Below are 110458 nucleotides of genomic sequence, written 5' to 3'. Positions count from 1 at the left end.
AGGGGCCTATGGTGGCCCTGTGCGATCAGGTCGTCGAGGCGGATGATGCGATAGTCGGTCCGCGTCCGCCAGTCGGGGCCGGACGCCTCCGCCTGCCAGCGCGCCTGCCGCGGCAGAACCTCGGGCACACCGGTCCCGGTCCGGGCTGACCAAGTCTCGCCGAATGTCGTGAGATCGCGGGCGAAACGCCGGTGAAAGCGCTCCGGCGCGGTCAGCTGGTAGCCGTGGATGTGGACGACCAGCCGATTGCGAACGGTCGGTGCGGCGGTGACTGTCATACCACCGCCGGGATTACCGGGCGGCAGCGAGAGACAGCGCGGTGCGGCGGTCGTTACCTTCGTTCATCTTGCGCATGCCGTTGATGAAGTCGGCCGGCATCAGCAGCGAACCGGGAGCCTTGAGGCCCATGAAGTTGCCGACATCGGCGACCCAGCTGCTGCAATTGTTGAAGATCGCGTGCCAGGTGCCCGACGTCGCCTGCTTGTTCTTGATGTAGGCGACGATGCGCCGGAACTCGGGTTCGTCCACCACGACGCGGTAGCGGGCCGAGACGTACTCATCCTCGAGGTCGCCATCGCTCGGTCCGGTCTCGGACTTCACGGGGATGAGGTGGCCGAGCATCCAGGGCTGAGCGCTGTCGCCCGCCGGGTGCAGGCCGGCCACGACGCGGTCGACGAGCTGACCCTTGGCGTTCACCCGGCCGTACATGATGAAGGTGTGGCCGTAGCTCATCGCGTAGCGCGAGCGGAATTCGATCGCGTACTGTGTCTTGCCACGGGGGCTGTATTGCCGTCCTTCTGCGCCGTTGCCGCTACGGGCGGCGTCGGCGGGCTGCGAGGCGAGGCCGAGGGCGAGAACGGTGGCCGTCAGGGAGAGAAGGGAGAGCCGGCTTAGGATCCGCGTCGCCCGGACGCGTCCAGTCAATTCGCGAAGGGTGCCCATAGGCCAGCGCTCCAAAAGCGTTTGCATCTAACTCTTGCCGATTCCGGCGGCTGACAAAGTTGGGGGTTCGCTCATGGCGAACCCCCGAGGCCGTCTAGTTCGGATACCGGTCGATAAATACTGAGTCTTCTAAGAGATCAGTACTTGGAGATGACCGGAGCGGCGACGGGCGGCGGGGCCTTGCCCTTGCCCTTGCCGATGCAGGCCGAAGCGTTGAGGGCAACGACGGCGGCGAAAGCGATCAGAACGACACGCTTGGTGGTGGAGGAGGTGATCATCGTGGTCTCCGACTCAGTTCCGAATGAACAACCTCAGCTTACGTTATGGCCAAGCTGGCAATAGTGCAGAAAAACCACAGTGCCTTCGCATTGCCCCATTCCGGGCCAGGCCGGTCGATCCGGTAGGTCCGCAGGTAGTAACCACGCCGGTGTGGAACGCTCTCTGACAGAGAGAGATTCAACCCTCGGATGCGACATCCCGCCACGGATTTGCGTTGTCCGCGAACCGTACGACGCTGGCTAACTCTGGCGTGTGTGTTGCAGAAATGTCAGCCCCTTGGTGCGATGCACGAACGGCCGGCCCGACGTTTGCGGCGGCATTGTCTTGCCGTCCATCAAGGCCATGCCCAGCCTGCAGCGGCGCCGACAGCGTTCGGGCTATCCATTAATTCCGTGCTCGGCGAAACGATCATTGCGGTATCTTGATACCTTTATCGTGAACCCATTCCATTTGTTGAGGTTTTCGGACAGGTCGCGGTTCGATATTCCTTGACGGCCGGCCGTTCGGCCCGTATGCACCGCTCGAACGCCGCTGCGTCCCCGACGCGGCGGCGCCTTGTTTCAGAACACCGGCACGGAATCAGCCATGAAAACCACCTCGCTGAAGGCCGCCGACGTCGACAAGAAGTGGCTCGTGATCGATGCGGAGGGCCTCGTCGTCGGTCGTCTCGCCTCGATCGTGGCGATGCGTCTGCGCGGCAAGCACAAGCCCGCCTACACGCCCCACGTCGATTGCGGCGATAATGTCATCGTCATCAATGCCGACAAGGTGAAGTTCACCGGTCGGAAGTACGAGCAGAAGAACTACTACCACCACACCGGCTATCCGGGTGGCATCAAGGAGCGCTCGGCCAAGTACATCCTCGAGGGTCGCTTCCCCGAGCGCATCGTCGAGAAGGCCGTGGAGCGCATGCTGCCGCGCGGCCCGCTCTTCCGCCAGATCATGGGCAACCTGCGCGTCTACAAGGGCGCCAGCCATCCGCACGAAGCCCAGCAGCCGCAGACGTTCGACGTCGGCGCCCTCAACCGCAAGAACGTGAGCGCTTGATCATGGCGACGCTTCAGTCCCTCTCCGACCTCAACCGGTCGAACACCGACACGACCAATCCCGAGCAGCAGGCTCCGGTCCGCGTCCAGAAGATCGACAAGCAGGGCCGCGCCTACGCCACCGGTAAGCGCAAGGACGCGGTCGCCCGCGTCTGGATCAAGCCCGGCAACGGCACCGTCGTCGTCAACGGCCGCACCATCGAGGTCTACTTCGCCCGTCCGGTGCTCCGCATGATCCTGCGCCAGCCGCTTGAGATCGTCAGCCGCGTCGACCAGTACGACATCACGGTCACGGTGAAGGGCGGCGGCCTCTCGGGTCAGGCCGGCGCCGTGCGCCACGGCCTCTCGAAGGCGCTGACCTACTACGAGCCGGAACTGCGCGCTCCTCTCAAGCGTGAAGGCTTCCTGACCCGCGATCCGCGCGTCGTCGAGCGCAAGAAGTACGGCCGCAAGAAGGCTCGCCGCAGCTTCCAGTTCTCGAAGCGCTGATTTTTTCGAGGTTGTACTGCGAAGGGCGGATCCGAAAGGATCCGCCCTTTTCGTTTGTCGAAATGCTTCGAGCGCCGTTCACTCCGGAAGCGCGAACACCACCAGGGCGTCGCCGGTACCAAACCCCGAGCCTTTCGTGAACGAAGCCCCGCCTGCGGCCACCGCCACGTACTGCTTCCCGTCGATCGAATAGGTCACCGGCGGCCCACCGATGCCGGCGCCGCACTGGAAGCGCCAGAGCAGCTTGCCGGTGGCCGTGTCGTGCGCATCGAGATGCCCGTCTTCCTCGCCGGAGAAGACGATTCCGCCGGCGGTGGCGAGCGTGCCACCAGAGAGTCGGCTGCCGGCCTTGGCGCTCCAGGCCACCGCACCGCCCTTCGACAAGTCGACCGCCGTCAGCGTGCTGAAGGCCGGCTCGCCTTTGGCCTCACCGGTCTCGGTGTAGCGGATCTCCGGCCGACCGTTCGCCGCAGGTACGGTCTTCACCGTGTAGGTCGCAGCGCCGTGCCGAACCTGGACGAAGGCCAGCCCGGTCTTCGCGTCGTAGGAAACCGGGTGCCACGATACGGCGCCGAGCGGCCCCGGGCTGACCACCGTGCCCTCCTGGCTCGGCGGAACGAACAGGTTCCTCTGGGTGATCAGCGGCGCGGATTTGGCAAGCAGCCGCCCGTCCTTACGGTCGTGGACGTAGATCCAGCCGAGCTTGCTCGCCTCGGCCACGGCCTTCACCGGCCCCTTGTCGGTCGGGTAATCGAGCAGGAAGGGCGGGCTGGCGACGTCGTAGCCCCAGGTCTCGTGCGGCACCTGCTGGAAGTACCAGCGCAGCCCTCCCGTCTTCACGTCGAGGGCGACGAGACTCATCGTGTAAAGGTTGTCGCCCGACCGGGTCAGGCCGAAATTCTGCGGGGCCGGATTGCCGGTGCCGAAATAGATCAGGCCGAGATCGCGGTCATAGGCCGGGGTCATCCAGAGCGAGCCGCCGCCGACCTTCCAGGCCTCGCGGTTCTTGTCCGCCGCAGCCTTCTCGGCGGGGATATCGCGGTGGAGCGGCAGGCCGTCGGTGGTCTTATCGACGTAGCCGCCCTCCCAGCCGTCCTGCTTGGTCACGTACCAGCGCCAGCGCTCCTCGCCGGTCGTGGCGTCATAGGCCGCGAGCCAGCCGCGGCGGCCGTAGCCGCCCTCGATGCCCACCACCGAGCCGCCGTCGAGGCCACCCTTGTCGTCCTCGACATGCAGGCCGTAGCCCGCGCCGGTAACGCCGACGATGACGAGGCCCTCTGCGACCAGCGGTGGCATCTTGAAGCCGAGGCGGCTCGATCCCTGCACCGCCTTGTCGCCGAGCTGCGCCGCGAGCCCCGAGGCCGTCTCGGTCTCGCCCTCCTCGGGCCGCACGGCCTCGATGTCCCAGACGAGCTTGCCGGTCTTGGCGTCGAGCGCGATGACGCGCCCGTCCATCGTCGCCTCGTAGACGAGACCGCCGGACACTGCGACGCCGCGATTCGAGGGTGGCCCGAAGATCTTTTCAGTGCGGGCCTTGTGCGTATAGGTCCACAGCACCCGGCCGGACTTCGCCTCGAGCGCGGCGACGTGGTTGCCGGTTGCCGAGACGTACATCGTGCCGTCAACGATCACCGGTTCGGCCTGGAAGTAGCCCGTGGTGCCGGTCTGGAAGATCCAGGCGGGTCGAAGCCTGCCAACGGTATCGCGGTTGATCGCGTCCAATGCCGAGGCGTGGCGATTGGAGTGATCGCCTCCGAACACCGGCCAGTCTTCTGCCCGAGTAGGGAGGGAGACCAAGGCGAGGGCCAGCGCGAGTGCGAACGATCTTGCATGGTGAGACATGCGGCCGGATCCTCCGTGAAGTCTCTTTGCGCCGCTGTTAAGGGATGCTGCTGCCGCTGTCGAAGGGCCGGCCTTCCGCCTTTTTCGCGATATGCGTGCGAATCCAAGCATCCGTTCGGTCGCGTTGGACGTCGGCGAGCGCTTGAAGAGCACTCTGACGATCGCCGCCGTGATGAAGACCGCCAAGGATGCCGATGCGGTTTTCGGCGGAAGTCGCCTTCGCCAAGCCTTCTCACGTCAGGCTGCGGACGATCATAACCGTTCTGACGATGATGGCTCAGCGCTGCGCAGCCGACGATTGGATGACTTCGATTCAAGTCCGTGTCGCGAGCGTAGTGAGTCGACCACGGGGGCGACATTCGCCAATAAGCTGAAACGGCTTCGGGTTCCTTCGCTACCTTCGCGAGGATCGTCTTGCGGCCTGGGGTCGTATGATCCGACGCCCAATCCCATCATCGACGCCGCTGGTCAGAGCTTCCCGAGCAGTGGGAAATCCTGGCTCAGCGTCGATTCCATCGGCATCGGGGTCTCGCGGCGGCGCGGACGGCGATTGAGAACCTGCTTCAGCTTCGTCTTCAGCAGCGGGATATCGAACGGCTTCAACAGGAAGGCGTCGGCGCCGGCGAGATGCGCGAGGTTGACGTCTTCGAAGTCGAAGGTCGCCTCGGTCAGGATGAAGGGCGTGTTCATCAGCGCGTTGTCGGCGCGAATCTCGCGCAGCAGCGTCAACCCGTCCGTCGGCTCCAAGTCGAGATCGCAGATGACCAGAGCGTATTTCCGCGCGCGCATGCGCTCCAGCGCCTCGACGGTGTCCGAGACACCATCGACCTCGGGAAAACCCAGACGCGTCATCAACTCGACGACGAGCCGCAGCAGCTTCGGCTGATCGTCGACGATCAGGATCGCGGGGGTTTCGCTCATGGCGTTGTCTGTGGATTCCATCCTGGAGGTCAGACGAAAAGATGGTCGATGCCCTGCTTCGACATCGTGTCTTGCTGGAGCGTCGTTGCGAGATTGTGAATCGTGCTGGCCTTCGGCGTCCCGCGCTGGAGCATCGGCAGCAGGCCGGCCTTGGTGAAGTGGGTCTCGCTCGCGCCGCCGCGTACGCCGGTGGTGAACGAGGTCACGAAGGCGCGTTTGTTGATTTCACGCCATTCCACGATCTTCACGTCGCGATGGCGTGCATCCGCCGAGATGCGCTGAAAGGTTTCGTTCACCGACATGCGTTCGCCCTCGATGATCTGGACGGCGAAGTTGCCCTCGACGATCAGGAAGCTCGTGATCACCGCGAATTCGTTCTTTTTCTGCGCGTGCTTGGTGATCTCGCTGATCTGGCGGGCGCGGGTCGGCGCATCGGCGGCGAGATTGAGCCGCGAGAAGTAGATCAGGTTGACGAGGCTCGTCCGCTTGGGCCGCATGGGATCGTCAGGCTTCCGTCGTCTTGCCCATCGTTTCGGGCACGCTCCCGATATCCTAGGAGATCTGTCGATAACGCCGCGTAAACGCCGGGGCCGCTCGGCAAGACTTGCCGGGCAAGGCGTCGCACCGGGCCGGACTCTGCAGGGTCTTTCTAGGCTGGGCTCAACGATTTCAAAGACTTGACGCTGGCACGGGGGTTGCGCCGGTCCATCCCGAGGATTGGGCCGCATCGGCGGCGCACGGGGTATCGGTCATGGACGTTTTCACCGCGTTGCAGACGGCAGTCTCGGGACTCAAGGCGCAGTCCTATGCCCTCGACAACATCTCGGGCAACATCGCGAACTCCCAGACCACGGGCTACAAGCGCATCGACACGAGCTTCGTCGACCTGATCGCCGAGCAGACGCCGCGGCGCGAGGTCGCCGGCAGCGTCGGAGCCTATTCGCAGCTCACCAACACCATCCAGGGCAACGTCTCCTCCACCGGCGTCGCCACCAACATGGCGCTGAACGGCCAGGGCTTCTTCGTCGTCCAGAAGAAGAGCACCGATGCCGCTGGCACGACATCCTTCTCCGGCAACAATCTCTATACGCGGCGTGGCGACTTCGCCCCGGACAAGGACGGCTTCCTCGCCAACGGCGCCGGTTCCTACCTCACCGGTCAGACGCTCGATCCGATCACGGGCACGACGACGTCGACCGGCCCGATCAAGATCTCCAACTCGATCCTGCCGGCCAAGGCCACCACGTCGATCAGCTATTCGGCGAACCTTCCGAAGACCCCGACCACCACCAACACCACCACGACGGCGGGCTCGGAACTCCTCGGCGCCTTCGCCGACGGCTCGGATGCGCGCATCACCAGCGGCACCGGAACCGGAACGGTGTCCTCCACGAACTCGCAGAGCTTCATCGACAGCAGCATCGCCGGCCCCTCGCTCACCGCCTACACCGCGGCTGGATCGCCAGTCAGTCTGCAAACGCGCTGGGCCAAGGTGCAGAACGCCGATTCCACGACGACACCCGCGACGAGCGACACCTGGAACCTGTTCTACGCGGACAAGAGCAGCGTCACCGGCAGCAACACCAGTTGGACCAATGTCGGGCAGGCCTTCGCCTTCAATGCGAGCGGGCAGCTCACTTCGCCGACGACGACGGCGGTCACCATTTCCAACCTCACGGTGGATGGTGCTTCGGTCGGCAATGTCAGCCTGAACTACGGCACCGGCGGCCTGACGGAATACGCCTCGACCACGGGCCGCGTCACGACCAATACGCTCCAGCAGAACGGCTACGCCTCGGGCACGCTGAACACGGTCGAGGTGACCGAGGACGGCAAGATCATGGGCACCTACTCGAACGGGACGACGGTCGCGCTCGCCAGCGTCGACGTGGTGAATTTCACCAACGACGACGGGCTGCGGCCCGATTCCCTCGGCAACTACCAGCAGACGTCCTCTTCCGGCGAACCCATTGCCGGGCTCAAGGGGACGACGGTGGTCGGCGGCAACATCGAGCAGTCGAATACCGACATTGCCAGCGAATTCTCGAAGATGATCGTAACCCAGCAGGCCTACTCTGCGAACACGCGCGTCATGTCGACGGCGCAGACGATGATGTCCGATCTCATGAACATCATCCGCTGAGCAGGGCGAAGATCCAGACTTTACGCTGATGCGGCTCTCGACCGGGCAACCGGCGAGACGCGGCATCGGGCAATGTTTCGAAGGAGCCTCAGGTGTCGATCAATGCCCTGAACACCGCGACTGCGGGCCTGCGCCTGACACAGGCTCAGATCGGGATCGTCTCGCAGAACGTCGCGAATGCGGGCACGGTCGGTTACATCAAGCGCACGCTCGATTCCGTCACGACCGGGCCCGGCAACTCCGGCGTCGCCACCGGAACCGTCGGTCGAACTCTCGATGCGGCGGCGCTGAAGCAACTCCGGCTCGAAACTTCCGGTGCCGCCTATACGGCGCTGAACGCGGCCGTGCTCACCCAGGTCGATAAACTCTACGGAACGCCGGGCTCCTCGAACGCCCTCGACGGGCTGGTGAACGGGTTCGCCTCCTCGCTCCAGACGCTCGCCGCGAATCCGAGCGCCTCGGCGGCGCGCAGCGGTGCCGTCACCGCCGCGTCCAGCCTCGCCGCCAAGATCGGCAGCGTCGCGAACAGCGTGCAGGACCTGCGCACCGCGATGGAATCGCAACTCTCGCAGGATACCGCCCAGGCGGGCACCCTGCTGACCTCCATCGCCGATCTCAACACGCGGGTGCAGTCGGCCGGAGACGGTGCCAGCAAAGCGGACCTCCTCGACCGGCGCGACCAAGCCATCAACGCGTTGTCCGCGCTGATGGATGTGCAGACGGTGGGGCAAAGCGACGGTTCGGTCTCCGTCTTCACCACGACCGGGGTCACCCTCGTGGATCGCAGCAACGCCACGAAGCTGTCCTTCGATAGCCGGGGCACGCTCTCGCCGAATGCGACCTACTCAACGGATTCCTCCAAGCGCGGCGTCGGTACCATCACGGCTGTCATCCCGGGCGGCGCGTCCATCGACCTCGTCGCCTCCGGGGCGATCCGCTCGGGCTCCATCGCCGCAGCCTTGGAGCAGCGCGACACGGTACTGCCCCAGGCTCAGCGCCAGCTCGACGATCTCGCCGCCGGCCTGTCGCGTTCGATGTCGGACAACCTCGCCTCCGGAACCGCGGCGACCGATGGCACCCGATCCGGTTTCGACATCGACCTTAACGGTCTCAGCGCCGGCAACGGCATCACGCTGACCGTCAAGGATGCTTCGGGCATCCAGCGCAACCTGATCTTGATGCCGTCCTACCTGACGCCGCCGGCCACCGCCGCCGCGTCCGCCACGGACGATTCCGGCGCCACCGTCGTGCCGTTCACGATCCCGGCCTCGTCTGCGTCGCGGGATCCCGCCACGATCGTGGCCGCGATCTCTACCGCGCTCGGTTCGAGCTTCAGGGTCTCAGGCGCCGGAGGCAGCACATCAGGCACCGTCCGCATCCTCTCGAACGGCGGCGGCTCGCCGACCCTGCTCGCGGCAAGCGCCAGCGTGACCCAGGCCACGTCGCCGACCGACACGCAGAGTGGTAGCGCCCAATTGGCGCTCTTCGTGGATTCCGGCCGCAACAACGGGCTCTTTACCGGCTCCTTCGATGGCGGATCCCAGCTGACCGGGTTCGCGCAGCGCATCGCCGTCAACCCGAACGTTGCGACCACGACTGCCACCCTCGTCGCCACATCGGGAACGGCCGCATCGAGCGATTCGACGCGGCCGCAGGCGCTGTACACTGCGCTGACCGGCACCCAGCGGACCTTTTCGTCGTCGAGCGGCATAGGCGGCGTCAACGCGCCGACGACTTCCACAGTGAGCGGTTTCGCGCAGTCGATCATCGCCTCTCAAGGGGCTGCGGCCGCCTCGGCGCAAAATCTCGATGAGGGCCAGAGCGTAGCCTTGGCCACGGCGCAGGGTCGGTTCTCGACTCAGTCCGGCGTCAACATCGACGAAGAGATGTCGAAGCTCATCGAACTCCAGACTGCCTACACCGCCAATGCCCGGGTGCTCACCGCCGCCCGCGACATGATCGACACGCTTCTCAGGATTTGAGGCGCAGCTCCATGACCTCGATCAATACCTTCGCTGCCGGCAGCTACGCCGCCGACCGTACCGCCGCGAGCCTTGCCGGTCTCAAGAGCCGTCTCGACGGGCTGACGACGCAGCTCGCCAGCGGCCGCGCCGCCGAAACCTATGGTGGCCTCGGCTCGGCGCGCACGTCGAGCCTCAGCGCCCATGCCACGATCAGCGCCCTCGACGGCTATACCGCGGCCATCGCCAGCTCGACTACGCGGGTGACCTTAGCCGCCACGAGCCTGACGCAGGTCAAGACGCTCGGCGACAAGTTGCGGACCAGCCTGGCCTCGGCCTCCCTCTCGACCACTGGCACCGGCGTTACCACGAGCACCACGCTGGCACGCTCGAACCTCGATGCCGCTCTCGACGCCCTGAACCAGTCGGTGGCGGACAAGTATATCTTTGGTGGCCGCAGCACTGACACCGCGCCGGTGATCTCGTCCGACATCATGCTGAAAGGTGACCCCTCCACCGGCCTCGCCGGTCTCGAGACCTTGATCGCCGAGCAGAAGAACGCCGATCTCGGAGCGGACGGCAATGGCCGGCTTACGCAGACCCAGACCGGATCGACGGTCCTGCTCACGGAAGATGCCAGTGCCAAGGCGCGCGCAAATCTCGGCTTTTCGCTCGTCTCGGCCGTCAGTTCCAATTCTGCCGGCGTATCGGCGACCCTGACGGCCGGAACCGCTGCGAACGTCGATCTCGCCTTCGCGAGCCAGCCGAGCGACGGCGATCGTGTCCGTGTCGCAGTGCTGCAAGCCGACGGCAGCCAGAAGATCCTCGACCTCTCGGCCCGTACCACGGCGCTGCCGGGCTCGAGCGACAGTTTCGCTATCGGCGCGACGCCGGCCGACACGGCCGCCAACCTCAAGGCCCTGCTCGGCACCGCGTCCATCGCAAGCGTTCAGAGCGCCAGCCCGCCCGGGATTTCGGCCGCCTTCGGCGGAGGCAGTCCGGCCGCTCTGTCGCTCTCCGCCGGCACGCCCGTCGCCGGAGACACATTGACCCTCAAGGTCGGGATGCGCGATGGGACGACCCAGAGCATCACTCTGACTGCAGCAGCGACCGCGGATTCCACCTCCGCGACGAATTTCGCCATCGGCGCTACGCCGGCAGACACGGCTGCCAACCTCTCGGTGGCGGTATCGAATGCCCTGAAGCAAGCAGGCGGCACAGCACTCGCCGCGAGTTCGGCGATACGGGCCTCGGAGAACTTCTTCGACGGCTCGTCCTCGCCGGGTCTCGCGCCGCGACGGATGGCAGCGGATGGCAGTGGCTATGCCGAGACAGCGAGCAAGAGCACGGTCATCTGGTACACCGGCGACGATGCGGCAACTGATCCGCGCGCGACTGCCAGCGTCCAGGTCGGTGCAGACAGAAACGTCTCGATCGGTGCCCGGGCCAACGAGGCTCCGCTGCGCGAGACGCTCGCCGCTTTCGCAGCGCTTGCTGCCGGCGGTTTCACGGATTCGACCGGCACACAGAACGTAGCGCTCTTCCAGGCCACCGCAGATCGGGCGAAAACCCTGGTGACGCCCGCAGACGGCAAGACCGATGTCGCCGATCTCGTGGGTGAATTCGGTGTCGCGTCGAACAGCATGGCCGACGCCAAGGCCCAAGCGCAATCCACCAAGACGGCGCTTCAGGATTCCCTCGAGGGTGTCGAGACGGTCTCCACCGAGGAGGTCGCCGCGAAGCTGTTGACGCTGCAGACGCAGCTGCAGGCCAGCTATCAGGTCACCTCGATGCTCTCGAAGCTCTCGCTGGTGAACTACCTCTCGTAGACCTCAACAAAACCGGTCCGAAACGAAAAGAGCCGCCCTGAGGGGGCGGCTCTCGATCGTTCGGGCCCGACTTCGGCGACTACTCGCCGATATCGCTTGCCTCGGTCTTTTCGGGGGCGGCACCCTCTTCACCGGCCTTGTAGCGCGTGCGGCGCCGACGGGGCTTCGGCGCAGGTGCTGAATCGTCACCGGTCGCCTCGTGCTGCGGGGTTGCCGCCGGCTCGGGGGTGGATCGAGTCGGCTCGGCATTCGTCTCGGGTACCGGGGTCGGATTGCGCGTCGCCGTCATCAGGAAGGCGGGCAGGGCCGACGTTTCGTCGACGGCGTGGCGAGGAGCCTCCTCGCGGTTGCGGCGCTCGCGACGGGGCTGCGCGCTGCGGGGAGCGGGCGCCTCGTCGCGACTCGCCTCTTGCCGGGGAACGTCCTGGCGGGGGGCGTCTTCGCGAACCGGTTCCTGACGAACGGCGTCCTGACGTACAGGCTCCGAGCGGCTGAATTCCTGCCGGGTGCGGTCCGGGCGGCCACCGTCCTGGCGATTGAAGTTGCCGCGGCCGTTCTCGTAGCGCGGCTGGTCCTGTCGAGGCTGATCTTGCCGCGGCTGATCTTGGCGGGGCTGATCCTGATGTGACGGATCATGCCGGGCGGCGTCCTGGCGCGAATAGTCCTGACGACCGTAATCCTGGCGGCTCTGTTCGGAGCGACCCTGATCCTGCCGCCCGTAATCCTGGCGAGGCTGGTCTTGCCTGGATTGATCCTGCCTTGGCTGGTCCTGACGGAACTCGCCGCGGTTGTAGTCCTGGCGATTGTTGTCGAAACGCTGCGGACGATCGTTCCGGTTCTGAAAGCGGTTGGGCCGGTCGTTGCGATCCTGGCCCTGGCTCCGGTCCTGACGGTTTTGATCCGGACGATCGTTGCCGCGATTCTGCTGCCGCGATTCATAATCCTGGCGCTCGAAAGGCTGCGGCTGCTGGGCCGCGTCGCCGTAATCATCGCCACCGTAGCCCTGGCGGCCCTGATCGGCGCCGTCCTCATCGCCCTCTTCCTCGTCGTCGAAGCCATTGCGGGCATAGCCCTGCGAGGCCTGCGGACGGTTCGGCTCCTGGGCGCCGGTGATGATGCGGAAGTAGTGCTCGCCGTGCTGGAAGTAGTTCTCCGCAGCCACGGGATCCCCGCTCGCGAGGGCGTCGCGGGCCAATTGCGCATATTTGTCTGCGATGTGCTGGGCGGTGCCGCGGACCTTGATGTCAGGTCCGTTGGACTCGTAGGACCGGGTCAGCGGATTGGGACCCTTGGGCCGGTTTCGGCCGCGCATCCGTCTGTTCTGGTTTGGTCTCATCGGCCTCGATTGACCCTTCACTCGCAGCGAAAATTATCTCTGACAGAGGTGGACCGGCGGCGCGTGCGGGCCGTCCGCAACCGAGCACAATGCTCGCTGCGGGATGCCTCGCAGGTCGATCCGTGATCTTTCACGTCGTGCGTGCCGTCGTCTTGTCCGATCGGAGCCCGTGCTCGCACCAAGGCGCGCTTGCGGGTTGACCTTCGACTGTCAGGTTCGATGCCATCGTGCTTGGCGGCCAGCTTGGCTGTGATGCCGAGTGCGCGTCCGCTCGATGGTGGGGCGATCGTCCGAACCGAAGGCGATGCTGACCGAACCCGATCCTACCGCAGCCCGTCTTAACGGGCCGTTCACGATCTACACCCTGAACGTAATGGCTGATCGTCTCCGCAACAAGCATTTTTTCATGCCGATGCAATCATCGCACGACTTTGTTGTTGGCTGACGTGGCGTCGAACGGTGGCCGAAGCGTGACGACGCGCGCATGACCGGCGAGATCGCAATCGATCCCCCCTACGTGGAAGCCCGCGTCGCGACCGAGCCCGGCGACGGCCTCGGCCTGATCGTGGCCGATCTCTAGTAGGAGGGCACCGTCCATCACGAGCAGCCCCGGCCGCGCGGCGATACCATCGATGATCGCCCGAAAGGCGTCGAGTCCGTCGGCGCCGCCGTCCAGCGCCTCCGCGGGATCGTATCGGCGCACCTCCTCGGCGAGCGTCGGGATCACGCCACTAGCGATGTAAGGCGGGTTCGACACGATGAGGTCGAAGGGCCCGCAAACGGCCGCGCACCAGTCTCCGCGTAGGAAGGCGGCGCGGTAGCCGACGCCGTTGCGCTCGGCATTTTTTCGCGCGGTGGCGAGGGCGTCCGCCGATCGGTCGATGCCGATGCCGCGCGCGCTCGGCCATGCGCAGAGCAATGCGATCAGGATGCAGCCCGAGCCGGTGCCGAGATCGAGGATGGTCGGGGAGGGCACGGTGCCCAGCCGCAGGGCGGTATCGACGAGCGTTTCCGTATCCGGTCGCGGCACCAGCGTCCCGGGTGACAAGGCGAAGGTCAGCCCGCGAAACTCCCATTCGCCGAGGATCCGGGCCACCGGTTCCCCTGCGAGCCTTCGCGCGAGCGCTTCCGTGAGGGCATTCGCTTCCTCCTGTCCGACCGGCACGTGGCCGCGTAGGGCCAAGTCGGTCGAGGTCAGACGGAGAATGTGGAGGAACAGGAAGCGAGCGTCGCCGCGCGCTTCGGCAATTCCCGCCTGCTCGAGCGCCTGGGCCATCCGGCGGAGTGCCTCGACGCGGGAGCGGCTCGGCTCGATGGGAATGCTCATGGTCGATGCCGCGGCGGCGCGTGCGTCACGCCATGCCTTCGGCCGCGAGCAATTCGGCCTGATGCTCCGTGACGAGCGCGTCGATGACTTCGTCCAGCGCCGTGCCGGCCATGATCTCTTCGAGCTTGTACAGCGTGAGGTTGATGCGGTGGTCGGTCACCCGCGCCTGCGGAAAGTTGTACGTGCGGATGCGCTCCGAACGGTCGCCGGAGCCGACCTGGGCCTTGCGATCGGCAGCGCGGACCGAATCCTTGGCGGTCCGCTCCGCGTCGTAGAGTTTTGCACGCAGCAACGACATGGCGCGCGCGCGGTTCTTGTGCTGCGAGCGCTCTTCCTGGACGAACACCACTATCCCCGTGGGCAGGTGGGTGATGCGGATCGCCGATTCCGTCTTGTTGACGTGCTGGCCGCCAGCGCCCTGTGCCCGCATGGTGTCGATCTTCAGGTCGGAATCGTTGATGACGATATCGACCTCCTCGGCCTCCGGCAGTACCGCGACGGTGGCCGCCGAGGTGTGGATGCGGCCTTGCGTCTCGGTCTCCGGCACGCGCTGAACGCGGTGCGCGCCGCTCTCGAACTTGAGGCGGGAGAACACGCCGCGTCCGTTCACCTCGGCGAAGATTTCGCGATAGCCGCCCATGGTGCCCTCGCTCTGCGAGATCACCTCGACGCGCCAGCCCTTGGCCTCGGCATACTTTGCGTACATCTCGAACAGGTCGCCGGCGAAGAGGGCCGCCTCGTCGCCGCCGGTGCCGGCGCGGATTTCGAGGATCGCGCTCTTCTCGTCGGCCGCGTCCTTCGGCAGCAGAATGAGTTGGAGGCCGCGATGCGCCTTCTCCAGCGCCTCTTCGGCCTCGGGCTTCTCGTCGGCGGCGAGCGCGCGCAACTCGGCATCGCCTCCGGCGATCAGCGTCTCGATGCCGGAGAGGTTGTCGATCGCGGCCCGATAGGCCTGGATCGAAGCGACGACGCCGTCGAGGCCCGACAATTCACGGGAGAGCGCGACGAAGCTCTCCGCATCGGCCGAGCCGGTGCTCAGCATCGCGGTGACGATGTCGTGCCGCGCCAGGATGGCGTCGAGGCGATCGGAGGGAATGGGGGTCATCGTCCTGCGGGACTAGGCGTGAAAAGGAACGGAAGATGGCGTTTGGCGGCGTCTGGACTGGCAGAGCCTAGATAGGCACGCCCTTCGCCTTCGCGAAGGCGGTGAGCGCGGGCCGGAGCGAAGCGCCGTCCGTCGCCTTGGCGAGTTCGGCCTCGATCAAGGCGCGGACTTCTTCGGCCTCGATCGAGAGAACCATCGCCTTCACCGGCCCGATCGAAGCCGGCGACATCGAGAAGTTGCGGAAGCCGAGGCCGATCAGGGCCATGGCTTCGAGCGGGCGTCCACCGATCTCGCCGCAGACCGTCACCGGGCAACCCATGGCCTCGGCGCGGTCCGCGATCAGCCGGAAAGCCCGCATCGCCGCGCCGCAGAGGGGATCGAACCGGTCAGCGACGCGCCGGTTCTCGCGGTCGACCGCGAACAGGAACTGCATCAGGTCGTTGGAGCCGACCGAGAGAAAATCCGCCTCGCGGGCGATCTCGTCGATCTGGAACAGCAGCGAGGGCACCTCGACCATTGCACCGAGCTTGCAATCGGTCGGCAGAGGATAGCCGTGGCGGCGCAGATGCGCCTTCTCGCGCTCGACGATGCCGCGGGCGCGGGTGAACTCCTCCACCGTCGCCACCATCGGGAACATGATCTTGATGGCCCGCCCGCCGGCCGCCTTGAGCAGCGCGCGCAGCTGCACCCGCAACAGGGCAGGGCGGTCGAGGCCGATGCGGATCGCGCGCCAGCCGAGAGCCGGATTCTCCTCTTCCAGGCTCGGCATGTACGGCAGGATCTTGTCGCCGCCGATGTCGAGGGTCCGAATGGTGACGGGCAGATCGCCGGTGGCGGCGAAGACCGCCTCGTAGAGCGTCTGCTGCTCGGCGGCCGACGGCATCCGCTGGGCAACCATGAACTGCAGCTCGGTGCGGAACAGGCCGATGCCTTCCGCGCCGGTCTCGGCGAGATGGCTGAGGTCGATCAGCAGGCCGGCATTGAGGTGCAGCCCGATGCGGACCTTGTCGCGGGTCGTCGCCGGCACGTCGCGGAGCGCCCGGTATTGCTCCTGGCGCCGGGCGCGCAGGCGGGCCTGCTCGGCATAGGCCGACTCGATTTCCGGCGAGGGCCGCACCTGGATCTCGCCAGCACCGCCATCGACGATGATCGCATCGCCCGAATCGCAGAGCGCCGTGGCGTTGGCGATCTCGCCAACCGCGGGAATGCCCAGCGCCCGCGCGACGATGGCGATGTGGCTGGTCGGGCCGCCTTCCTCCAGCACTACGCCGCGCAGGTTCGCCCGGTCGTAGTCGAGAAGTGCCGCCGGCCCCATGGAGCGCGCCACGAGGATCGCGTTCTCCGGCAGGGCGCCGGTGCCGCCGCCGGCCTCGTGGCCGATCAGGCGGCGTAGGAGGCGGTTGGCGAGGTCGTCGAGATCGTGCAGGCGGTCACGCAGATACGGATCGGACTGGCGCATCATCCGCGCGCGGTTGTCCGACTGCACCCGCTCGACGGCGGCCTCCGCCGTGAGACCCGACTGCACCGCCTCGCGCATCCGGCGCAGCCAGCCCTTGTCGTGGGCGAACATGCGTACGGTTTCGAGGACTTCGCGCGATTCGTTCGAACCGATGCCGTCGCCACGTTCGACCAACTCGTCGATCGCCGAACGGACGTCCTCGATCGCCTCTTCCAGGCGCACGACCTCGGGCTCGACGCTCTCGGCGATCAGCCGCTTCACGACGATGCGCGGCTCGTGCAGCACGACGTGGCCGAGGCCGATTCCGTCGGCAAGCGGCACGCCGCGCTGGCTCACAGGCCGTCGCGCCGCGCTGCCGGCGCCGGGGGCGAGCGCCTGGAGCTCGCCCGAGGCGATCATCTCCGCCAGCACCATGGCGGTGGTCTGGAGGGCCTCGATCTCCTCGTCGGAATAGACCCGGTAGGTCTTGTTCTGGACGACGAGGACGCCGAGCGTGTTGCCGGCCCGCAGCAGCGGTACGCCGAGGAAGGCGTGGTAGATCTCTTCCCCGGTTTCGGGCCGATACGAGAAATTCGGGTGCGATTGGGCGTCGGAGAGCGAGAGCGGCTCGGCCTGGTTCGCGATCAGACCAACAAGGCCCTCGTCGGCCCGCAGCCGCGTGATGTGGACCGCCTCGCGGTTCAGGCCCTCTGTTGCGAACAGCTCGAGCGTGTTGTCGTCGCGCAACACATAGACCGAGCAGACCTCGGCGATGACGTTCGCGGCGATGAGGACGACGATGCGGTCGAGGCGTGCCTGTGCGCTGACAGGCTCCGCCATGGCTTCGCGGAGCCGGCGCAGAAGCAGGCGCGGGCCTCCGGGCGCAGCTGGCATCTCGTCGTCAATCCGTGTTCAGCCGATGCAACCACCAAACGTGCCAACCGCCGAGGCGGTAGCACGTCACGCGTGCGGCGAGTACGGTCAGGCCTGATCGAGGCCGTATAGCGAGTGGAGCGTGCGAACGGCAAGCTCCGTGTAGGCGGCATCGATCAGGACGGAGAACTTGATCTCCGACGTGGTGATCGCCCGGATGTTGATGCCCTTCTCGGCAAGCGCCCGAAACGCCTTGGCGGCGACACCCGCATGGCTGCGCATGCCGACGCCGATTGCCGACACCTTGACCACGTCGGTGGCGCCTTCGATCTGGCCGTACTCGATGATGCCGCGCTGCGCGTCGAGGATCGCGCGGGAGCGTTGATAGTCGGCCGCCGGCACCGTGAAGGTCATGTCCGTGGTCGACTGGTCTCCCGACACGGTCTGGATGATCATGTCGACGTTGATGTTGGCGTCCGCCAGCGGGCCGAAGATCGCCGCGGCGATGCCGGGGCTGTCCTTGACCGAGCGGAGGGTGATCTGGGCCTCGTCCTTCGAGAAGGCGATCCCGGTGATGATCTGCTGTTCCACGATGTCGTCCTCGTCGCAGATGAGGGTGCCCGGGCGCGCTGCGTCGGGGGGATCGAAGGAGGAGCGCACCGTCGTCGGCACGCGATGGACCATGGCAAGCTCGACGGAGCGGACCTGAAGCACTTTGGCCCCGAGGGAGGCCATCTCCAGCATCTCCTCGAAGGTTACCCGCTCCATGCGCGTCGCCTTCGGTACGATGCGCGGGTCGGTGGTGTAGACGCCATCCACGTCCGTGTAGATGTCGCAGCGCTCCGCGCCGATCGCGGCGGCGATGGCGACCGCGCTCGTATCCGAACCGCCACGCCCGAGGGTCGCGAGACGGCCGGTGCCGGTGTGGATGCCCTGGAAGCCGGCGATGACGGCGACTTCGCCGCGTGCGAACCCAGCATCGAGGTTTTTAGGGTCGATCGCCTCGATCCTTGCGGATCCGTGTGCTTCCGACGTCTCGATGGGGATCTGCCAGCCCTGCCAGGAGCGGGCCTTGATGCCGGCCTTCTGCAGGGCGATGGCGAGGAGACCCGAGGTGACCTGCTCGCCCGAGGCGACGACGGCGTCGTACTCGGCCTCGTCGTAAAGGGCGTTGCAGTCCTTGACCCAGGCGACGAGCTCGTTCGTCTTGCCCGACATCGCCGAGACCACAACGGCCACCTCGTAGCCGGCCGCGACCTCGCGGGCGACGTGGGCGGCCACGTTGCGGATGCGGTCGACGTTCGCGACGGAGGTCCCGCCGAATTTCATCACCAAACGAGGCATGTCGCGTCCGGTCGTCTCAATCGTGTCGAGCCATGGATCGGGGAGCCCGAAGCGGTTCGCGTCGCCGCGGATCGTCGCGGCGGCTGTACCGGGAAGGCGCCCGGCGGGTACAAGGGCCTCTCGAAGGTGTCAATGCGATGGCCGCCGCCCTGGATTGCAGGCAGGCGCCAGGGAGTGTCGAGCGAATGGCGGCGTCGGTCGATCGGGAGGAGGTCGCGCGTTTCGATGCGCAGGCGGCGACGTGGTGGGATGCGGACGGACCGATGCGGGTGCTGCATCGCTTCAACCCCGTCCGCTTGGCCTACATCCGCGACGAGGCCTGCCGGCATTTCGGCCGCGAGCCAAACCGGCCCTTCGCGCTGGAAGGTCTCAGCCTCGTCGATGTCGGCTGCGGTGGCGGCGTGCTGTCCGAACCGCTCGCCCGCCTCGGTGCGAGCGTGACTGGGCTCGATCCGGCAGAGAAGAACATCGCCGTCGCCAAGGCGCATGCCGAGGCCGAGACCGTCACGGTCGATTATCGTGCCGAGACCATCGAAGCCGTGGTGGAGCGCGGCGAACGCTTCGACATCGTGCTGGCCATGGAGGTGGTGGAGCACGTGGTCGACCGGCCGGCCTTCCTGCGCACGGCCTGCCGGGCGATGAAACCCGGCGGCCTGCTCTTCGCCGCGACCCTCAACCGAACCTTGCGCTCCTACGCGCTCGCCATCGTCGGCGCGGAATACGTGCTCGGCTGGCTGCCCAAGGGCACGCACGATTGGGAGAAATTTGTGAAGCCCGACGAGCTCAGCGACGATCTCGTGGCCGGCGGGTTATCCGTGTTCGACGTGGCGGGCGTGGTGTTCGATCCGCTCAGCGGCGGCTGGCGGCGCAGCCGGGATACGGCGATCAACTACATGGTGGCCGCGCGCGGGGCCTGACGACGGACCCGTCGGGTCGCCCGGCCGTTCTCCTCAAAAGGACCGATCGCGATGCGATTGCCAACGTGGAGGAAGCGCAATGCTCGAAAAGATCCCTCACGCCGTCGGCGAGGCCCTGTCCCGCGTGAAGGCCGGCCTCGGCAAGACGGTCTACCACTCCGTATTCTCGGACGTGCCGGAGAGCATCACCGTCACGAGCGAGGCCTTCGCGGACGGCGGCACGATCCCCGCTCGTTACACCGACGACGGCGGCAAGCTATCGCCGCCGCTGGCCTGGAGCGGCCTGCCGCCGGGGACCGGCAGCGTGGTCCTGCTGGTCGAGGATCCCGACGCGCCGATGCCGAGACCGCTCGTGCATCTCATCGCCTGGAAGGAGCGGGCCCACGACGCCGCGCTGCCCGAGGGCGACTTCGCCAGCCGGGGGACCGAGGGACAGCGGCACGAGCTTGGCCGCAACTCGTTCCAGCGCGACGCCTGGCTGCCGCCGGACCCACCGACAGGCCACGGGCCGCACCACTACCTGTTCCAGGTCTATGCCCTCGACGGCGTCCTGGACCTGCCGCACTCTCCCGGGCGCGGCGACATCCTCGACGCGATGCGGGGCCGGGTGCTGGCCAAGGGGCTTCTGACCGGCGTGTACGAACGGAAGTGACCGCGCGATTTGCTCTCGCGCCGACCGCCCCCTCCAGCTTATTCGGGCAGCGGAAGGGGAGTGCTGGATGAAGGCTCTGTTGTGCACCCGGCTCGGTGGGCCGGAGGATCTCTCGATCGCGGATCTGCCGGACCCACGGCCCGGCCCGGGCGAGGCCGTGGTGGGGATCACCGTGGCCGCGCTCAACTTCTTCGACACGCTGATCATCGCCGGCCGCTACCAGGTGAAGCCGGCCCTGCCGTTCTCGCCGGGCGGCGAGGCCTGCGGCGTGGTGACGGCCCTGGGCGAGGGCGTCACGGGATTTGCGGTCGGCGAGCGAGTCATCGTGCACGTCACCAGCGGCACTTGCCGGGAGGCCATTGCGGTCGACACCCGCCATCTTACGCGCGTGCCGGACGGCTTGAGCGACGAGACCGCGGCAGGGCTCACCATCACCTACGGCACCACGCTCCATGCCTTGCGTGATCGGGCACGCATCCAGCCGGGGGAGACATTGGCCGTCCTCGGCGCCTCGGGCGGCGTCGGCCTCGCGGCGGTGGAGATCGGCAAGATCCTGGGAGCGCGCGTGATCGCCTGCGCCTCCTCGCCCGATAAGCTGGACACGGCCCGCGAACACGGCGCCGACGATTGCGTGGATTATGTCGCCGACGACGTCAGGGCGGCCCTGAAGCGCCTCACCGAGGGACGCGGCGTCGACGTGGTCTACGACGCGGTCGGCGGCGACAATGCCGAGCCGGCCCTGCGTTCCCTCGGGTGGAAGGGCCGCTATCTTGTCATCGGCTTCGCGGCCGGCGAGATCCCGAAATTTCCGCTCAACGTCGTCATGCTGAAGGGCGTCGACGTCCAGGGCGTGCACTGGGGCGCCTTCGTCGAGCGGGAGCCCGAGGCGCATCGGGCGAACCAGGAGCAACTTCTCGCCTGGGCGGCCGAGGGCCGGCTCAAGGCCCGGATCCACGGCGTTCTGCCGCTTGCCGATTATGCCGAAGCGCTCGGCATCCTCAAGCGGCGCGAGGTTCGAGGGAAAGTGTTGGTGCGCATCGGCGCATAATCAGCCGTCGCACAAACGAAAACCGCCCCGCAGCACGGAGCTGCAGGGCGGTCGATCACGCAATGAACGTTGATCCTAGCGGGCGGGACGCTCGCCGCGCATCATCTTGCGGTCGCGGCGGTCTTCGCGATCCATCCGGTCCTCGCGGGCCTCACGCGCATCGGGGTCGATGCCGAGGACACCACCAACCGTGCCGGTCGCTGCGCCGACTGCGCCACCCACGACACCGCCAACCGGGCCAGCGGCGCGGTTGCCGTCTTCGACGCCGCGCTGTGCACCGCGAACAGTACCCTGAGCGTCAGCGGCGCCGGCGAGAACGAACGGCGACACGGCGAGAGTAGCGATGAGGAGAATGCGCTTCATTCAAGAGACTCCAGAGACGTTGAACCAGCCACGTTTCGGCCGAGTGCCGGCGGCTTTCTGATCGGTCAACGATCGAACTCCCAAAAGGTCCCAAACTTTATTCGGGAAATCGGGAGGCTGTTTTGCGACGACCGGTTTGGAGAGCCGGAATCTTTCCGGGCGATCGACCGGACCATGCCGAGCCGCTGCCAGATCTGTCGCTAACCCTGGCGGGCCAACGCCGCCGCGATCCGTGCGGCGCCGGGGCCCTGGACCTGGCCGGCGACATGCAGCTTTTTCAGCGAGTGAGCGCCGCGATGGCTAGCATGGGTGATGGCGATGGCGAGCGCGTCGGCGGCGTCCGCGACCTTGAACTCGGCTTTCGGCAACAGGAAGCGCACCATCGCCTGGATCTGCACCTTCTCGGCATGACCCGAGCCGCAGACAGTCTTCTTCACCAGGTTGGCGGCGTATTCCGAGACCGGCAGCCCGGCCAAAGCCGGCACCAGCAGGGCGATGGCGCGGGCATGGCCGAGCTTCAGAGTCGCCTGCGCATCCTTGTTGACGAAGGTCTCCTCCACGGCCACCTCGTCGGGTGCGTGGCCGCCGACGACGGCGGTGATGCCCTCGTGCAGTTCGCGCAGGCGCAGGGCCAGTGGCAGGTCGCCGTCGGAGGTGACGACGCCGCAGGCGAGGTAGGCGAGCTTGGTGCCCCTGGCGGTGATGAGCCCCCAGCCGGTGCGGCGGAGCCCCGGATCGATGCCGAGGATGCGGACGTCCGTCGTCATGGTGCCTCCGGCGTGGCTAAAGGACAGCGACGCATCCCGTCGTCAGCACATATCGTGAACGCTGCGCCGCCGCAAACGCGCGATCACGGCACCGCCTTGAACTCGCCCTCCAGCCGCAACTGCACCTCGTCGCCGAGAATCGGCAGGAAGGCGTTGACGCCGAAATCGGAGCGCCGGATCACCGCGCGCCCGTCGAAGCCCACCGAATAGGCCTTGTCCACCGGGTTCACGCCGGCCTGGTTGAAGGTGGCGTCGAAGGACACGACCCGGGTGATGCCCTTGATCGTCAGTTCGCCGTTGACCCGGGCCGTGGTCGGACTCGTCGGCTCGACGGAGGTGCTGACATAGGTCGCCTGCGGAAATTTTGGGACGTCGAAGAAGTCCGGCGCCTTGAGGTGCTCGTTGAGCTTGTCGTTCAGCCCGTTGACGCTCGCCGTGTCGATCGTGACCGACAGCCTGCTCTTGGCCGGATCGCGCGGGTCGAGCGTCGCCTCGCCGGCCACGCCGGTGATCTGGCCGTAATAGGTCGAGTAGCCGAGGTGGCTCAGCGACCAGGTGATCTTTCCATGCGCCGGATCGAGCCGATACCGCCCCGGCTTGACCTGCGTCGGATCGCTGGTCGGCCCCGTGGGCTCGGCCTGAGCCAACGCTGCTATGGGAGCGCCTGCGAGGAGCGCGACAAGGGCGAGGGCGGGTAGTGGCGTCATCGGCACGGGTCTGGGCTCACCTTGTCGGGTCGGGCAGCGTATCGGATATGGCAGGCCGGCGCGGGAACCAAGTCCCGGCGCATCCCCGCACGGAATCGTCATGATCGGCAAGCTCAAGGGCATCGTGGATTCCTTCGGCGAGGATTTCGTCATCCTCGACGTGCAGGGCGTCGGCTACGTCGTGCATTGCTCGGCGCGTACGCTGCAGCGGCTGCCGAAGCCCGGCGAGGCGGCCGACCTCGCCATCGAGACCCATGTAAGGGAGGATATGATCCGGCTGTACGGTTTCCGGTCGGATGCCGAACGCGAGTGGTTCCGCCTGCTTCAGACCGTGCAGGGCGTGGGCTCGAAGGTAGCGCTCGGCGTGCTCTCGGTTCTGGAACCCTCGCAACTCGCCACGGCGCTCGCCACCGGCGACAAGGGCTCGATCGCCCGCGCTCCCGGCGTCGGGCCTCGGCTCGCGGCCCGGCTGGCGGCCGAACTGAAGGACAAGGCGCCGGCTTTCGCGCCGATCGATCCGGCCCTGATCGCGCTCACCGGCGCCGTCGAGGAGCGCGCCGCCCCCCAGCCGGTGGCGGACGCCATCTCGGCGCTGGTCAATCTCGGCTACCCGCAGATCCAGGCCTCCGCCGCCATCGCCGCGGCGATGAGGGGAGCCGGCGAAGGGGCGGAGGCGAAGACGCTGATCCGGCTGGGATTGCGCGAACTGGCGCGGTAGGCCGGCTTGCCGATCTACAGATCGTGGTCGAACTCCGGCGGCTGAAGCCGCCGCCAGGCCGCGGCAATCCTTTCGGGTTTGACGTCGAGCGCTCGGGCGCAGGCGAGCAGCATCGGCTCGTCGCCCATCACATGGTCGAGAACCGCGCCGAGGAAGGCCGGATCCCGCGCGCTTTCGCGGACCGTATCGGGGTTGAGACCGCTCAACTGCAGGAACGGAAACAGCCGCTCCTCGTCACCGGCGAGCCATGCCAGGACTTCGAGGGCGAGGTTCTCCGCAGCCTCGTCTCCATGATCAAATTTGCGTTTCATCAACGAGTATCACTTAAACGGAACAAGAGCAGACGGCGACGAAGGCGAGGTCGCGGGAGCCCGGAGACTGGGGGCCATGAAGAAAACCGTTCTCATCGTTGAGGACAACGAGCTCAACATGAAGCTCTTCAACGATCTTCTCGAGGCCCATGGTTACGCGACCCTTAAGACCGGCAACGGCATCGAGGCCATCGAACTCGCCCGCACGCATCGTCCCGACCTGATCCTCATGGACATCCAGCTGCCCGAGGTCTCGGGTTTGGAGGTGACCAAGTGGCTCAAGGACGACGAGGATCTGCGCCACATTCCGGTGATCGCCATAACCGCCTTCGCGATGAAAGGTGACGAGGAGCGGATCCGCGAGGGTGGCTGCGAGGCGTACCTGTCGAAGCCGATCTCCGTCGCAAAATTCATCGCGACGGTGCGCACGTTTCTCGGCGAGACCGGCTGAATCCTTAGGGAAGCCGCCGGTAGAGGGAGGCAGGAGCAACGCATGTCCGCCCGTGTCTTGATCGTCGACGATCTGTTCCCGAACCTCAAGCTCCTCGAGGCGAAGCTCTCGATGGAGTATTTCGGCGTGGTCGCCGCTATGAGTGGCCCCGAGGCGCTCGCAATCTGCGAGAACGGCCTGTGCGACATCGTCCTGCTCGACGTGATGATGCCGGGCATGGACGGCTTCGAGGTCTGCCGCCGGCTGAAGACCAATCCGGCGACGGCCCACCTGCCCGTGGTCATCGTGACGGCCCTCGACGAACCCTCGGACCGCCTGCGCGGGCTCGATGCCGGCGCCGACGACTTTCTGACGAAGCCCATCGACGACACCGCCCTGTTCACGCGCGTACGCAGCCTGCTCCGGCTCAAGGCCGTCACCGACGAGCTGCGCAGCCGAGCGATGGCTTCGCGCGAACTCGGCATGGGCGACCCCTTCGCGCTGGCTGCAGCCGAGACAGGCCAAGGCGCCCGCATCCTGCTGGTCGAGGACCGGCCGAACGCCGCCGATCGCATGGCCACCGCGTTGGCGCAGCATCACACCGTCACGATCGAGGCGGATCCGCACCGCGCCCTGGTGGCGGCGACAGAAGGCGGCTTCGACCTGGCGCTGGTCAGCATCGATCTCGACGGTTCCGACGGCCTGCGTTTGTGCAGCCAACTCCGCTCCCTCGACCGCACCCGCGACATGTCTCTGATCATGGTCGGTGAGACCAACGGGATGGCACGTCTCACCCGCGGCCTCGATTTCGGCGTGCACGACTATCTTCTGCGGCCGGTCGATCGCAACGAACTGATCGCGCGGGTGCGCACGCAGATCCGTCGTCGCCGCTTCTCGGAAACGCTGCGCGGCGCTGTGCAGGCCTCCATCGAACTCGCGATGACCGACGAGCTGACCGGTCTGCACAACCGCCGCTACCTCGACCGGCAACTCGTCCCGCTCTTCGGCGAGGCCGCGGCCCAGTCGCTTGGGCTCGCCTGCCTGATCCTCGACATCGACCGTTTCAAGTCGATCAACGACAGCTACGGACACGAGGCCGGCGACGAGGTGCTCAAGGCCTTTGCCGACCGCGTCCGCCAGCATACCCGCGGTATCGATATCGTCGCCCGCTTCGGCGGCGAGGAAGTGGTTATCGTGATGCCGGGTGCGACGCTGGTCGATGCCCAGGCCGCCGGCGAGCGCATTCGCGAACGAATGGAATCCGTCCCGTTCCTGGTCCAGCGCGGGGCGGCGGCGATCACCGTGACGGTGTCGATCGGCGTCGCCATCCGGCATGCCGGCGACACGAGCGCCTCCGACATGCTGAAGCGATCGGACGACGCCCTCTACCGGGCCAAGGCCAGCGGCCGGAACCGCGTGGTCGCCGAGGCGGCCTAGCCGCCGCCGGGATCGGCGTCGTCGCCCTGGTCCGCACCCGACGGAAGCCCGGGCTTCCCCTCGGTCTTCTCGTTCGGGTCCATGACGGCATCGGGAGCGGAGTTGGCGGGTTTGCCCTTCGGCTTGTCGTCCGTGTTCGTCGTGTCGTCCTTCGTCTTGTGTCCGGCGCTGGTCATTCCTCATCCTTCTCGACGTCGTAATGGCCACCGGCGACCTTGCCGCTGCCGGAGGCCGAGTTTTGGTCGGAATGACCGCCGGAGGAGCCGCCGATCGGCGTGGGATTGCGTCCGGCCGCGCTGCCGGCGTCAGGGCGGTCGCGGCTGCGATCCGCATCGGAGAGGCCGCCTGGTCCCATTTCGGTGATCGCAGCTTGCACGGCCGTCTGATGACCGCCGCCGGCAGCCGGCGCGCCGGGTGTGCCGACATCGTCGGCCTTGCGGGTGAGGGTGGCGTGGGACGTGTTCTCGTCGCTCATGACGCATCGCCTTCGTCGTCGCCGACGACGGACGTCGCGCGTTCGATCGATTCCCGGGCCTCGCCGTCAGGACCGCCCTTCAATGCGTCCCGGAACTGAGAAGGGACGCCGCCGTCGGGTGGGGAAGGGATACCTGAGTCCTGGCCGCTTCGGACATGAGAGGCACCGCCGGTCTCGGGTGACGGCCGTTCGTGCTGCTGTTCGCTCATCGTCGTCCTCGCCTGCTGCCGTGGACAACAGGGCGAGGCGAGAGACGTTGCGTATGGCTTCGCGATGCCGCAGCCGCTGCGAAAGCGCGGTGTCCCGATTTTGAAGCGTCGACGGCCGGTGCTAGCCGATTCCCTCGAAGAGCACCGAGGAGATGTAACGTTCGGCGAACGAGCAGGCCACGGTCACGATCCGCTTGCCCTTGAACTCGGGTCGCGAGGCGAGTTCTAGCGCAGCTGCGACGTTGCCGCCGGTGGAGATGCCGCCGGGAATGCCTTCGAGCTTGGCGAGCTGGCGCGCGGTATCGATCGCGGTCTGGTTCGAGACGGTCAGCACGCCGTCGATCACCGAGCGGTCGAGGTTGTCCGGGATGAACCCGGCGCCGATACCTTGGATCTTGTGCGGGCCGGGCTGGCCGCCGGAAATCACCGGCGAATCCGTCGGCTCTACCGCGAAGACCTTCAGGTTCGGCAGGCGTGGCTTCAGCACCTGACCGACGCCGGTCACGGTGCCACCGGTGCCCACGCCCGCGACGAAGGCGTCGAGCTGACCGTCGGTGTCGTTCCAGATCTCTTCCGCCGTGGTCTTGCGGTGGATCTCGGGATTGGCCGGGTTCGAGAATTGCTGCGGCATCACCGCGCCATCGATCTCCTTGAGGAGTTCTTCGGCCCGGCCGATCGCACCCTTCATACCCTGCGGACCGGGGGTAAGTTCGAGCTCGGCGCCGAGGAAGGCCAGCATCTTGCGGCGTTCCACGGACATCGTCTCGGGCATCACCAGGATCAGCCTGTAGCCGCGCGCCGCGGCGACGAAGGCCAGGGCGATGCCGGTGTTGCCGGAGGTCGGCTCGACCAGAGTGCCGCCCGGCTTGAGGCGGCCCGAAGCCTCCAGGGCGTCGATCATGTTGACGCCGATGCGGTCCTTGACGCTCGCGATCGGGTTGAAGAACTCGAGCTTGAGCAGGATCTCGGCGTCGACGCCGTGCTCTTTCGTGAGCCTGTTGAGGCGGACCAGGGGGGTGTTGCCGATCGTCTCGGTAATCGAGCCGTAGATACGGCCGTGGCCGGCCTTGCGCGCGGATGCGGTGGTGTCGTCGGCCATCTGCGGGTCTCCTGAATCGTCCGAGGCAATTGCGTGGAAGCGCCGGGTGCACGCCGGCCTGACAGGGGCCGACCGGAGTGGGCGTCCTCCGGACTTCTCGGAGCGATCGGATATCGCGTCATGGCAGCGGGGGCAATCGACCTAACCCCTGCCGCAGCAATTCTTTTCTTGATTTCCTGCCGTGTCCGGGAGCCTGGAGAAGGAATGATCTGCCGGAGGGTTATTGTAGAGAAACGAGTTCCCTGCGGATCGCCGATCGGCGCCACGTTCCGACGGTCATCCGGTGCCGGCCCGGCTCCTATGGGGCCTCAGCCGCGCAGGGCAATGGCGCAAAGAACGAGAACGAGGACGGCGAACAGGGTCGTGCCGAGAGCCAGGAAAGCGGCGTTCTCATCGTAGCTGCGCACAGGGACGTATCGCGCCGTCGCTGCGCGCGCTGAAGCACGAACCGGGGAGCGCCGACCTGCCAGCGTGAGCTTCATCCGTCCCGATCTCCCCGAAGACCGGCCGTATCAGGCCGGCGCGATGGATCGAGAATGGGGGCGCCGGTCCTGAGGGAAGATGAATCCGCGGCAGGAACCGCGGATCATCCACAAGGGAGTGTTAACGCTGCCGAGCGCTCAGAGCGATCGATCGAAGCGCAGTTCCCCGCCCTGGCTCTTGATCACGAGCTGCGAGCCGACGATGTCCCAGGCGCCTGCCGTGCGCAGGGCCACGAAGAAGGCTTGCTCGGTCGCCCCGAGCGCCTTGTCGCAGGACTTCTTGGTGATCGCGAGCGGGCCGACGGCGAGGTGCTGTTCACGCAGCGGGAAGGCGGTGGCGGCGAAGGTGTTGCAGCCGCCGTAGCCGCGGGCACGGTACTGGGCGTCGATGATGAAGCTCGGACGGTCGCCGCCGCTGAAGTTCTTGCCGTTCAGGCTCACCGCGGTCCAGGTCGTGCCGAGCGGGAACACTTTTTCCTGCGCCTTGGCGCCGGGGACGTATTGCGGCTTCTTCTCAGGCTGCTGCCCAGCACCGAGTTGGCGAACGCCGCCCCCCATCTGAGCCTGCGACGGCGTCGCGGCGATCATCGCTCCAGCGATGGTCGCGCAGGTCAGCGCGACGGTCAGCGTCTTGTTCATGGTGAAGCCCCCTGTAGCTCGCGCGTCCATCGCGTCGATGAAACTCGGTCTCCGCAGCCGCCGGGGCCGCGAAGCCCCACGCGAATCCGATAGGAATCGAGCGCAAATATGGTCGCGCGGGGTCGTTTTGCGCGCCGTACATCCTGTTCCACCGTCGTCTGCAACGATCCGAGGCGCCCCGGGTTGTCGGGGCAGCGAGCCCGGGTGAGTTGACCTGGGCCTGACGAGACCAATCTGCGGGAGTGCGTGAGTGTCCGGATCGGATGAAGGTGAAGCGAGCGGCCGTTCTGCCAACACGATGACGCCGGCACAGTGCCGAGCAGGCCGGGCTCTGATCGATTTGTCCGTGACCGATCTCGCATCCAAGGTCGGTTTGGACGTGGCATTGGTGCGCGACTTCGAGAACGGCTTGAACGATCCACCCTCGGGAACGATCGAAGCCCTGCGGAGTGCGCTCATGACGGGTGGTGTGATCTTCACCGACGGCGATTCGGCAGGCGTCCGCCTCGGCCACAAAAACGGCGACGAGGGAACACGGCTCGGTGAGCTGAACACCGAGAACGATCGCTGAGGGCGTTCAGCGCGCCGTCGCAAGCGCCTTCAGGTCGAAGGCCGGGTCGGCCGCCTCGGCTGGGGTCAGGTCGCGTCCAAGGGCGAGTATGCGGCGGGCCGCCATGTGGTCGGCCCCGCGGTTGACGGATTCCACAGCTCGCAGTCGGCCGTCGCGGAAGCGGAACACCGAGAAGGCGTCGCCACCGCCCCGCACGACGCTGCCGTCGCCGGTGCCGGAAAGGCCTGCGATCTGGAGCTTGTAACGGCCTTGGTCGCTCCAGAACCACGGCACCGCGTCATAGGCCACAGGACGTCCCGTGAGCCGGCCTGCGAGGCAGCGGGCCTGATCGATCGCGTTTTGCACGGATTCGATGCGAACCCGATCTCCTCGCGACATCCCCGCAGCGAAACGCGTCGGAAAGCGGGCGCAGTCGCCAACTGCCGAGATCGCGGGATCGACCGTCGCGAGAAACGTATTGATCTCGATGCCGTCGCGGACCGGCAGTTCGGCCCGTTCTGCCAGTTCCTGGTTCGGCACGACGCCGATGCCGACGAGGACGAGATCAGCCGGAATCCGTCCGCCATCCGCAGTCGCGACGGCCGCGGCGTGGCCGGCGTGGCCTTCGATGGCGGTGATGCCGGCCCGGAACTGGAAAACGACTCCCATGGCCTCGTGCGCAATCCGGAATGCGTCGGCTGTCTCCATCGACACCGCCCGCGCCATCGGCCGGTCGGCCGCTTCGATGACCGTGACGGCGAGCCCGCGGCCGGCGCAGACTGCGGCGAATTCGAGCCCGATGAAGCCCGCGCCCACCACGACGATGTTCTTGGCGGACGCGATGGCTGCGCGGAGCGCATTCGCATCGTCGAGCGACCGAAGCTGATGGACGCCCGGAAGATCGGCGCCGGGCACCGGCAGCGTCCTGTTGCGCGATCCCGTCGCGAGAACGAGTTGATCGTAGGGCAGGTCCGTGCCGTCATCGAGGATCAGGCGGCGAGCATCGCGGTCGATCGCGGAGCCCCGAGCGAGGCGATGCGCGATGCGATGCTCGGCCAGGTACGAAGCCGGCCGCAGCAGCAGGCCTTCGGCGTCGGTCTTGCCGGCGAGATAGGCCTTCGAGAGGGGAGGGCGCTGGTAGGGCAGCGTCTGCTCGTCGCCGACGAGTGTGATCGGGTCCGCAAACCCGGCCTCGCGCAGACTCGCGGCGGTCTGGAAGCCGGCCTGGCCCGCGCCGACGATGACGACGCTCACGGAGCCACCGGCTCGGGCGTCGCCGCCACAATCGCCGAATGGAGCTTCGGCAGGAAGCCCGCACCTTCCTGGACGAGGTAATTCCAGAACGAGTCGGAGGCCGGGCCGAGTACCTTGTCGGCACGGCGGACGACATACCAGTCGCGCCGGATGGGCAGGCCTTGCACGTCGAGGAGCACGAGCCGGCCGCTTTCCAGCTCCGCCGAGACCGTATGAGAGGACAGAAGCGCGATCCCGAGCCCGGCGATCACGGCCTGCTTCAGCGTCTCGTTGGAGCCGGCGTCGATCCCGAGCCGTGCCCGGCGGATCATCACGCCGTTCATAAACTCTTCGAAGACCGCACGCGTCCCCGACCCTTCCTCGCGCACGAGAAAGGATTGGTCCGCGATGTCGTCGCGCGTCAGCCCCGTCTTTCCGGCAAGCGGATGGTCCGGCGAAGCGATCAGCACGAGTGGGTGCGGGCCGAAGGTCTCGGCCTCGATGGCGAAATCACGCGGCGGGCGGCCCATGATCGCGAAGTCGATCTCGTAATTGCGGAGAGTTTCGACCGTGTCGGTGCGGTTGCCCACCGTCAGATTGATCTCGACCTGAGGGTGAGCCTGCATGAATCCGGCGATCACGGCGGGGGCGAAGTACTTCGCCGTCGAGACGACGCCCAACGCCACGCGGCCGCCACCGGCACCCTTCAGTGTGCGAAGGCGCTCGGTGCAGGTCTCCAGCACCGTGTTGATGCTGTTGATCGCCCACAGCATCTCGCGACCGGCATCGGTCGGCTTGAGGCCCGTCGGCGTACGATCGAACAGCAGGAGGCCCGCCTCGTCCTCCAGTTGGCGGATGCGGGCATAGAGGGCGGCGGAGGTGACGTTCAGCTCCTGCGCCGCCCGCGTCATGGTTCCGAGCCGGGCGACGGCCGCGACGGCCTGCAACTGCTTGAGCGAGAGGTTGCGCATGGGCCGCTTTTAGTTTTTTTGCGCGGCACCACAAGTTTCGTGAGAATCTTTGTCGCCCTCTTGCACCGCATCTGGTGCTCCGGAGCGGTCGCAGGATATCATGCGGCCTCAGAACACAGCGGCCGGGCAACGGCCGGCGGCATCAAGCGGACTCGGATCAGGACATGGCCATGGCGATCGGCTCCACGCTTTCCGAGCACCTCGACGCGGAAGTCGCCCGCGACGCCTCCCTCGCCGACACCGCCAAGACGATCCTGGCGCTCGCCGCCGCATCGATCGACGTGAGCGAGATCTGCGCCCGCGGTGCGCTCGCCGGCGATCTCGGCGCACAGGGCGAAACCAACAGCGACGGCGACGTGCAGAAGGCGCTCGACGTCATCGCCCACAAGCGCTTCACCGAGGCACTGCAATCCGCGCCCGTGGCCGAAGTCGCCTCCGAGGAGGCCGACGACGTGATGGTCCTCAATCCCGGCGCGCCGCTCGCCGTAGCGATCGACCCCCTCGACGGCTCCTCGAACATCGCCGTCGGCATGATCGTCGGCACCATCTTCGGCATCCGGCCTGTGGTGTCGGACCCGAGCGACCCGAACGCCTCGTTCAAGACGCCCGGCACGACCCAGACGGCCGCCGGCTTCACCGTCTACGGCCCAGCCACTACCTTCGTCGTCACCCTCGGCAACGGTACGCGCATCTTTACGCTGGACCGCACCGACAAGGTGTTTCGCCTGACTCACGACGGCCTGAAGGTCGTCGCCACGGCCAACGAATACGCGATCAATTCCTCGAACGGCCGCCACTGGGACGTTCCGGTCAAAGCCTTCATCGAGGACTGCCTGCGCGGCGAGGAAGGCCCACGCGACCGCAACTTCAACATGCGCTGGACGGCGGCGCTGGTGGCGGACGCGCAGCGCGTGCTGATCCGCGGCGGCATCTTTCTGTATCCGGGCGACGGTCGGAAGGGCTACGAGCAGGGCCGTCTGCGCCTCCTCTATGAGACCGCCCCGATCGCCTTCGTCATGGAGCAGGCCGGCGCCTCCGCCACCGACGGACAGACACGCATCCTGGACGTCGTCGCCACCAAGATCCACGAGCGCTCGCCGCTGGTCTTCGGCTCGACCGACGATGTGGCCTGCGTCGCCAAATATTATGAAGGCCGCCAGCCCGCAGCCGGCCGCTCGCCGCTTTTCGGCCAGCGCGGCCTGATGCGTAGCTGAGCGCGCCCACGGTCCCCCGCGAGTCTGCAAAGCCCAATGTCGGCGCGTCATCCCATCATCTCCGTCACCGGCTCCTCGGGCGCCGGCACGACCTCCGTGCGCAACACCTTCGAGCAGATCTTTCGGCGCGAGGACGTGAGCGCGGTCTACATCGAAGGCGACGGCTTCCACGCCTTCGACCGCGACACCATGCGCGCCAAGATGGCGGAGGAGCCGACCCTCAGCCACTTCGCGCCCCGCGCCAACCTGCTGCCGGAACTCGAAGAGGTGTTTCGCCGCTACAGCGAATCTGGTGAGGGCCGGACCCGCTCCTACGCCCACGACGAGGTCGACGCCGCGCGCTTCCGCGTTCCGATGGGTCAATTCACGGAGTGGGAGGACTTTCCGCCGGGCTCCGACCTGCTGTTCTACGAGGGCCTGCACGGCTGCGTCGTCGACAACACCATCGATCTCGCCCGCTATCCCGACCTCAAGATCGGGGTCGTGCCGGTCATCAACCTCGAATGGATCCAGAAGCTGCACCGGGACCGCTCGATCCGCGGCTACTCGACCGATGCTGTCACCGACGTGATCCTGCGGCGGATGCCGGACTACGTGCAGACGATCTGCCCGCAATTCTCCTGGACGGACATCAATTTCCAGCGCGTGCCGATGGTCGACACCTCGAACCCGTTCATCGCCCGCTGGATCCCGACCGCCGACGAATCGATGGTGGTCATCCGCTTCCGCGATCCGCACGGGATCGATTTTTCGTACCTCGTCTCGATGATCCACGACTCGTTCATGAGCCGGGCCAACTCGATCGTGATTCCAGGCTCGAAGCTCGATCTTGCGATGCAGCTCATCCTGACGCCGATGATCATGCAACTCGTCGAGCGCAAGCGCCGCCTGGGATGAGCCGGCACGACCTGCGACAAATGAACGTCGGCCCGGCGAGTGCGAGAGCAGGCGGCCCCGATTTCGCATTCCCGGTTGGACGAATTGGCACTACATCGCGGGTATCCCGCGCCTTAGTTTTGCATCGCACCCTTTGAGGGGCCGGGCCGCGCGCCAAGTGCGGACCTTCCTGAGGTATCCATGACGATCATCGCTCCCTCCATCCTCTCGGCCGACTTCTCCCGGCTCGGGGAAGAGGTCCGCGCTGTCGATGAGGCCGGCGGCGACTGGATTCATCTTGATGTGATGGACGGGCATTTCGTGCCCAACATCACTTTCGGTCCGGCGCTCATCAAGGCGCTGCGCCCGCACACCAAAAAGCATTTCGACGTGCACCTGATGATCGCCCCGGCCGATCCCTACCTCGCCGCCTTCGCCGAAGCCGGCGCCGACACGATCTCGGTGCATGTCGAGGCCAGCCCGCACATCCACCGCTCGCTCCAGACCATCAGGGCGCTCGGCAAGCGCGCCGGCATCGCCCTCAATCCCGGCACCCCCGCCGCGATGGTTGAGCCGGTGCTTGACCTCGTCGACCTCGTCGTCTGCATGACGGTCAATCCCGGCTTCGGCGGCCAGAGTTTTCTGCCGGCGGCTTTGGAGACGGTCTCGCGAGTGCGCGCGATGGCGGGGGGGCGCGCTCTCGACATCGAGGTGGACGGCGGCATTACACCGGAGACCGTGGCGGCGGCGGCGCGCGCCGGTGCGAACGTGTTCGTGGCGGGCTCCGGCGTGTTCGGCGGGGGCGCGGGCGCCTATGCCGGCAACATCACCGCGATCCGCGAGGGTGCGAATTCCGCGACCGGTCGGGACGGCTTGCGATGCTGAAGGCGCTGATCTTCGACGTCGACGGCACTCTCGCCGAGACCGAGGACCTGCACCGGCAGGCCTTCAACCGCGCCTTCGGCCAGCTCGGCCTCGACTGGCACTGGACGCCCGAGCTCTATGCCGAACTGCTGAAGGTGATGGGCGGAAAGGAACGCCTCCTCCATTACATCGACCAGGAGCATCCCGCCGAGAAGCGCGCGCTCACCGCGCGGATGCCTGAGATCCATGACCTCAAGACGCGCATCTACGGAGAACTCATCGAGACCGGCCCGCTCGCGCTACGCCCCGGCGTTGCACGGTTGATCGGCGAGGCCCGCGCCGCCGGTCTCCGCCTCGGCGTAGCGACGACGACGACCCGGCCCAATCTCGACCGGCTCGTTGCGATCAATTTTCCGAAGGGCGACGAACCGTTCGACGTCATCGCCGCCGGTGACGAGGCCGCTCGAAAGAAGCCGGCACCGGACATCTTCGAATTGGCTGTGGGCAGGCTCGGTATCGATCCGCTCGAAGGCATCGCCTTCGAGGATTCAGCGGCCGGCATCCGCTCGGCGCTCGATGCCGGCCTACCCGTGCTCGCTACGCGCAGCCGTTACACGCAGAGCCATCGGCTCGACGGCGCCTTCTCCGCGGTTTCCGATCTCGGCGAGCCGGGCAGGCCGCATCGGCATCTCTCGGGTGCCGTCTGGCCCGACGGTGTCGTGACGCTGGATGCTCTCCGCGTCTGGCATACCCGCAACAGGGAAAGTGCGACCGCTTGAACGGCCGCGTAAAACAAACAGCGCGCCCCGCAGGAGCGCGCTGGATTTAGGTAGTCCGTGGTCTCTGAAACGGACGGACCGATACTACCGGTTCTGTATGCAAAATACAGTCGCTTTTGCGCCACGCTGAATTGTTGCATCTCGGTGTGCCGTTCGGCACCAACCGTTCGGTGCGCACAATACCGGACTCCGAGACCGCGCTTTGCAGATCGGCGCGTGGGCCGTATCAGGACGCGCCTTCGTTTCGGGGCGCCCGCACGCGCTTCCCTCGAAGCGTGCCGATCCAACCCTCGCCGGAGTCGGGAGACCGATGCGTGGACCGAACGCGATCGATTTCTGGCGCGGCTTCGCCCTCATTACGATCTTCGTCAATCATATCCCCGGCAACATCTTCGAGCGCTGGACCTTCTCCCAGTACGGGATTTCGGACGCCGCCGAGCTGTTCGTTTTTCTCGCCGGCTGGTCGATCGGGCTGGCGACCCGTGGGCGCGACGGCGTTCCCGAACCGGCGCTGACGGCGATCCTGCGGCTGCTGTCGCGTACGATCGAGGTCTATCGAGCACAGGTGGTGATCATGGCGCTGGCGCTCGCGATGATCGCGGGTACGGCGCTCCTGCTCGACAACCCTCTCATACTCGAATGGCACAATGCCGGCGGATTCTTCGCCGATCCGATTCAGACCATGGTCGGCATCGTTCTGATGACGCACCAACTCGGCTTCTTCAACATCCTGCCGCTCTACGTGGTGTTGCTCGCGGTGGCGCCGATCTACATCTTGATGGCGCGGGTGAACCAGACCGGCACGCTGATCCTGTCGTTCAGCCTCTATGCGGCGAGCCTCGTCTACGAGTGGAACCTCCCATCCTGGCCAGGGGAGGGCGATTGGTTCTTCAATCCGTTCTGCTGGCAGCTCCTCTTGGTGCTCGGCTTCACCATGCAGGACTGGAACCGGACGCAGCCGCGTTTCCGGGCTTGGTGCCGCCGGCTCATGCCGCTCGGCGTGGTTATCGTGATCGTCGGGATCGTGCTGTCGGTATTCGAGCTCCGGCCCGATCCGCTCACGGTGCCGGAGCCGCGCCTTATTTTCACCTTCGACAAAACTTACCTCTCGCCCGCCCGTCTGATCCATTTTTGCGGTGTCCTCCTGGCGTTCCAGACGGTGTACGGGCTGGTCGCGCATCGGATCGGTCCGATCACGCGCTATCTCGCGGGTCTCGGGCGCAATTCCCTCGCGGTCTTCTCGATGGGCTCGCTCCTGGGCCTAGCCGCACAGTTCGTGCGGTTCCGGTTCGGCGGTGGTATGATCGTCGACGTTTCGGTCGTAGGCTGCGGCCTGTTCGCACTGGGTTTTACCGCATGGTTCGTCGAATGGCGTTCCCGCAAACCGAAAAAGGTTGTCGGCACGCCTGCCGCACCGTAGGCGCCGCAATCTTCGGGATGTTCCTCACCCTGTCCCCAGCCATGGCGCTGGCGGAGGGGGCGGCAACCGTCGTATCGCCCCCGCATCCACCATCGGCCGCGCCGGGTGCCGCGCCGATCGAGGGGCTGGATCTCAGTCTGTCGCCCGAATGCCGCGTGCCGGGCTCGAAGCTCTACACATTGGCCAAGCTCATGGCCGTAAAGCGGGCGCTCAAGGAAAAGCGCCCGGTTCGCGTGCTGTCCGTCGGCTCGTCCTCGTCGGGCCTCGGCGCCTCGACCTCCTATCCGGTCCGGCTCGAGAATGCCCTGGAGCGCTCGCTCCCGAATGTGGACGTGCAGATCGACTCGCGTGGTCTCTCGGGCGAAGTCGCGAGCGGTGCAGGCGAGCGGCTACGTACGATGGTCGCCGAGATCGAACCCGATCTCGTCGTCTGGCAGGTCGGCACGAACGACGCGCTCGCTCGAGTCGATACCGATGCCTTCGGTGATGCGCTTCGCGACACGGTCGAGTGGATCAAGTCGCACGACATCGACGTGGTGCTGATCGACCCGCTCTTTACACAGAGCATCGCCGACGACGAATCCTACAACGGTCTCGTCCGTAAGGTTCAGGATATCGCGGCGGAGCAGCGCGTGCCCCTGGTACGGCGTTACGAAGCGATGCGCTTCCTTTCGGCCAGCGGCGACAAGGAGAACGAGACGCATATGCTCGGCCGGCATTTCCGGCTGAACGATCTCGGTCTGCGCTGCATGGCGGAACACGTCACCCGGGCGATCACGCTGTCGCTGCTGCAGCCGGACCTCGGCGCGGCACCGGGCGCCGAACCGCCTGCGAACAAGCCAGAGCCTGCGAAGCCGGCCGGGCCATAGCCTCTGCCGTTCTCAACCGTCTTCGTCGTCCGGCCATGCCCGAGCCGGCTGCCGCTTACCACCCGAGCGGGGCGCGCCCGATGCGATCCCGGCGACGAGATCGGCGATGTGACGCAAAGCCTCCGTCTGCATCGAACGATCGGGCGTCTCGCCCCGCGCCTGCGGCGTGACCGCTCTCGAGAAGCCGAGCTTTTCCGCCTCTTTCAGCCGTGCCCCCGCCTGTGAGACCGGGCGCACCGCCCCCGACAGGCCGAGTTCGCCGAAATACACCGTCTCCGCCGGCAGCGCCGCGCCCGAGAGCGAGGAGACGAGCGCGGCGGCGACCGCAAGATCGGCTGCCGGTTCGGTGATGCGCAGGCCGCCGGCAACGTTGAGATAGACGTCGTGGCTCCCGAGCCGGATGCCGCCATGAGCCTCGAGAACCGCGAGCACCATCGAGAGCCTGTTCGGGTCCCAGCCGACCACCGCACGGCGCGGCGTGCCGAGCGATGAGGGCGCCACGAGCGCCTGGATCTCCACCAGAAGCGGCCGCGTGCCCTCCATGCCGGCGAAGACCGCGGTTCCCGGTGCTGCGTGGTCGCGCCCAGCGAGAAAGAGCGCGGACGGGTTCGGCACCTCCGCCAAGCCGCCATCGGTCATCTCGAACACGCCGATCTCGTCGGTCGGTCCGAACCGGTTCTTCACGGCCCGCAGAATACGAAAATGGTGGCCCTGGTCGCCCTCGAACGAGGCGACCGCATCGACCATGTGCTCGACGACCCGCGGACCCGCGATCTGCCCGTCCTTCGTGACATGGCCGACGAGGATCACGGCGGTGCCCGTGGTCTTGGCGAACCGTATCAGCGCCTGCGCGGAGGAGCGCACCTGCGTGACGGTGCCGGGTGCCGATTCGACGGTCTCGGTCCACATGGTCTGGATCGAGTCGATGATCGCCAGCGCCGGCGGCCGCCCCTGCGAGAGCGTCTCGACGATGTCCTCGACATTGGTCTCGGCGGCGAGGTCCACGGGGCGGTCGGAGAGCCCGAGCCGCTCGGCGCGCAGCCGCACCTGACCAACCGCCTCCTCGCCGGAGATGTAGGCGACCCGTGCGCCGTCCTTGGCCATGGCCGCGCCGGCCTGCATCAACAAGGTCGACTTGCCGATGCCTGGATCGCCGCCGATCAGGATCACCGAGCCGCGTACGAAACCGCCGCCGGTGACCCGGTCGAGCTCTGCGATGCCCGAGGGCGTGCGCGGCGCCTCCTTGGCCTCGCCGGTCAGCCCTTCGAGGGGAAACACGCGGCCGCGCGCCCGGCTCGGCCGCGTCGCGACGGGACCGGCCTGCGGGCCGGCCGCCCCCGTCTCCTCGACGATCGTGTTCCAGCCGTTGCAGGCCTCGCAGCGCCCGCGCCAGCGATTGTAGACGGCCCCGCAGGACTGGCAGACGAAGGTCTGGTGGATCTTGGCCATGTCATTTTTAAAGAGAGGAATCCGGTCGGTCGGATTCAGGCGCCAGCATACTCGCGAACATAACGGGAACCTAGCCCCGTCAGGATCTCGTAGCCGATCGTACCTGCCGTTCTGCCGACCCTGTCGAGATCGAGCTCGTCCCCGATCAGCGTTGCGATCATCCCTCGGCGAGCGTCAGGCACTGCGGTGACGTCGAGGATGATCAGATCCATCGAGATCAGGCCGACGATCGGGCAGAGTACGCCTTCGACAAGCGCGTGGCCGTGATTGCTCGCGGAGCGTGGATAGCCGTCGGCGTAGCCGATCGACAGCGTGGCTAGACGGCGGGGGGCCGGTGCGGTCCAGCGGGCATCGTAGCCGGCAGTCTCGCCGGACTCTACGGCACGAACCTGGACGATCGGCGTCTCCAGCCGCACCACCGGCCGCATCGGGTTGTTTTCGGCGTATGGAGTCGGATTGCCGCCGAACAGGGCATAGCCCGGGCGGAGCAGATCGTGACGGGCCTCGCGCCCAAGATAGATGCCCGAGGAATTGGCCAACGATCCCGAAATGCCGGGGAACGCCGCACGGATGTCGGCGAAGGCGGCAATCTGGCGAGCGTTCACCGGCTGATCCGGGCATTCGGCGCTGACGAGATGGCTCATCACGAGAGCAATGCCGGCGCGGCCGAAGACCGCGTCGGCGGCGAGTCCCAGAGCCTCCGCCACCGACAGCCCGAGCCGGTTCATGCCCGTGTCGACATGGAGCGCCGCGGGCAGCGCGCCCTGTGCGCCCTCTACCCATTCGGTAAGTTCCTCGCAGGAGCCGAGAACCGGGCGCAGCCGCGCGTCACGATAGGACGGCTCGCTGCCCGGCCGGAAGCCGTTGAGAACATAGATGTCGGCGTCAGGCAGGATAGCGCGAGCGGCGACCCCCTCCGCCAGATGCGCCACGAAGAACGTCCGGCAGCCGGCCCGGAACAGCACTGGCGCGACTGCCGCCAGCCCACAACCATAGGCATCCGCCTTCACGACCGCCGCGCATTCCGCGTCAGGGGCCTGCGCTCCGAGCCGCCGCCAGTTCTCGGCGATGGCGGCGAGGTCGATCATGAGACGGGCGCCGTGCGCGGTGTGTCCGTCTCGATTCGTGTCTCGGGACGCTATGGCGGCTGTCCTCATCAAGGATCGCTACTTGCCGTCTAACACAAAGCCGGCATCGCGATCATGGTGCTACGGCCATGGCCAATGCCGAGAAATTACATCCGATCGGGCATTCGATCTTCGGCGGCAAGGTTCGAAAACCGCGTGATGTTCGCGTCGAACTGCAGCTCCACCGTTCCCGTCGGCCCGTGACGCTGCTTGCCGAGGATCACCTCGGCCTTGCCGTGGACGCGGTTCATCTCCGCCTCCCAGGCGAAGAACTCTTCGGTGCCCTCGCGGGGCTTCTTGTTGTTGACGTAGTATTCCTCGCGGAACACGAACATCACCACGTCGGCATCCTGCTCGATCGAGCCGGACTCGCGCAGGTCCGAAAGCTGCGGGCGCTTGTCGTCGCGGTTCTCGACCTGGCGGGAGAGCTGCGACAGGGCGATGATCGGCACCGAGAGTTCCTTGGCCAGTGCCTTCATGCCGGTGGTGATCTCGGTCATCTCCTGCACGCGGTTGTCCGAGCGCTTGCCGGAGCCGGCGAGCAGCTGGAGGTAGTCGACGATCAGGACGTCGAGGCCCTTCTGGCGCTTGAGGCGGCGTGCGCGGGCGGCGAGCTGAGCGATCGAGATGCCGCCGGACTGGTCGATGTAGAAGGGAATCGTCTGCATATCCCGCGCGGCATCGGTGATCTTGTAGAAATCTTCCGGGCGGATGTCGCCGCGGCGGATCTTGTAGGAGGGCACGCCGGACTGCTCGGCGATGATGCGGGTGGCAAGCTGCTCGGCCGACATTTCGAGCGAGAAGAACCCGACGATGCCGCCGTTTTTCGTCTTCGTGGTGCCGTCGGGCTGCTTCTCGCCCTGGTAGGCCTTGGCGATGTTGAAAGCGATGTTGGTGACGAGCGACGTCTTGCCCATGGCCGGGCGGCCCGCGAGGATGATCAAATCCGACGACTGCAGCCCGCCCATCTTGGCGTCGAGGTCGGACAGGCCGGTGGCGAGCCCCGAGAGTTTGCCCTCGCGCTGATAGGCCTTGGCCGCCATGTCGACGGCGGTGGTGAGCGCGTCGGAGAATTTCTGGAAGCCGCCGTCGTACTTGCCGGCCTCGGCGAGCTCGTAGAGCCGGCGCTCGGTCTCCTCGATCTGGTCGCGGGGCGCGGACTCGACCGGGGCCTCGTAGGCGCCGTTGACGAGGTCCTCGCCGATGGTGATGAGCCGGCGGCGGATGGCGAGATCGTAGACGGCGCGGCCGTAATCCGCCGCGTTGACGACGGTGGTCGCCTCGGCCGCGAGGCGCGCGAGATAGGCCATCACGGTGATGCCGCCGAGGTCGGCGTCGCCGAGATAGGTCTTCAGCGTGATCGGCGTGGCGAGCTTGCCGGCCTTGATCAGCGAGGCGGCGGTCTCGAAGATCCGGCGGTGCACCTCCTCCATGAAGTGCTCGGGCATCAGGAAGTCCGAGACGCGATAATAGGCGTCGTTGTTCACGAGCATCGCGCCAATCAGCGCCTGCTCCGCGTCGATGTTGTGCGGCGCGACCCGGTATTCGGCCTGGACCGCTTCGAGCTTGGCCGCGAGGGCGTTCGGCAGGGCCATAGGCGGTCTCGCTCCTTCAGCGGCAGCCCGCGGGCGCCGGTCTCCGTCAGCCGTCCACCATGCCGCGACAGGGTGAACCGATCCTTAGCCGCGCTCTTCGGAACGCGAACGCCCGCGATTCCCTGAGAGGAACCGCGGGCGTCCATGGTCGAACAAACTGCGAACGTGTCAACCGCGGGAAACGACGCTCCCCGCTGTCCACCGTTGCTTGGGAGACTTCCGGCCTCTCGGACAGGGTGGTGTGACGGTTCCCCGCCCCACAAGGGGGAGGAGAAGGGCGTCATCGACCGCTTCGCAAGATGGAAGCGGTGTCAGCCTGAAGTACCAGAGGCTTAGCGATCCCGATCGCGGTCGTCGGCGCCTTCACCGGCATCGGCCAGGGCCTGGCCGACTTCGAGGCCGAGGTCGTCGAGGTTGAACGCCTCGCGCTCGGTGACGGACTCGCCGCGGGCCTGACGCTCGGCCTCTTCGGGGCTGCGGGCGACGTTGACGGTGACGGTGATCTCGACCTCGGGGTGCAGCGTGACGGGCACGTTGTGCAGGCCGAGCGTCTTGATCGGCTGGTGCAGCACGAACTGGTCGCGGCCGACCGAGAAGCCGTCCTTGGTGACGACCTCGGCGAGGTCGCGGGTGGAGACCGAGCCGTACAGCACGCCGGACTCGCCCGACTGGCGGATGAGCACGAAGCTCTGGCCGTTCAGCTTCTCGGCGACGCCCTCGGCCTCCTTGCGGCGGTCGAGGTTGCGGGCTTCGAGCTGGGCGCGCTGGGTCTCGAAGTGCTTCTTGTTGCCCTCAGTGGCGCGCAGGGCCTTGCCGCGGGCGAGGAGGAAGTTGCGGGCGTAGCCCGGCTTGACGCTGACGGTCTCGCCCATCTGGCCGAGCTTGGCGACGCGCTCGAGGAGGATGACGTCCATGGATGAAGTCCTTCTTTGGGTTGGGTGGTTCAGAGGGAGCGGGGTCCGCCGGGCGGGTCCGCCGGGGCCGAGCGGCGCGCGAGCGCCGTGTCGGCGATGCCGAACAGGGTCAGCGCCACGAAGGCGAGCCCCTGAGTCAGGATGAGGACGAGGTAGAGCCCGAACAGCAGGGCGCCGCGCGCCTGCCGACCCCGGCTCCGGTCGTGGAAGGCGGCGAGCCCCTGCAGGCTGAAGGCCGCGCTCAGCGCGCCGATCAGCGCCACGCCGAGCACGCCGGGATAGCCCGGCACCAGGGCCACGGCGATCGCGCCGACGAGCATCACCAGCACGTTGCGCGGCATCTGCGTGGAGGGCAGGTCCGGCCAGGGCCGCATCAGCCGGCCGGAAATCTTGACGATGCGCGCGGCGGCCCAGAGGTAGAACACGAGCAGGATGGTGAGGCCCTGCGCGGCGAGCCCCGGAGCGACGGTGGCCAGCGCATCGGCGACCTCGTCCTGAACCGTGGGAGCCTTATCCTCGTTCGGGACGGGAGGCGGCTCCTGCGCGGGCGGCGGAGTTACGCCCGAGGGTTGGCCCTCAGGCTGCCCGGCAATCCTCGCCGAGACGCTCGCGGGTCCTTCGCCCTTCATCTGTGCCTGCACCACCTTCTTCGCCATGGCGCCGAGCTGAGTCCGGAACGTCTCGTAGTTCGGCGCGGCGATCACGGCGATGGCGACGAAAGCGAGCGCGGCCGTGCCGGCGACCCAGGCGAGCAGCCGGCCGACCGGATACCATTCGAGCGTGCCGTCGGCGTTCGGCCGGCCGAGCAAGGCGAGATAGGCGATCCACCAGGCGGGGACCGCGAGATAGGCCGCGAAGCCGATACCGAGGAAGGGGGTGACGCCGATCGCCAGCGCCAAGGTGCCGGCCGCCACGGCGGCAAGGCCGGCCTTGTGGCTCCAGCCGAGCCCGACGATGAGAACCGGCAGGGGGGCGAGCAGGTAGAGCAGGATCGCGAGCGGCGTCGCCTGCAGCAGCATCCCGAACAGGAGCGCCGAGACGAGCCCGGCGAGGACGCCGATGCCGAGGTTCTGGGCCATGTTTTGTACGACGCGCTGTCCCGCTGACCCGAGGAGGGCAGGGTTAGAGGCAATCCGAAGCCCCAGCGATCGGACGGAGGAAACCGTCCGCAACGAAGAGCCGGCCCAGCAAAGCCGGGCCGGCCAAATCCGAAAAGACTACTTGATGACGTAGGGGAGCAGACCGAGGAAGCGCGAACGCTTGATCGCCTGGGCGAGCTCGCGCTGCTTCTTGGCCGAGACCGCGGTGATGCGGCTCGGCACGATCTTGCCGCGCTCCGAGACGTAGCGGGAGAGCAGCTTCACGTCCTTGTAGTCGATCTTCGGCGCATTCACGCCGGAGAAGGGGCAGGTCTTGCGACGACGGAAGAAGGGACGACGGCCACCGCCGCCAGCACCACCGGCAGCCGCGCCGGCACTTGCACCGAATGCCATGATCAGTTCTCCCCGCCGAAGTTACGCTCGGGCCGGTCGCCGCGATCGCCGCGGTCACCCCGGTCCCCACGATCGCCGCCGCCGCCGAACTCGTCGTCGCGACGACGCGGACGGTCGCCGCGGTCGCGATCCTTGCGGTCGTCGCGGTCGCGCTTCTGCATCATGGCCGAGGGCTCGGCCTCGAGCTGCTCGACGCGGATGGTCATGAAGCGCAGCACGTCCTCGGAGATCTGCATCTGGCGCTCCATCTCGGCGAGCGCAGCCGGGGGGGCGGAGATGTTGAGGAGCGTGAAATGCGCCTTGCGGTTCTTCTTGATCCGGTAGGCGAGGGACTTGATGCCCCAGGGCTCGATCTTCTCGATCGTGCCGCCATTGGCTTCGATGACGCCCTTGTAGGTCTCGACCATGGTCTCGACCTGCTGGGCCGTCACGTCCTGGCGCGCCAGGAAGACGTGTTCGTAGAGAGGCATTCTCGGGCCTTTCATCACAAAAAGGAGCCCGACCGCGTGTCAGCGGATTGCTCGGGCCGGTTCGTCTCGCAGTTCTCTCGGCGCCAAGCCCTTCGAGCCGTTGAATGGCCCGAGCGGAGTGTCGAAGGCGGGAACACCGGACGACGGGTTCTTCGAAGACGAACCCTATGCCGCGAACGGCACCGCCCGTTCAGCCCCCGGCCGGAGCGAACGCGAAGCGGGGCGTGTAGCGGGGTTTTTGCTGGAGGGCAAGGTGGAGAGAGGAAGCAGTTCGGATAGCGACGGGAATTAGCCGTCTTCTGCTGACGCTGCCATATGCTGCACGGCCAGCCAGAGCATTTGCATCTAAGGTGCACCGCCTTCCTGTTCATAAAGCTCTTGGCGATCTGTTCAGCTAGATTTATGCTCGTTTGTAGTAGCAAGATTCGATATCAAGTTCGTTGTCTGAGGAAGCAGTGCATGCCGGTTGATGATGATAATCTTGAATTTGCAGATGAAGGCGATGCCATCCTTGATGCCAATCAGGTAGCCGATTTCTCGCAAGCCGTTCTTTACTCGACTGATTGGACGGTAGAAACAATTATATCGCAAGCAAAGCGCGGAAATATCGAAATGAGGCCACGCTTTCAGCGCCGTGACGCTTGGCGAGTATTGCGCAAAAGCAGATTTGTAGAATCAATTATTTTGGGTCTTCCAATTCCTCAAATTGTTCTAGCTGAGAAGCGTAACGAGCGCGGTAAATATATAGTCCTGGATGGAAAACAAAGATTATTGTCGTTATTGCAGTTTGTTGGAGATGCTGAAGGTGAAAACAATAATTTGCACTATTAGGATTAGAAGCAAGAGCTGATTTAGTTCGAAAAAAATATAAAGACCTTGCTGAGGACCCTACGCTCTCGAATGAGCTGAATGCTTTCTTGAACCACACTCTACGCACCGTTGTCATCCGGAACTGGCCAAATACGGAATTCTTACATCTCGTATTTTTAAGGCTAAACACCGGAAGCGTAAAGTTATCGCCTCAGGAGCTGCGGCAGGCTGTCGTTCCAGGTGGGTTCTCCGACTATGTCGATGATGCTGCGGCGGCATCCTCAGAGATACAAGCGCTGCTCTCTCGAAAGACGCCAGATCCGAGAATGAGGGACGTAGAACTGCTAGTGAGATATCTCGCACTTCACAACTTTGTTGAAAAATATCCTGGCCGTATGAAAACTTTTCTTGATGAAAGTTGCGAAAAACTTAATAATAACTGGGATAAATCGCAATATGTCGTTAAAGAACAGGTAAGAAACTTTAAAGAAGCCACAAAGGCTCTTATCGATATTTTTGGGGCTAATCGTATAGCACGGAAAGAAAATTCCAAATCGTTTAATCGAGCAATATTTGACGCTCTTGTGTTCTATGCATCCGAACCGCGCATTAGAGATGCAATGTTGGGCGACCGAGATCGAGTTATTAATGCATACAATGAGGTTCTGAAAAACCCTGAATTTGCTGAGGCTATCGAAAGCGATACAGCAGGCTTGCCTCATACTGAAGCGCGGCTCAGAATTTGGGGGGAAGCGCTTCATAATATAATAGCTTTACCTGCAGCGCCACCAAAATTGGTCGATGGAAGAATTTCGTTTGCGGGTTTCTAGCAATGGCGTCCGCTGGTTACATGCGTTTGAATGAGCAGATAGCATATCTGCGTACACATTTATTGCCTGCTGTTTTTGACCCAACAGGTAACTACAGCGACCAAAGCATTTTCGTTAAAGCGCTGGCTTTCAGAGTTTTAGCTCATGCAGAAATCGAAGAATTTTTTGAAGAGCGAGTCACTGAAATAGCTAAAACAGCTTGGGCGTCTTGGAAAGAAAAATGCCATGTATCGGCTACAGCAATGTGTCTTATCGCATTTAGTGGTAGAGAGATGAAGCTTCCTCCAGATACATATAGTGCGCCGGGAGACAATCAAAAGAAGATATGGCCCTCACTAATCGATGTTAATCATAGGTTAAATGAAGCCGTCAGCCTATTTATAAAACAAATTTCGATTAACAATCATGGTATTCGGGAGAAGAATATACTTGGTATGCTGTTGCCCGTTGGTATAGATCATAAGAAAATCGATGACGTTTTTCTTACGGAAATCGATGATTTTGGACAGCAAAGAGGCAAGGCTGCTCACACCAGTTCGGCAAAATTTGTTCAGCAAGGAATCGATCCAAAAGGCGAATATGACCGCTTGCTGAAAATTGTAAGTTTGTTACTGCCCCTCGATGAAGAGCTTGATATTGTTCTAAAAAATTGTACTTCTGTCTAAATAAATATGATCAAAAATTTCAAGAAGACGAGATGTCTTACTTTTGACTGGTGCGCGGGTACGTATGGGCGAGTCAAGGGAGTGGGAAATTGTCGGATTATGGTCGAACGGAAGATTACGGCACCAGGGCATACCATTTCGCCTGGGGCCACAAAAATCGTGAGGGGATCGTACCGAGCTTGGTCAAGCCTTCGCCGTAGATAATAGGGATTCGGTTGCCACGTATGTGAGTTCAGCTAAAGCTCTCACTTCAACGAAGCCGCAATCGCCTGCTGGATCCCCATCACATCCGCCCCGCGCTTCAGCGTCCGCTCGATCGGATCGGGCCGGCCCGACACCCAGACCTTCAGCTCGGAATCCATGTCGAAGCTGCCGGCGGTCTCGACGGAGAAGGAGGTGATCGCCCGGTAGGGTACGGTGAGGTACTCGACCTTGCGGCCGGTCATGCCCTGCTTGTCGATCAGGATCAGGCGGCGGTCGGTGAAGACCATCAGGTCGCGCAGGACCCGAAAGGCGACGCGGACGCTCTCGCCCTGCGTCAGCACGCCGGCGAGCTGCTGGTCGACCTCGCCGGGGGTGAGGTCGCTGCCGTGGCCGAGAAGTCCGTCGAGGAGACCCATGGGACTGCGCTCCGTGTCGTGTCCCGGTGATGTGGGACGGCGCAGCGGGCTTTGCGAGCCGACGCGATGTACGGCGGCATCGAGCATGCTATTTTGCCGGTCGAGGTGATCTATGGCCGACATTTTCAACCAAGCCGTCGAAGCCATGCGCCGAATGCCGTCCGCGGAGCGAGACAGCATTGCCCAGGCAATCGTATCGCTCGCCGGCCATGAGGCCGGACCGCTCGATGTCGAGCCGGAGCATCTGCCCTACGTGCTGGAAGGTCTGGCGCAGATCGAACGCGGGGCGTTCGTCGAGGGCGAACCGGAGGAGATCGTCGCCCGCGCGTTCGAACGAGCCCGCCGCAACGCACAGTGAAGCTGCGTTTTTTGCCGAGGCTGAAGGCGCACGGCGTAAGCGAAGCCGCGTTCAAATATTTTCCGATGGCTCTTTCTCTCGTCGGTTGACCCCCGTCGTCATTGCAAGCGCAGCGAAGCAATCCAGGGCCTCACTCGCTACGTCGGCGCGTTGGCCCTGGATTGCTTCGCCTTCGGCTCGCAATGACGGCAAAGCCTTTGGTCTCGATGGCACGAAGTCGATGTCTGGCTGTCACGCCGGAATCTGCGCGATCCCGCCGGTGTTCTCCGCCTTCACGCCGTTCTCCTCCTGCCGGAAGCGGCTGAGCGCCTGATAGACCTGCAGCCGCGCGCGCATCACCGAGCCCAGCGGACGGTGCGCCGCGAGGCTGTGGGCCGGGCGAAAGGTCATGACCTCGTCGAAGTAGCGCACGCGCTCCGGGCTGTACGCGTCCTGCCGGGGCAGGCGGAGGGTGGCGATCGTCCGGTAGGGGCTGATCGCGACCGGCCAGTCGACGGAGGCGTCCTCGATCGGCTGCTTGTCGCGGTCGGCCCAGAGCTGAGCCTTCAGTTCGTAGACCGCCTCGTTCTCGCTAAAATAGGCCACGGCTGCGTGGCGAAATCCGTCTTCGTCCTGCTTCGGGTCGAGCTGCCAGGATTCGAGGGCGCGCTGGGCCGGCGCGACCGGGACGGCGCCGAGCTTCGCCACGTAATCGCCGAAGCGGATCGGGGCTTGGCTGAAATAGCTCTCGGCCAGGGGATGGCCGAAGGGGTGGCCGAAGAAATCGGCAAGGGCGCTCTCGGTGCCGAAGGCGTGCAGCAGCTTGTTGAAGTTGCGCATCGTGGAGGCGACGGCGCTCTTCACGCCCTCGGGCAGGCCGGTGGCCTTGCCGATGACCGTGCCGTCGCGCAGGAAGCCGGAGGCGGTGCCGGACGGGAAGGTCGTGCCGGTGGCGAGCACGAAATCCTGGGTGTCGGCCGCGTGGCCGGGCAGCTTTTCGCCTGGAACATCGAAGATCTTGAGCGAGAGGCCGCGGTGGGTGGAGACGCGGTCGCCGAGTTTTTCGCCCGGCCCCTGGGCGAAGCGTACAGCCACCGCGTGGCTGCCGGGGGTGGCGAAGAGGCCTTGGGCGAGTTCGGGGGGCAGGTCGTCGGCGATGGTCAGCGTGCCGGTGACGCAGGCGGTGCTCTTGGCGTGGCTGGCGCGCACGGCGTGGCCGTCGCGCGTCTCGACGGTCTGCGACTGCTGGGTCATGCCCTGGATAATGCCGTCGATCGTCGCCTGCTCGTCCTGTTCGGGCGTCTCGATCTCGGGGGCGTAACGCAGGTAGGTCATCCGGTCTCCTCACGATGCGGGCGCGCTGCGGATCTCGCCCGCGGCGCCGGTCCTGGGAGGGCAAGGTTGGATCGGTTCTGATGTTTCCCGCGGGGCGTTCACGTGAACGCGAGCGCCGCCGGTCCATTGTCAACGCGCCGGCCGCGGTCCAATCCGGCGGGAGCGGCCCAGCGTGCGGCCGTCCGGTCCCTGGCGGAGTTTCCCGTGTCCACGTCCTCCTCGCCCCATGCGCTGCGGCTCGGCGTCAACATCGATCACGTCGCCACCGTCCGGAACGCCCGCGGCGGTGTCTATCCGGATCCGGTCCGGGCGGCGCGCGAGGCCGTCGCGGCCGGCGCCGACGGCATCACCGCGCATCTGCGCGAGGACCGCCGCCACATCCGCGATGCCGACATCGCCGCGCTCAAGAGCCTGCCGGTGCCGCTCAACCTCGAGATGGCCGCCACCGACGAGATGGTCGCCATCGCGCTGGCGACGCGGCCGCACGCCGCTTGCCTCGTGCCCGAGAAGCGCGAGGAGAGGACCACCGAGGGCGGCCTCGACATCGTCGGCGGACGCGCCCACCTCGCGCCGCGAATCGTCACGCTGGCGCAGGCCGGCATCCGCGTGTCGCTGTTCGTCGAGCCCGAGGCGGCGGTGATGGAGGCCGCGTCCGCTTTGGGGGCGCCCGTGGTCGAACTCCACACCGGCAGCTATTGCGAGGCGCACGCGGCCGGCGACGCGGCTCGCACCCGCGCCGAACTCGACCGGATCGTGCGCGCGGCGCGCCATGGCACCGCCCTCGGCCTCGAGGTCCATGCCGGGCACGGCCTGACCCTCGACAGCGTCGGGCCGGTGGCGGCCCTGGCCGAACTCAGGGAGCTCAATATCGGTCACGCCCTGATCGCCGAGGCGATCTTCGTCGGGCTGCAGCGGGCGGTGCGGGACATGCGCGCGGCGATGGACCGGTCGCGCGGCGGCTGACCGGTTGCGGCATGGCCGCAGCACACGTGCGCCGGGCTCGACACCTGTCGGCGTCGTACGCGCTAGACGCCGCGATTCCGTACGATAGAATACGCTGCCGGTTTCGAATGAACGCTGGCCTACCGCGCTTGCCGGCCCCGACCATCCCCATTGTCGGTCGGCGAGCGCGGTAGTTTGGTCAAGCAAAAGCCCCGCAGGCGCGTGGCCGCGGGGCTCAAGAGGTGTCGGCGCGGAACGATCGGGACTGTTCCTGCCGGCTCCGCTTCATAGCAGCCCCGCCCGGCGCGAACTGTGGCCGATGAGGCGCACCGAGAGGGCGGCGGCATCCGCTGCGCCGGATAGAGCGGCGATCTGCCCTCCACGATCGCGCTCGACGCGTACCCGCCGATCGGTAATGGATGCGGCATCGCCCTGCGGTCACGCGTGGCGAGATCGTTGCCGTATCGGCTAAGACGCGACGCATCCATGATCCTCGGCATCGGCTCGGACCTCTGCGACATCCGGCGCATCGAATCATCGCTCGTGCGGTTCGGCGAGCGCTTCACCCATCGCGTCTTCACCGATGGCGAGCGGGCCAAGTGCGATGCTCGCGCCGCCCGCGCGCCGTCCTATGCCCGTCGCTTCGCGGCCAAGGAGGCCTGCGCCAAGGCACTCGGCACCGGTATGGCGAGCGGCGTGTTCTGGCGCGACATGGAGGTGGTGAACCTGCCCGGCGGCAAGCCGACCCTGCGGCTCAGCGGCGGCGCCGAGGCGCGTCTCGCCGAGATGCTGCCCGCGGGCCACGAGGCCCGCATCCACATCTCGCTGACCGACGATCCGCCCATGGCGCAGGCCTTCGTGATCATCGAAGCCGTGCCCTCCGGCACGGCGCATCGGTAGCCGGCGCGCGCCCGCGTTGCCGGGGGGCTCGGCTTGGTCTAGACCGCCGCACACCGCCGACGCGTCGCCGGGTCGCACAGTCGCGGCCGTGGCGGAGACCGGCCGGGAGCCCAGCACCAACGCATGGAACAGGCGCGCGTGGATCACGACACGAAGCAGCAGATCCGGACGGCCGAGCCTGATACCGGAACCTGGGCCAGCATCCGGGAGACGGTCAAGGTCGGCATCCAGGCGCTGCTCATCGCCCTGGTGGTGCGGACACTGCTGTTCCAGCCCTTCAACATCCCCTCGGGATCGTTGGTGCCGACGTTGCTGATCGGCGACTACCTGTTCGTGTCGAAATACTCCTACGGCTACTCGAAATACTCCCTGCCGCTCTCGGAGTACCTGCCGTTCCAGTACCACGCCCGCGTCTGGGGCGCAGAGCCGAAGCGCGGCGACATCGCCGTGTTCAAGCTGCCCAAGGACAACGCCACCGACTACATCAAGCGCGTGATCGGGTTGCCCGGCGACAAGATCCAGGTGATCGAGGGCGTGCTCAACATCAACGGCAAGGCCGTGAAGCGCGAGCGCATCGCCGATTACGAGACCTCGGATGCCTTCGGCCAGGCGACAAAGGTGCCGCAATACAACGAGACGCTGCCCGGCGGCGTCGAGCACCGCACCGTCGAGCGCGACGGCGACCACGGCTTTTGGGACAACACCGAGCTCTACACAGTGCCCGCTGGCCACTTCTTCATGATGGGCGACAACCGCGACAACTCGACCGATTCGCGCGACCTCTCGAGCGTCGGCTACGTGCCCTTCGAGAACTTCGTCGGCCGCGCCGAGATGATCTTCTTCTCGATCGACGAGGGCACGCCCGCTTGGCAGGTCTGGCGCTGGCCGGCCGACGTGCGCTGGAACCGCATCTTTACGACGATTCACTGATGTGACGGCCGAAACTGAGAAGACTCCCGCGGACGACGGACAGCAGGGACGTCTATCGAGTCGCGCCCGGCGCGCGCATCGCCCGAGACCCGCGATCGACGTTCTCGAAACCGCGATCGGCCATCGCTTCGCCGACCGGGACCTGCTGCCGCTGGCGCTAACCCATGTCAGCAAGGCGGATGGTGGCCGTATCGGCAGCTATCAGAGGCTCGAATTCTTGGGCGACCGCGTTCTCGGTCTCGCCGTGGCTGACCTGCTCTACGAGGCATTTCCGCAGGCCGACGAGGGCGACCTGTCGCGCAGGCTCGCCGGGCTCGTGCGCCGCGAAACCTGTGCATCCGTGGCGGAGACCTGGGAGGTCGGGCCGCATCTCAATCTCGGCCCCGGCGAGGTTCAGGGCGGAGGCCGGCGCAACCAGACCATCCTGGCCGATGTCTGCGAGGCGATCCTCGGAGCCGTGTTCCTCGATGCCGGCTATGTTGCGGCCAAGGCGATCGTGCGCGCGGCCTTCCGTCCCGAGCAGGACACCGCCGCACCGCGTGGGCGTGACGCCAAGTCGGCGTTGCAGGAGTGGGCGATGGCGCGGGCGCTGCCGATTCCGGTGTATGAGGTAGTGGAGCGCTCGGGCCCGGACCACGCCCCGATTTTCGTCATCGCCGCGCGCGTGTCGGGCGTCGAACAGGGGCTCGGACGCGGCGGCTCTAAACGGCTCGCGGAGCAGGAAGCGGCACAGGCCGTGCTCGACCGCGAGGGAATCGGTGCCGCAGGCGCCACGCAGGACGGACCGGAATGACCGACATCGAGGGACAGGCGCCCGACGAGAACAAGACCGACGGCACGGTGTCGGGCGCACCCGAGAGCGAGCCAGCAGCCCTGAAGCCCGTCGACACCCAGGCCGGCTTCGTCGCGCTCATCGGCGTGCCGAATGCCGGCAAGTCGACCCTGCTGAACGCGATCGTCGGCGCGAAGGTCACGATCGTCTCCCGAAAGGTGCAGACGACGCGGACCCAGGTGCGCGGCATCCTGATGGAGGGCAGCGCCCAGGTCATCCTGGTCGACACCCCCGGCATCTTCGCGCCGAAGCGCCGGCTGGATCGCGCCATGGTGCATTCGGCCTGGAGCGGCGCGGGCGACGCGGACGCGCTCTGCCTGCTGATCGACGCGCGCAAGGGCATCGACGAGGAGGTCGAGTCCATTCTGTCGAAATTGCCCGAGGTGCGGCGGCCGAAACTCCTGATCCTCAACAAGATCGACCTGATCGCCCGCGAAAAGCTGCTCGAACTGGCGCAGGCCGTGAACGCGCGGGCGCCCTTCGAGGACACCTTCATGATCTCCGCGCTGAACGGCGACGGCGTCCCGCATCTGCGCAAGGCGCTCGCCGCCCGGATGCCGCCGAGCCCATGGCTCTACCCGGAGGATCAGGTTTCCGACGCTCCCATCCGCATGCTCGCCGCCGAGATTACCCGCGAAAAGATCTACGACCGGCTGCACGAGGAACTGCCCTACCGCTCCACCGTCGAGACCGACCAGTGGGTGATCAAGAGCGACGGCTCGGTCCGCATCGAGCAGACGATCTTCGTCGAGCGCGAGAGCCAGCGCTCAATCGTGCTCGGCAAGGCCGGCCAGACCATCAAGGCGATCGGACAGGCGGCCCGGCGCGACATCGCCGAGGTCGCCGAGGCTCAGGTTCACCTGTTCCTGCACGTGAAGGTACGCGAGAACTGGGCCGACGATCCCGCCCGCTACCGCGAGATGGGCCTGGAGTTTCCGAGAGGCTGATTCAGCGGCGGCCTGTCCTCGTCATCGATGCGACTGACGGGCCGTCTCCGGCCTGCGACGGGAATTCCCGGGTGTCGATGCCAACCCGTCGCTGCGTCACATGCGCAAACGGTGCGGCCATCAACAGCGCAGTCGTGCCGGACGCCGGCCAAAGCCTGTAAAAGACCGGACTCGGCGCGATTCTCCGAACCGAAAGGGATTCGCCGTCCGCCTGTAACGACCCCGAATGAGTCCCTCCCCGATCATGTCAAACCTCGAGAGCGGAGCCGCTACCGTGCGGCCCGTCGTTTACGGCCTTCCGTCCGACGAACTCGTCGACGTGCCCCAGGACGCGCTTCAGGTCTCTCCGCTCATCCCGGGGTCTGCGCGCCTGGAGGACATGCAGACGGCCGCGCTGCCGGGCTCCGCCGTCGTGCTCGCCCCGCCGGGTACGGCCGAGCGCCGCTACGCTCTTGCGCTCGTCCTGCGCGCACTCTCGCCCGGTGAAACGCTGGTCGTCCTGGCGCCGAAGGATCGGGGCGGTAGCCGACTCGGCAAGGAACTCGCAGGTTTCGGCTGCGCGGTGTCGGAGGAGGCCCGTCGACACCAGCGAATCTGCACGGTCTCGCGTCCGGCATCCCTCGACGGACTCGACGAGGCGATCGAGGAGGGCCGCTCGCGCCATGTCGACAACCTCGCACTCTGCACGCAGCCCGGTATCTTCTCGTGGAACCGAGTCGATCCCGGCAGCGCGCTGCTGCTCAAGCACCTCCCAAAAAAGCTCGCCGGCAAGGGCGCCGATTTCGGTTGCGGTCTCGGTATCCTTGCGCTTGCCGTGCTGCACGCCGAGACGGTCACGAGCCTCGCCATGATCGACATCGACCGGCGCGCCGTCGAGATGGCCCGCCGCAACGTCGTCGATCCGCGCGCCACGATCCGCTGGGCTGACATCCGCCAGCCCGACCCGGCCCTGACCCGCCTCGATTTCGTGGTGATGAACCCGCCCTTCCACGATGGCGGCGCCGAGGATCAGGCGCTCGGCAAGGTCTTCATCGCACGCGCCGCGGACGCGTTGCGCTCGGGCGGCACGCTCTGGATCACGGCGAACCAGCATCTGCCCTACGAGGCGCCCCTGCGCGCCGCATTCCGCACCGTAACGCCCGTCGCCTCCGAGGGCGGCTTCAAGGTCTACGAGGCTCGGAAATGAGCGGCGGCAAGTCCGCTCCTCAAGGTAAAGCCGTCCGTCTCGACAAGCTGCTGGCCAATCTCGGGTATGGCTCCCGTCGCGAGATCCAGGGTCTGGCCCGCGCCGGCGCCGTCCTCCTCGACGGGGAGCCCGTGAGGGACGCGGCCGGGCGCATCGCGCTCGATCCCGATCTGTCCGCGCGCATGACGATCGACGACGAGCCGCTCGATCCGCTGCCGGGCGTCGCGCTGCTGCTACACAAGCCCCTGGGCGTGACCTGCTCGCACAAGGAGACCGGCCCGCTCGTCTACGGCCTGCTGCCCGAGCGCTGGCGGCACCGCGACCCCGCGCTCTCCACCGTCGGCCGCCTCGACAAGGAAACCTCCGGCCTCCTGCTCCTCACCGACGACGGCGCCCTGCTGCATCGGATCATCTCGCCGAAGGCCCATGTGGCGAAGCGCTATCAGGTGACGCTGGAGAGGCCACTCGCCGGCGACGAGGAACGGGTTTTTGCCTCCGGCACGCTGATGCTGGAGGGGGAAGAGAAACCGCTGCTGCCGGCCGTCTTGGAGGTCCACCACGCCACCCATGCCGCCCTGACGCTGAGCGAGGGCCGCTACCATCAGGTCCGCCGCATGTTCGCAGCCATCGGCAACCATGTCGCCGCGCTACACCGTGACAAGATCGGTGGGCTCGAACTGCCGCAGGATCTCGAGGCCGGCCGCTACCGGATCATGGAAGAGGCCGACATCGCGGGCTTGTTCGCCGGTTAGCTTCGGCTTCCGAGGTCAGAGCTCGAAGCGGGAGACCTCGCCGAGCAGTTCGACGAAGCGGCGCGCGCCATGCTCGAGCATCGCCGCGCCGACCTCCGCTGTGCCCAGCGCGGCATGGCCGATCGCACCGGAGGCATGCAGGTCCTCGGCCTTCCAGGCGAAGGCCGCCGGCCGTCCGGCGCGGAGCAGAGAGAAATCGCGCTCGATCGCCACGGTTCGCGGCTGGAAGTTCCGAACATGCTCGGTGCGGACCAGATCCGGCCGCAGCGCCAGCATCAGCGCCGTCTCGATCCCGCCCGCATGAATGCCGTGGCGGATCTCGTCTTCCGGCACGAGCCCATCGGGGTAGCCGAGTCGACTCCACGAAGTCGTCACGACGACGGTGCCGAACCGGCCGCGCAGCTCGCCTGCGATCAGGTCGATCAGCGCGCTGTTGCCACCGTGCGAGGTGACGATGACGAGCTTGGGGCAGCCGGCCCGGTGGACACCGGCGCCGATCTCCATCCAAGCCGCCAAGGCCGTCGCCGTCGTGAGCGAAAGGGTGCCTGGGAAGCTGTCGTGCTCGTCCGACTTGCCGACCGCCTGCACCGGCAGCGTCAGCACGTCGAGAGCGTCGGGAACCAGCGCGGCGACACGCTCGAGATAGCCTTCGGCAATGATCGCGTCGGTACCGAGCGGCAAGTGCGGTCCGTGCTGCTCGATGGCGGCGACGGGCATCACGGTGACGGTACGCGCCATGTCGCGCGCCGCGACATCCACCGTGGTCAGATCGCGCCAGGCGCGTGCCGGCATGGCCCCCTCGTCGAGCATCCCGCCGGAACCCGGCTCGCCGCACAGGAGCGGCAAGCCGGTTCGATCGTCAAGCGCGCTGAGGAGGTCAGCGGCGGCGGCTGAGCAGCCAGCCGATGCCGAAGGCGGCCGCGGCGACGAGCGCAAGGGTCGTGCCCTTGTTCTCTTCAGCCCGCGCATAGACGGCACGGCCGCGATCGCTCACCTCGCGACCGTAATATCGGCCACGCTCCGCCGCCTCGTCGCTGATGGCGCGGCCTCGCTGGGAAACGTCGTCGCGCAAGCTGCGACCGCGTTTGGCGGCATCCTCCGCGAAGTCGCGGCCGTCACGGTGCAGCCGCTCGGCGCGGTCCTGGACGCGACCGTAGGCCGACTGGGCGACGCCGGCGACCTGCTCGTAGGCGCCTTCGACCTGCGGACGGGCGCGGCCGGTCACAGCACCGATGGCACTGCGGCCACGGCCGCGGATGTTGCGGATTCCGCCTTCGATCTGATCTCGGTTCATCGATACGTCTTTCTAAGGCATCGCATTTCTGGGCCGCTGACGGCCCGGGATACGGCGACGCGAAGGAGAAAAAATTCGGGAAGCCTCTTAATGCGACATCGCACGAGGTTTCCCGTGTCGTAGGGAGGGGGCGCCGACAGCGCGCGCATGGGGCGCAGCCGCCGGCAATTATCTCCCGGACTAGAAGCCGGCCTTCACCTTGTCGGCGAGGTTCTTGAGGCCTTGCTTGGCGTTGCCGACGGTCTTCTGCGTCGTGCCTTTGGCTTCCTGAGCATGCCCCTCGGCCTGGAGCGTGGTATTGCCGGTGATCTTGCCGACGCTCTGCTTCATGGAGCCGGCGGCCTGATTGGCGGTCCCCTTGATCTTGTCGGTTGTGCTGCTCATCGCAGGTCTCCTTTAAGGTGCGTCGGCTTGACGCGACGGCCTATCTGGCAACCGGAACGGTACGAGGCAGCGAAGGTTCCAATCTGGCCTTGGTAGGGTCCGATCCGCGAGGCGCGCCGCGGTCATCCCTGGCCACGGATCCGAGCGCTGGAAGCTGCCGATGAACGCGAAGCAGCCGAGTGTGGCCGGGTCGCGCTATCGCCACGACCATTCACGGCTTAATCCTGTCGAAAGCTCCTGTCCGGATTTCCCCATGCGTCGAATCGCGCTCCGCCGCCTCACTCTGCCCGCCTTGTGGCTCCTTGCAGGGACCGGCGCGGCCTCCGCGCTCTCGCTCCCATTCGAGGAGTCGGACTATCTCCCGCCCGAGGCGACGACGACCTATCAGGAGCGCTCGCTCAACCATCAGGCACCCCTGACGATCGAGCATCCGCCTGTCGCGGTGGGCGGGCGCCGTGGCGGCAGCTCTGCGGCGATGGCAGGGTTCTGCCACGAAGGTGGAACGATCGTGCGCCGGGACCGGCTCGGCCAGCCGATCGTTCGCCAGCGCGAGGTCTGCGATAACGTCGCCCCGCGCACCCTCTGGCCCGGCCATACCGACCCGCGCCCAGCCTGGCCTGCCGAGCGTGTGCTGCGCCGGACCTCGGTGCGCACGAAGGGCTGACGGCGCTGCCGGACCGAAGACCGGGTTCAGCCGTAGCGGTGCAGTTCCGAGCCGTGCCGCTTGAGCCAGCGCTCGGCTTCGTCGACGTTCGGGCAGAGGGCGTTCGTCAACGCCCAGAAGCGGGCCGAGTGATTCATCTCGCGCAAGTGCGCCATCTCGTGGGCGACGAGGTAGTCGAGCACGACCGGCGGGGCGAGGATCAGCCGCCAGGAGAAGTTCAGTTCGCCGGTCGCCGTGCACGAGCCCCAGCGGCTGCGCGTGTCCCGCACCGTGATGCGCTTCGGCCGCTCGCCGAGGCGGCCCGCATAGATGTCGGCTGCTGAAGCCAGGTCGCGCTGGACCTCGCGCTGCAGGAAGTCGCGCACCCGGCGTGACACGTGCGCGGCTTCGCCCGATACCGCGAGCACTGCTTCGTCGCCCGCCCGCTCGGCGGCCGATGCGCTTCGCCCCGGGCGATGGACGATGCGATGCATCTCGCCCCGCAACGGAATGCTGGCGCCCGGCTCGAAGGCCACCCGCGCCGGTACCTTGGCAAGCCGCGCAGCGATCCAGCCGCCATGGCTTACGGCGAATTTCTGAGCCGCCGCGAACGAGGTGCGCGTCGGCAGCGTCAGGATGACCTCGCCGGTGGCGTTGGAGACCCTCAGCGTCAGCCGCCGCGCCGTCGGTCGCCGACGCAGGACGACGTGCAGGCCGACGCCCTCGTGCCAGACTTCCAGGAAATCCGGATCGGGTGTCCGCAACAGCATGGATCTCAACGCGGCTACCATGACGCGGATATCCGGCCTCCTGACCGCCTAGGCTCGTCCCCGTCCGTGCTGTCACGTTCGGGTAGCCGTGCCGGAAGCGGCACCATAAGCCGTGTCTCAGAATGGGCATAGCCACGCTGGAGGCCGCAGACCATTCTCATCTGCGGCGGAGATGTTCCGGCCCTCAGCCGACCTCGCGCAGATAGCGGCTGGCGGTGGGCGTTCCCTGCATCTCGCGAATGAAGCGGGCGATGCGTGGCGCGATCACCGAGCGGTAGCGCGAGCCGTTGAACACACCATAATGGCCGACCTCTTCCTGCAGGTGATAGGCCTTGCGCTCGGCGGGCAGGTTTGGGGTCAGGTCGAGGGCGGCCTTGGTCTGGCCGACGCCCGAGATGTCGTCGTTCTCGCCTTCCACCGCGAGGATCGCACAGCGGCGGATTGCGCCGAGATCGACCCGCGTGCCGGCATGCATCATCTCGCCCTTGGGCAACGAACGGTCGACGAACACGGTCTGCACGGTCTGCAGGTAGAACTCGGCCGTCAAATCCATCACCGCGAGGTACTCGTCGTAGAAGTCGCGGTGCTTCTCGGCGGATTCGCCGTCGCCGGTGACGAGATGATGGAACATGTCGTTGTGCGCGGTGACGTGGCGATCGAGGTTCATCGCCATGAAGCCCGAGAGCTGCAGGTAACCCGGATAGACGCGCCGGAAGACGCCGGGATAGATCGCCGGCACCAGCGTGATGCAGTTCTGCTCGAACCAGCCCATGCCACGCTCCTGCGCGAGGCAATTCACGGCTGTGGGCGAGCGATGCGTATCGATCGGGCCGCCCATCAGGGTCATCGAGACCGGGACGTACTGAGACTCCTGCGCTTCCATCAGGGCGACTGCCGCGAGCACCGGCACGGCCGGCTGGCACACTGCCATGATGTGCAGGTCCGGCCCGAGATCGCGAAAGATGTCGCGGAGATAGTCGATGTAGGTGTCGAGGTCGAAATGGCCGTCGAGCAGCGGCACCATGCGCGCATCTGCCCAATCGGTGATGAACACCCGATGGTTCGGCAACATCGCCTCGACGGTGCCGCGCAGAAGCGTGGCGTAGTGGCCGGACATCGGCGCCACGATCAGCAGCTTGGGATCCGGTTCGGCAGGTCCGTGCACGAGACCGCGATCGAAGGCGATGACGTTACAGAACGGCCGTGACCAGACCACGCGCTCGGAGACCGGCACGGCCACGCCGTCGACGATCGTGTTGTCGAAGCCGAAGGCCGGCTTGCCGTAGCGGCGCGTCACCCGCTCGAACATCTCGCAGGCGGCGGTGAGCGGCCGCAAGTACTGTGAGTAGGCGAGCGGGTTGGCCGGGTTCTGCAGGCCGTGCCGGGTCATGTCGGCCATGAGCCGGGCCGGGGCCAGCATTGCCCTCATGGTTTCGTACCAGACGTAGGCGAGATCCATGACGACTCCCTTTGGCGTGGCCCTTTTGCGCGGCTGCGGTTCCAGGATCTGTCGGAGACCCGGCACGCCGAGCCAAATCTGTCTTTCTGGCAATCCCGGTTCAGGGAACGATTCCGCGCGCCGGTTCTTCCGGCATGTGGCCTGAACCGGCGATGACGCGCGACAGCTTCGGCCGTTCCATCTCGCCGGCAGTTGGGTCGACGGCCGGCCTTCCAAAGTTGTGGACACCGTCATGAACGTTTTGAGCACATGAACGACCTGGGCAGCGGAGCCGGCGTCAACGACGCCCGGCATCTCAGGCTCGACACCTTCGTGCGCCTGCGCTGGCTTGCGCTGACCGGCCAGAGCGCGGCGGTCCTCGGTGCGCAATTCGGACTCGGGCTGCGCCTGCCGTTCGGCTGGTGCTTCCTGGTGATCGCCGTCTCGTCCTGGTTGAACCTGGCGCTGCGCATCCGCTTTCCGGCGAGTTACCGGCTCAGCGACGATTCGGCGGCGCTGTTGCTCGCCTTCGACATCGTGCAACTCGCCGCCCTGCTTTTCCTGACGGGAGGGCTGCAGAATCCATTCTCGCTGCTCTTCCTCGCCCCGGTTCTGATCTCGGCCACGGCCCTGCCGCCGGAGCGGACTCTGGCGCTCGGCATGCTCGCGATCGGGCTGGCGACGTTGCTGGCCCTGGTCCATCGGCCGCTGCCCTGGTTCGCCGATGGGCGCATCGAGTTGCCGTTCCTCTATGTCTCCGGCGTCTGGACCGCGATCCTGCTCGGCACCGCCTTCACCGGCGTTTACGCCTGGCGCGTCGCCGAGGAGGCGCGGCAGCTGGCCCAGGCGCTCGCCGCGACCGAACTGGTGCTCGCCCGCGAGCAGCACCTCTCGCAACTCGACGGGCTGGCGGCGGCGGCTGCGCACGAACTCGGCACGCCGCTCGGCACCATCATGGTGGTGGCCAAGGAACTCGACCGGCAGCTCGGCCCCACGGCGACGCAGGCGGTGGCGGACGATCTCAAGCTCCTGCGCGATCAGGTCGACCGCTGCCGCGGCATCCTCTCGAAGCTGACCTCGTTGGACGAGGACGAAGGCTTCCTCCAGACGCTGAGTTTCGGCCATCTGATCGAGGAACTCGTCGCCCCGCAGCGCGCGCTCGGCATCGCCGTCGAGGTCTCGAAGAGCGGGGAAGGGCCGGAGCCGTCCTGCCGTCGCAATCCCGGCGTGACCTTCGGGCTGGCCAACATCCTCGACAACGCCGTCGATTTCGCGGAATCGCGCGTGCTGGTCGAAGCCCGCTGGACCTTGGATCGGGTCTCCTTGGAGTTCCGCGACGACGGGCCGGGCTTTCCGAGTGAAGTCCTGCTGCGCGCCGGCGAACCTTACGTCACCACCCGTAGCCCCGGCCCCTCGACCTCTCCCGACACGGTCGGCTCGGGTCTCGGGCTCGGCCTGTTCATCGCAAAGACCCTGATCGAGCGCTCGGGTGCGCAGCTCAGCCTTTCGAATGCCTCGACTCCGGGGATGAAAGGTGCGGTGGCGCGGATCTCCTGGGCGCGCCACATTTTCGAGCGCGGAACTTTGGCGAACAATTTTGTTGCGCCCAATTCAATGTGGCCACTGCCCGAACGCGGAACGGCGCCCATATAAGTGGTCAAAGCATAGACCGAACAAGGAACATCACATGCTCACGCACACCGGTGCGCCGACGCAGGGAACCGATCCTGCGGTGTTGTCCGATGCCGATCCGCTGGCTGCCTTCACCGATCGCAGCCTGCTGATCCTCGACGACGACCGTCCGTTCTCGACCCGGCTTGCCCGCGCGATGGAAGCGCGTGGCTACAACGTCCATGTGGCCGAGAGCGTGGCCGAGGGCGTTGCCGCCGTCGACCGCGAGCCCCCGGCCTTCGCGGTCGTCGACATGCGTCTCGGCGACGGCAATGGCCTCGACGTGATTGCCCGCCTCAAGGAGCGTCGTCCCGAGGCGCGGGGCGTGGTGCTCACCGGCTACGGCAACATCGCCACCGCCGTAACCGCCGTGAAGCTCGGCGCTTTCGACTACCTCGCGAAGCCTGCCGATGCCGACGAGATCCACGGCACGCTGATGGCCCAGCCGGGCGAGCGTGCCGATCCGCCCGAGAACCCGATGTCGGCGGACCGGGTGCGTTGGGAGCATATCCAGCGCGTCTACGAGCTGTGTCAGCGCAACGTTTCGGAGACGGCGCGCCGTCTGAACATGCACCGTCGCACGCTGCAGCGTATCCTGGCCAAGCGCGCTCCCCGGTGAGCACTTAGACAGACTTTGGTTGCACGTGTGGGGCCTGTCGGGCTACTGCGCGTGCAACTGAGCCACAGACAGGTCCGAGCCCGTGAACACCCGCAACCTGATCACGATCGTCAGCCTGATGGTGCTGGTCGGAACCGAAGTGTTTGCCGCGGCCGTGGCTGCGGGTTGGGCGCTGGCGGGCCTGTTCGAGCTCGGCGACACCGTCGGACATGTACTGATGGCACTGTTCAGCCTCGGCGCCGCCTGGATCATGCTGCAGCTTTGGCGTCGTGCCGTCAGCATCGAGCCATTGCGCAATCCTGCTCCTCGCCGTCGCTGAGCGCTTCTACCCGAAGCTGGCCTGACGCCGGGATTCGATCGGCGATCTGACCCGTAGCGGTTCCACCGGCGTCATCGCAGCGGTGAGGCGAACGCGCAGGCGTTCGACATCCCCGAAATTGCCTGAGACCAAAGCGGTGACGTCGCCTTCGACGATGGCGTCGACATGTCGGCAACGCTTGCGATGACGGCCGGCGATGCAGTCACAGCGCAGATAGGGGCCGGTGCTGCGCTCCTCCAGCACGACCTCATAACGGTTGCCCGTGCTGCCGCGGATGGCGAAGCGTAGGCCGAGATCGGCCTTGCCCGGCGGCCTGCGTCCGACGAGCAGCGCCCGCGATGCGGTCGAGCGGGCATCCTCCGGGTCCGGACGGTAGCCGCCCGACAGCACGAGTGCGGGTAGCTTTAGCAGGCCTGGCAGTTCGGCTACGCTCCTTGCGTCTCGCTCGCGCATGGCTGCGAGGGCGATCTCGGCGCAGGCATAGGCATCCTCGCCCGCATCGTGATGTTCGAAGCGGATGCCGAGCCGTCCGGCGACCTTGGCTAGCCCGCATCCGGCCGGATCCGGAAACACCTGCCGCGCGATCCGCAGGGTGCACAGATATTTCACCGCCGGGACGGGCCTGCCCCAGGCAGCGAGCGATGCCGAAAGTACGCTCATATCGAAGCCGGCATTGTGGGCGAGTACCAGCCGATCCGAAAGGTCCGGCAGGAATTCAGCCATCGCCTCGGGCAAATTCGGTTGGCCGCGTACATCCGCCGGCAGGATGCCGTGGACCCGGATATTACCCGGTGAAAAACGCAGCTCCGGCGGCCTAATCAGCCGCGTCTCCCGGCGTACGACGCGTCCGCCGTCGATCCAAGCGAGGCCGACCGCGCAGGCGCTGTCGCGCCGCTCGTTGGCCGTTTCGAAGTCGATCGCGATCGCGTCCATGGCGCCGACCATAGGGGATCCGCGACTCCTCCATCAACGGTCGATCTCGCAGTGCGGCGTCGATCGTTTTCTGCGTGGAGCGTTCGGACGATGGCACTCGACAGAAAGTAAAATATCGCGTTGCAACATAAGCTTGCGACACTTGCACGGAAACTGTTTTCATGTTTGTAAAGGCATGTCCGCATAGGACCCTACTTGAGAGCCCAGACTGGTCATTCCGGTCATGGCGTCGGGACAGCAACCGCCCCCGGAAGCTGTCCAGGCACAATCTTGCAGGGTTGGACGATCTGGAGTGCGCGCCTTCGCCGGTGCACACCGAAGAGCCTTCAGCGACCCGCGAAAGCGGCCGGAGGGCTCACAGGGACTCGCGACAGATGGGGGCAAACGGAGACCGGAGTTCCGGTTTTCGCCATGGGCGCCCGGCCCGTCTGTCGTGGGGGAGTACAATGGATTTCGAAGGCATCGACTACGATTTCGACGCACCGGATTCCGATTGGAATTACGAGCCGTCTCGGGCCGAACTCTTTCGCCAGATTCCAGCCGCTCTCTACACCACGGACGCCGAGGGCTGGCTGACCTATTACAATGATGCCGCCGCGAAACTCTGGGGCTTCCGACCCGTGCTCGGCAAGGCTCGCTGGTGCGGTGCCTGGAGGCTTTACGAGACGGACGGCTCCGCACTTCCCCACGAGGCATGTCCAATGGCGGTTGCCCTCAGGGAAGGCCGTGCCGTGCGCGGCGTCCAGGCCATCCTCGAGCGTCCTGACGGCAACAAGGTCCGCTTCATGCCGTATCCGACGCCACTGCGCGACGGGTCCGGCAATATCGTCGCCGGATCGAACATTCTCTTGGAGGTCGACGGCTTCCCTTGCAGCGTCCATCTCCCGCCGCGATCGATTGCGTCGTGCGCGCGACAGATGATTTGATCCGGTTCTTCGGCCGGATCATCCGATGCCCATCGTCTTGCCAAGCCGGCGCGTGGCCTTTATGGGCTTGGCTTGTCAGGACGGTTCGGCCCAGCGCTCGACCGCCCTGCGCCGCTTTAGCTCAGCTGGTAGAGCACCTCATTCGTAATGAGGGGGTCGGGGGTTCGAATCCCTCAAGCGGCACCATTCTTATTGGATGATTGAGCGCTGATTTCAGATTGGTCATAGTACCAATTTGGCGAATGAACCTTCAGATTTTTGCTGCTTCCTTACGATGTATCCATCCTCGTCATGGCCCGACAGCCATACCTTAGGGCGAACCACTCACGGGGAAGAATCGATCTACGGCAAGGCGTTACGGCGTCGCCGCCATCGCATTCGTGATCTTGTTATACATTTTGTTGGTTGCGGCGCTGAACTGAGACAGACCCGCCAGAGTGACGACGACGACGAGGGTGGCGATGAGGCCGTACTCGATCGCTGTCTCCCCGCGCCGATCCGATAGGAACGTCATCACGGTCGAACGGCGCGGCGAGCGCCGTTCGGTCGGCATCATCGGCGATGGAATGCTCAAGACGGTCCAACCTTACCCGGACTTCCAACGCGTCATTCTCACCGCTTCCGAGTTGCCAAGGCCTTAATCGAACCCTCGATCTTGCCGATATCCCGCTCGGTTACCGCAGTGCCCGCCGTCTTACTCTGTTCCGGCGGCCTTCCGCAGCGCGTCGATCCGCTTGGAGGCCTCCGCCTTGTCGAGATCGGGTTCGAACGCTTTCGGCTTCTTGGCCTGCTCCGAGAGCGTCTTGAGGTAGGAGGCCTGCGCGCCAGTCATCGGCTCACCGCCCGTGGTCCACTCGTCCGGATCCTTGATCCGGTTCGAGGAATCGTCGGGATCGACCTTTGGGTTTGCGGGAGCGTCGTGAGTCGTCTTGGTCATCGGTCCACCTGTTCATGAAACGTTCCTGAGAACGCATCGCTGGACGCGGTGTTCCCGGTAGATGCTTCGAACAGCAGATCGGGACGGTTTGCGCGACCGAAATCACATGCCGTCGGGCTTGCGAGCCGCAGGCGCAACAAGCCGGCCGACCACCCACGGCCGTCGCGTTTCCCGCAGCACGCGCGACAGCGATCGCGCGCTCAGTCCCTCACGCCGCCTTCGCCCGCGGCTGCACTTCGGCGGTGTAGTCGTCCATCAGGGTCTTGGTCATCGCGGCTGGCGTGAAGCGATAGGGGCCGATCTCGGAGACCGGTGTCACCTCGGCGGCCGAACCGGTGATGAAGCACTCCGAAAAGCCTTCCATCTCCTCCGGCCGGATGCGCCGCTCGACGAGCTCGAAACCGCGGCGCTTGGCCAGATCGATCACGGTCTGCCGGGTGATGCCGTTGAGGAAGCGGTCGGCCAGCGGCGTATGGATCGCGCCGTCCTGGATGAAGAAGATGTTCGCGCCGGTGCATTCGGCGACGTTGTCCTCCCAATCGAGCATCAGCGCGTCGGCATAACCCTTGTTCTCGGCGCGGTGCTTCGAGATCGTGCAGATCATGTAGAGCCCCGCCGCCTTCGAGGCCGAGGGGATCGTGCGTGGGTCGGGCCGGCGGTAGTCGGCGATGTCCAGGCGGATGCCCTTCATCTTGGTGGCCGGGTCGAAATAGCTCGGCCATTCCCAGGCGGCGACGGCGAGGTGGATGGTGTTGCCCTGCGCGGACACGCCCATCATCTCCGAACCGCGCCACGCGACCGGGCGCAGATAGGCGTCGCTGAGGCCGCTGGTCTTGAGCACGAGTTCCTTCGCGGCCTCGATCTCCTCGACCGAAAAGGGGATCTCGTAATCGAGGTACTGCGCGGACCGCCTCAGGCGCTCGGCATGCTCGCGGCTCTTGAAGATCACGCCGCCATAGGCGCGCTCGCCCTCGAACACCGACGAGCCGTAATGCAGCCCGTGGCTCAGCACGTGAATCTTGGCATCCCGCCACGGCACCATGGCGCCGTCGAACCAGATGGTGCCCTCGCGCTCGTCGAAGGGGATCACGGACATGTCGGCTTCCTCTTACGCGGCATCGAAAAAACCGCGGGTTCGAACGGCGGGCCGGGGGACATCGAGGGGCTGCGCCGGGAGGGTTGACGCCTAACGATGGGGCTGAGATATGTCAACAACACTGACTTATCCGCACCGCATCGCCTTCTCCGTCGAGGTCGCCATCGCCTTGCCCCATCGCGCGACGACAGAGGCCGCCGGCGGCGGCGAGCCGAGCCCGATCATGGAGCCGCATTTTCCCGACCGCAACGACGGCGACGACCTCATCGAATTGCTGTTCTTCGCCTATCGCGATTTCGTCGCCGACCCCGACCGAATCCTGGCGGAATACGGCTTCGGACGGGCGCATCACCGGGTGCTACACTTCGTCGACCGCTATCCGGGACTCACGATCGCCGAACTCCTCGATATCCTCCGGATCACGAAGCAGAGCCTCAACCGGGTGCTGAAAGACTTGATCGAACAGGGCTACATCGCGCAGCGCACCGGTACGAACGACCGGCGCCAGAGGCTGCTGTTCTGCACCGATCTCGGCATCCGTTTCGCGGAGGAGCTGAGCCGGGTGCAGATGCGCCGCGTCGCCCGCGCGCTCGTCGACCAGCCGCGTCGCGGCGCCAACGACGATCCGGGCGAGGCGCTGGCTTCGGCGCAAGGGTTCCTGCTGGCGATGATCGAGCCGGAAGAGCGCGCCGTCGTCACCCGGCTGATGGCGCGGCGCGCCAAGGCCGCCGCCTGATGGCAATCCCTTCCCCGAAGCCGCGCGTCGAGTTGCCGGACCACGCCCCGCACGTCCTCGTGGTCGACGACGACCGCCGGGTACGCGAATTGCTGACCCGCTTCCTCGCCGAGCAGGGGTTTCGCGTCACCGCCGCGGCCGACGTGCCCGAGGCCCGCGCCCGCTCGCAATCCTTCGTGTTCGATGCACTCGTGCTCGACGTGATGATGCCGGGCGAGAACGGCTTCGACTATGCGCGGCAGGTGCGCGAGACCTCGCGGGTGCCGATCCTGATGCTCACCGCGCGCTCCAACTCGAACGACCGGGTGATGGGGCTGGAGATCGGCGCCGACGACTATTTGCCAAAGCCCTTCGAGCCCCGCGAGCTGATCCTGCGGCTCAACAACATCATCAAGCGGGGCGTGCCGACGGGACCGGTCCGCACGCCGGGCGGCGAGGTCAGCTTCGGGCCGTTCACCTACAAGATCGACAGGGGCGAACTCCGGCGCGACGATGAATCCGTCAAGATCAGCGAGCGCGAGCGCGAGATTTTGACCATGCTGGCAGAGGCCCGCGGCGGCAATGTCGAGCGCGATGCCCTGGCCGGCGGCTGGGCCGGGGAGCGCACCATCGACGTCCAGATCAACCGCCTGCGCCGCAAGACCGAGGTCGACCCGGCCAACCCCATCTATCTCCAGACGGTGCGCGGCGTCGGCTATCGCCTCGCGGTCGACTGACCCGGGGCCCATGATGGCCGAAGGGCGCACGATCGAGGGCACCATCGTCGGCGAGGCCCCCGCCAAGGAGGAGGTGCGCGCGCGCGGGCCATGGCGGCGCCTGTCCCGGCTGATCGGCGACGTGCTGCCGAAGGGGCTCTATGCCCGCTCGCTCATCATCATCATCGCGCCGATGGTGCTGCTGCAATCGGTGATCGCCTACACCTTCATGGAGCGCCACTGGCAGCTCGTGACCCGGCGCCTGTCCTCGGCCGTCACCGCCGACATCGCCGCGCTGATCGACATCTACGAGACATACCCCCAGGACAAGGACGCCGAGACGCTGTCGCGCATCGCCGGCAACCGCCTCAACCTCGATCTCGACATCCTGAAGGGGACCAAGCTGCCGCCGCAGGGGCCGCGGCCGTTCTTCTCGATCCTCGACGAGGCCCTGTCCGACGAGATCAAGAAGCAGATCGCCCGGCCGTTCTGGATCGACACGGTGGGCCGCTCCAACCTCATCGAGATCCGCGTCGCGATCCCCGACGGGGTCATGCGCGTGACGGCGCGGCGCAGCCAGGCCTACGCCTCCAACTCGCACATCTTCCTGCTCTGGATGGCCGGCTCGTCGATGGTGCTGCTCGGCGTCGCGATCCTGTTCCTGCGCAACCAGATCAAGCCGATCCTGCGGCTCTCGGCGGTGGCCGAGAGCTTTGGGAAGGGCCGCGAGATCGAGTTCAAGCCGCGCGGGGCGCGCGAGGTGCGGCAGGCGGGCCACGCCTTCATCGAGATGAAGCGGCGCATCGAGCGGGCCATGGAGCAGCGCACGACGATGCTCAACGGCGTGTCACACGACCTCCGCACGATCCTCACCCGCTTCAAGCTCTCCCTCGCCCTGGTCGAGCAGAGCCCGGACGTGGAGGATCTGGCGCGCGACGTCGACGAGATGAGCCGGATGCTGGAGGGCTACCTCGCCTTCGCCCGCGGCGACTCCGCCGAGACCGCCGCGGCCACCGACATGCGCGCGCTGCTCGAGGATCTGCGCACCGACATCGAGCGCCTCGGGGCCCACGTGACCGCCGTGACCCTCGACGGGCGGCCCCTGGTGACGGTGCGGCCCGATGCCTTCCGGCGCTGCCTGTTCAACCTCGCCGCCAACGCCGCCCGCTACGGCGACACCGTCGCCATCGGCGGGCGCCTCGACGGGCGCTCCTTCCTCGTCTCGATCGACGACGACGGCCCGGGCGTGCCGCCGGAGAGCCGGGAGGAGGTGTTCAAGCCCTTCGTGCGCCTCGACGACGCCCGCCAGGATGCCGGCGGCTCCGGCCTCGGCCTCGCCATCGCCCGCGACATCGCCCGGACCCACGGCGGCGACGTCTCGCTCCACGATTCGCCCCTCGGGGGCCTCCGGGCGACGGTGCGGATCCCGGCCTGAGGCGGACGGAATACCGAACGTTCGGGACGTTCGTCCCGCGTGTCCCAGGCCGTCCCACGCGTCGGAACGGGTTCGCGTGGCGGACTCAGCCTCGCGTGAGAGCCATTGACAGCATACCGCTCGTATGCTATTTTTCCTATACGGCTGAAGCTTTGGCTGAACAGCGCCGAATGCTTCAGGCACATTCGCTCGCAGACCGTCTCAGCCATACGGAGCGACGGCCTAACCGAGCTTCGCCGGCTGAATGATACGACGTTTTGCAGCTATCGCGCGATCTGCAGCCAGACAGGCGGGTCACCAGAGAGCCGCACAGAGTTGCTCAAGCTCTTCGCGCACCGGCACTGTCCAGGTCTGGACGCTGAACTCGGGGCGCGAATTGGTGACAGCCAGGAACATCGCCACGACGCAGGGCGGCGACGTCTCGCTGTACAGTTGCCGGCTGAAGGCTTGAAGGCAACGGTTCCCTCCTACTTGGGGTCTAAGTGCATCTCGGCTGTTTTGGGTCGAAACCTGCTTGTCCGCCTTGGTTTAGAAATTCACAGCAGGCTGACATCTAACGGAGGGCACGTATTATCCTGAACGACAACGAGTCGTTACTTAGATAGCACACTAAGAAATGGACTCGCCTCGCCTGGTTGATGTTAGCCCAGAGACGACCCGCATACCATAAACGGGGCGCTTAAGTCGCCAGCCCCAGTTAAGCTACAATCTCCAAAACCTAGTTAGACTGTGACTAAGTCGGCAATTTTCGCAGCGACGTCTGTCATTGACTCTTCGATAGTGCTCAATCCGCTCCGCGAGGCGAGCAGAGGACTAATTTCACGAAGAGCTTCATACGTCGTGTCATGCACGATGGGAACAAGCCGCTCACCTGCGAGGAGGGCCGAGAGTTCTTTGTCGGCGATACCTTCTTTTGGAAGGCGACGCAGCAAAGCGGGAGTCACCAGCACAAGTCCGATCCGCGAATTCGCCAACCCCTTGTCAATGGCGCGGAGCAAGGGCACGCCGAGGCCAACATCCTTCTCGCTGAACCAGACCTTTACACCGCTTGCAACGAGCAGATCATGCAACTCCTTGGCGGCGCCCTGTCGATCGTCCCATGCATGGCAAAGAAAAACGTCCCGAAGGTCGAGTGTTGCTTGCTTCTCAACTCCAGACGTCGGCTCGACGGGACCCGGTTGAGATAGCCGTAGACGTAGAGCTTCAGGAGAGCTGCCGGATGGTAGCCCGGTCGTCCCGTCCGTGCCGCATCGACACCCGCGAAGCCGAGCGCGCCAAGATCCAGCGCATCCACGAAGGCATCGACCACGCGGACCGGATTGTCCTCGGCGATCCAGTCCTCGAGACAAGGCGGAAACAGCGTCGTCTGATCGCGCTCGGCACCGACAACAAACCGGCCCATGTCTACCTCCGGTCAGACCGAAGGAACGTACCATCATCGGGGTTTTGACACAGCCAGGGTCGCAAGTGGACCCAGAGCATGGGTTCCATCTGTCAGATTTCGACCACTAAGTCCCGGATCGCCTTCCGCTTCGCGGCCAGCGTCCAGCAATGGGGTGCGCAGCCCATCCAATCAACCGGAGATCTCCAAGACGGCTTCCGGTCGATCGAAGGGTCGTCGCGCATCTCCTCGCCCTCTGGGCGAGGGGGACCGCGCGCAGCGTGGTGGAGTGGGCTGCACGACGGCCGGCATTCAACGACGACAACGCCGCCCCCTCCGTCCGCTTCGCGGCCACCTCCCCCAGTGGGGGAGGAGACGCGCGAGCCATGCCGAATGAGGCAGCCGGAAACGGTATGAGATCCGCCCTCACTCCGGCAGCCGCGCCGCCTCGACGATGCGGCGGGCGAGGGCCGGGTAGTCGCCGTCGAAATGGTGGCCGCCGTCGATGAGGAGCTTTCGGGTGCCGGCGAGGCTCGGGTCGCGACAGGGCGAATCCGTCTCCTTCGAGCCGTGGATGCAGAGCACGCGATCGGCCGGCAGGGCGGCGAGTTGCGGCAGCACGGCGTGTTCGCCGCCGAAGCCGAGCCAGCCCTTCACGGAGACGCTGAACCCCGTGCTGCGGCCGGGCGCCAGCAGCGCGATCAGCCGGATGCGGTCGCGCAGCGCCGCCGGCAGGTAGGGCCACGCGAACGGAAACAGGTCGGCGCCGAAGGAGTAGCCGAGCACCAGCACCGGCAGCGTCTTGCCGGGGTCAGCCTGCTGCAGCATCGCGGCGACGTCGGCGGCGACCGTCTTCGGGTCGCGGTCGGTCCAGAAATAGCGCAGGGCGTCGAGGCCGACGACGTGGATGCCCTCGCGGGTCAGGTGCTCGCCGACGGTCTTGTCGATGTCGCGCCAGCCGCCGTCGCCGGAGACGAACAGGGCGACCGCGCGCGTTTTGCCGACGGCCGACAGGTCGACCAGCGGCAGGCCCCCGGTGCCGGCATCCTGCGCCGCGATCGCTGCGGCTGCATCGACGGCGGCGGTAACGCGGCGAGCGGGATCGGGCTCGGCGTGCCGCTCGACCGGGAAGGGGCCGGCACCGGGCGCCGTGTCCGGCGTCGCCGGCGACGCCTCGGCGCTCACGATCGTCAGCTGCGCCTGGCTCCGCTCCGGCAGCGGGTAGGCGTGGCCGCCGGCCGGGTCGGGACGTGGCGCGGTGACGGGCGCGCCGTCGTCGCAGATCGGAAGGCGGGTGCGGAGCCCGGCGGCGGGATCGAGGGCGACGCCCCCACTCAGCGTCGCCGGCAGGGCCCGCGACAGCACGGCCTGGACGAGCGTCCCGCCCTCGCCGAGCCCGACCAGGACCGGGCGCAGGTAGCTCTGCCCGTGGAGCGTCCGCTGCGCCTCCTTGGCCAGCAGCTCGATGTCGACGATCGGCCGGGTGCAGGCCGTGGTCTCGCGGTCGAGGGCCGTCCGCCAGCGCTCGAGATCGAGCTGGAGCACGATGAAGCCGCGCGCGCGCAGCGCCTCGCCCAGCGCCTGCTCCGCAGGCCCCGTCCCGCCGGCCGCGGAGACGATCGCTGCGAGACCGAGCGGCGTGCCGGCCGGCGCCTCCACGAGGACGTCCGCGAGCTGGGCCGATGAGATCCGCTCCGGCAGGCGCGGCGGCGACCCGGATCGGGTGAGCAGAAGGCCGCCGACGACGGCGAGAGCGGCCGCCCCGGCGAACAGAGCGCGGCGGCGGCCGAACCTCATCGGCGGATCAGGCCGAGGGGCGAGCCGTTCACCAGCGTCGTCACGTCGAGCAGGGTCTTGGGCGTCTGCAGGCCGCCGGGGCAGATCAGGTAATAGGGCGTCCAGACCGGATCGAACTTGTGCTTGAAGCTGCGCAGGCCGTCGAAGCTGTAGAGGTCGGCGCCGCGCCGGTAGAGGAAGGTGCCGAAGCGGTTCCAGCGCGAGGCCAGCCGCCGGTCGACGAGGCCGGAGAGCGGCGCCGCGCCGAGGTTGAACCAGCGATAGCCCTCGGCCTTCGCCGTCAGCAGCAGGTTGGCGAAGAGCGCGTCCATGATCACCTTCGAGGCATCCGGCGCGTAGCGGATCAGGTCGATGGCGATCTCGTTGCGGTCGGCCCCGCGCAGGAGGTTGGCGAAGGCGACGATGCGGCCCTCCTTCTTCATCACGGCGACGTCGAAGCGGGCGAGGTAGGCCGGGTCGAAGGCGCCCATGGAAAAACGCTTCTCGCCGCCCTGCTTGTGCGCGAGCCAGGCACTCGAGACCTGGCGCAGCTCGTACATCGCGAGGCGCACCTGCGCCTGCGGCACGATTTCGAAGGTCAGCCCCTCCTTCTCGGCCCGGCGCTGGCCGTAGCGCAGGTCGTGCCGGGCCGGGCCCTTCAGCGAGAAGTCGGCCAGCGGCACGCGGGCGACTTCGCCCAGCTTCAGCGCGGTGAGGCCCATGTCGAGGAACAGGGCGAGGTTGTCGGGGCCGACGCCGTAGAACACCGGCCGCGCCGCGGCGCGGTCGGCAAGCTCGCGAAAAGCCCAGGCGAGGTCCGCCTGCAACCGGGCCGGGCCCACCGGATCGCCGAGCGCCACGAGGCTGCGCCCGGCGCGGGCATACATCACGAAGCCGTCGCCGCCGGGCGCGGTCAAGAACTCCTTGTCGCCGAGCAGCGCCATGGCGGCCGAGGCGCTGGGAGAGGCCGCGACGAGGGCGGCGATATCCGCCGGGATTGTGGGCTCGGCCGCCCGGCGGCGGCCGCGATGGTTCACGGCGCTGTCGAAGCCGATGGCGGCGAGCCCGATCACGAAGGCGAAGGAGACGCGCGCCAGGGCCGGCCCGTTGCCGTCCCAGGAAATCTGCCACCACAAGGCATCGGCGCTGGCGCCATGGGTGAAGAGGAGGAAGCCGAGCCCAGCCGAGGCTGCGGTCAGCGCGCCGAGGGCGGTGAATGCCGGGCCACGGCCCGCCGTTCGGCGCAGCCACACGCGGGTGACGGTGAAGGGGTTGGCCTTCGGGCAGCGATAGAACGAGCCCCGGACCAGGGCGAGGCAGAGGGCGAGCGCGCCGAGGAGCGTCGCCTCCTCCCAATCGAGGCCCTTGCCCAGCGAGAAGCCGGCGCCGAGGACGAGCAGCATCAGCGCCGCGTTCCAGGCGCGGACCAGCCGCCGGTAGAGCCCGCGTGCGATGACCAGCAGCGCGACGCCGACGAGGCAGGACGCGAAATGCGAGGCCTCGACGAAGGGCGTCGGCACCACGTCCGCCAGCACGGCGATGCGCGAGGCGAGATCGCGGGTCGCGCCGGAGGCGAGCAGCATCACGCCGCCCGCAAGGGCGATGGCGGCGGAGGCCGCAGGCACCATCGGTTCCGCGAAACGCAGCGCGCGTGCGATCGCCACGCGGCGGCGATGCAGCTCGACGGCGCCGAGGCCGAGGATTGCCGCGCCGAAGGGCAGCAGCATGTAGATGACGCGGTAGGCCAGAAGCGCGCCGAGCACGTCGGCCTGCGCATGGAGCCCCAGGCCCGCCAGCAGCGTCGCCTCGAAGGCGCCGAGGCCGCCGGGCGCGTGGCTCGCGATTCCGACAAGCGTCGCGGCGATGTAGGCGAGGAGGAAGGCGGGAAAGCCCGGCAGGGCGTAGGCCGGCAACAGCACGTAGAGCGTCGCCGCCGCCGCGGTGATGTCGACGACGCCTGCCGAGATCTGCAGCAGGGCCGCCCGCGAGGTCGGAAGGCGCAGGGTGAAGCCGCGCAGCCGGATCACGCGCGGCGTCGCCCCGAGCCAGGCCACCATGCCGGCCACGAGGCCGAGCACGGCCAGTCCGGCCATCGTCGCGTGCAGGGGCGTCGTGCCGCCGAGACCGTGGAAATGCTCCGGTCCGCAGACCAGCGCCAGCGCCGTCATGGTGACGAGCGACATCAGCAGCGCGAACCACGAAGCGCCGAGCACGCGCCCGACATCGGCGAGCCCGCCGCCATGGGCGCCATAGGCACGCATCCGGAAGGCGCCCTGGGTCAGGATCGGGAAGCCGAGGGCGTTGGACACGGCATAGCCGCCGGCCCCCGTCGCCAGGGCCGTGACACGCGGGATCTTGCCGGGGGCAACGGTTTCGACTGCGATCAGGTCGTAGACCGCGATGGCGGCGAAGCTCACGGCGGTCAGCAGCAGTGCCAGAGCCAGCGCCGGATCGGGAATCCGCTCGTAGGCGGCGGTGACCGAATCGAACGAGACCTGACGCAGCGTGCGCTCGATCGCGAGCGCGGCCAGAACCGTCAGGCCAAGTCCGACGGCACGCGGCAGCGCCCGTGCGAGCACCCGCCAGCCGGATCGCGCAGCCGGCACGGCGGTAGCGCCATGCTCGCCCGGTGTCGGGACGGGTGACGATGTCGAAGGAATCATCGGCGGTTGGGACACGAATGGCGAGCCGTGGAACGACCCGAAGGAGGCCGCGGGCGCGATGTGTCGCGGCGGCCGGTTTCAGCCTTCTCAGGCATCGAGTCCGAATGTTGCGTGAATGAGGCGAAGGATCGCACGCATGCGCCGACCGAAACGCAGTCGTGTGACGCGGCTTCCGGCTCCGCGGGCCGCCGGTGTCGAGACGTCCTCGGCCGCCCTGCGGTCGGACCCGCAAAATCGACGGGCGGGGTGTCCCCATGCGGTGAAAGCGGTGCTATGAGCGCTGGTCTTCAAGCGTGCGGGGATTCTGACCCGCTCAAGGTGAGTGTCTGCCCATGAACCCGCTGGTTCCGCTCGGTATCCTGTTCCTCCTGCCGCTCACCGCGATCGGCCTCGTGCTCTACACCGATACCGGCATCTCGCCCGACCTGTTCTACGCCGCCGTGAAGACCTCGGTGATCCTGATTGTCGTCGGCGGCGCGATCTCGTTCGCCGCGAGCAAGCTCGCCGAGCGCTCGAACGGCTGATTTCTTGCTCGTGCGTTGTCGAGGGTCGGCTTTCTGAGAAGCCCCCCTCGGCCACGCGCGACGCGCGGGCTCAACGTTACGAGGAACGCATGCTCCACGTCGTCCCCGCTTTCGACCGCATCGGCGAAGAGAACGCCTTCGCCGTCCTGGCGCGCGCCAACGCGCTGGCCTCCGAGGGCCGCGACATCGTCAATCTCGGTATCGGCCAGCCCGATATGCCGACGCCGGCCCACATCGTCGAGGCCGGCATCAAGGCCCTTCGCGATGGCCACCACGGCTACACCCCGGCCGTCGGCATCCTGCCTCTGCGCGAGGCGGTGGCCCAGGACATCTGGCGCCGCCATCAGGTGACGGTGCTGCCTGATTCGGTGATGATCGTGCCGGGCGGCAAGGTCACCATGTTCATGGCGATCCTGATGTTCGGCGAGCCCGGCGTCGAGATCCTCTATCCGGACCCCGGTTTTCCGATCTACCGCTCGATGATCGAGTTCACCGGCGCCACGCCCGTCCCGGTGCCGATCCGCGAGGAGAACCGCTTCGCCTTCTCGGCGGAGGAGACGCTGGCGCTGATCACGCCGAAGACGCGGCTGCTCATCGTCAACTCGCCGGCCAACCCCACCGGCGGCGTCACGCCGAAATCCGAGATCGACAAGCTCGTCGCGGGCCTCGCCGCGCACCCCGACCTCGCGGTGATGTCGGACGAGATTTACGGGACGATGACCTATGACGGCGAGGCCCACCACTCGCTGCTGAAGTACGATGAGATCCGCGACCGGCTGATCTATCTCGACGGCGCGTCCAAGACCTACGCCATGACAGGCTGGCGGCTCGGCTGGTCGGTCTGGCCGAAGAAGCTCTACGAGGCGGCGCGCAAGCTCGCGGTCAACGCGCATTCCTGCGTCAACGCCTCGACGCAATGGGCCGGCGTCGCCGCGCTCAACGGCCCGCAGGATTGCGTGGCCGAAATGGTCGCCGAGTTCGACCGGCGGCGGAAGCTCGTGGTCGACGGCCTCAACGCCCTGCCCAACGTCTCCTGCATCTCGCCGAAGGGCGCGTTCTACGCCTTCCCCAACGTCTCCAGGACCGGCTGGAAGGCGAAGAAGCTCGCCGCGGCGCTGCTGGAGGAGGCCGGTGTGGCGGTCATCGGCGGCCCGGATTTCGGCGTCTGCGCCGAGGGCTACATCCGCCTGTCCTATGCGAACTCGGCCGAGAACATTGCGCGCGCGCTGGAGCGGATGGACGCGTTCCTCTCGGAGAAGAGTGCCGACCCGGCGTGAACGGACCGGGGGCAGACGCCCCCTTCATCGCAGGAGCCGACGACGCATGATCCAGTTCTACTTCAACGGATCGCCCAACCCGACGAAGGTCGCGCTGCTGCTGGAAGAACTGGGTCTGCCCTACGAGCCGATCCCGGTCGATGCCGGCCGGGGCGCGCAGTTCGCGCCGGACTATCTTGCGATCAATCCGAACGCCAAGGTGCCGGCGATCATCGACGACGGCGTGACGGTCTTCGACAGCAACGCCATCCTGCTCTACCTCGCCGAACGAACCGGCCGCTTCCTTCCGGACGATCCCCGCGACCGCGGGCCGCTGCTGTCCTGGCTGATGTTCGTCGCCTCCGGCATCGGACCGTTCTCGGGCCAAGCCGTGCACTTCCGGCATTTCGCACCGGAGGCCGTGCCCTACGCCAAGCAACGTTACGATTACGAGGCGCGCCGGCACTACGGCGTCCTCGACGCCCATCTCGCCCGGCATCGCACCATGGTCGGCGACACCTACACGATCGTCGACATGGGCGTGTGGGCCTGGGCGCGCATGGTGCCTTTCATTCTCGGAGACGGTGCCTGGGACTCGTTTCCGAACCTGAAGCGCCTGCACGACGAGGTCTCGGCCCGCCCGGCTGCCGCGAAGGCGCTTGCCCTGAAGGAGCGGTTCACGTTCAATCCGCCCACTGACGACGAGGGCCGCCGGCACATGTTCAAGCATCTCGGCGGGGCGGAGGCCTGACGACGACGCGGCCGAAAGGAGCGGCTGAAGGGAGGCGCCCGTGAGAACATCCGGCAACGCGGCCTGGAACCGCCCTTTCTGCCGCCTCGCCCACGGAGTCGTGACCGTCAACATCGCGGTCTTCGTCGCCGCCCAGGCCTACGCCCAGTTCGCCTGGGGCCAGCGCGAACCGATCAGCACGCTCTGGTTTGCCGTCAGCGCAGGGTTGATCTTCGTCCATATCCTGACCGCCTTCGTCTGGGCGTGGATCGACGGCGAACCGATTCAATGGGACGACGATTCCATGGGTTCCGGCTCGGACATGTCGTCCGACGCGAACGATGGCGGATCCGGCGATGGCGGCGACTCGTCCGGGTCCTGAACTCCGCCGACAAAGAAAAAGCGCGCCTCTCGTCAAGAGAAACGCGCTTTCAGGTAGTTCTTCGTCTCAGGTAAGAACGGCACTAGCCTCTACTGGCAGCGTGACGACCAAGCTGTAGCATGGTGGCAACAACGCACAGCACGAACGTGTCATTGATCCGTCATGTGATGATTAGGGTGTCGACCATGCGCCAGCCGGTATCGACTCACTGCCGCGCATCGTCGGACGACGATGCCGCCGGCGCGCGCAGAGGTCTCGCGCGGGAACGGCCCGCTCTCATCGCCGGCAAGTCTATGTGATTGCTGCACAAACACATTTCGAGGGTTAACGCTCCCTAAACCCGCCGCATTTACCGTGCGGAACCGGACCGGACATGGCCTGCGCTCGCAGGCTTTTGGGGCGGGACGGATCAGATCAGGCGCATGGCGAACGGACGCGGCCGCACGACGAGGCAGGAGCCGAACTTCGACGCGCCTGAGGGCCGCGGCGCAGGGGCTTCCGATCTTCGCATGTCCGCAGCGGATCGCCCGGGAGGCGGCGTGGCAAAGCGCGGATCGGGATCGGCGGATCGTGGCGGCCGGCAGCCGTCCAAGGGCGGCGGCAATGGCGGCGGCCGGGGCAAGGGTGGCGGTGGCGCATCGCGCAGCCGTTCGCGGCGGCGCGGTTCGATCCTGGGCAAGCTCGTCTATACCGGTATCGTGCTCGGCCTCTGGGCCGTGATCGGGGTCGCCGGGCTCGTGGCCTATCACGCCTCGCAGCTGCCGCCGATCGACCAGCTCAGCGTGCCGAAGCGGCCGCCCAACATCGCGATCCTCGCCAGCGACGGCTCGCTGCTCGCCAACCGCGGCGAGACCGGCGGCCGCGTCGTCTCGATCAAGGAATTGCCGCCCTACCTGCCGCGCGCCTTCGTCGCGATCGAGGACCGGCGCTTCTACGAGCATTTCGGCGTCGACCCCGTCGGCATCGCCCGCGCGGTGGTGCAGAACCTGACGCGCCGCGGCGTCTCGCAGGGCGGCTCGACGCTCACCCAGCAGCTCGCCAAGAATCTGTTTCTGACACCGGAACGGTCGGCTTCCAGAAAGATCCAGGAAGCGATCCTGGCCCTGTGGCTGGAGCACAAATACTCGAAGGACGAGATTCTCGAACTCTATCTTAACCGAGTCTATTTCGGCGCCGGCGCCTACGGCGTCGAGGCGGCGGCGCAGCGCTACTTCGGCAAGCCCGCGAAGAACGTCACGCTGGCCGAGGCGGCGATGCTCGGCGGCCTCGTTCAGGCGCCCTCGCGGCTCGCGCCGAACCGCAACCTCAAGGCGGCCCAGGCGCGTGGCGCGCAGGTGCTCGCGGCGATGGAAGAGCTTGGCTTCGCCAAGCCCGCAGACGCCAAGGTCGCCCTGGCGCAGCCGGCACGGCTCTACGGTTCGCGCGGCGGCGGCTCCTCGAACTACGTCGCCGACCTCGTCATGGACGTGCTCGACGACTTCCTGCCGAAGTTCGAGGCCGACATCGTCGTCGCGACGACGGTCGACACCGGCCTGCAGGCCGCGGCGGAAAAGGCGCTCGTCGACGAGTTGAACGCCAAGGGCGGGCGCTTCAACGTCGGCCAGGGTGCGCTCGTCTCGATGAAGCCGGACGGCGCCGTGCGCGCGCTGATCGGCGGCCGGGACTACGCCCAGAGCCAGTTCAACCGGGCGACCACGGCCAAGCGCCAGCCGGGCTCGTCGTTCAAGCCGTTCGTCTACCTCGCCGCGGTCGAGCACGGCCTGACGCCGGATACGATCCGCGACGACGCGCCGGTGAAGATCGGCAACTGGAGCCCAGAGAACTACACGCACGCCTACAAGGGGCCCGTGGCGCTCCGCGACGCGCTCGCGCAATCGCTGAATACGGTGGCCGTGCGGCTCGGCCAGGAGGTCGGCCCCAAGGCCGTGGTGCAGACGGCGCAGCGCCTCGGCATCTCCTCGTCGCTCCAGGCCAACGGCTCCATCGCGCTCGGCACCTCCGAGGTGACGCCGATGGAGATGGTCGGCGCCTATTGCGCCTTCGCCAACGGCGGCACCGGCGTGATCCCCTACGTCATCGCCAGCATCAAGAGCGCGGACGGCAAGGTGCTCTACAAGCGCGGGGCCGGCGGCCTCGGCCGCGTGATGTCGCCGGACGCCGACGGCATGATGAACGCGATGATGCACGAGACCTTCGTCAGCGGCACCGCCAAGAAGGGCGACATTCCCGGCTGGGAGCTCGCCGGCAAGACCGGCACCAGCCAGGATTATCGCGATGCCTGGATGATCGGCTATTCGGGCGCCCTCGTCACCGGGGTCTGGCTCGGCAACGACGACGGCGAGTCGACCAAGAAGGCCACCGGCGGCAGCCTGCCGCTGGAGATCTGGAAGACCTACATGACCACCGCCCTGAAGGGCGAGAAGCCGGTGCCTCTGCCCGGCCTCAACCGCTGGCACGCGCGGGAAGCGCCGGCCGTGGCGCAGGCGATCCCGAACCCGATCGGCGAGATCATCGGTGCGATCACCGGTGAGCCGCAACAGACCGCCTCGACCCGCCCGCCGCCGCGCGAGCGTCGCCAGAGCCAGGACGACCGCAACTTCCTCGAAAAGCTCTTCGGCGTCGGAGACGAGTGAGGCCTCGGCCGCGTCTTTGCATTCGCTCCCGTCGCAGCGGAGGATCGCTGCGTCGGGGGGAGGCACGCGCCATGTACAGGGTGATGGAGTATCGGCGGCGGCGCGGCCCCGGCCAGTCTTTGTTCGGCCCACGCGTGCACACCGCCCAATACGCCAGCCGCAGCGAGGCGGGCCGCACGGCAGAGGCCGAAGCCGGCCGCTTCGCGCATCACGGCTACAACGGCGAGCAGGATTACTGGTGGGGCTGGAACGAGGCCGACGAGACGGGACTGGTTTTTGTGGTCGAAACCGACCCGACTTCGAAGATCGCGTGAGCGCCCTCGCTTTGCCCGGTCCGATCGTGTTTCCGGTCGATGCGTTCGGGGCAACGTCAGCCCAATGCCAAGCCGTCTTTGCGAGCCGAAGGCGAAGCAATCCAGGGCCAACGCACAACCCTTGTGGTTGTGGCCCTGGATTGCTTCGCTGCGCTCCCAAAGACGAGGAGGAATCCGAGGCAAACAAACAGAAACTGTATGAGACCCGGTCCAGAGCACAATCTGGAAGAGTGTTTGCAGCCCACGGCACGACAAGCCTGTGACTGCCAAGCTCGATTAACCGGTCGGCAACCGACAAACACAACTCTGGCGCGTATTCTCTCCCGAAATGGGAGGCGTTTCATGACAGAGCGTAGATCCAAGCCGCGCATGCGCGTCGACAGCGTGGCTTTCATCATCACCAGAATCGGAAACCCCGTCGTCTGCCGGATCAAGGACCAGTCGGCGGACGGGGCGAGGCTGTTCGTCGACAGCGTTCTCGGGATCCCCAACCAGTTCCGGCTGGTCGTCCAGAAGACCGGGGAGGAATTTTCCGCCACCGTCGTCTGGCGCGGCCCGCAGGAGATCGGCGTCGCCTTCCTGGAGATGCAGGGCGTCCTTGCCGTCGCGCCGAACGCGTTTCCGTCGCTGCCGGTCGCGATCCCGCTCGGCCCCGATCCGGGCTTCTACGCGCCGGAGAACACGGCCGAACGGCCGGCCTCCGGCTCCGCGTGCGAACCCTAGATTGCGTGGCTCAGATCACGCCTTGCCCGCCTTGTTGGCCTTCTCGCGCTCGATGCCTTCGAGGATGAGGCGGTGCGCCTCCTCCTTGTCGCCCCAGCGCAGGATCTTCACCCATTTGCCGGGCTCGAGATCCTTGTAGTGCTCGAAGAAGTGCTGGATCTGGGAGATCGTGATGTCGGGCAGGTCGGTGTAGTTCTCGACCTTGTTGTAGCGGGCGGTGAGGTGGCGCGAGGGCACGCCGATGATCTTCTCGTCCTCGCCGGCATTGTCCTCCATCACCAGCACGCCGACGGGGCGGACGCTCATGACCGCGCCCGGCGCGATGGCGCGGGTGTTGGCGACGAGCACGTCGCAGGGGTCGCCGTCGCCCGAGAGCGTGTGCGGGATGAAGCCGTAATTCCCCGGATAGAACATCGGCGTGTAGAGGAAACGGTCGACGACGAGGGCGCCCGAGGCCTTGTCCATCTCGTACTTGATCGGCTCTCCGCCCAACGGCACTTCGATGATGACGTTGACGTCGTGGGGCGGGTTCTTGCCGAGTGAGATGGCGTCGATGAGCATGACGGCGTTTCCTGAAGGTCCTGAACGAGGCTTCTTGGTCCTGTCCCGGCTTCTAAACCGCCAGAGGCGTGAAGGAAATCGGCCGTTGGGCCATAGTCGCGCATCTTCGCGCGCGGATCAGCCGAACAGGTATCCGACCTTCGGCAGGCAGGAGCCGGAGACACGCTCGATCGCCTCCGGGCCGGCCCGGCCGCCGAGCGCCTCGTAGAAGGCGCGGGCGCGGGCGTTGTCGGCGAGCGCCCAGACCCCGACCCGGGCCAGGCCGTGATCGGCGAGGTCGTTGCGCACGGCCCGGAACAGGCGGGAGCCGAGCCCCAGCCCCTGGTATTCCGGCGCCACGTAGATCTCGTCGACCTCGCCCTCGGCCGTCAGCGAGCGGTCCCGCGCCCGTCCGTAGGCGGCGTAGGCCACGACGTGCTCGCCGAACTCCATGGCGGCGAGGCCGCGGCCCCGGCCGATCATCCCCCGCCACGTGGCGGGACCGCGCTTGGCGATGAAGCGCTCCAGCGCGACGCCGGGGATCACGCCCTGGTAGGCCTCCCGCCAGGCCGCATCGAACACCGCCGACAGCATCCCGATATCGTCCGGCTTCGCCCGGCGGACGCTGAAGGTCTTCGTGCTCATGGATGCGGGTGCCTCCGAAGCAGGTCGATGCATGATGCCGACGAATGGAGCCCCGGTGCAATGGCGAAACCAAGGCGATCTGACCGGGTTCGGAACGCGGATGGACGAGATCCGGCTCTCGACGGCATGCCGCCAAGCCTGAGGTGATCCCCCTCTGTTCTCCTGGGTCGCCGCTCTGTAGAGAGCCGCCATGCTCCAGCTTCGCTCCTATCAGCGCGCCGCCCTCGATGCGCTCGACGCTCACTGGCATGGCGGTGGCGGCGACGGGCTGATCGTGCTGCCGACCGGCGCCGGCAAGGCACTGGTGATCGCCGCCCTCGTGCACGAGACGATGCGGCGCGCACCGGGATCACGGATCGCAATCGTCACGCATGTGCGTGAGCTGGTCGCGCAGAACCATCGCGAACTCATGGTCTACTGGCCCGAGGCGCCCGCCGGGATCTTCTCCGCGGGTGTCGGCCGGCGTGATGCGGACGCGCCGATCCTGTTCTGCGGCATCCAGTCGGTGCGCGACCGGGTCGAAATCCTGGCGCCGTTCGACCTCGTGATCGTCGACGAGGCGCACCTGATCCCGCGTTCGGCCGAGACCGGCTACGGCCGCTTTCTCGCCGGCGGGCGGGCGCGCAACCCGAACCTGCGGATCGTCGGCCTCACCGCGACCCCCTACCGCCTCGATTCCGGAAGGCTCGACGAAGGCGAGGGCCGGATCTTCGAGCGGATCGTCTACGAGGCCAATGTCGGCGACCTGATCCACCAGGGCTGGCTCGCGCCGCTGATCTCGAAGGCGACGGTGACGGCGCTCGACGTATCGGGCGTTCCCAAGCGCGGGGGCGACTACATCCCCGCGGCCCTCGAGGCGGCGGTCAACCGCGACTGGATCACCCGTGCCGCCGTGGAGGAGATGGTGGGCTACGGGCGCGACCGGCGCTCCTGGCTCGCCTTCTGCGCCGGCGTCGCCCACGCCGTCGCGGTGCGCGACGCCGTGCGGGCGGAGGGCATCGTCTGCGAGACGTTGTCGGGGGAAACGCCCAAGCGCGAGCGCGACCGGATCGTGAAGGCCTTCCGGGCGCAGGAAATCCGCTGCCTGACCTCGGTGGGCGTGCTCTCCACCGGTTTCAACGTGCCGGAGGTCGACCTGATCGCGCTGCTGCGCCCGACCCAGAGCGCCGGCCTCTACGTGCAGCAGGTCGGTCGCGCGCTGCGCCGGGCTCCGGGCAAGACCGATGCGCTGATCCTCGACTATGCCGGGCTGGTGCGTGCCCACGGCCCCGTCGACGTCGTCACCGCCCGCAGCGTGGCGCTCGGTCTGAAAGCACCGGGGGAAACCCGCGCCAAGGAATGTCCGGGCTGCGGCGCGCTCATCGCCCTCAACGCCAGCACCTGCGAGGGCTGCTGGGTCGAGCCGGAGGCCGAGGATAGCGATGCCAAGCATGAGGCGGAGGCCGACGATGAGCTGACCATCCTGTCCGCCGCCGTCACGGGCTGGCTGCCGGTGGAGGCGTGGCGCTTGGGGCGGCGCGCCGGACTCTTGGAGGAGCGGCTGGAGGCCGAGTTCCGCTGCCGGGGAGGGGGCTATCGTGTCGAACTGGCGCTCGAGGCCTCCGGCTACGACCGCGAGAAGGCGGTGCAGTGGTGGCGCGGCCTCGGGGGCGCCCGCCCGGTTCCGATGACGGTCGCGGAGGCAATGGAGCGCCGTGACGAACTGAGCCGGCCGATCGCGATCCAAGTCCGCGCCAACGGTCGACTCTCCGAGAGCGTCGCCTGTCGCTTCGAGGACGGCCGCACCTTCTCCGACATCCGGCGGCGCGACGATCTCGCGGCGTAGGAGTGATCAACGTCCGAGGGGCTTTGCGATCTCGAAAGCCGCGTTTCGGCCCGGACGGCTACCTTCGCGAGGTGCCTTGGAGCCGTATCCGATCCGATTGCATCGGCTCGGCGTCTCCAAGGTGTTGTCTTGCCGCGCTTTCTTTCGACCAACCGGTATCCACTTGGTCGGAAAGCGCTCTAAGCAATTGTCATTTATAGTGTTTTTTCGGAAGATTGTCGCGGTTCTCGCTGACGAGCTTGCGCCATCGGGAGAGGCGCTCGGGGGGCAGCGTGCCATTCGCGACGGCGGCTTGCACGGCGCAGCCGGGCTCATGCGCGTGCGTGCAGTCGCGGAATCGGCACGAGGGGGCGAGCTCGGTGATCTCGGCGAACAGGGTTTCGATCCCCTCTGCGGCGTCGCTGATGTGCAGCGTCCGCATTCCCGGGGTGTCGATGACCCATCCGCCACCGGCCATGGCGTGGAGCGAGCGCGACGTCGTGGTGTGGCGGCCCTTCGCGTCGTGCTCGCGAATGCCGCCGGTCTGTTGCCCCAGCTCCTGGCTGAGGCCGGCCAGCGTATTCACCAGGGTGGATTTCCCGACGCCGGACGAGCCGACGAGCGCCACCGTCTGCCCGGCGCCGCACCATGGGGCCAGGGCCTCTGCGGCCTCCGGAAGCCGGGGATTGAGGGTGACGACTACGAGTTCGCGCTGCAGTTCCGCCGCCTGGCGCCGGTACGTGTCGGCATCGGATACCGTGTCGGCCTTGGTCAGCACGATCACGGGCTCGGTGCCGCCCTGGTTGGCGAGCGCCAGATAGCGTTCCAGTCGGGCGACGTTGAAATCGGCGTTGCACGAGGTGAGGATGAAGAGGGTGTCGACGTTGGCCGCCGCGACCTGCGGTGTCTTACTGCCCTCGATGCGCCGCTCCAGCACGGTCCTGCGGGCGAGGCGACGGTGCAGTGTCTGGGAGTTCGGATCGACCAGCACCCAGTCGCCCACGGCGAAATTGCCGGTGTTGGCGTGAACCGGAAGCGTCAGCTTGACGGATCCGGCGAGGGACAGCGCGGTCAGGCGGGAGCGGTGGACCGTGGCGATCCGCATGGGAGCGAGAGCTCCCTCGCCGGCCTCGCGCTGATCCTCGAAGAACTCGGACCAGCCCAGGCTGGCAGGCCGCACTGGGTCGGGGAGGCCGGGATGATCTGTCACCCTCTGCCCATGACACGGCGCCGGACTCATGGCCAGCGTCTGCGAAATCCTGTGCCGGCCGCAGTGGAATCAAGCCTTCGCTCGGATCGGGGCTTTCGTTGTTCGGACGACGCTCCGCGCGGCGGTTCGATGCATCCCGATGGCGTCCACGGCGCCTAGGCGACGAGGCGGGCTTCGATCAGGTCGATCTCACGGACGAGGCGGCGCAGGATGACGTCGTCGATGACCTGAGACCGGCGCAGGCGGTAGAGGGCATCTCGCTCGGCCTCGATCCCGGCAAGGCGCAGGCGCTTCTCGGTGACGGCGAGTTGGAGCGCGCGGCTCCTGTCTTTCCGAAGTTCCGCGGTCGGAGCTTCGAGGCCCTCGTAGCGGTCCATGGCCCGAGCGCCGGCTTCCACGGCGATCGAGGCGTCCTCCTGCTCCTCGACGAGGCGATGCTGCAGCGACTCGATGGCCTTGACCGCGTCGTCGCGGGCGGCGGCGCGGGCAGCGTCCTCCTCGGCATCCTGGCTGGGCTCGGGGGGAAGCCGAAGACCGTGCAGGAGCCGCGGCAGGACCGTGCTCGCGAGGAGGAGGGAGGTCAGGATGACGCCCATCGCCAGGAGGATCACGAGTTCGCGGGCCGGGAACGGACTGCCGTCTTTCAGGGTGAGGGGCAATGTCAGGATGCCGGCAAGGGTGATCGCCCCCTTCACGCCGGCGAGCGTCGTCGCCGCCACGAGGCGCCAGGTCAGACCTTCGTGCTTCTGGCCGCGGCGACGCGCCTTCACGAGCACGAACTGGAGCGAGACCCAGACCCAGACGAAGCGGATGGCCATCAGCCCGGCCGTGATCGCGAGGACCCAGGCGACGAGCCAGCCTGCGCCCTGGACATCGGATTGTTTCACGGCCTGCCCGAAGACATCCGGCAACTGCTCGCCCAGGAGCACGAAGATCGATCCGTTCGCGGCCAGCGCGACCGTGTCCCAGACGGCGGTGCGGCGGACGCGCGTGCTGCCGAGGCTGCGGCCCTGGATCTCGACATAGGTCATGGCGATGCCGGCAGCGACCGCGGCGAGGATGCCCGAGGCGTGCACGTGCTCGGCGGCAAGATAGGCGCCGAAGGGCGTGAGCAGGCTGAACAGGATCTGCAGGCCGGGATCCTCGCCCGTGCGCCGCCGCAGGAGGTCCTGTGCTCCCATGAGGACGAAGGTCGTGGCGGCGCCGATACCGAGGCCGCCCAGCGCCAGCCACAGGAACGTGGATGCGGCCTCGGGAAGCGAGAAGCTCCCCGTCAGGGCGGCGGCGATGGCGAAGCGCAGGCAGACGAGCCCGGTCGCGTCGTTCAGCAGGGCCTCGCCTTCGAGGATATGCATGAGACGCCGCGGGACGGGAGCCTGCGCCGCGACCGACGAGACCGCGATGGGGTCGGTCGGCGACAGAACGGCCGCCAGCGCGAAGGCCACGGCGAGCGGGATGCCGGGGATCATGCCATGGATGAGCATGCCGATGCCCAGCACCGTCAGGATCACCAGCCCGAGGGCGAGCGCCAGGACGGTCCTTCCATCCCGGAAGAGGTCGCGCTTGGGGATGCGCCAGCCATCGAGGAACAGGAGCGGCGGCAGAAACACGAGGAAGAAGATCTCTGGGTCGAGCGACGTGCTCGGAAGCGGCCCCAGGGCCAGGGCCACGCCGATCGCGATCTGGATCAGAGGGAGCGGCAACGGAAGCAGGCGGCCGAGGGCGCCGCTGACCAGAACCGACAGCAGGAGAGCCAGAACGACGGTAACGCTTTCCATTCGTCTCTTTCGCGCAAAGGGCCTGCGGCTGCCACGGGCAGTCGCACACCGTATGATGCAATCTTTCCGGGCGGCGCTTTGTAGCACTGCCGGGATGCGTGGAGGGACCGGTCGCGTTCCTATCTATCGGAACAGAACGACCGTTTTCGATCCGAAGGAGGAATGACGATGAGCAACGAGCGGGCGATCCTTGCGGGCGGATGCTTCTGGGGCATGCAGGACCTGATCCGGCGCCAGGAGGGGGTGGTGTCCAGCCGCGTCGGCTATACCGGGGGCGACGTGCCGAATGCGACCTACCGCAACCACGGCACCCATGCCGAGGCGATCGAAATCACCTACGATCCGGAACGGACGAGCTTCCGGCGGATGCTGGAGTTCTTCTTCCAGATCCACGACCCGACGACCCCGAACCGCCAGGGCAACGACCGTGGCCTGAGCTATCGCTCGGCGATCTACTATACCGATGACGAACAGCGGCGGGTTGCCGAGGCGACCATCGCCGATGTCGACGCGTCCGGCCTCTGGCCCGGCAAGGTGGTCACGGAGGTGACGCCGTCCGGTCCGTTCTGGGAGGCCGAGCCGGAGCACCAGGATTATCTGGAACGGCGCCCCGACGGGTACACCTGCCACTTCATCCGGCCGGGCTGGACTCTGCCTGCGCGGGCCGACGCGGTGGCGTGAACCGGTCGGTCGCGGCTCGGCCCACGACGTCACCTGGAAAGGACGTTCGCGCCGAAATCATCCTCGCGGTCGCATGATGCGAGCATGCGGCTGAGCAGCGCGTCAGTGTCGCCAAGCGGAACGGAACGCGTTTCGGATGTCATACGTCCACACCGTCATGGCATCGCCGCTCGGCGCGCTGACACTCGTCGCGAGTGCGCAAGGTCTGTCGGCCGTCCTGTGGGAGGACGACGACCCGCTGCGCGTACGGCTCGGCGAAACGCGCGAAGACGCAGCACACCTCGTACTCGCCGAGGCGGAACGACAGCTTTCCGAGTATTTTGCAGGCCGGCGCCGCTCGTTCTCGCTCGACCTCGATTTTCAGGGCACGCCGTTTCAAAGCCGGGTCTGGCGGGCTCTCCTGACCATCCCCTTCGGAGAAACGCGGTCCTACAAGCAGATTGCCATGCAGATCGGCAGTCCCACGGCGGTTCGCGCGGTCGGAGCGGCCAATGGCCGGAACCCGATCTCGATCATCGCGCCCTGTCATCGTGTCATCGGTGCGTCCGGCAAGCTCACCGGCTTTGCCGGTGGCTTGGCGGCGAAGGACTTCCTGCTGCGGTTGGAGGGCCGGCGCGACCTGCTCGGCTGAAAAGAAGTCGAACCGTGCTCAGCTCGCCCGCGCCGGTCGCTCGGTGACGGAGCGTTTCTCGGCGCCCGGGCTCTTCGCCGTCCGTCCGCCACGATGGGTGGCGAGGCCTGCATGCCAACGGTGCTCGCTCGACGGATGCTCGACACGCAGCGGGTGTGGGTGACCGATGCGGAAGCGGTCGGACCTCGCTTCCCAGGGGACGATCGCCGCGACGTCGTGTCCGTGAGAACCGGCGGTGCTGGCTTCCATGAAGGCGACGATCTTCGGCACGATCTCGGCCCGAAACCGCGAACCGTTGAAGATGCCGTAGTGCCCGGCATCCGCCTGCAGGTGGTAGGTCTTCTTCTCGCCCGGCAGGTTCGTGGCGAGGTCGAGGACGGCACGGGTCTGGCCGATGCCGGTGATGTCGTCCTTCTCGCCCTCGACCGCCATCAGACTGCAGCGCCGGATGGCGCCGAGGTCGATCGCGCGGCCGTGATGCATCAGCTCACCCTTCGGCAGGCTGTGGTCGATGAAGACCTTGCTGACAGTCTCGAGGTAAAACTCGGCGGTGAGGTCCATGACGGCGAGGTACTCGTCGTAGAACCGGCGGTGCTTCTCAGCGGAATCGCCGTCGCCCTGCACGAGATGGTCGAACATGTCCCAGTGCGAGCCGGCGTGGCGCTCGGGGTTCATGCTCATGAAGCCGATCAGCTGCAGGAAGCCGGGATAGACCGCGCGGCCGGCGCCCGGATGGGCCCCCGGCACGCGCTGGATGCAGTTCGTCTCGAACCAGCGGATGCCCTTGTCCCGAGCCATCGTGTTCACGGCCGTCGGCGCATGGCGGGTGTCGATCGGGCCGCCGATCAGCGTGGCGGAGAGTGGCGCCAGCGGGTTGCCGTCCTCCTCCATCCGGGCGATCGCGGCGATCGCCGGCACGGAGGGCTGGCAGACGGCCGTGACGTGCAGGTCCGGCCCCAAGGCCTCGAAGATCTCGATGCAGTAGTCGATGTAGTCCGACAGAGCGAAAGCACCCTGCGAGAGCGGAACCTCGCGGGCGTTGGTCCAATCGGTGATGAAGAGCTGATGCGTATCGACGAAAGCGGCGACGGTGCCGCGTAGCAACGTGGCGTAGTGGCCGGACATCGGCGCCACCAGCAGCATCTTCGGCTTCGTCGTGTCGTCGCCGAAGGCCAGCACGCGGCAGAAGGGCTTTTCCCAGACGACGCGCTCAGGGGCGGGCAAATCGAATGCGGGCTTGGCGTAGGTGCGGGTGGTGCGCTCGAACATCTCGCAGCCGGCCGAAATCGCGCTGCGGTTCGGCATGTAGGAGAACGGATGGAGCGGGTTCTCGCAGGCCATCTTCGTCGCTTCGGCCGCCATGCGGACCGGAGCGAGCATGAGATTACGCGCCTCATGCATGAGGTACAGCATTGCGAGCACTCCTGGGAGCAGCTCGCGGACCAAGCTGTCCTTCGCGTCAGAGGATTGTGCTGGGCAACGCAAGGGTTGCAGGAAGGTTGCCTGCAGAAAAGTTCAGGAGTGATTCAAGTCGGTTTCGACATGTCGGAATTATAATGACGGATGTTGGCCCACGACCTTGCCGTAACCCGACCCGAGGAGCGGTGAGGCGGGATGCCGGCACGCCCCTTCAACGAGCATGTGCCGGCGTCCGTTCACGGGTTCGCCTGCGTGACGAACTTCGTGGTCAGATACGCCTCGATGGCCTCCGAGCCGCCTTCGCTGCCATAGCCAGAATCTCTGACGCCGCCGAAAGGCGTCTCCGGCAGGGCGATGCCGTGGTGGTTGATCGAGACCATGCCGGCCTCGATCCCCGCTGCAACCCGCGTCGCCCGGCTCGCGGAGCGGGTATAGGCGTAGGATGCGAGGCCGAAGGGTAGACGGTTGGCCTCCTGCAAGGCCTCGTCGTCGTCGGTGAATCGGTTGATCAGGGCCACCGGGCCGAAGGGCTCCTCGTTCATCGCGCGGGCTTCGTGGGGCACGTCGGTGAAGACGGTCGGCTCGAAGAAGTTGCCGCGATTGCCGATACGCTTGCCGCCGGTTCGGAGCCGCGCGCCCTTGGCCTCGGCATCGGCCACGAGACCCTCGATCGCTTCCAGCCGCCGGCCGTGGATCAAGGGGCCCATGGTGGTGGCGTCGTCGAGGCCGTTGCCGACCCGGATCGCCTCCGCCGCCGCAAGGAAGCCCTCGACGAAGCGGTCGTAGACGCGGTCCTGGACGAGGAAGCGGGTCGGGGCGACGCAGACTTGGCCGGCATTGCGGAACTTATTGGTGCTGAGCACCTTCACGGCGGTCTCGACATCGGCATCGTCGAACACGATTGCCGGGGCGTGGCCGCCCAGCTCCATCGTCGCCCGCTTCATGTGCTGTCCGGCGAGCGCCGCGAGCTGCTTGCCGACCGGGACCGAGCCGGTGAACGAGATCTTTCGGATGATCGGATGCGGGATCAGGTAGCCCGAGATCGCGGCGGGGTCGCCGAAGACGAGCCCGAGCACGTCGCCCGGCACGCCGGCATCGAGGAAGGCGCGCACCAGCTCGCGGCAGCTCGCCGGGGTGTCCTCCGGCCCTTTGAGGATGACCGAGCAGCCGGTGCAGAGCGCCGCCGAGATCTTTCGGACGGCCTGGTTGATCGGGAAATTCCAGGGCGTGAAGGCCGCGACGGGCCCGATCGGCTCGCGCACCACGAATTGCAGCACGCCCTCGGCGCGCGCCGGGATCACGCGGCCATAGGCGCGGCGGCCTTCCTCGGCGAACCATTCCATGATGTCGGAGGCGACCGCTGTCTCGATGCGGGCTTCCGCCAGCGGCTTGCCCTGCTCGGCGCTCATCAACCGGGCGACGTCCTCGGCGCGCTCGCGGAGCAGGCCGGCGGCCTTGCGCAGGACCTTGCCGCGCTCGAAGGCCGAAACCTTGCGCCACGCCGCGAAGCCGCGATCCGCCGCCGCCAGCGCCTCGTCGAGATCGCCCTGGGTCGCGACGGCGACCTGCCCGACGGTCTCGCCGGTGGCGGGGTTCAGGTTCGCGAGCGTCGCGCGCTCACCGCCGTCGCGCCAGGAACCGGCGATGTGGAGCTGAACGGAATGGTCCATCCGGAAGAGCCTTATGCATCGGAAGACGATGCCCTCCAGATAGGAGAGGGCGAAGCCCCAGCCAATGCATGGGGCTCAGGCGGCGATCCGGCTGGCCTGCCCACCCTTCGAGATCACGGCCGGCCGGCCCCGCGTCACCTGAAGCGTTCCGCCCTTCGGCACGATCGTCCAGCCTTCGCGGCAGCCGTCGATCGGCTCGGACACCACGACGATGCCGGTCTCGGATTCGCGATAGTACAGGCTCGGCGGGCGGCCGTCGCAGGCCCAGCGGAAGGCGGTGAGGGTACGGCCGTTGGTGAGCAGAGCGGTGAAGCGCAGCGGCTCGGCGATCTTGGCCTCCTGCATCAGCTCGCGGACGGTGGCAAAGGTCGTCTCCATCGCGCCGATCGGATCGTCTGCCAGTCCGTTGGCGAGCGCCAACAGAAAGATCGCTTCGGAATCCGTGGTGCCGCGACGGCTGTCGTAGAATTCGTCCGGGATCAGCGCTTCGAGGCGGCGCTTGATGCGATGATAGCCGCCGATCTGGCCATTGTGCATGAACAGGTGACGGCCATGCGCGAAGGGGTGACAGTTCGACCGCGTCGTGGCCGTGCCCGTGGAAGCGCGGACATGCGCGAAGAAGGCGCGCGCCTTCACCTGCGAGCAGAGATTGACGAGGTTCTCGTCCGACCAGGCTGGGGAGATGTCGCGGTAGATGCCGGGCTCGCGGCGCTCGCCGTACCAGCCGACGCCGAAGCCGTCCCCGTTGGTCTCGGTCTTGGCTTCCGTCGCGTGGAGCGACTGATGGACGAGCGAGTGCGTCGGCGCGCAGACGAGCTCGTTGAGGAAGACCGGCTCACCGAGGTAGGCGAGGAAGCGGCACATGGCTGACGCAAACCCCCATTCCTGCGCGGGCCTGGATCCGCCCGCCGGAAATCTTGACTGGGACAACTGCAAGAACAACTGCAAGACGCGGGCCGCTGGCCGGAGCATCGTTGCGGAAGCCTTACACTCCGATCGATACGGTGAACGGACCGTTAACCACGATCGCCTCCCGCCGACGGCGCCCTCTTGTCAGGCACTGCGCTGCGAGCATGGCTGAACGTGGAAATGATCTCGCCTGTTGACCGGAGGCCACACGGCATTCGACGATAGGTGACAGATCGATTCGCCGAACGGCAGCGCCGAGCAGAGCAGTATCCGAGAGCCTCGGTGACGCTTTCGCTCGCGCGTGATGCTTCGACACCTTGCCTGCAGCATCGGCAGATCCGCGCGCTCAACAGGAGATCCCATGGCCCAGCACGACTCCGCCGATTGTCCGGTGGCCCTCGTCGTCGAGAACGACGACGCCGTCCGCAACCTCGCTTCCGCGGTTCTCGAAGAGACCGACCTCGACGTCATCGCCTGCACCAGCGCGGAGGCCGCGCTCTCGGTGCTGGAGCGACCGGACGTCAACGTGGCGCTTCTATTCGCGGATGTCGGCCTGCAGGGCGGGATGGACGGACTCGCGCTGGCGCGCACGGTGGAGAAGCGCTGGCCGGAGGTGCGCATGGTGGTGACGTCGGGCAGTGCCGGCGACCGCAACGTGTCCCTGCCGCGCCGCGCCGTGTTCATGCAGAAGCCCTGGCGGGCGTTCGACGTGCTGGTTCAGGCCGACCGGGCTACGATCGCCGCGAAGACCGCCTGATACCGTTTTTGGTTGATTCCCTCAGTTTCCACGCCCCTTCCCTGGACCTGTGGAGCGTCAGCGGAACCCGATCCGGGGCCCGGCACGACAAGGCGCGGAGCGTCGTTACGTCTGTGCCATTCGTATCGAGCCGCTGGCGCGGCCCTTGTCAGGCTGGATCCCGGATCACCTTCCGCTCCGCTGCAGGCGTCCGGGAAAGGGCCGTGGCAACGAACGGATCAACCGGAATGAACTAGCCACGCATCGCTTGCGCCGAACGAAAACAGGCCCGTACCGCCGAGCGGCCGGGCCTGAAATCTGATTTCACGAACAAGCCGGGCTGCGGGGCCCGGCCGGCCTTTGGATCAGGACGCGAGGTTCGTCGCAGGCGCTGCACCCGGCGCGCCGCCAGCCGACGGAGCGGCGGACGGGAAGCCACCGGGACGGCGCGGGCCGCCGGTACGGGGCTTCGGCTTCGGAGCGGCGATCAGGCCCTCGCGGATGGCGGTCTTGCGCGCCTGCTTGCGGGCGCGGCGGACGGCCTCGGCCTTCTCGCGGGCCTTGCGCACGGACGGCTTCTCATAAGCCTTGCGCTGCTTCATCTCACGGAAGATGCCTTCGCGCTGCATCTTCTTCTTGAGGACGCGGAGCGCTTGGTCGACGTTATTGTCGCGAACGAGTACCTGCAACTGACGTGATCCTTCGGGTTCTTATCTGTTCAATCTGCGGACCGCGACGGGTCGCCTTGCTCGACGGGCAAAACCGCCAAGCGCTCCAAGCCCCGGGGATCTTCCCGAGCGGAACGTCCTGACGGCAAGCGATTCGGCGCGGTGAATTCGCCTTGGCGGTCGCAATACACCAAGCGCTTGCGAGTTGGAAGCCGCCGCACGACGCTCACCGGGAACATCGCGCGGTTGTGGCTGGGCCGTCCGCATTGGGCTGGGCGTGGAGCCGTTCGGTCTAATCGTCGACCTTGGTCTCCGGCCTGTCGTCGCCGCTCGCCGTCTCGACATGCGAACGGCCCTGGCTGTCCTGATAGGCGATCGTCTCGGTCGAGCCCGGCCGACGCTGCTCCGCCGCCGCGATCCGGGCGGCGTCGAGCGCCTCGTCGTGGCTCGCGAAGGTCTCGGAGAAGGTGCCGCCGACCTTGTAGGCATAGCCGCCGTCATGCTCGATGACGTGGTAGGTGATCTCGCTCATGGTCGTCTCCCTGATCGCTCTGGGCGCGAACCGCATCGCGGACGAGGCGGTTCCACTGACGTCTCGATTCAGTGACGCGTGGGTGCCGGGCCGGGAAAGCGGGCGATGGCGGCCTCGCAACCCGCGATCAGCGATCCGCGCACGTCGTCCGGGTCGAAGCCCGGTCCGACCGGAAAGCCGATGACCTGGACCTTGTCGGTGCCTTCGCAGTGGATGCGGCCGACCCAGCCCTCGGGCGTCCGCTCGAACAGAACCTCGTAGCTGTTGCCGCCATGCTCGAAGCGATGCGGGTCCAATCGTTGCGGGTCCGATCCTTGTGAAGTCATGCCTCGTCTCCCCGCCGGCGCGCCGTCTGCGCGGCACCACGCCGGACTGTCGGCATATGGTATGCCGCCCTACCATCCTGCGAGATCCCGCCTGCGAGATCCCGAGGATGCGGAAAGCTGCAACATGCGCGCGCTAAGAACCGGACTGATCGTGATGGCAACGCTCGCCGCGAGCCCAGCCCTCGCCCAGGGCATGCCCGGCAGCACCGTAGGCCTGACCGCAACGGGACTGCCCTCGGATCCGTTCGCCTCGAACTATCCCTCCGAGCCGCCGCCGCAGATGCGGCCGGATCGATCCCGTGGTTTGGTCCGACGCCGCGCTCCCGCACACCGCGGGATCGCAGCACCCCGCTCCGCCGACCGCCTCCGACCGCCCGCGGACGTTCCAGGCGGACGGCCGCGCCGATGAGCGTGGCCGACTGGTTCTCGGCCTACGGCGTGCAGGTCATCCTGCTGGTGTCGGGGCTGATCCTCGGCCTGATCGCCGTGACGCGCTGATCCGACGTCAGGCCGAACCGAGCTCGGCGACGATGGCGCTGATGATGCGCGGGTCGCTCGGGTCCACCGGCGTCGGGAAGGACGCCCGAAGCGAACCGTCGCGGCCGACGAGATACTTGTGGAAGTTCCATTGCGGGGTCTGCCCCGGCTTCTCGGCGGCGGCCCAGCGGTAGAACGGATGCGCCGTCGGCCCTCGCACGTGTGTCTTGTCGACGACGGGGAAGGTCACGCCATGATTCTTGCGGGCCGAATCGGCGATGGCGGCGCCGTCCAGCGGCTCCTGGTTTCCGAAATCGGGGGAGGGTACAGCGATCACCGTCAATCCACGCTCGCCGAAGCGGGTCCAGAGGCCCTGCAGCCCGGTGAGCTGGCCAGCATAGCCGCAGGCCGTCGCGGTGTTGACGATGAGCAATGGCTTGCCCGCGTAGTCGCCGAGCGGAAGCACACCACCGCCCGGCTTATCGAAGGAAAACCCGCGGGCATTCGCGCCGGGTTCTTCTGCGGCCCGCACGCTCGTGGCAGCCAGGGCACCGAGCAGGATCAGGCATTCGCGACGCAGCAGGGTCATGGCCGTCTCCGGGATCGTGTTCTCGGAGCGGATCATAGCGTCGCGCGGAGCAAAAGCGATTGGAGCCCGGCGCCGCAGGTGCGCGTCAGATCCGGGCCTGAAGCGCCTCGCGGACCGTGACGGCCAGCACACCGTCCTGGGCGCCCGGCGGGATCACCAGGGCATCCGGCACGCGGTCCGTGATGTCGGCATCTTCTCTGTCGTTCGCGAAGACGATGCCGAGGTTGGGCCGCAGGGCGCGGGCCTCGACGGCGAGGCGGGCACAGCGCAGGTCGCCGAGCAGCTCCGCGTCGGTCACGAGCACGTCCATCGGAAGACCGAGCGCCAGGATGGTGAGCGCATCGACGGCACAATCGACGGACGTCGCGCTGTAGCCGGCCCGACGGATTTCGGCACTGACTTCGTCACGCCAGTGTTTTCGACGGCCTGCTACGAGAACCTGAATTCCGTAACAGCCGCCCTGTACGTCGCACTCGTCCGAGCCCGATGCCGCGGGCCGGAAGTCTTCAGCGCGCTTCGAAGCCGAGCCATTCATCGGTCCGTCCCGTCGGTCTTTTCGTCCGGTCACCGGTTTTGGTTGCATTGCAATACGCTACGCCCCAGGGGCAGATTATTCAAGTTCCAGGCCCGTTCACCCGTCCCTTCTGCACGGCGTCGCGGGCGGATGCGGCGGCGCAGCAACAAGCCGCCGGGGCGGTTGACGCCCGCAGCGGACCCGGGGCAACACGTCGCGGTCGCGTTTGGTTTCAGCGGCCCGGAAACTGAGTGGAGAATCGATGGCTTCCGCAACGGCAACGCCCGTCTCGCCGCTGGCACCGAGCACCACCCCGGAGCTTCCCGCCATCGCCGGAATCCGCCTCGCCACGGCGCAGGCCGGCATCCGCTATGCCGGCCGCACCGACGTGCTCTGGGTCTCGCTCGATGCGGGCACCACGGTTGCCGGCGTGTTCACCCGCTCGCGCTGCCCGTCGGCAGCCGTCGACTGGTGCCGCGAGGCGCTCGCCGCCGGCAACGGTATGGCCCGCGCCCTCGTGGTGAATTCCGGCAACGCCAACGCCTTTACCGGTCTGAAAGGTCGCGAGGCCGTCTCGCTCACCGCCGACATCGCCGCGAAGGCCGCCCCCTGCGCGCGCGAGGCGGTGCTCATCGCCTCCACCGGCGTGATCGGCGAGCCCCTCGATGCCCGCAAGTTCGAGGGTGTGCTCGCGGATTGTGCGAGCCGCGCCGACGACGGCCCGCGCGCCTGGGAGGCGGCGGCTCGTGCCATCATGACCACCGACACGTTTCCGAAGCTCGCCACCCGCAAAGCCGAGATCGACGGCCGCACGGTGACGATCAACGGCATGGCCAAGGGCGCCGGCATGATCGCGCCCGACATGGCGACGATGCTGTCCTTCGTGTTCACCGACGCGGCGCTGCCGCAGGCCTTGCTGAGCGAGTTGCTGACGGCCGGGACCAACAAGAGCTTCAACTGCGTCACCATCGATGGCGACACCTCGACCTCGGATACGCTGCTGCTGTTCGCGACGGGCAAGGCCGGCAACGCCGCCATCGACCGCGCCGACGATCCGCGGCTCGCCGGTTTTCGCGCCGCCCTCGACGACCTGTTGATCGATCTGGCTCAGCTCGTCGCCCGGGACGGGGAGGGTGCCCGCAAGCTCGTGACCGTCGAGGTCGAGGGCGCGGAGAGCGACGCCTCGGCCCATCGCATCGCCATGTCGATCGCCAACTCTCCCTTGGTGAAGACGGCGATCGCCGGCGAAGACGCGAACTGGGGCCGCGTGGTCATGGCGGTGGGCAAGGCCGGCGAGCCGGCCGATCGCGACCTCCTGACGATCTCGTTCGGCGACGTGCGTGTCGCCCACCATGGCGCGCGTGATCCCGATTACAGCGAAGAGGCTGCGAGCGCCGTGATGCGCGCGCCGGAGATCACGCTGAAGGTCGAGATCGGCCTCGGACAGGGCAGGGCGCGGATCTGGACCTGCGACCTGACCAAGGAATACGTCGCCATCAACGGGGACTACCGCTCGTGAAGCCGTACGCCGTCGCCTTCACCGGTCTGCTCGGCCTCGCGCTCTGTGTGCCCGCCTTCGCTGGCGACGACGACACGGGCGGCCGGATCAGCGTGATCGGCCGGGCGCAGATCGAGACGCCGCCGGACTTCGCGGCGGTCGAGATCGGGGTGCAAGCGAAGGGCGCGACGCCCGCCGCCGCCCTCGACGCGGCGAGCAACGCGGCGCGCGGCATCATTGCGACCGCGAAGGAGATCGGCGTGCCGGAGGCCGATATCGGCACCTCCTCGGTGACGCTGCAGCCTGTGACCCGCCAGATCCGCGGGTCCGACGGTACGATGACGGAGAAAGCAGACGGCTATGCCGCCTCGAATAGCGTCGTCGTGCGCCTCGGCGATATGCCCAAGCTCGGCGAGCTGATGCGCAGGGCGCTCGATGCCGGCTCGAACCGCATCCACGGCGTCAGCTTCGGCTTGCGTAATCCGGCTTCCGTGCAATCCTCCGTGCAGGTCGCCGCGATGAAGGATGCGCGCGCACAAGCCGAGCGGCTTGCGGAGGCTGCCGGCGTGACGGTCGGTCCGGCCCTGTCGATCGTCTCGCCACCACGCACCGAAGCGTCGCGCCCGATGCCCTATGCAGCGATGGCGAAGTCGGCCGCGCCGCGCGGCCGGAACGCGGTTCCGGTCGAGGCCGGCACCATCGAGACCAGCGCCGAAGTCGAGGCGGTTTTCGCGATCAAGCCGTGACTGACCCGACGCCGATGCGCCTGCTCCTCGTCGTCGCGGTCGCCCTGGTCGACACCGATGGCCGCGTGCTGCTGGCGCAGCGCCCGCCCGGCAAGCAGCTCGCCGGCCTCTGGGAGTTTCCCGGCGGCAAGGTCGAGCCCGGCGAGCGGCCCGAGGAGACGCTGATCCGCGAACTCGCGGAAGAGCTCGGGATCACGGTCGAGGAGCCGTGCCTCGCCCCGCTGACCTTCGCGAGCCACGCCTATCCCGACTTCCACCTGCTGATGCCGCTCTACATCTGCCGCCGCTGGCAGGGCACGCCGCGATCGATGGAGGGGCAGGCGCTGAAGTGGGTTCGCCCCGGCGCGCTCCGGGAGATGCCGATGCCGCCGGCCGATGCGCCGCTCATCCCGTTTCTGGTCGACCTGCTCGGGCCCTGACGGCGCGTTGCGGCCCCTGGTCTCCACGGCCTCGGCCTCAACGTCGGCTGGGTATCGCTCCGGCGACCGTCCCATGAACAAGCACTGCCGGTCCTGGTCCGAGGTCGCGCAGAGCGTCGCGCCGAACGGCGTCCGCAAGCGCGAGATGGCAGGCACGGCGGTCAGCCTCGTCCAGGTTGTGAGCCCCGCAGGCGACGATACACAGCCACGGCTTCGATCAGTTCGTGCAGGTGCTCTCCGGCTCCGGCACGCGGGAGACCTGCAGCCCGATCATGCGGCCTGTCAGGCGACCCTCCGGAAAGCCCACCGGCACAAGTCCGGTTTCTGGGCGTACATCGACGACGTCTGAGCCCTCAGGCAGGCATCTCTTCGATCGCGTCGACCTTGTCCGGATAGAATGCGAGGTGGTCCTTGATCGCCGCGACGGCCGGGAAGGGCGCCTCGTAGCTCCAGACCGCCGCCGCCTTCGTCGTGCCGTCGATCGTGAGGTCGTAGTAGCTCGCATCGCCCTTGTAGGGGCAGTGCGTCGAGCGCGGGTTCTGGGCGAACAGCTCCCAGTTCGCGTCCCCGCGCGGGATGTAGAGGACGGCCGGATAGCTCGCCTCCTTCAACGCCAGCGCGTGCGTGCTGTCGGCAACGACGGTGCTGCCGACGACGACGCGCACGCGCTTCGGATGCGCGGTGATGGTGATCGGGTGGTCCGGGCCGGGCTGTCTCATCGCGGGTTTCCTTCTCGACCGCTCACCACATGCTCCGGGGTTCCCAGGGCATCGGCGAGACGGCTCTTGGCGCTGCCGGGTTTGAGCGGCTTCTGCTGACTCTCGTGCGGGGTCCAGCCGGACAGCCAGATCATTTCGAAGGTGGCGCGGAGCCGCCCGTCGTGGTCGGAAAAGCGCTCGGCATAGATCTCTGCCATGCGCAGCAGCGTCGCGCGGCGCAAGGGCGTGCGGCGGCGCTCGGTGAGCGCGTTGGTCAGGCCCATGGCGCGCAGATCCCGCGTCAGCGCGAAGGGATCGGCATAACGAACCGTCACACGCTCGGAATCGGTGACCGGCAGGCTGAAGCCGGCGCGCTGTAGGAGGCCGCCGAGATCGCGCACCTCCGCGAAGGGTGCCACGCGCGGGCTGATGCCGCCCTCCATCTCGCTTTCGGCGTGCTGAAAGGCCTGCCGCAGCTCCGTCAGCGTCGCCCCGCCGAGCAGGCAGCCTATGAAGAGGCCGTCAGGCTTGAGCGCGCGGCGCAGTTGCACCAGCGTGCCTGGCAGGTCGTTGACCGCATGCAGCGCCAGTAGCGACACCGCGAGATCGAATTCGGGGACGTTTCCGAAGGGCAGGGCTTCCGGATCGCCGACGAGGCAAAGCGGCTCGCCCGGTTCGGGTACGGGGGATAGGCGTACGACCGCGTCGGTGCGGCCACTTCCGCGCAGCCATCGCGTGGCTGCCGGGATCGGAGTGGCGAGGTCGAGTGCCAGGGGAAATCGGCGCAGCACTGTCCCGAGCCGCTCATCGACATCGTCGATCGCGCGCGCCATCAAGAAGTCGGCATAGCCATCGCGCCGCGCCCGGGAGAGGCGCTGCCGAAGCAGAGCTGGGTCGAACAGGGGCGTGGGCTGGTTCATCGTCCGCCGGAGATGGGGCAGCTCTTGCTTCGCCGCCAGGGTGAGCCGCATCATCCGGCCCCGCTCATGGATGCCCGAGACCGGAACCGAAACCGGCGGTCGCCGTTGCTGATCCGCCTCAGGGCCAGGAGAGTTCCATGAAACGCATTCTCACCGTCGCAACGCTCGCCCTCGCGGTCATCGGGCTCAGCGTCACGGCCGAAGCCAAGGGCTGCATCAAGGGCGCGATCGTCGGCGGCCTCGCCGGGCACGCCGCCGGACATGGCGTGATCGGCGCGGCCGGCGGCTGCATGGTCGGGCGTCACTACGCCAACAAGAAGGACAAGGCGCAGCAGCAGCAGCCCTCGCGCTGACCTTCGGTCTGCCTTCCGGCGGCCTTCGCGCGGCGCTCGGTGCCGCGCTCGGGCTGGTCTATCCACCGACCTGTATCGGATGCGGCTCGGCGACGGCCGAGCCGCATGCCCTTTGCCCAGCCTGCTGGTCGGGTCTGCGCCTGATCGAACGGCCGTTCTGCGAGCGGCTCGGCACGCCCTTCGCCGTCGACCTCGGTGTCGGGTCGCTTCTCAGCCCACGCGCCATCGCCGAGCCGCCGGTGTTCCAGCGCGCCCGTGCCGTCGCGCTCTACGACGGCACCGCGCGCGACCTCGTCCATCGCCTGAAATACGGGGACCGGCTCGATCTCGGCCGGGCCATGGCGCGGATGATGACATCCGCCGGAGCCGAGTTGATCGCCGAGGCCGACCTGTTGGTGCCGGTGCCGCTCCATGCCTTCCGGCTTTGGCGCCGCCGCTTCAATCAGGCTGCGCTCCTCGCTCGCAGCGTGGCGCGGATGTCCGGCATCCCCTGCGACACCCGCTCACTCGTCCGTGTAAAACGCACCCGGCCGCAGGTCGGGCTGACGCGTGCTCAGCGAGCCGAGAACCTGCAGGGCGCGTTCCGTGTGCCAGCGGCAGCAAAGCCCCGCCTCGCGGGGAGGCGCGTTTTGCTGATCGACGACGTCACGACCACCGGCGCCACCGGCAATGCCGCCTCGCGCGCCCTTCTGCGGGGCGGAGCCAGGCAGGTCGACCTTCTGACCTTCGCGACGGTCTCGGCGGGAACGGACTGACGCCCGAAACGAAAACGGGGGCCGCGAGGCCCCCGTCGATCGGTCGATGCTGTTCGGCTTACGCCGCCATCGGCTCCAGCCGTCCCGCGGCCTGGAGTTGCTCCGGGGTCGGGTCGATGACCTTGCCACGTGGGCCGACCCAGCTGCCGACCCACTTCTTCTGCCAAAGGAACAGGCAGCCGAGAACCACCGCCGCGAATACCGCGTAGATGACGAAGCCGGTCGCGAAGGCACCCGTGTACTGCTTCGAGATGCCCATCACGTTCGGAAGGATCGCGCCGCCGAGTGCTCCGATCTCGCCGATCATCGAGCCAGACACGGCGGTGTTGGTCGGGTAGCGCAGGGGCACGAGCTGGAACAGAGCGCCGTTTCCGGCTCCGAGCGCCGCGAAGCACAGCATGAACAGGATGGTCGTCACGGCAAGCGAAGGCGTCGAGGTCAGCGCCAGGAACGAGCCGATCGCGGCCAGCAGCACCACCGACAGCACCGCGATGCCGCCGATCCGATCGGCGAAATAGCCGCCGACGATACGGATGCCCGAACCCATGAAGGCCGCGAGCATGGTCAGGCGTCCGGCCTCCACCTTCGTCACGGCGAACTGCTCGTAGAAGAAGGTCGGCAGGAAGTTCGACAGGCCGATGAAGCCGCCGAAGGTGATGACGTAGATCAGCGAGAAGGCCCAGCCGTCCTTCGTGAACAGGCAGGAGATATGCTCCTTGAAGGACTGGTGTTCGGTGTCCGGCGGCTCCTTGGCGAGGATGATCATCACGATCAGCGGGATCACCATCACGACTCCGGCGAAGCCGTAGACGGCCTGCCAGCCATAGGCCTGGGCGAGCGGCGGCGCGAACAGCACGGCGAGCACGGTGCCCGAGTTGCCGGCGCCGGCGATGCCCATGGCGAGGCCCTTGTGCTCCGGCGGAAACCAGCCGGAACCGAGGGAGAGCGCGACGCCGAACGAGGCGCCGGCGATGCCGAGCAGCACGCCCATCGCCAGCACGTCGTTGTAGCTCGACACGAAGAAGAAGCCGTAGGCCATCGCCAGGATGATGATGCTCATCTCGGTGATCGCCGCGTTCTTACGGCCGATGTACTGAGCGAGCACGCCGAGGGGAAAGCGCATGATCGCGCCGGCCAGGATCGGCAGAGAGATCATGAAGCCGGTCTGGGCCGGCGAGAGCTTGTAGGTCTCGGTGATGAAAGGGCCCATGGCGCCGTTCAGAACCCAGATCGCGAAGCAGAAATCGAAATAGAGGAAGGCGGCGAACAGGGTCGGAGGGTGACCGGATTTCATCACGGTCTTGAAGCTGGCCATGGGCGTGCTCGTCTCTCGGCTGTCACGTGGACTCGGCCCGTCTCCGCGGAGAACGGGCTGCTCATGCGAAGTCCGGCCTCGTCGCCGTCCGCATGCGAGGCGCCGTTGCCCCGCGTGCCACCTCGCCAATGGAGGCGGCAGGCGGTTGCAAGGCAGCAACCGTGCCAAGTTATGCCGAGAGTAGGAGATGCTGCAGAAGGAGGGGACGGCCTACGACCAGTCGGGAGACCGCAACACCGATCGATCATCCACACGCACGAGGCCGGTCATCGAAAGCGCTGGACCGCCTCGGAAACGGGCATGTCCGATCCAAAGGCAGCCTACGCTTCAATTTTGTGCGAATGCCGCGCCGCGTGGCGAAATCGCTCTCTACGGACAGAGGTTGACCTTCTTCACCACCCACCCCTCGCCGGCCTGCCAGAGCTTGCGCCGCCCACGAAAGCAGGCCCGCTCCTGCTCGCCGGAGGTCCAGACCCCTGCCGGTTCCTTGGAGGCCGATTTGATCTCGGCGGCCTTGGCCTCGAGAGACTCGGTGTCGAGACGTGCGGATTTTGCAGGCGGCACTCCAGGTGCCTTCGCGGTGTGAACGGCTTTCGGTTGCAGGCGTCTGGCGGCCTCCGCCGGAGCCGCCGGAAGGCAGGCCACCCCGATCGCAAATACGACGAGCGAGCGGAGACGATGACGCGAAAAATCAGGCACGGGAGGCGTTCCCAGGTCGACGGTGTGACCATGATCCCATGTCGTCGGGACGCCTGTCTTTTCAATCACCTTCGCCTGTGAGTTGCTGTGTACATCCACACTTTCGCCATATGCTGGTAAAAGAGACACGCTGATGCGGCGGCTTTGACTGATTTTGCCGCATATCGGCCATCCGGCGAACGTATGGATAAAGCCCCGCTGTTGCAGCACTGAAACAGGCTTTCTTGCTATCAGACGGGTTGAGTTGACGACCGTCCCCGAACTGGGAATGGACGGCCCACGAGGTCCCGGTCGTCGCCGCAATCGATTTCGTCGAGCAATCCGATGTTCAAACCGACCCAGTCCTCGAACCGCCGCAAGCTTCTCATCGGCGCCGCGTCCAGCCTCGCTCTGATGGGCCTGGCCGGTCCGGGGCTCGCGCAGACGGCCGGCGGCTACGACGACGCCCGCCTCTACAAGGACCAGAACGGGCAGCTCTATCGCAAGCGCGCCGGGCAGTACGTTCCCTATGGTGGTCCCGTCGTGAACGGCCGGCCCGTGGAAGATCCGAGCGCCGCTCTCGACGCCGACGAATACGCCCGCCGCCGCGCGGAGCGCTACGGCGAGCCGCCGCCCCAGGGCGCGCCGGCCGTCGAGGCGCGGCCCGCGCCGAAGCAGGCCGGCTATCCGGTGCCGGAGCGGCCGGTCGACAACGGTCCGGTCGACTACGCCCGTGCCTACGGCCCCGTCGAGGGCGAGCCTTTCACGGTGCCGCCTATCCCCTACAAGAAGTTCAACCAGACCTTCCTGCGGGCCGAGGTGGATTACCGGACGAACGAGGCTCCCGGCACCATCGTCGTCGATCCGCGAGCCCACTTCCTCTACCTCGTCCTGCCGAACGGCCGGGCTCGGCGCTACGGCGTCGGCGTGGGCAAGCAGGGCTTTTCCTGGTCGGGCGCCGCAACCGTCAACTCGAAGCAGGCCTGGCCGGATTGGTATCCGCCGAAGGAGATGATCGAGCGCCGGCCGGACCTGAAGAGTCAGGTCTCGAAGCTTCAGAGCGGCGTCGGCGTCCCCGGCGGCTCCGGCAATCCGCTCGGCGCCCGTGCGATGTATCTCTGGCAGAACAACAAGGACACGCTGTTCCGCATCCACGGCACCACGGAGCCGCAATCGATCGGGAAGAGCGTGTCGTCCGGCTGCATCCGGATGATCAATCAGGACGCCATCGACCTGTTCAGCCGGGTCGAGGTCGGCGCCAAGGTCGTGGTGCTGTAGCTGAAACGCTTTCGGAAAAAGAAACGGCCCCCGATCCGGGGGCCGTTTTTCGTTCAGGCGTCGAGGTGGTCCGCGTCGTCGGCGTCGTCGTCGAGCTCAACGAGGAAGACGATGTCGGCTTCGTCTTCGTCCTCGTCGTCTTCATCGTCTGCGTCGGCCTCGGGAGCCTTCGCGTCCGCATCCTGATGGTGGGCATCGTCCTCGAAGTCGCCGCTGCCGTCGTCCTCGGACAGGGCCTGCTCGAACTCGTCGGTCTCGTCCTCCGTCGAGGCGCGGATGATCAGTTCGGAAGTACCGTTCCAGAGCGGGGTGCCCGCGCTCTTCATCGTGCCGATGTCTTCCTTGAAACCATCGCAGGTGAACAGATCGCGCGCCGTCTCTTCGTCGGCATTGATGACAGCGATCGCTTTGCCATCGATCTCGAGAGTGAACATGCCCATAGCGCTCCGTATCGGGCGCCGGCCGCGCCCGCCGCGGGCAAACCACGCCTCCGGCCCTGAGTCACCCCCGAAATCGTCCTGCGCCGCCCCCGCGCCCGATCGATCCGCAGGCTGATGCGCGTCGGAGACTCAGGCGCCGCTGCCGCGCGAGATCGCGCGCTTGACCACGCCCTGCACCTCGGGATTGGACAGGAACAGGTCGTGGTTGATCAGGCCGCCGCCGTAATCGGATGCGTCCGCGACGCGAACGCCGAGGGCTTCCAGGCGGCCGCGGTCGGCGGCGCCCGCACGGGTTCCGCCGGCGAGCACGCCCGAGAGCTCGAGCGCCCGGTCGTTGGTCGAGGAAATCACCGTGATCTTGTGGACGTCCGGCCCCATCCGCTCGACCGCGTTGGTGAACAGGTCGATGTCGATGTCGGGGGCGGCGAGCACCACCGCGCCGATCCGCGCCATCGCCGCTTCGCCCGCCTCCGCCCGCAGCATCCGCAGGGTCTCGAGGGTCAGCAGCGTGCCCATGGAATGCGCGACGATGTTGATGCGGCCGCCCGAGGGCGAGGCGGCGAGCGCCTTCAGGAGATCCTCGAAGGCGTCGCGGGACCACATCGCGCTCTCGCGGTCGTAGCCGTAATCGAAGGTCGCCGCGGCCGAGGGCCAGGTGAACAGCGCCGACGCCCCGCGGAAGCGGATGCCGTCGGAGAGCATCGCGGCGCTGAGCGCCGAGGATTCGAAGCTCTCGCGGTAGCCGTGGACATAGATCAGCACGTCCCGGCCGAAGGCCGCCTGCGAGAAGGCCGTCGCCGCGTTGGCCCCCGTCTCGACCTGCGGAATCGACCGGATGCCCCAATCGCCGTTGACGACGGCCGAGACCTTGCCGACGAACGAGCGGTCGGGCGCGGAGATCCGCACCTCGGCGAAGCTCAGGCCCCGGCCGCGTTCGGACCCGAAATACGGAGACTTGGTACCGCCGTTCACCGCCTTGCGGGTTGTGGCGACGAGCAGCACCGGGCTGACGTCGAGGGCGGACTGGTCCCGCGGTGCCGTGCCGACCGTGCCGGTGGAAAGTCCGTCGGTGATGCAGCCCGAAAGGCCCGGCGTCACCGCCGCAGCTCCGAACAGGGCGGCGATCCGGACGACGGAGCGCCGTGTCGGCGCATCCGCCTCGGCTCTCGTCGGTCGCAAACTATGCCACCTCATCGTGCGATGTCCTCAATCGCCGGGCAGACGCGTGCGCGCCCAGCTTCTCGCAGATCATGTGCGGCACGATCTTGGCCATGACGAGGCAATCGACAGGGGATCCTGTGCGCGACGCCGTCTCCGTGCCCGAAGCGCCACATCCGACCGGCCTGCCCCCTCGACGAACGCCGTTGCGCCCTGCATGAAGAGCGCCATGGCGCCTACTCTTCCCGACATGGACAACATCCGCGAGCGGCTGCTCAAGGGAGACCGCGCGGCACTCGCCCGCGCCATCACCTTCGCAGAGTCCCGGCGGGCCGATCACCGCGCCGCGGTGCGCGACCTGATCGACGCTGTGCTGCCCGAGACCGGCAAGGCGATCCGGGTCGGCATCACCGGCGTGCCGGGTGTCGGCAAGTCGACGACGATCGACATGCTCGGCAGCCAGCTGACCAAGGCCGGCCACAAGGTGGCGGTGCTCGCGGTCGATCCGTCCTCGACCCGCACCGGCGGCTCGATCCTCGGCGACAAGACCCGGATGGCGCAGCTCGCGCAGGACCGGAACGCCTTCATCCGGCCCTCGCCCTCGTCCGGCACCCTCGGCGGTGTCGCCGCCAAGACCCGCGAGACCATGCTGCTCTGCGAGGCTGCGGGTTTCGACGTGATCCTGGTGGAGACGGTCGGCGTCGGCCAGTCCGAGACGGCGGTGGCCGATCTCACCGACTTTTTCCTGGTTCTGATGCTGCCCGGTGCCGGCGACGAGCTCCAGGGCATCAAGAAGGGTATTCTCGAACTCGCCGACATGATCGCGGTCAACAAGGCCGACGACGGCGAGAACGAAAAGCGGGCGAAGGTCGCCGCGCAGGATTACCGCGCGGCTTTGCACATCCTGACGCCGGCCTCGGCGACATGGTCGCCGCCGGTCGTCACGATCTCGGGGCTGCACGGAAAGGGGCTCGATGACCTCTGGTCGAAGATCGAGGATCACCGCCAGAAGCTCACCGCCACGGGCGAGATCTTCGAGCGGCGCAAGAAGCAGGACGTGAAGTGGATGTGGGCGCTGGTCCACGAGCGCCTGCACCAGAAGCTCACCAGCAGCGTCGATGTCCGCAAGGCGACCGCGGAGGCCGAGAAGTCGGTGGCGCGGGGCGAGCATTCGCCGGCGGCCGGTGCGCAGGCGATCTCGGACCTGATCGGTCTTTGAGGCCACCGCGCCTGCTCGTCACCGGGTTCGGGCCGTTTCCGGGTGTGCCGATCAATCCGAGTGCGACGCTGGCAAGGCGCATCGCCGCCTCACCGCGCCTGCGGCGCGTGATGGGGACGGCGCCGGAACTGTTGATCCTGACGACGTCCTACTCGGCGCTTTCCACCGAACTGGAGCCGGCTCTGGCCGAGCAACCCGACGCGGTGCTGATGATCGGCATCGCCCGGCGGGCCAGGTGCATCCGCATCGAGGGAAGGGCGGTCAATCGCGCGAGCCGGCTGTTCCCCGACGCTTCCGGGAAGGTCGCGCGCCAGCTCACCCTCGACCTGGACGGACCTCACGAGCGCAGAAGCGCAATTGCGGCGCAACTCCGCATCCCCTTGCGCCGCGTCGGTGCGATCGCATCGCGCGATGCCGGGCGATACCTCTGCAACGCGAGCTACTATCGCGTCCTGTCGGAAGGCTGCCCGGCGATCTTTTTACACATTCCGCCTCTTCCCGATCTGTCGCGCCGGTCGGGCTCTCATCGGATCCGGAGGCGACGTCCCCTCGATGCCTGGACCGACGCCATCGTGGAGTCGGCCCTGGTTCTGCTCGTCCGTGCACGCCGCGACGCGAGGCCGCGAAGAGGGGAGGGGGCTTTCATGCCGAGCGGCGGCGCAGCCCCGCGATGAAGTCGCGGTCGGTAAGCGCCGCGGCAACCAGGGCGAACAGCCCGATATGCAGGCCGGCTGCGGCGAGGCCGGCAGATTGAAGCTGCCACAGGCAGAGCGCCGCGCCGGCCATGACACCTGGCCCGACGACATAGACGACCTCGCGCCACAACGCCGCCGGCCGTGCCAGCCGCCAGTAGCCGAAACTGAACGCGATCCCGGCAAAGAGGCCCTTCAGGAGAGCCATGTAGCGAAGCAGGCGCGCGAGGTCGGGCTCGACCGTCGAAGACGCGGTGCCCGGCCCTAGAACAACGGCCAGCGCCAGCGCGGAGGCCGTGACGACGAGGAGAAGCCCTCGCGGGCCGATACGGCCGCGTTTGCCGGCCGCTATGGCGTCAGCCCGTGCGATCGAAACGGTGGATGCCATGGGAAACCTCCTGTCGCAGTGGAGTCTCGCTTTGTTCCGTATGCGTTGCAGGCAGAGTAGCGCAGGAGTCCGACCCGTTCGAGTGAGAGCCAAGGCCGGAGAGCGGGATCGGGTCGCCGACGAAATTTTCGCCGGCTCCGAACTTTTCCGGTTGACGTCTCCGGTCTGTCTCCGTATATCCCTGTTCATCGGCGCCGGCCGCGGAAGCAGCTCGGTGGCCTTCGCATCTTCTGAACAATCTGCGGGAAGTGTCCGGCGACTGTCGGGCGGCCTGCTTTTGGTTTTTTGGGTGTGAGCGTGTCGGTTTCGAGAGCCTCTGGTTTTTGGGTTGACACGATTTTGGCGGCGCATTAATCAGCGCCTCCGCTTTGGGTCTGGCTGGTTGATCTGGTTTTGATCTGGGGTTTATTTCGAGAGATCTTGAGCTTCGGCTTGCTTGGTCTTTTGTGTTCTTT

The 110458-nt window shown here is 66.9% G+C and carries 119 protein-coding genes, 1 tRNA gene and 2 pseudogenes (1 of these 122 cut by a window edge); 57 read left to right on the top strand and 65 right to left on the bottom strand.

The window, feature by feature from the left end; translation table 11 throughout:
- From FV217_RS03225 to FV217_RS03215, 3 genes are all read right to left on the bottom strand, one after another.
- Positions 1-278: the 5' end (the start) of a hypothetical protein gene (locus tag FV217_RS03225; protein ID WP_147814231.1), read on the bottom strand. Its footprint begins 937 nt before the window's first position; the window shows 278 of its 1215 coding nt (coding positions 1-278); the start codon lies at positions 276-278; the stop codon falls past the left edge of the window.
- A 13-nt stretch (positions 279-291) separates the two neighbouring features.
- Positions 292-942, bottom strand: coding sequence for a hypothetical protein (locus FV217_RS03220; RefSeq protein ID WP_147814229.1), 651 nt, complete (start codon positions 940-942; stop codon positions 292-294).
- Between the two features lie 137 nt (positions 943-1079).
- Entirely contained in the window at positions 1080-1220 is a 141-nt protein-coding gene (locus FV217_RS03215; protein ID WP_147814227.1) for an ABC transporter, read from the bottom strand.
- A 586-nt stretch (positions 1221-1806) separates the two neighbouring features.
- Between FV217_RS03215 and rplM the strand changes: the two genes are divergently transcribed.
- Positions 1807-2268, top strand: a complete 462-nt coding sequence (rplM, locus tag FV217_RS03210; RefSeq protein WP_147814225.1) for a 50S ribosomal protein L13 — start codon at positions 1807-1809, stop codon at positions 2266-2268.
- A gap of 2 nt (positions 2269-2270) precedes the next feature.
- Positions 2271-2756, top strand: coding sequence for a 30S ribosomal protein S9 (gene rpsI, locus FV217_RS03205; RefSeq protein WP_147814223.1), 486 nt, complete (start codon positions 2271-2273; stop codon positions 2754-2756).
- 78 nt (positions 2757-2834) lie between these two features.
- Here the strand turns inward: rpsI and FV217_RS03200 are convergent, their stop codons facing one another.
- The 4 genes from FV217_RS03200 to FV217_RS03185 all read right to left on the bottom strand — a co-directional run bounded on the left by FV217_RS03200 (position 2835) and on the right by FV217_RS03185 (position 6016).
- Complete coding sequence (locus FV217_RS03200; protein WP_147814221.1) at positions 2835-4598, bottom strand: PQQ-binding-like beta-propeller repeat protein; 1764 nt, start codon at positions 4596-4598, stop codon at positions 2835-2837.
- A 37-nt stretch (positions 4599-4635) separates the two neighbouring features.
- The gene (locus tag FV217_RS03195; RefSeq protein WP_147814219.1) at positions 4636-4824 is read right to left on the bottom strand and encodes a hypothetical protein; all 189 of its coding nucleotides are present in this window, start codon (positions 4822-4824) and stop codon (positions 4636-4638) included.
- A gap of 242 nt (positions 4825-5066) precedes the next feature.
- The gene (locus FV217_RS03190; protein ID WP_147814217.1) at positions 5067-5519 is read right to left on the bottom strand and encodes a response regulator; all 453 of its coding nucleotides are present in this window, start codon (positions 5517-5519) and stop codon (positions 5067-5069) included.
- 29 nt (positions 5520-5548) lie between these two features.
- Positions 5549-6016, bottom strand: coding sequence for a BLUF domain-containing protein (locus FV217_RS03185; protein ID WP_147814215.1), 468 nt, complete (start codon positions 6014-6016; stop codon positions 5549-5551).
- A 254-nt stretch (positions 6017-6270) separates the two neighbouring features.
- Between FV217_RS03185 and FV217_RS03180 the strand changes: the two genes are divergently transcribed.
- From FV217_RS03180 to FV217_RS03170, 3 genes are all read left to right on the top strand, one after another.
- Positions 6271-7662: a flagellar hook-basal body complex protein gene (locus FV217_RS03180; protein ID WP_147814213.1), complete on the top strand. Its 1392-nt coding sequence runs from the start codon at positions 6271-6273 to the stop codon at positions 7660-7662.
- A 92-nt stretch (positions 7663-7754) separates the two neighbouring features.
- The gene (gene flgK, locus FV217_RS03175) at positions 7755-9644 is read left to right on the top strand and encodes a flagellar hook-associated protein FlgK (protein WP_147814211.1); all 1890 of its coding nucleotides are present in this window, start codon (positions 7755-7757) and stop codon (positions 9642-9644) included.
- 11 nt (positions 9645-9655) lie between these two features.
- Positions 9656-11452 (top strand): flagellin, encoded by a 1797-nt coding sequence (locus FV217_RS03170; RefSeq protein ID WP_147814209.1) that lies wholly within the window; start codon positions 9656-9658, stop codon positions 11450-11452.
- A 79-nt stretch (positions 11453-11531) separates the two neighbouring features.
- On the opposite strand, the gene FV217_RS03165 is transcribed toward FV217_RS03170, so the two are convergent.
- The 5 genes from FV217_RS03165 to FV217_RS03145 all read right to left on the bottom strand — a co-directional run bounded on the left by FV217_RS03165 (position 11532) and on the right by FV217_RS03145 (position 18875).
- A complete protein-coding gene (locus FV217_RS03165) occupies positions 11532-12764 on the bottom strand; it encodes a DUF4167 domain-containing protein (protein ID WP_147814207.1) in 1233 nt (410 codons plus the stop codon).
- A gap of 442 nt (positions 12765-13206) precedes the next feature.
- Entirely contained in the window at positions 13207-14115 is a 909-nt protein-coding gene (prmC, locus tag FV217_RS03160; RefSeq protein ID WP_147814205.1) for a peptide chain release factor N(5)-glutamine methyltransferase, read from the bottom strand.
- 25 nt (positions 14116-14140) lie between these two features.
- The gene (gene prfA / locus FV217_RS03155; RefSeq protein WP_147814203.1) at positions 14141-15220 is read right to left on the bottom strand and encodes a peptide chain release factor 1; all 1080 of its coding nucleotides are present in this window, start codon (positions 15218-15220) and stop codon (positions 14141-14143) included.
- Positions 15221-15287: 67 nt separating this feature from the next.
- Positions 15288-17552, bottom strand: a complete 2265-nt coding sequence (gene ptsP / locus FV217_RS03150) for a phosphoenolpyruvate--protein phosphotransferase (protein ID WP_147814201.1) — start codon at positions 17550-17552, stop codon at positions 15288-15290.
- A gap of 87 nt (positions 17553-17639) precedes the next feature.
- Positions 17640-18875: an aspartate kinase gene (locus FV217_RS03145; protein WP_147814199.1), complete on the bottom strand. Its 1236-nt coding sequence runs from the start codon at positions 18873-18875 to the stop codon at positions 17640-17642.
- 185 nt (positions 18876-19060) lie between these two features.
- Here FV217_RS03145 and ubiG point away from each other — a divergent pair, with 185 nt between their 5' ends.
- The 3 genes from ubiG (at position 19061) to FV217_RS03130 (ending at position 21492) form a co-directional block, all read left to right on the top strand.
- Entirely contained in the window at positions 19061-19792 is a 732-nt protein-coding gene (gene ubiG / locus FV217_RS03140; RefSeq protein ID WP_147814197.1) for a bifunctional 2-polyprenyl-6-hydroxyphenol methylase/3-demethylubiquinol 3-O-methyltransferase UbiG, read from the top strand.
- A 79-nt stretch (positions 19793-19871) separates the two neighbouring features.
- Positions 19872-20444 carry a YbhB/YbcL family Raf kinase inhibitor-like protein gene (locus FV217_RS03135; RefSeq protein WP_147814195.1) on the top strand — a complete coding sequence of 191 codons (573 nt, stop codon included), beginning with the start codon at positions 19872-19874 and terminating at the stop codon, positions 20442-20444.
- Positions 20445-20511: 67 nt separating this feature from the next.
- Positions 20512-21492: an NADPH:quinone oxidoreductase family protein gene (locus FV217_RS03130; RefSeq protein WP_147814193.1), complete on the top strand. Its 981-nt coding sequence runs from the start codon at positions 20512-20514 to the stop codon at positions 21490-21492.
- 75 nt (positions 21493-21567) lie between these two features.
- Here the strand turns inward: FV217_RS03130 and FV217_RS03125 are convergent, their stop codons facing one another.
- The 3 genes from FV217_RS03125 to FV217_RS03115 form a co-directional block, all read right to left on the bottom strand.
- Complete coding sequence (locus tag FV217_RS03125) at positions 21568-21855, bottom strand: hypothetical protein (protein ID WP_147814191.1); 288 nt, start codon at positions 21853-21855, stop codon at positions 21568-21570.
- A gap of 200 nt (positions 21856-22055) precedes the next feature.
- A complete protein-coding gene (ruvC, locus tag FV217_RS03120; RefSeq protein WP_147814188.1) occupies positions 22056-22622 on the bottom strand; it encodes a crossover junction endodeoxyribonuclease RuvC in 567 nt (188 codons plus the stop codon).
- Positions 22623-22705: 83 nt separating this feature from the next.
- Positions 22706-23329: a YceI family protein gene (locus FV217_RS03115; protein WP_147814187.1), complete on the bottom strand. Its 624-nt coding sequence runs from the start codon at positions 23327-23329 to the stop codon at positions 22706-22708.
- Positions 23330-23429: 100 nt separating this feature from the next.
- On the opposite strand from FV217_RS03115, the gene ruvA reads away from it, so the two are divergent.
- Positions 23430-24047 (top strand): Holliday junction branch migration protein RuvA, encoded by a 618-nt coding sequence (ruvA, locus tag FV217_RS03110; RefSeq protein WP_147814185.1) that lies wholly within the window; start codon positions 23430-23432, stop codon positions 24045-24047.
- Positions 24048-24061: 14 nt separating this feature from the next.
- On the opposite strand, the gene FV217_RS03105 is transcribed toward ruvA, so the two are convergent.
- On the bottom strand, positions 24062-24358 hold the full coding sequence (locus FV217_RS03105; RefSeq protein ID WP_147814183.1) for a DUF3572 domain-containing protein: 297 nt from the start codon (positions 24356-24358) through the stop codon (positions 24062-24064).
- Between the two features lie 76 nt (positions 24359-24434).
- On the opposite strand from FV217_RS03105, the gene FV217_RS03100 reads away from it, so the two are divergent.
- On the top strand, positions 24435-24809 hold the full coding sequence (locus FV217_RS03100) for a response regulator (protein ID WP_147814181.1): 375 nt from the start codon (positions 24435-24437) through the stop codon (positions 24807-24809).
- Between the two features lie 42 nt (positions 24810-24851).
- Positions 24852-26225 (top strand): PleD family two-component system response regulator, encoded by a 1374-nt coding sequence (locus tag FV217_RS03095; protein WP_147814179.1) that lies wholly within the window; start codon positions 24852-24854, stop codon positions 26223-26225.
- Here the strand turns inward: FV217_RS03095 and FV217_RS03090 are convergent.
- From FV217_RS03090 to FV217_RS03070, 6 genes are all read right to left on the bottom strand, one after another.
- Complete coding sequence (locus FV217_RS03090) at positions 26222-26401, bottom strand: hypothetical protein (protein ID WP_147814177.1); 180 nt, start codon at positions 26399-26401, stop codon at positions 26222-26224. The genes FV217_RS03095 and FV217_RS03090 overlap by 4 nt on opposite strands.
- Positions 26398-26700: a hypothetical protein gene (locus tag FV217_RS03085; protein ID WP_147814175.1), complete on the bottom strand. Its 303-nt coding sequence runs from the start codon at positions 26698-26700 to the stop codon at positions 26398-26400. The genes FV217_RS03090 and FV217_RS03085 overlap by 4 nt, the downstream gene beginning before the upstream one ends.
- Positions 26697-26909 (bottom strand): hypothetical protein, encoded by a 213-nt coding sequence (locus tag FV217_RS03080; RefSeq protein ID WP_147814173.1) that lies wholly within the window; start codon positions 26907-26909, stop codon positions 26697-26699. The genes FV217_RS03085 and FV217_RS03080 overlap by 4 nt, the downstream gene beginning before the upstream one ends.
- 121 nt (positions 26910-27030) lie before the next feature.
- On the bottom strand, positions 27031-28008 hold the full coding sequence (gene cysK / locus FV217_RS03075) for a cysteine synthase A (RefSeq protein WP_147814171.1): 978 nt from the start codon (positions 28006-28008) through the stop codon (positions 27031-27033).
- A 308-nt stretch (positions 28009-28316) separates the two neighbouring features.
- Positions 28317-28490 (bottom strand): hypothetical protein, encoded by a 174-nt coding sequence (locus tag FV217_RS22665; protein WP_187272411.1) that lies wholly within the window; start codon positions 28488-28490, stop codon positions 28317-28319.
- A gap of 138 nt (positions 28491-28628) precedes the next feature.
- The gene (locus tag FV217_RS03070; RefSeq protein ID WP_147814169.1) at positions 28629-29129 is read right to left on the bottom strand and encodes an META domain-containing protein; all 501 of its coding nucleotides are present in this window, start codon (positions 29127-29129) and stop codon (positions 28629-28631) included.
- Between the two features lie 346 nt (positions 29130-29475).
- Between FV217_RS03070 and FV217_RS03065 the strand changes: the two genes are divergently transcribed.
- On the top strand, positions 29476-29700 hold the full coding sequence (locus FV217_RS03065) for an XRE family transcriptional regulator (RefSeq protein WP_238230782.1): 225 nt from the start codon (positions 29476-29478) through the stop codon (positions 29698-29700).
- Between the two features lie 6 nt (positions 29701-29706).
- Here FV217_RS03065 and FV217_RS03060 read toward each other — a convergent pair whose 3' ends face one another.
- Both FV217_RS03060 and FV217_RS03055 read right to left on the bottom strand, forming a co-directional pair.
- Entirely contained in the window at positions 29707-30933 is a 1227-nt protein-coding gene (locus tag FV217_RS03060) for an FAD-dependent oxidoreductase (RefSeq protein WP_147814167.1), read from the bottom strand.
- Positions 30930-31883: a LysR family transcriptional regulator gene (locus FV217_RS03055; protein WP_147814165.1), complete on the bottom strand. Its 954-nt coding sequence runs from the start codon at positions 31881-31883 to the stop codon at positions 30930-30932. The genes FV217_RS03060 and FV217_RS03055 overlap by 4 nt, the downstream gene beginning before the upstream one ends.
- Positions 31884-32047: 164 nt before the next feature.
- On the opposite strand from FV217_RS03055, the gene FV217_RS03050 reads away from it, so the two are divergent.
- The 6 genes from FV217_RS03050 (at position 32048) to FV217_RS03025 (ending at position 37905) form a co-directional block, all read left to right on the top strand.
- Positions 32048-33097 carry a class 1 fructose-bisphosphatase gene (locus FV217_RS03050; protein ID WP_147814163.1) on the top strand — a complete coding sequence of 350 codons (1050 nt, stop codon included), beginning with the start codon at positions 32048-32050 and terminating at the stop codon, positions 33095-33097.
- Between the two features lie 36 nt (positions 33098-33133).
- Positions 33134-33994: a phosphoribulokinase gene (locus FV217_RS03045; RefSeq protein WP_147814161.1), complete on the top strand. Its 861-nt coding sequence runs from the start codon at positions 33134-33136 to the stop codon at positions 33992-33994.
- Between the two features lie 180 nt (positions 33995-34174).
- Positions 34175-34858, top strand: coding sequence for a ribulose-phosphate 3-epimerase (rpe, locus tag FV217_RS03040; protein ID WP_147814159.1), 684 nt, complete (start codon positions 34175-34177; stop codon positions 34856-34858).
- Positions 34852-35616, top strand: coding sequence for an HAD-IA family hydrolase (locus FV217_RS03035; protein ID WP_147814157.1), 765 nt, complete (start codon positions 34852-34854; stop codon positions 35614-35616). Before rpe ends, FV217_RS03035 begins: the two co-directional genes overlap by 7 nt.
- 310 nt (positions 35617-35926) lie before the next feature.
- Positions 35927-37036, top strand: coding sequence for an OpgC domain-containing protein (locus FV217_RS03030; protein ID WP_147814155.1), 1110 nt, complete (start codon positions 35927-35929; stop codon positions 37034-37036).
- Positions 37037-37077: 41 nt separating this feature from the next.
- A complete protein-coding gene (locus FV217_RS03025; RefSeq protein WP_238230830.1) occupies positions 37078-37905 on the top strand; it encodes a GDSL-type esterase/lipase family protein in 828 nt (275 codons plus the stop codon).
- Between the two features lie 12 nt (positions 37906-37917).
- On the opposite strand, the gene radA is transcribed toward FV217_RS03025, so the two are convergent.
- The 7 genes from radA to rpsF all read right to left on the bottom strand — a co-directional run bounded on the left by radA (position 37918) and on the right by rpsF (position 44953).
- Entirely contained in the window at positions 37918-39354 is a 1437-nt protein-coding gene (radA, locus tag FV217_RS03020; protein WP_147814151.1) for a DNA repair protein RadA, read from the bottom strand.
- Between the two features lie 35 nt (positions 39355-39389).
- Entirely contained in the window at positions 39390-40442 is a 1053-nt protein-coding gene (gene alr, locus FV217_RS03015) for an alanine racemase (protein WP_246682707.1), read from the bottom strand.
- A gap of 146 nt (positions 40443-40588) precedes the next feature.
- Positions 40589-42076, bottom strand: coding sequence for a replicative DNA helicase (locus FV217_RS03010; RefSeq protein WP_147814147.1), 1488 nt, complete (start codon positions 42074-42076; stop codon positions 40589-40591).
- Positions 42077-42408: 332 nt separating this feature from the next.
- Positions 42409-42990: a 50S ribosomal protein L9 gene (rplI, locus tag FV217_RS03005; RefSeq protein ID WP_147814145.1), complete on the bottom strand. Its 582-nt coding sequence runs from the start codon at positions 42988-42990 to the stop codon at positions 42409-42411.
- Between the two features lie 29 nt (positions 42991-43019).
- Entirely contained in the window at positions 43020-44069 is a 1050-nt protein-coding gene (locus FV217_RS03000; protein WP_147814143.1) for a DUF2232 domain-containing protein, read from the bottom strand.
- Between the two features lie 138 nt (positions 44070-44207).
- Positions 44208-44483, bottom strand: coding sequence for a 30S ribosomal protein S18 (gene rpsR / locus FV217_RS02995; protein WP_147078724.1), 276 nt, complete (start codon positions 44481-44483; stop codon positions 44208-44210).
- 2 nt (positions 44484-44485) lie between these two features.
- Positions 44486-44953, bottom strand: a complete 468-nt coding sequence (gene rpsF / locus FV217_RS02990) for a 30S ribosomal protein S6 (protein WP_147078723.1) — start codon at positions 44951-44953, stop codon at positions 44486-44488.
- A 459-nt stretch (positions 44954-45412) separates the two neighbouring features.
- Here rpsF and FV217_RS02985 point away from each other — a divergent pair, with 459 nt between their 5' ends.
- The 3 genes from FV217_RS02985 to FV217_RS02975 all read left to right on the top strand — a co-directional run bounded on the left by FV217_RS02985 (position 45413) and on the right by FV217_RS02975 (position 47258).
- Positions 45413-45784 (top strand): DUF262 domain-containing protein, encoded by a 372-nt coding sequence (locus FV217_RS02985; RefSeq protein WP_187272410.1) that lies wholly within the window; start codon positions 45413-45415, stop codon positions 45782-45784.
- An 86-nt stretch (positions 45785-45870) separates the two neighbouring features.
- The gene (locus FV217_RS02980) at positions 45871-46593 is read left to right on the top strand and encodes a hypothetical protein (protein ID WP_187272409.1); all 723 of its coding nucleotides are present in this window, start codon (positions 45871-45873) and stop codon (positions 46591-46593) included.
- A gap of 2 nt (positions 46594-46595) precedes the next feature.
- Positions 46596-47258 (top strand): HEPN domain-containing protein, encoded by a 663-nt coding sequence (locus FV217_RS02975; RefSeq protein ID WP_210245116.1) that lies wholly within the window; start codon positions 46596-46598, stop codon positions 47256-47258.
- A 245-nt stretch (positions 47259-47503) separates the two neighbouring features.
- Here the strand turns inward: FV217_RS02975 and FV217_RS02970 are convergent, their stop codons facing one another.
- On the bottom strand, positions 47504-47878 hold the full coding sequence (locus FV217_RS02970) for a PH domain-containing protein (RefSeq protein ID WP_147078721.1): 375 nt from the start codon (positions 47876-47878) through the stop codon (positions 47504-47506).
- 112 nt (positions 47879-47990) lie between these two features.
- Here FV217_RS02970 and FV217_RS02965 point away from each other — a divergent pair, with 112 nt between their 5' ends.
- Positions 47991-48236 (top strand): acetyltransferase, encoded by a 246-nt coding sequence (locus tag FV217_RS02965; protein WP_147814134.1) that lies wholly within the window; start codon positions 47991-47993, stop codon positions 48234-48236.
- 231 nt (positions 48237-48467) lie between these two features.
- Here the strand turns inward: FV217_RS02965 and FV217_RS02960 are convergent, their stop codons facing one another.
- Positions 48468-49550, bottom strand: coding sequence for a catalase family protein (locus FV217_RS02960; RefSeq protein ID WP_147814132.1), 1083 nt, complete (start codon positions 49548-49550; stop codon positions 48468-48470).
- A 204-nt stretch (positions 49551-49754) separates the two neighbouring features.
- On the opposite strand from FV217_RS02960, the gene FV217_RS02955 reads away from it, so the two are divergent.
- From FV217_RS02955 to FV217_RS02925, 7 genes are all read left to right on the top strand, one after another.
- Positions 49755-50513: a pyridoxine 5'-phosphate synthase gene (locus tag FV217_RS02955; protein WP_147814130.1), complete on the top strand. Its 759-nt coding sequence runs from the start codon at positions 49755-49757 to the stop codon at positions 50511-50513.
- A 465-nt stretch (positions 50514-50978) separates the two neighbouring features.
- Positions 50979-51392 carry a holo-ACP synthase gene (acpS, locus tag FV217_RS02950; RefSeq protein ID WP_147814128.1) on the top strand — a complete coding sequence of 138 codons (414 nt, stop codon included), beginning with the start codon at positions 50979-50981 and terminating at the stop codon, positions 51390-51392.
- 123 nt (positions 51393-51515) lie between these two features.
- The gene (gene lepB, locus FV217_RS02945; protein ID WP_147814126.1) at positions 51516-52322 is read left to right on the top strand and encodes a signal peptidase I; all 807 of its coding nucleotides are present in this window, start codon (positions 51516-51518) and stop codon (positions 52320-52322) included.
- Position 52323: 1 nt separating this feature from the next.
- Positions 52324-53115, top strand: coding sequence for a ribonuclease III (gene rnc / locus FV217_RS02940; RefSeq protein WP_147814124.1), 792 nt, complete (start codon positions 52324-52326; stop codon positions 53113-53115).
- Positions 53112-54101 (top strand): GTPase Era, encoded by a 990-nt coding sequence (gene era / locus FV217_RS02935; protein WP_147814122.1) that lies wholly within the window; start codon positions 53112-53114, stop codon positions 54099-54101. The genes rnc and era overlap by 4 nt, the downstream gene beginning before the upstream one ends.
- Before the next feature lie 244 nt (positions 54102-54345).
- Positions 54346-55287: a methyltransferase gene (locus FV217_RS02930; protein ID WP_147814121.1), complete on the top strand. Its 942-nt coding sequence runs from the start codon at positions 54346-54348 to the stop codon at positions 55285-55287.
- A complete protein-coding gene (locus tag FV217_RS02925) occupies positions 55284-56039 on the top strand; it encodes a pseudouridine synthase (protein ID WP_147814119.1) in 756 nt (251 codons plus the stop codon). Before FV217_RS02930 ends, FV217_RS02925 begins: the two co-directional genes overlap by 4 nt.
- 15 nt (positions 56040-56054) lie before the next feature.
- Here FV217_RS02925 and FV217_RS02920 read toward each other — a convergent pair whose 3' ends face one another.
- From FV217_RS02920 to FV217_RS02910, 3 genes are all read right to left on the bottom strand, one after another.
- Entirely contained in the window at positions 56055-56831 is a 777-nt protein-coding gene (locus FV217_RS02920) for a creatininase family protein (RefSeq protein WP_147814268.1), read from the bottom strand.
- An 85-nt stretch (positions 56832-56916) separates the two neighbouring features.
- A complete protein-coding gene (locus tag FV217_RS02915; RefSeq protein WP_147814117.1) occupies positions 56917-57333 on the bottom strand; it encodes a CsbD family protein in 417 nt (138 codons plus the stop codon).
- 180 nt (positions 57334-57513) lie between these two features.
- Complete coding sequence (locus FV217_RS02910) at positions 57514-57717, bottom strand: CsbD family protein (protein WP_147814115.1); 204 nt, start codon at positions 57715-57717, stop codon at positions 57514-57516.
- Between the two features lie 253 nt (positions 57718-57970).
- On the opposite strand from FV217_RS02910, the gene FV217_RS02905 reads away from it, so the two are divergent.
- A complete protein-coding gene (locus FV217_RS02905; protein ID WP_147814113.1) occupies positions 57971-58381 on the top strand; it encodes a hypothetical protein in 411 nt (136 codons plus the stop codon).
- A gap of 26 nt (positions 58382-58407) precedes the next feature.
- On the opposite strand, the gene FV217_RS02900 is transcribed toward FV217_RS02905, so the two are convergent.
- Together FV217_RS02900 and phaZ (FV217_RS02895) are read right to left on the bottom strand one after the other, a co-directional pair.
- Positions 58408-59139: a SprT family zinc-dependent metalloprotease gene (locus tag FV217_RS02900; protein ID WP_147814266.1), complete on the bottom strand. Its 732-nt coding sequence runs from the start codon at positions 59137-59139 to the stop codon at positions 58408-58410.
- 175 nt (positions 59140-59314) lie between these two features.
- Complete coding sequence (gene phaZ / locus FV217_RS02895; protein WP_147814111.1) at positions 59315-60589, bottom strand: polyhydroxyalkanoate depolymerase; 1275 nt, start codon at positions 60587-60589, stop codon at positions 59315-59317.
- 249 nt (positions 60590-60838) lie between these two features.
- On the opposite strand from phaZ (FV217_RS02895), the gene FV217_RS02890 reads away from it, so the two are divergent.
- From FV217_RS02890 to FV217_RS02880, 3 genes are all read left to right on the top strand, one after another.
- Positions 60839-62221 carry an ActS/PrrB/RegB family redox-sensitive histidine kinase gene (locus tag FV217_RS02890; protein ID WP_147814109.1) on the top strand — a complete coding sequence of 461 codons (1383 nt, stop codon included), beginning with the start codon at positions 60839-60841 and terminating at the stop codon, positions 62219-62221.
- 34 nt (positions 62222-62255) lie between these two features.
- Complete coding sequence (locus FV217_RS02885; protein ID WP_147814107.1) at positions 62256-62858, top strand: ActR/PrrA/RegA family redox response regulator transcription factor; 603 nt, start codon at positions 62256-62258, stop codon at positions 62856-62858.
- Positions 62859-62940: 82 nt separating this feature from the next.
- Positions 62941-63177, top strand: coding sequence for a hypothetical protein (locus FV217_RS02880; RefSeq protein WP_147814105.1), 237 nt, complete (start codon positions 62941-62943; stop codon positions 63175-63177).
- A gap of 6 nt (positions 63178-63183) precedes the next feature.
- Here FV217_RS02880 and FV217_RS02875 read toward each other — a convergent pair whose 3' ends face one another.
- Positions 63184-64110: a 3'-5' exonuclease gene (locus FV217_RS02875; protein ID WP_147814264.1), complete on the bottom strand. Its 927-nt coding sequence runs from the start codon at positions 64108-64110 to the stop codon at positions 63184-63186.
- Between the two features lie 446 nt (positions 64111-64556).
- Here FV217_RS02875 and FV217_RS02870 point away from each other — a divergent pair, with 446 nt between their 5' ends.
- Both FV217_RS02870 and FV217_RS02865 read left to right on the top strand, forming a co-directional pair.
- Positions 64557-65036: a PAS domain-containing protein gene (locus FV217_RS02870; protein WP_147814103.1), complete on the top strand. Its 480-nt coding sequence runs from the start codon at positions 64557-64559 to the stop codon at positions 65034-65036.
- 110 nt (positions 65037-65146) lie between these two features.
- Positions 65147-65222, top strand: a tRNA-Thr gene (locus FV217_RS02865).
- Between the two features lie 169 nt (positions 65223-65391).
- Here the strand turns inward: FV217_RS02865 and FV217_RS02860 are convergent.
- From FV217_RS02860 to FV217_RS02850, 3 genes are all read right to left on the bottom strand, one after another.
- The gene (locus FV217_RS02860; RefSeq protein ID WP_246682706.1) at positions 65392-65592 is read right to left on the bottom strand and encodes a Flp family type IVb pilin; all 201 of its coding nucleotides are present in this window, start codon (positions 65590-65592) and stop codon (positions 65392-65394) included.
- A 138-nt stretch (positions 65593-65730) separates the two neighbouring features.
- Positions 65731-65973 carry a DUF3072 domain-containing protein gene (locus FV217_RS02855; RefSeq protein WP_147814101.1) on the bottom strand — a complete coding sequence of 81 codons (243 nt, stop codon included), beginning with the start codon at positions 65971-65973 and terminating at the stop codon, positions 65731-65733.
- A 208-nt stretch (positions 65974-66181) separates the two neighbouring features.
- On the bottom strand, positions 66182-67069 hold the full coding sequence (locus FV217_RS02850; protein ID WP_147814099.1) for a branched-chain amino acid aminotransferase: 888 nt from the start codon (positions 67067-67069) through the stop codon (positions 66182-66184).
- A 223-nt stretch (positions 67070-67292) separates the two neighbouring features.
- Here FV217_RS02850 and FV217_RS02845 point away from each other — a divergent pair, with 223 nt between their 5' ends.
- Genes FV217_RS02845 through FV217_RS02835 form a run of 3 tightly spaced genes read left to right on the top strand, consistent with a single transcriptional unit; the run spans position 67293 to position 69935 of the window.
- Complete coding sequence (locus FV217_RS02845) at positions 67293-67805, top strand: MarR family transcriptional regulator (RefSeq protein WP_147814260.1); 513 nt, start codon at positions 67293-67295, stop codon at positions 67803-67805.
- The gene (locus FV217_RS02840) at positions 67805-68521 is read left to right on the top strand and encodes a response regulator transcription factor (protein WP_147814097.1); all 717 of its coding nucleotides are present in this window, start codon (positions 67805-67807) and stop codon (positions 68519-68521) included. The genes FV217_RS02845 and FV217_RS02840 overlap by 1 nt, the downstream gene beginning before the upstream one ends.
- Before the next feature lie 13 nt (positions 68522-68534).
- The gene (locus FV217_RS02835; protein ID WP_187272408.1) at positions 68535-69935 is read left to right on the top strand and encodes an ATP-binding protein; all 1401 of its coding nucleotides are present in this window, start codon (positions 68535-68537) and stop codon (positions 69933-69935) included.
- 722 nt (positions 69936-70657) lie between these two features.
- Here the strand turns inward: FV217_RS02835 and FV217_RS02830 are convergent.
- The 4 genes and pseudogenes from FV217_RS02830 to mprF all read right to left on the bottom strand — a co-directional run.
- A pseudogene (locus FV217_RS02830) lies at positions 70658-71083 on the bottom strand (toll/interleukin-1 receptor domain-containing protein); the annotation flags it as partial.
- A pseudogene (locus FV217_RS02825) lies at positions 71068-71337 on the bottom strand (transposase); the annotation flags it as partial. The pseudogenes FV217_RS02830 and FV217_RS02825, both read right to left, overlap by 16 nt.
- 405 nt (positions 71338-71742) lie before the next feature.
- Positions 71743-73113, bottom strand: a complete 1371-nt coding sequence (locus FV217_RS02820; protein ID WP_147814093.1) for an AcvB/VirJ family lysyl-phosphatidylglycerol hydrolase — start codon at positions 73111-73113, stop codon at positions 71743-71745.
- On the bottom strand, positions 73110-75698 hold the full coding sequence (mprF, locus tag FV217_RS02815; RefSeq protein ID WP_238232890.1) for a bifunctional lysylphosphatidylglycerol flippase/synthetase MprF: 2589 nt from the start codon (positions 75696-75698) through the stop codon (positions 73110-73112). The genes FV217_RS02820 and mprF overlap by 4 nt, the downstream gene beginning before the upstream one ends.
- A 389-nt stretch (positions 75699-76087) precedes the next feature.
- Here mprF and FV217_RS02810 point away from each other — a divergent pair, with 389 nt between their 5' ends.
- The 7 genes from FV217_RS02810 (at position 76088) to FV217_RS22660 (ending at position 82317) form a co-directional block, all read left to right on the top strand.
- On the top strand, positions 76088-76279 hold the full coding sequence (locus tag FV217_RS02810; RefSeq protein ID WP_147078040.1) for a hypothetical protein: 192 nt from the start codon (positions 76088-76090) through the stop codon (positions 76277-76279).
- Between the two features lie 89 nt (positions 76280-76368).
- A complete protein-coding gene (locus FV217_RS02805) occupies positions 76369-77556 on the top strand; it encodes a pyridoxal phosphate-dependent aminotransferase (RefSeq protein ID WP_147814089.1) in 1188 nt (395 codons plus the stop codon).
- A 46-nt stretch (positions 77557-77602) separates the two neighbouring features.
- Complete coding sequence (locus FV217_RS02800; protein WP_147814087.1) at positions 77603-78286, top strand: glutathione S-transferase N-terminal domain-containing protein; 684 nt, start codon at positions 77603-77605, stop codon at positions 78284-78286.
- Positions 78287-78326: 40 nt separating this feature from the next.
- On the top strand, positions 78327-78647 hold the full coding sequence (locus tag FV217_RS02795) for a hypothetical protein (protein WP_147814085.1): 321 nt from the start codon (positions 78327-78329) through the stop codon (positions 78645-78647).
- A gap of 422 nt (positions 78648-79069) precedes the next feature.
- Positions 79070-81280 carry a transglycosylase domain-containing protein gene (locus FV217_RS02790; RefSeq protein ID WP_147814083.1) on the top strand — a complete coding sequence of 737 codons (2211 nt, stop codon included), beginning with the start codon at positions 79070-79072 and terminating at the stop codon, positions 81278-81280.
- A 71-nt stretch (positions 81281-81351) separates the two neighbouring features.
- Positions 81352-81594: a hypothetical protein gene (locus tag FV217_RS02785; RefSeq protein ID WP_147814081.1), complete on the top strand. Its 243-nt coding sequence runs from the start codon at positions 81352-81354 to the stop codon at positions 81592-81594.
- Positions 81595-81936: 342 nt separating this feature from the next.
- The gene (locus FV217_RS22660; RefSeq protein WP_187272407.1) at positions 81937-82317 is read left to right on the top strand and encodes a PilZ domain-containing protein; all 381 of its coding nucleotides are present in this window, start codon (positions 81937-81939) and stop codon (positions 82315-82317) included.
- Between the two features lie 15 nt (positions 82318-82332).
- On the opposite strand, the gene ppa is transcribed toward FV217_RS22660, so the two are convergent.
- Both ppa and FV217_RS02770 read right to left on the bottom strand, forming a co-directional pair.
- Positions 82333-82878: an inorganic diphosphatase gene (gene ppa / locus FV217_RS02775; RefSeq protein WP_147814077.1), complete on the bottom strand. Its 546-nt coding sequence runs from the start codon at positions 82876-82878 to the stop codon at positions 82333-82335.
- 117 nt (positions 82879-82995) lie between these two features.
- On the bottom strand, positions 82996-83502 hold the full coding sequence (locus tag FV217_RS02770) for a GNAT family N-acetyltransferase (RefSeq protein ID WP_147814075.1): 507 nt from the start codon (positions 83500-83502) through the stop codon (positions 82996-82998).
- A 190-nt stretch (positions 83503-83692) separates the two neighbouring features.
- Here FV217_RS02770 and FV217_RS02765 point away from each other — a divergent pair, with 190 nt between their 5' ends.
- The gene (locus FV217_RS02765) at positions 83693-85327 is read left to right on the top strand and encodes a DEAD/DEAH box helicase (protein ID WP_147814073.1); all 1635 of its coding nucleotides are present in this window, start codon (positions 83693-83695) and stop codon (positions 85325-85327) included.
- A 190-nt stretch (positions 85328-85517) separates the two neighbouring features.
- Here FV217_RS02765 and rsgA read toward each other — a convergent pair whose 3' ends face one another.
- Positions 85518-86546 (bottom strand): ribosome small subunit-dependent GTPase A, encoded by a 1029-nt coding sequence (rsgA, locus tag FV217_RS02760; RefSeq protein ID WP_147814071.1) that lies wholly within the window; start codon positions 86544-86546, stop codon positions 85518-85520.
- Positions 86547-86671: 125 nt separating this feature from the next.
- Positions 86672-88294, bottom strand: coding sequence for a Na+/H+ antiporter (locus tag FV217_RS02755; RefSeq protein ID WP_147814069.1), 1623 nt, complete (start codon positions 88292-88294; stop codon positions 86672-86674).
- A gap of 162 nt (positions 88295-88456) precedes the next feature.
- Here FV217_RS02755 and msrA point away from each other — a divergent pair, with 162 nt between their 5' ends.
- Positions 88457-88975, top strand: a complete 519-nt coding sequence (msrA, locus tag FV217_RS02750) for a peptide-methionine (S)-S-oxide reductase MsrA (protein WP_306424656.1) — start codon at positions 88457-88459, stop codon at positions 88973-88975.
- A gap of 157 nt (positions 88976-89132) precedes the next feature.
- Entirely contained in the window at positions 89133-89606 is a 474-nt protein-coding gene (locus FV217_RS02745; protein ID WP_281407150.1) for a methylated-DNA--[protein]-cysteine S-methyltransferase, read from the top strand.
- Between the two features lie 18 nt (positions 89607-89624).
- On the opposite strand, the gene phaZ (FV217_RS02740) is transcribed toward FV217_RS02745, so the two are convergent.
- The 3 genes from phaZ (FV217_RS02740) to FV217_RS02730 form a co-directional block, all read right to left on the bottom strand.
- Positions 89625-91019: a polyhydroxyalkanoate depolymerase gene (gene phaZ, locus FV217_RS02740; protein WP_147814063.1), complete on the bottom strand. Its 1395-nt coding sequence runs from the start codon at positions 91017-91019 to the stop codon at positions 89625-89627.
- 242 nt (positions 91020-91261) lie between these two features.
- Positions 91262-92695, bottom strand: coding sequence for an NAD-dependent succinate-semialdehyde dehydrogenase (locus FV217_RS02735; protein WP_147814061.1), 1434 nt, complete (start codon positions 92693-92695; stop codon positions 91262-91264).
- Positions 92696-92770: 75 nt separating this feature from the next.
- Positions 92771-93559, bottom strand: a complete 789-nt coding sequence (locus FV217_RS02730) for a class II glutamine amidotransferase (RefSeq protein WP_147814059.1) — start codon at positions 93557-93559, stop codon at positions 92771-92773.
- Positions 93560-93965: 406 nt separating this feature from the next.
- Here FV217_RS02730 and FV217_RS02725 point away from each other — a divergent pair, with 406 nt between their 5' ends.
- On the top strand, positions 93966-94361 hold the full coding sequence (locus FV217_RS02725) for a response regulator (protein WP_147814057.1): 396 nt from the start codon (positions 93966-93968) through the stop codon (positions 94359-94361).
- Between the two features lie 344 nt (positions 94362-94705).
- Here the strand turns inward: FV217_RS02725 and rpsU are convergent, their stop codons facing one another.
- The 5 genes from rpsU to FV217_RS02700 form a co-directional block, all read right to left on the bottom strand.
- Positions 94706-95029 (bottom strand): 30S ribosomal protein S21, encoded by a 324-nt coding sequence (gene rpsU / locus FV217_RS02720; protein WP_147079807.1) that lies wholly within the window; start codon positions 95027-95029, stop codon positions 94706-94708.
- Between the two features lie 271 nt (positions 95030-95300).
- On the bottom strand, positions 95301-95540 hold the full coding sequence (locus tag FV217_RS02715) for a DUF2188 domain-containing protein (RefSeq protein WP_147814055.1): 240 nt from the start codon (positions 95538-95540) through the stop codon (positions 95301-95303).
- 68 nt (positions 95541-95608) lie between these two features.
- Positions 95609-95866, bottom strand: a complete 258-nt coding sequence (locus tag FV217_RS02710) for a hypothetical protein (RefSeq protein ID WP_238232895.1) — start codon at positions 95864-95866, stop codon at positions 95609-95611.
- A gap of 505 nt (positions 95867-96371) precedes the next feature.
- Positions 96372-96932, bottom strand: coding sequence for a glutathione peroxidase (locus FV217_RS02705; RefSeq protein WP_147814053.1), 561 nt, complete (start codon positions 96930-96932; stop codon positions 96372-96374).
- A gap of 85 nt (positions 96933-97017) precedes the next feature.
- A complete protein-coding gene (locus FV217_RS02700; RefSeq protein WP_238232897.1) occupies positions 97018-97467 on the bottom strand; it encodes a histidine kinase in 450 nt (149 codons plus the stop codon).
- A 241-nt stretch (positions 97468-97708) separates the two neighbouring features.
- On the opposite strand from FV217_RS02700, the gene argJ reads away from it, so the two are divergent.
- The 3 genes from argJ to FV217_RS02685 are packed head-to-tail and all read left to right on the top strand — an operon-like array spanning position 97709 to position 100109.
- Positions 97709-98965, top strand: coding sequence for a bifunctional glutamate N-acetyltransferase/amino-acid acetyltransferase ArgJ (gene argJ / locus FV217_RS02695; RefSeq protein ID WP_147814051.1), 1257 nt, complete (start codon positions 97709-97711; stop codon positions 98963-98965).
- Positions 98962-99690: an SIMPL domain-containing protein gene (locus tag FV217_RS02690; protein ID WP_147814049.1), complete on the top strand. Its 729-nt coding sequence runs from the start codon at positions 98962-98964 to the stop codon at positions 99688-99690. Before argJ ends, FV217_RS02690 begins: the two co-directional genes overlap by 4 nt.
- 14 nt (positions 99691-99704) lie before the next feature.
- The gene (locus FV217_RS02685; RefSeq protein ID WP_147814254.1) at positions 99705-100109 is read left to right on the top strand and encodes a (deoxy)nucleoside triphosphate pyrophosphohydrolase; all 405 of its coding nucleotides are present in this window, start codon (positions 99705-99707) and stop codon (positions 100107-100109) included.
- A 353-nt stretch (positions 100110-100462) separates the two neighbouring features.
- On the opposite strand, the gene FV217_RS02680 is transcribed toward FV217_RS02685, so the two are convergent.
- Together FV217_RS02680 and FV217_RS02675 are read right to left on the bottom strand one after the other, a co-directional pair.
- Positions 100463-100828: a DUF427 domain-containing protein gene (locus tag FV217_RS02680; RefSeq protein WP_147814047.1), complete on the bottom strand. Its 366-nt coding sequence runs from the start codon at positions 100826-100828 to the stop codon at positions 100463-100465.
- Positions 100825-101727: a methyltransferase domain-containing protein gene (locus FV217_RS02675; protein ID WP_147814252.1), complete on the bottom strand. Its 903-nt coding sequence runs from the start codon at positions 101725-101727 to the stop codon at positions 100825-100827. The genes FV217_RS02680 and FV217_RS02675 overlap by 4 nt, the downstream gene beginning before the upstream one ends.
- A 137-nt stretch (positions 101728-101864) precedes the next feature.
- On the opposite strand from FV217_RS02675, the gene FV217_RS02670 reads away from it, so the two are divergent.
- Together FV217_RS02670 and FV217_RS02665 are read left to right on the top strand one after the other, a co-directional pair.
- Positions 101865-102080 (top strand): hypothetical protein, encoded by a 216-nt coding sequence (locus tag FV217_RS02670; protein ID WP_147814045.1) that lies wholly within the window; start codon positions 101865-101867, stop codon positions 102078-102080.
- Positions 102077-102835 (top strand): ComF family protein, encoded by a 759-nt coding sequence (locus FV217_RS02665; protein WP_147814043.1) that lies wholly within the window; start codon positions 102077-102079, stop codon positions 102833-102835. Before FV217_RS02670 ends, FV217_RS02665 begins: the two co-directional genes overlap by 4 nt.
- A 58-nt stretch (positions 102836-102893) precedes the next feature.
- Here FV217_RS02665 and FV217_RS02660 read toward each other — a convergent pair whose 3' ends face one another.
- Both FV217_RS02660 and FV217_RS02655 read right to left on the bottom strand, forming a co-directional pair.
- Complete coding sequence (locus FV217_RS02660; RefSeq protein WP_147814041.1) at positions 102894-104150, bottom strand: MFS transporter; 1257 nt, start codon at positions 104148-104150, stop codon at positions 102894-102896.
- Between the two features lie 369 nt (positions 104151-104519).
- Positions 104520-105059, bottom strand: a complete 540-nt coding sequence (locus tag FV217_RS02655) for a hypothetical protein (RefSeq protein WP_147814039.1) — start codon at positions 105057-105059, stop codon at positions 104520-104522.
- 114 nt (positions 105060-105173) lie between these two features.
- Between FV217_RS02655 and FV217_RS02650 the strand changes: the two genes are divergently transcribed.
- Complete coding sequence (locus FV217_RS02650; protein ID WP_147814037.1) at positions 105174-106106, top strand: L,D-transpeptidase; 933 nt, start codon at positions 105174-105176, stop codon at positions 106104-106106.
- A gap of 53 nt (positions 106107-106159) precedes the next feature.
- Here the strand turns inward: FV217_RS02650 and FV217_RS02645 are convergent, their stop codons facing one another.
- Positions 106160-106540, bottom strand: coding sequence for a hypothetical protein (locus FV217_RS02645; protein ID WP_147814035.1), 381 nt, complete (start codon positions 106538-106540; stop codon positions 106160-106162).
- A 135-nt stretch (positions 106541-106675) separates the two neighbouring features.
- Positions 106676-107740, bottom strand: coding sequence for an alpha/beta hydrolase (locus tag FV217_RS02640; protein WP_147814033.1), 1065 nt, complete (start codon positions 107738-107740; stop codon positions 106676-106678).
- 193 nt (positions 107741-107933) lie between these two features.
- On the opposite strand from FV217_RS02640, the gene meaB reads away from it, so the two are divergent.
- Together meaB and FV217_RS02630 are read left to right on the top strand one after the other, a co-directional pair.
- Positions 107934-108923: a methylmalonyl Co-A mutase-associated GTPase MeaB gene (gene meaB / locus FV217_RS02635; protein ID WP_147814031.1), complete on the top strand. Its 990-nt coding sequence runs from the start codon at positions 107934-107936 to the stop codon at positions 108921-108923.
- Complete coding sequence (locus tag FV217_RS02630; RefSeq protein WP_147814029.1) at positions 108920-109597, top strand: peptidase C15; 678 nt, start codon at positions 108920-108922, stop codon at positions 109595-109597. The genes meaB and FV217_RS02630 overlap by 4 nt, the downstream gene beginning before the upstream one ends.
- Here FV217_RS02630 and FV217_RS02625 read toward each other — a convergent pair.
- Positions 109566-110003, bottom strand: coding sequence for a hypothetical protein (locus FV217_RS02625; RefSeq protein WP_147814027.1), 438 nt, complete (start codon positions 110001-110003; stop codon positions 109566-109568). The genes FV217_RS02630 and FV217_RS02625 overlap by 32 nt on opposite strands.
- Positions 110004-110458 lie beyond the last annotated feature (455 nt).

The sequence above is a fragment of the Methylobacterium sp. WL9 genome (assembly GCF_008040035.1).
GTDB classification, from domain to species: domain Bacteria; phylum Pseudomonadota; class Alphaproteobacteria; order Rhizobiales; family Beijerinckiaceae; genus Methylobacterium; species Methylobacterium thuringiense.
The sequence above is the reverse complement of the archived record's forward strand: the minus strand, read 5'-3'. Positions and strand labels throughout refer to the sequence as shown.

Coding starts and splice junctions, on each gene's coding strand:
- FV217_RS02985 (WP_187272410.1), top strand. CDS start 45,413: ATGCCGGTTGATGATGATAATCTTGAATTTGCAGATGAAGGCGATGCC.
- FV217_RS03095 (WP_147814179.1), top strand. CDS start 24,852: ATGTCCGCCCGTGTCTTGATCGTCGACGATCTGTTCCCGAACCTCAAG.
- FV217_RS03215 (WP_147814227.1), bottom strand. CDS start 1,220: ATGATCACCTCCTCCACCACCAAGCGTGTCGTTCTGATCGCTTTCGCC.
- FV217_RS02840 (WP_147814097.1), top strand. CDS start 67,805: ATGGCAATCCCTTCCCCGAAGCCGCGCGTCGAGTTGCCGGACCACGCC.
- FV217_RS02860 (WP_246682706.1), bottom strand. CDS start 65,592: ATGATGCCGACCGAACGGCGCTCGCCGCGCCGTTCGACCGTGATGACG.
- FV217_RS02705 (WP_147814053.1), bottom strand. CDS start 96,932: ATGACCCTGCTGCGTCGCGAATGCCTGATCCTGCTCGGTGCCCTGGCT.
- FV217_RS02910 (WP_147814115.1), bottom strand. CDS start 57,717: ATGAGCAGCACAACCGACAAGATCAAGGGGACCGCCAATCAGGCCGCC.
- FV217_RS02675 (WP_147814252.1), bottom strand. CDS start 101,727: ATGAACCAGCCCACGCCCCTGTTCGACCCAGCTCTGCTTCGGCAGCGC.
- FV217_RS02625 (WP_147814027.1), bottom strand. CDS start 110,003: ATGGCATCCACCGTTTCGATCGCACGGGCTGACGCCATAGCGGCCGGC.
- rpe (WP_147814159.1), top strand. CDS start 34,175: ATGACGATCATCGCTCCCTCCATCCTCTCGGCCGACTTCTCCCGGCTC.
- FV217_RS02670 (WP_147814045.1), top strand. CDS start 101,865: ATGAAACGCATTCTCACCGTCGCAACGCTCGCCCTCGCGGTCATCGGG.
- FV217_RS02715 (WP_147814055.1), bottom strand. CDS start 95,540: ATGAGCGAGATCACCTACCACGTCATCGAGCATGACGGCGGCTATGCC.
- FV217_RS03055 (WP_147814165.1), bottom strand. CDS start 31,883: ATGCGCAACCTCTCGCTCAAGCAGTTGCAGGCCGTCGCGGCCGTCGCC.
- FV217_RS02790 (WP_147814083.1), top strand. CDS start 79,070: ATGGCGAACGGACGCGGCCGCACGACGAGGCAGGAGCCGAACTTCGAC.
- FV217_RS03100 (WP_147814181.1), top strand. CDS start 24,435: ATGAAGAAAACCGTTCTCATCGTTGAGGACAACGAGCTCAACATGAAG.
- FV217_RS02885 (WP_147814107.1), top strand. CDS start 62,256: ATGCTCACGCACACCGGTGCGCCGACGCAGGGAACCGATCCTGCGGTG.
- FV217_RS03135 (WP_147814195.1), top strand. CDS start 19,872: ATGCTCGAAAAGATCCCTCACGCCGTCGGCGAGGCCCTGTCCCGCGTG.
- FV217_RS03045 (WP_147814161.1), top strand. CDS start 33,134: ATGTCGGCGCGTCATCCCATCATCTCCGTCACCGGCTCCTCGGGCGCC.
- rpsI (WP_147814223.1), top strand. CDS start 2,271: ATGGCGACGCTTCAGTCCCTCTCCGACCTCAACCGGTCGAACACCGAC.
- ppa (WP_147814077.1), bottom strand. CDS start 82,878: ATGCTCATCGACGCCATCTCACTCGGCAAGAACCCGCCCCACGACGTC.
- FV217_RS03050 (WP_147814163.1), top strand. CDS start 32,048: ATGGCCATGGCGATCGGCTCCACGCTTTCCGAGCACCTCGACGCGGAA.
- radA (WP_147814151.1), bottom strand. CDS start 39,354: ATGGCCAAGATCCACCAGACCTTCGTCTGCCAGTCCTGCGGGGCCGTC.
- FV217_RS02700 (WP_238232897.1), bottom strand. CDS start 97,467: ATGAATGGCTCGGCTTCGAAGCGCGCTGAAGACTTCCGGCCCGCGGCA.
- ptsP (WP_147814201.1), bottom strand. CDS start 17,552: ATGCCAGCTGCGCCCGGAGGCCCGCGCCTGCTTCTGCGCCGGCTCCGC.
- FV217_RS02680 (WP_147814047.1), bottom strand. CDS start 100,828: ATGAGACAGCCCGGCCCGGACCACCCGATCACCATCACCGCGCATCCG.
- FV217_RS02765 (WP_147814073.1), top strand. CDS start 83,693: ATGCTCCAGCTTCGCTCCTATCAGCGCGCCGCCCTCGATGCGCTCGAC.
- FV217_RS03070 (WP_147814169.1), bottom strand. CDS start 29,129: ATGAACAAGACGCTGACCGTCGCGCTGACCTGCGCGACCATCGCTGGA.
- FV217_RS02710 (WP_238232895.1), bottom strand. CDS start 95,866: ATGACTTCACAAGGATCGGACCCGCAACGATTGGACCCGCATCGCTTC.
- FV217_RS02725 (WP_147814057.1), top strand. CDS start 93,966: ATGGCCCAGCACGACTCCGCCGATTGTCCGGTGGCCCTCGTCGTCGAG.
- rpsF (WP_147078723.1), bottom strand. CDS start 44,953: ATGCCTCTCTACGAACACGTCTTCCTGGCGCGCCAGGACGTGACGGCC.
- ubiG (WP_147814197.1), top strand. CDS start 19,061: ATGGCGGCGTCGGTCGATCGGGAGGAGGTCGCGCGTTTCGATGCGCAG.
- phaZ (WP_147814063.1), bottom strand. CDS start 91,019: ATGCTGTACCTCATGCATGAGGCGCGTAATCTCATGCTCGCTCCGGTC.
- FV217_RS03010 (WP_147814147.1), bottom strand. CDS start 42,076: ATGGCCCTGCCGAACGCCCTCGCGGCCAAGCTCGAAGCGGTCCAGGCC.
- FV217_RS02905 (WP_147814113.1), top strand. CDS start 57,971: ATGCGTCGAATCGCGCTCCGCCGCCTCACTCTGCCCGCCTTGTGGCTC.
- FV217_RS03080 (WP_147814173.1), bottom strand. CDS start 26,909: ATGAGCGAACAGCAGCACGAACGGCCGTCACCCGAGACCGGCGGTGCC.
- FV217_RS03185 (WP_147814215.1), bottom strand. CDS start 6,016: ATGCGGCCCAAGCGGACGAGCCTCGTCAACCTGATCTACTTCTCGCGG.
- FV217_RS03030 (WP_147814155.1), top strand. CDS start 35,927: ATGCGTGGACCGAACGCGATCGATTTCTGGCGCGGCTTCGCCCTCATT.
- FV217_RS02915 (WP_147814117.1), bottom strand. CDS start 57,333: ATGAACCGAGATCAGATCGAAGGCGGAATCCGCAACATCCGCGGCCGT.
- cysK (WP_147814171.1), bottom strand. CDS start 28,008: ATGGCCGACGACACCACCGCATCCGCGCGCAAGGCCGGCCACGGCCGT.
- FV217_RS02810 (WP_147078040.1), top strand. CDS start 76,088: ATGAACCCGCTGGTTCCGCTCGGTATCCTGTTCCTCCTGCCGCTCACC.
- FV217_RS03105 (WP_147814183.1), bottom strand. CDS start 24,358: ATGAAACGCAAATTTGATCATGGAGACGAGGCTGCGGAGAACCTCGCC.
- FV217_RS22660 (WP_187272407.1), top strand. CDS start 81,937: ATGACAGAGCGTAGATCCAAGCCGCGCATGCGCGTCGACAGCGTGGCT.
- FV217_RS02770 (WP_147814075.1), bottom strand. CDS start 83,502: ATGAGCACGAAGACCTTCAGCGTCCGCCGGGCGAAGCCGGACGATATC.
- FV217_RS03115 (WP_147814187.1), bottom strand. CDS start 23,329: ATGACGCCACTACCCGCCCTCGCCCTTGTCGCGCTCCTCGCAGGCGCT.
- FV217_RS03170 (WP_147814209.1), top strand. CDS start 9,656: ATGACCTCGATCAATACCTTCGCTGCCGGCAGCTACGCCGCCGACCGT.
- era (WP_147814122.1), top strand. CDS start 53,112: ATGACCGACATCGAGGGACAGGCGCCCGACGAGAACAAGACCGACGGC.
- FV217_RS02800 (WP_147814087.1), top strand. CDS start 77,603: ATGATCCAGTTCTACTTCAACGGATCGCCCAACCCGACGAAGGTCGCG.
- acpS (WP_147814128.1), top strand. CDS start 50,979: ATGATCCTCGGCATCGGCTCGGACCTCTGCGACATCCGGCGCATCGAA.
- FV217_RS03025 (WP_238230830.1), top strand. CDS start 37,078: ATGGCGCTGGCGGAGGGGGCGGCAACCGTCGTATCGCCCCCGCATCCA.
- FV217_RS03130 (WP_147814193.1), top strand. CDS start 20,512: ATGAAGGCTCTGTTGTGCACCCGGCTCGGTGGGCCGGAGGATCTCTCG.
- FV217_RS02640 (WP_147814033.1), bottom strand. CDS start 107,740: ATGAGGTGGCATAGTTTGCGACCGACGAGAGCCGAGGCGGATGCGCCG.
- FV217_RS22665 (WP_187272411.1), bottom strand. CDS start 28,490: ATGAAGCTCACGCTGGCAGGTCGGCGCTCCCCGGTTCGTGCTTCAGCG.
- FV217_RS02805 (WP_147814089.1), top strand. CDS start 76,369: ATGCTCCACGTCGTCCCCGCTTTCGACCGCATCGGCGAAGAGAACGCC.
- rpsR (WP_147078724.1), bottom strand. CDS start 44,483: ATGGCATTCGGTGCAAGTGCCGGCGCGGCTGCCGGTGGTGCTGGCGGC.
- FV217_RS02925 (WP_147814119.1), top strand. CDS start 55,284: ATGAGCGGCGGCAAGTCCGCTCCTCAAGGTAAAGCCGTCCGTCTCGAC.
- ruvC (WP_147814188.1), bottom strand. CDS start 22,622: ATGACGACGGACGTCCGCATCCTCGGCATCGATCCGGGGCTCCGCCGC.
- FV217_RS02965 (WP_147814134.1), top strand. CDS start 47,991: ATGGCCGACATTTTCAACCAAGCCGTCGAAGCCATGCGCCGAATGCCG.
- rplM (WP_147814225.1), top strand. CDS start 1,807: ATGAAAACCACCTCGCTGAAGGCCGCCGACGTCGACAAGAAGTGGCTC.
- FV217_RS02890 (WP_147814109.1), top strand. CDS start 60,839: ATGAACGACCTGGGCAGCGGAGCCGGCGTCAACGACGCCCGGCATCTC.
- rsgA (WP_147814071.1), bottom strand. CDS start 86,546: ATGAGTCCGGCGCCGTGTCATGGGCAGAGGGTGACAGATCATCCCGGC.
- argJ (WP_147814051.1), top strand. CDS start 97,709: ATGGCTTCCGCAACGGCAACGCCCGTCTCGCCGCTGGCACCGAGCACC.
- FV217_RS02755 (WP_147814069.1), bottom strand. CDS start 88,294: ATGGAAAGCGTTACCGTCGTTCTGGCTCTCCTGCTGTCGGTTCTGGTC.
- FV217_RS02960 (WP_147814132.1), bottom strand. CDS start 49,550: ATGACCTACCTGCGTTACGCCCCCGAGATCGAGACGCCCGAACAGGAC.
- FV217_RS02920 (WP_147814268.1), bottom strand. CDS start 56,831: ATGCCGGCACGCGCCTGGCGCGATCTGACCACGGTGGATGTCGCGGCG.
- FV217_RS02730 (WP_147814059.1), bottom strand. CDS start 93,559: ATGTGCCGCTTCCTCGCCTACCTCGGTGAGCCGGTCTTCCTCAACGAG.
- FV217_RS02870 (WP_147814103.1), top strand. CDS start 64,557: ATGGATTTCGAAGGCATCGACTACGATTTCGACGCACCGGATTCCGAT.
- FV217_RS03090 (WP_147814177.1), bottom strand. CDS start 26,401: ATGACCAGCGCCGGACACAAGACGAAGGACGACACGACGAACACGGAC.
- FV217_RS03190 (WP_147814217.1), bottom strand. CDS start 5,519: ATGAGCGAAACCCCCGCGATCCTGATCGTCGACGATCAGCCGAAGCTG.
- FV217_RS02845 (WP_147814260.1), top strand. CDS start 67,293: ATGGAGCCGCATTTTCCCGACCGCAACGACGGCGACGACCTCATCGAA.
- FV217_RS02645 (WP_147814035.1), bottom strand. CDS start 106,540: ATGTTCACTCTCGAGATCGATGGCAAAGCGATCGCTGTCATCAATGCC.
- FV217_RS02745 (WP_281407150.1), top strand. CDS start 89,133: ATGGCATCGCCGCTCGGCGCGCTGACACTCGTCGCGAGTGCGCAAGGT.
- meaB (WP_147814031.1), top strand. CDS start 107,934: ATGGCGCCTACTCTTCCCGACATGGACAACATCCGCGAGCGGCTGCTC.
- FV217_RS02975 (WP_210245116.1), top strand. CDS start 46,596: ATGGCGTCCGCTGGTTACATGCGTTTGAATGAGCAGATAGCATATCTG.
- FV217_RS03220 (WP_147814229.1), bottom strand. CDS start 942: ATGGGCACCCTTCGCGAATTGACTGGACGCGTCCGGGCGACGCGGATC.
- FV217_RS03000 (WP_147814143.1), bottom strand. CDS start 44,069: ATGGCCCAGAACCTCGGCATCGGCGTCCTCGCCGGGCTCGTCTCGGCG.
- FV217_RS03085 (WP_147814175.1), bottom strand. CDS start 26,700: ATGAGCGACGAGAACACGTCCCACGCCACCCTCACCCGCAAGGCCGAC.
- lepB (WP_147814126.1), top strand. CDS start 51,516: ATGGAACAGGCGCGCGTGGATCACGACACGAAGCAGCAGATCCGGACG.
- phaZ (WP_147814111.1), bottom strand. CDS start 60,589: ATGGATCTCGCCTACGTCTGGTACGAAACCATGAGGGCAATGCTGGCC.
- FV217_RS03165 (WP_147814207.1), bottom strand. CDS start 12,764: ATGCGCGGCCGAAACCGGCCCAAGGGTCCCAATCCGCTGACCCGGTCC.
- ruvA (WP_147814185.1), top strand. CDS start 23,430: ATGATCGGCAAGCTCAAGGGCATCGTGGATTCCTTCGGCGAGGATTTC.
- FV217_RS02835 (WP_187272408.1), top strand. CDS start 68,535: ATGGCCGAAGGGCGCACGATCGAGGGCACCATCGTCGGCGAGGCCCCC.
- FV217_RS03125 (WP_147814191.1), bottom strand. CDS start 21,855: ATGAAGCGCATTCTCCTCATCGCTACTCTCGCCGTGTCGCCGTTCGTT.
- FV217_RS02820 (WP_147814093.1), bottom strand. CDS start 73,113: ATGAGGTTCGGCCGCCGCCGCGCTCTGTTCGCCGGGGCGGCCGCTCTC.
- rplI (WP_147814145.1), bottom strand. CDS start 42,990: ATGGACGTCATCCTCCTCGAGCGCGTCGCCAAGCTCGGCCAGATGGGC.
- alr (WP_246682707.1), bottom strand. CDS start 40,442: ATGATCGACCTCGCCGCCATCGCCGAGAACTGGCGGCGGCTCGGAGCG.
- FV217_RS03035 (WP_147814157.1), top strand. CDS start 34,852: ATGCTGAAGGCGCTGATCTTCGACGTCGACGGCACTCTCGCCGAGACC.
- FV217_RS03200 (WP_147814221.1), bottom strand. CDS start 4,598: ATGTCTCACCATGCAAGATCGTTCGCACTCGCGCTGGCCCTCGCCTTG.
- FV217_RS02970 (WP_147078721.1), bottom strand. CDS start 47,878: ATGGGTCTCCTCGACGGACTTCTCGGCCACGGCAGCGACCTCACCCCC.
- FV217_RS02875 (WP_147814264.1), bottom strand. CDS start 64,110: ATGGACGCGATCGCGATCGACTTCGAAACGGCCAACGAGCGGCGCGAC.
- FV217_RS02685 (WP_147814254.1), top strand. CDS start 99,705: ATGCGCCTGCTCCTCGTCGTCGCGGTCGCCCTGGTCGACACCGATGGC.
- FV217_RS02735 (WP_147814061.1), bottom strand. CDS start 92,695: ATGGACCATTCCGTTCAGCTCCACATCGCCGGTTCCTGGCGCGACGGC.
- msrA (WP_306424656.1), top strand. CDS start 88,457: ATGACGATGAGCAACGAGCGGGCGATCCTTGCGGGCGGATGCTTCTGG.
- FV217_RS02850 (WP_147814099.1), bottom strand. CDS start 67,069: ATGTCCGTGATCCCCTTCGACGAGCGCGAGGGCACCATCTGGTTCGAC.
- FV217_RS03180 (WP_147814213.1), top strand. CDS start 6,271: ATGGACGTTTTCACCGCGTTGCAGACGGCAGTCTCGGGACTCAAGGCG.
- prfA (WP_147814203.1), bottom strand. CDS start 15,220: ATGACCCCCATTCCCTCCGATCGCCTCGACGCCATCCTGGCGCGGCAC.
- prmC (WP_147814205.1), bottom strand. CDS start 14,115: ATGAGCATTCCCATCGAGCCGAGCCGCTCCCGCGTCGAGGCACTCCGC.
- FV217_RS02855 (WP_147814101.1), bottom strand. CDS start 65,973: ATGACCAAGACGACTCACGACGCTCCCGCAAACCCAAAGGTCGATCCC.
- FV217_RS02930 (WP_147814121.1), top strand. CDS start 54,346: ATGTCAAACCTCGAGAGCGGAGCCGCTACCGTGCGGCCCGTCGTTTAC.
- FV217_RS02660 (WP_147814041.1), bottom strand. CDS start 104,150: ATGGCCAGCTTCAAGACCGTGATGAAATCCGGTCACCCTCCGACCCTG.
- FV217_RS02650 (WP_147814037.1), top strand. CDS start 105,174: ATGTTCAAACCGACCCAGTCCTCGAACCGCCGCAAGCTTCTCATCGGC.
- FV217_RS03145 (WP_147814199.1), bottom strand. CDS start 18,875: ATGCCTCGTTTGGTGATGAAATTCGGCGGGACCTCCGTCGCGAACGTC.
- FV217_RS02785 (WP_147814081.1), top strand. CDS start 81,352: ATGTACAGGGTGATGGAGTATCGGCGGCGGCGCGGCCCCGGCCAGTCT.